The following is a 115,343-nucleotide window of genomic DNA, read 5'->3' on the forward strand; positions in this document are numbered from 1 at the left end:
ATGCGTCAAGGAGGGCTTGTTTTTCTGTTTTATTCACCAATGAAAGCTCAGAAAGCTTCGCAGCCGGATTTTCCGCTGCGGCTTCTAACAGTTGAAGCCAGTAATGCTTCCATGTCTCTGCCGTTTCCGGTTTAAACAGCGCGGTGTTATATTCAAGCACAAACGTTAAACCTTCGTCTGTGTCCTCAGCCGTCATTGTCAGGTCAAACTTGGCTGTTTTTCTGTCAAACGGATGGTGCTTCAGCTCAATTCCTTCCATGACCAGATCTTCCGCATTTGCATTTTGCATTGAGAATACCGCATCAAACAGCGGATTTCTGCTCGTATCACGCTGCACCTCAACCTTTTGCAGAAGGTCTTCAAGCGGATAATCCTGCGCGTCAAATGCATGTAAAGCGGTTTGTTTTACTTCTTTAAGATAGTCCGTGAACGCTTTGTCCGCTTCCGGATACGTACGAAGCGCGAGTGTATTCACAAAAACACCGATGACGTTTGCGAGATCCGCATGTGACCGTCCCGCAACCGGCGAGCCCACAATGATGTCATGCTGTCCGCTCAGTTTTGAGAGAAAGGCGCTGTATGACGCCAGCAGCACCATGTACATGGTAGAATCCGTTTGTTTCGCAAGACTGCGAAGAGCCGACGTCTGTTCCTCAGTCAGAGAAAAGACCAGCTTGTCTCCTTCAAAGGTTTGCACGGCCGGACGGCTGTAATCAGCCGGCAGCGTCAATACCGGAAGCTCGCCGTCAAGCTCCCGAAGCCAATGCTCCTCCTGCTTGCGGTACTGCTCTGATTGAATAAATTTCTGCTGCCATACCGCATAGTCTTTATAATGAATCCGCAGCGGCTCAAGCGTTTCACCGCCATACAAACGGGACAGTTCATCTATCAGCACGCCGACTGAAGCGCCGTCCGAAATGATATGGTGCATGTCAAACAGCAGCAGGTGGTCATGTTCAGCCAGCTTGACCAGTCCCGTTCTGACGAGAGGAAGCTGATCCAGGCGGAACGGCCGGATAAAGCTCTGAATAATCCGTTCAGCATCTTCTTCAGAGGCTTCATAATATTCCATGTTGATATCAGCTTCCGTCCATATGCGCTGAACCGTTTCTCCATCCTGTATGTCAAATGTCGTTCTGAAGGCTTCATGGCGTTCTGTCAGCTGTTTCATGACGGATTTCAGCTTTTCTGCATCAAGCTTTCCTTTTAAGCGGAGCACAGACGGCATGTTATAGCTTGTTTCAGCGCCTTCCAGCTGCTGAAGCACGAACATCCGCTTCTGCGGTGAAGAAACCGGATACGTTTCCCGCTCGGCCGCCGGTGCGATGCTCTCAGCCGCCTTCCGCTCAGCCCCTTCAATCAGCTGCGCCAGCCCCGCGGCCGTCGGAGAAGTGAACAGATCCTTTAAGGTAAGCTGCGCGCCGAATGTCTTCTGGATAAGGGCCAGCAGTTTCATCCCCGCTAACGAGTGGCCCCCGATCTCAAAGAACTGGTCATGGACGCCGACCCGCTCCATTTGCAGCACCTCAGCCCAAATATCCGCCAGTTTTTGTTCTGTTTCATTGCGCGGCGCCGTATATGACACGGCATTCGCTGCGGTCACATCCGGCATTGGCAGCGCCCGCCTGTCGATTTTTCCGTTCCCTGTAAGAGGCAGTTCATCCAATTGAATAAAGACGGACGGAATCATATAAGCCGGAAGATCCTTCGCCGAATGCTCCCTCAGCTCCCGGGAAGAGATTTCCCTGAGGCCGACAACATACGCGCAAAGAAGTTTGTCACCCGCGCCCTGATCCACAGCGAGCACAATGCATTCCTGAATCTGGTCATGACTTTGAAGCTGATGCTCAATTTCGCCAAGCTCAATCCGCTGACCGCGGATTTTCACCTGATGGTCGATACGTCCGATAAACTCGATATCGCCATTCGGAAGCCATCTGGCCAAGTCGCCCGTTTTATACATCCGTTCACCTTCCTTAAACGGATGCTTTACAAATTTTTCTTCCGTCAGTTCAGGACGGTTGTAGTAGCCTTCTACGAGTCCTTCCCCGCTGACGCACAGCTCTCCCGCGATACCCGCCGGCTGAATGCGTCCGGCTGAGTTCATGATGAAGACTTCCGTATTGCTGACCGGTTTCCCGATCGGAACGGAGAGCGTATCCTCTTCAATGACATCCACCGGATGGTATGTCGCAAACACCGTGCTTTCTGACGGACCGTACATATGAAGCAGTCTTCCTTTTCCGACTGCCGCAAGCGCCTTTTTGACATGTTCTACAGACGCTCTTTCGCCCCCGAACATGATTTTCCGAAGCGTCGTCAGACAGGACGGCTCCATATCAACAAGCAGGTGGAACAGGGCCGTCGTAATCATCAGAATGCTGACGTTCTCCCGTTTGATCACACGGGACAGGCGTGACATATCCAGCACGGTATCTTTCGGGACGATCACAAGCTTTGCACCGTTTAACAGCGAACCGAACATATCAAACATAAAAGCGTCAAAAACGTAGTTTGACAGACCGAGCACTGTGTCCTCTTCAGAAACAGTCAAATAGTTCGTGTTTTTTACCGTCCGCAAAATGTTGGCATGTGTGACGATGTTTCCTTTCGGCGTTCCCGTCGTGCCTGATGTATAAGTGAGATTGGCAATCGTTTTGGAATCAAACGGCAATGCTGGATTGTGAGAGTCCTTTTCATAGCTCGCCTCATCATCAGCAAGCACAATGACGCCTTGAAAACCGGCCTTTTCCGCAAGCGGCTTGAGGCTTTGCTGAGTCAGGAGCACATTCGCCCTGCTGTCGCGGAAGAAATGCTGAATCCGCTGAACCGGATGCTCAGGATCAATCGGCACATAGGCGGACCCCGCTTTTAACACAGCCATAATGGAAACAATCATATCCATTGACCGTTCACACAGAACAGCCGCGGTTTTTCCGCCGCCTCCGACCGAAAGAATATGCCGCGCAAGCATGTTGGCGCGTTCATTCAGCTGCTGATACGACAGGGTTTCCCCTTCGAACTGTAGAGCCGTCCGGTCAGGGTTCTTTCGGACTTGTTCTTCAAAGATCTGCACGATCGTTTGATCTTTCGGGTATACCGTGCGTTCCGGGTTGAACCGCTGTAATTGATTCAAAGCCTCCCGTTCAGAAAGCAGATCATATTCGCTGATTTTCGCATCCGGCTGAGCTGCCGCGCTTTCCAGCAGACGGACATAGTGCGCAAGCATGCGATCCGCAGTTGAGCGCTTAAACAGCTTCGTGCAATAATCCAAATCAAGCGCAATGCCTTCCGCTGTTTCCCGAGCCTGCATTGTCAGATCGAATTTGGCGATATTGAAGTTTGTTTCATGAAGAGACAGCGTCAGATTACCGATCTCCGGAATTCCGTCGGAGGCGTTATGCAGACTGAACATCGTGTCAAATATCGGATGCCTGCTCATGTCCCGGGGCACGTTCAGTTCCTCGGTCAGCCACTCAAACGGATAATCCTGATGAGAAAACGCATCCAGCACCTGCTTGCGCACATGACCTAACAAGCCGGCAAATGTCTGATCCTGCTTCACGGAGCTTCGCAGCGCAAGCGTGTTGACAAACATCCCGATAAGCCCCTCGGTATCGGAGTGATTTCTTCCCGCTGACGGTGTTCCCACGATGATGTCTTCCTGTCCCGAATACTTAGAAAGCAGCGTATAGTATGCTGATAACAGCACCATGTAAAGGGTGGCTCCGTTTTTCTCCGCAAGCTTCCGCAGCCGTTCCCGCAGCATTTTCGGCAGCTTGGCGGACACGCGGTCACCTTCAAAGCTTTGCACCTGCGGCCGCGGATAATCAGGGAGCAGCTGAAGCACCGGCAGTTCGCCGCTGAAGACTTCTTTCCAGTACGCCCGCTCCTTCTTGTAGCCTTCTTTCGCCCGTTCCGCCTGCCATACGGCATAATCTTTATATTGAATGCGCAATTCAGGCAGCTGATTTCCGCCGTAGATGTCAGCCAGTTCCTTCAGCATGATGGAAATAGACACCCCGTCAGAAATCAGGTGATGCATATCAAACAGCAGCATATGGCGATTGTGACCGAGCGTTTGCAGGCCGATTCTGAACAGCGGCGCCTCAGATAAATCAAAACGGCGCACAAAGTCCTTCATGACCTGTTCATTCGTTCTTCCGCGCGCTTCGATCATTTCAATATGAAACGGAACATGCTCGCCAATCACTTGTCTCGGCGTGCCGTCCTCTGATTGAAACGATGTTCTGAGCGCTTCATGCCTGCTGATTAAGGCAGAAAATGCACGCTCAAGCTTTTCACGGTCTAAAGCGCCCTCAATCATGGCCGCAGCCGGCATGTTATATCCGACTCCCGCGTCTTCAAATTGGCTTGCGATATAAGTCCGCTGCTGAGCGAGCGAAAGCGGATAGCTCGCCTGCTTCTCAGCCGGCTCAATTGCACTGAATGCCGGTCCTTCGTTTCGGTTTTCCGCATAATCGGCAAGCGCCGCAATCGTCGGATGCTCAAACAAGTATTGCAGCGGAATTTCAACGCCCATTTGCTTATGAATTTTCGTCAGAAGCGTCATTGCCTTTAATGAATGACCGCCTGACTCGAAGAAATGATCATAAATGCCCGCCTTGTCCATTCCGAGAACTTCCTGCCAGATGACGGCAAGTGTTTCCTCCGTTTCATTTCTTGGCGCGGCATATTCAGATGAGCTGACAGCCTGCACATCAAGCGCAAACAGCTTTTTGCGGTCCGCCTTCCCGCTCGGCGTGAGTGGAATTTCGTCCGTTTTTGTAAAGTAAGCGGGCACCATGTAATCAGGAAGGTGCTTGGACACATACTCCCTGTACTCGGCAGGGTGAAACTCGGTTCCTTTTTCCTGAACGATATATGCGCAGACATCTAAGCTGCCCTGCTGATCCGGCCGTGCCAGCACGACGGCCTGCGCCGCGCCCGGGGCTTTTCTGAGCACCGTTTCAATTTCTCCCAGCTCAATGCGGTAGCCGCGGACTTTCACCTGATCATCTTCACGGCCGATATATTCGATCGTCCCGTCCGGCAGCCAGCGCGCCATATCACCCGTGCGGTACATGCGGCCGCTTCCGTTAAACGGGTCCTGCAAAAACTTCTCTGCGGTCAAATCCGGAAGATTTAAATAGCCGCGTCCTACACCGTCACCCGCGATATACAGCTCACCGGCCGTGCCGTCGGGCTGAAGCCGCTGGTGCTTATCCAATATATACAGACGGGCGTTGCCGAGCGGTTTTCCGATCGGAACGTACGCCGCCTGTTGATTCATTCCGTTATCCGCTGACATCTGATGCACGGACGCATCTACGCACGTTTCTGTCGGCCCGTAGACATTCGTCAGACGCGGCGTCCTGCCCGATTGATGAAAGAGCGTCATCAGCTGTTCAGCAACAGTCGCGGACAGACCCTCTCCCCCAATGAGCATGTGGCGCAATTCAATTCCGCTGACATCTCCCGCCGCAGCCATCATCTGCAGATGCGCAGGAGTTCCGTCAGTGGCTTCAATCCGGTTTTGACGATAATAGTCCAGCAGTGCCGAGCCATTCGTTACAGTCGTTTTCGGCACGATATAAAGCGTCTGTCCCAAAAGAAGCGAGGCAAATATCTGTTTGACGGACGCATCAAAATGAAACGGAGCCAAAAGCGCCATTCTTAACGTCTGCTCACCGCATTGATAAATCTCCTGCTGCAGTGATTGCACCAGATGATGAACTTGCCGGTGCTCAATCATCACGCCTTTCGGCCGCCCCGTTGTACCTGACGTGTAGATGATGTAAGCCAGCCAGTCTGATTGTGTGCTGACACCGTCCACAGCCGTCTCATACTGAACAGCCTCGTCAAAATCAATCCGTTCGGCATCCGCTGCAGGCGCCTGTATTCCGGCCTCCGTCAGAACAGCCTTCGCTCCGCTGTCCTCCAAAATGTACTGAATCCGATCCGCCGGAAAGTCAGGATCTATCGGCACATAGGCGCCGCCCGCTTTCAAAATTCCCAATATTGCCGCAATGACACGCTCAGAACGGCCAAGCAGCACCGCGACAGGAGAATCGGCTGATATCCCGGCTTGAAGAAGGCGTCCGGCAATACGGCCTGACTGTTCATGCAATGTGCGATAGGACAATGTTCGGCCTTCATACACAACCGCGGGTTTGTCAGACAGTGACTTCACTTTCTCTTCAAACAGCCCCGGTATCGTCATCTCTCCGCGGTAATTCACCGGATTGCCGGAGGCCCGTTTCAACAGCCGCTCTTTCTCGGATTCAGAAAGAAGAGTAAGTTCATCAATTATGCGATCAGGAGATGAAATCGCATCTTCAATCAGCGTGATCAAACGTTCAGAAACAGATTCAATCTCTTCCCCCTTGAAAATGTCGCTGCGATAGTCAAAATCAATTGTCAATTTCCCGGTGTCCCATCGTTCCTTCACATGAATTGAAATATCATTTGTACCGCTTCCGCTGAAAATAGGGTCTGTCAGGAAGGACAGATTCTCTTTTTTCTGCCACTGCATCACCTGGTACTCCAGAGCCACCGTAAACAATCTGCTCAGCGAACTTTTCGAAGCGCGCAAATCATTGACAAGCAGGTTATACGGATACTTTTGGTGGCGGAGAATTTTCATCAGATCCTTCATCCGGCCTTTAACGAATTCCAAGAACGACTGTCCTCCGTCAACGCTTGTCCGCACAGGCACCGTAGATACGAACATCCCGAGCATCTGCTTTTCTTTCGCATTCGTCCGGTTCCCCATAAACGTACCCGTGACAACGTCATCCCGGCCGGTCACTTTGTAGAGATAAGTGATCAGAGCTGACTGGAACAGAGATAGTACGCTGACTTTATGCTCCTCGCAGAATGAATGAATGCGGCCATATAAGTCGTGAGGAATTTCTTGAGAAAACCGTTTTGCATCAAGACCCGCATCTGCCTGGCTCCGTTTCAGGGACACAAGCTCCGGCACGGTCTCAAACTGCCCGTTCCAAAAATCCCGATCCTTTTTAAACCGCTTCGACTGCACATATTCCTGCTCTGTCAGCACGTGCTCGATAAAAGAAGGAATCTCCGTTTGTTCCTCACTTGCTCCGCCTGAGAGCTCCAAATAAATATCGGTAATCGCATTGCCCAGAATCGTCATGGAAATCCCGTCTGAAATAATGTGATGCACATTAGCGTAAAACCAGACCTCATTTTCACTGATCGTGTGCACGGAAAAACGGAATAAATCCTGATCATATAACGCCAGAGGCTTGCCAGCTTCTTCACGCCCCCATTTGGACAGCTCGTCCGCAGAGCAGCCGGCTTGCCTGATATCTGTGTGCCCGATAGAGAGCGGACGGTATTCGCTCACATATTGAACGGGCTCCCCCTCATCATCAAGCCGCAGCCGGATTCTCATCGACTCATACCGCCGGACGAATTCCTGTATCGCTTTCTCAACGTAATGAGCCTGTACGCCGTCTTCAGAAATGAGTTTCCCGAACCCGGCAAGATTTGAAATACTTGTGTTCGGATAGAATTTTTCTGTATACCAGATACGTTTTTGAGCATTTGTTAAAGGATAAAAAGTTATTTCCATATGTGTGCGCCTCCCCTTTTTAAGATAAAGATGTCAATTCTCCCTTAGAAACAGCCTCCCTCTATGTCCCTAACTCATTCTCAAGCCAAAAGAACCACTTACCTCCAAAAACGATCCCGATTCAATCACCGCCGAAATCCGTCATCCGTTCACCCGCGCAGTCCGAAATGCGGCATCAAATTTATGAGAAATCAAGACAAAAAGCCATTGATTGTAAGCACGAAAGGTTTACCTATTTCTGCATGTATTTCTATATATCTACTTACGTTCACTTTATATGAAAATATTGTTTTTATCACCGAAAAATGGGTGAAAAGTTTCATGCGGCACACCGAAAAAAATTCCGACAAATCCAGAGGGTATTTTGCGGCATCCCGCAATTTATTTTCAAAAATATTATTTACGTAAAATTAAAAATCTTTAAACTATAATGAAAATCTGTCGAATATCCAGTTATGGCAGAATGAAAAAAATTTACGTACGTAAGCTGACCCGGAAAAAAAAGCGCAAGAACCGAAACAGACAGTCCGAATGTTCGCAATATGATTTCATTAAACCGCAAAAAAAGCACTCTATTTTACATAGAGCACTTCAAAAAGATTCCTTTATTGCAGTTTTATCAATGTTGATTAATTCCATATAATCTTTTCCCCACTTATACATGGCGTCCAGAATCGGCATAAGGCTTTCTCCTTGCGCCGTTAAAGAATACTCCACTTTCGGAGGGACGACAGGGTAAACTTCCCTGTGAACGATCAGATCCTGCTCCAGCTCCCTGAGCTGATTCACAAGAATTTTGTGCGTAATATCCGGAATTAAAGCTTTCAGCTCATTAAACCGCTTCGTCCCTTCTTTTCCCAAGTGCCACATAATCAGCATTTTCCACTTCCCGCCTATCACGGCAAGCGTCAATTCCTTTTCGCAATTAAACGTTTTCTCATCCATTCGGCTCACGGACAATTCTCCTTCCTCTTACTTTTTGTACGGTCATCATCTATTCATACACGCTTACTTTTTCACACAACTTTCATCAGTTTATACTACCACGCAGTTTTGCTGAAACAAAGCGCATTGCCTGCGGGGACAGTATCCTCAAAGTAACTATTAGACTTCAAAGTGCGTACTTCTCAACATGCGGGGCACTCTATAGAATGGAAATACATAAAAAAGAGGAGTGGATATAAAGTGGAATTACAGCTGGCATTAGACTTAGTAAATATCCCGGAAGCAATTGAACTTGTGAAAGAGGTCGAACCATATATAGATGTTGTAGAAATCGGCACTCCCGTTGTCATTAATGAAGGACTGAAAGCCGTGCAGGAAATGAAAACAGCCTTTCCTCACTTGAAAGTGCTTGCCGATCTTAAAATCATGGATGCAGGCGGTTACGAGATTATGAAAGCGGCAGAAGCGGGAGCCGACATCATCACCGTTTTAGGAGCGACAGACGACTCAACGATCAAAGGGGCGGTTGCCGAAGCAAAAAAACAGCAGAAAAAAATCCTCGTCGACATGATTAACGTAAAAAACCTTGAAACACGGGCAAAAGAAATTGACCAGCTCGGTGTTGATTATATTTGTGTTCACACAGGTTATGATCTTCAAGCAGAAGGAAAAAATTCATTTGAGGAACTGACGGCGATTAAAAAAGCGGTCAAGAGCGCTAAAACCGCAATTGCCGGGGGCATTAAACTTGATACGCTTCCTGAAGCCATCAAACAAAACCCAGATTTAATCATTGTCGGCGGAGGCATTACGGGAGCTGACAATAAAGCGGATGCTGCTGCTAAAATGAAACAGCTGATCACACAAGGATCATGAAAACGACTGAATACTTACATGAAATACTAAATGAAATATCCCGCACCGCAGCATTAATATCCGACAGTGAAGCTGACAAGCTTGCGAATCAGATTTTATCGGCAGATCAAATCTTCACGTCCGGAGCGGGACGTTCCGGCTTTATGGCTAAAGCGTTCGCCATGAGGATGATGCACATCGGTCTGAACGCTTACATCGTCGGTGAGACGCTTACTCCTCCCCTCCAAGAAGGCGGTCTCGTCATCATCGGCTCAGGCTCAGGCGAAACAAAAAGTCTGCTTCATACAGCTGAAAAAGCCAAAAGCCTTAACGGCATCATCACTGCATTAACGATTAACCCCGACTCAAGTCTCGGCAAACTTGCGGATCTTACAATAACGATTCCCGGCTCTCCTAAGGAAGAGACCGGCGGAGACAGAAAGACGATTCAGCCGATGGGTTCTTTATTCGAACAAACTCTTCTGCTGTTTTACGATGCGGTTATTCTAAAAATCATGGAGAAAAAAGAATTGAATTCAGCAGACATGTTTACAAAGCATGCGAATCTGGAATGATTTGCTGACGGCCTTCTTATCAGATGGCCGTCTTTTTATCGTCTTGTTGCGCACGGTCATGCAGACCAAGGTTTTCGGGTCGGACACTCGCAGACGAAGATATCCTGCCGGTGAGCTTATCGCTATAATAAGTCAATTGACGATACACCCGCAACCGTTCATTTCTGAATAGGGAAACTGCAAAAAACACTTTCTGATTGAATTTTTAATGAATAAAGTTGATTTGTGCGGATGGTTTTACAGATATTCAGCTGAATTGCGGCTGAGAAATATATTTTAACAGCTTTACAGCCGGCCGATTCTGCTTTATTCTTGGACCAGCTTTACAGCAATTAAAACTGGAGGTGATTGATACTCTTGAAAACATTAAAAGCACTGCTGCTTGTTCTTATCATCATTGCCGGAGCAGTCGCGGCCCTGATCAAGGGTGATCTTTTCTCAGATAACGAGCAGACCGTTCAGAAGAGTCATTACGACAAAGTAATCTTATTTCCGTCCGATCGATATCCGGAAACAGCAAAGCATATTAAGGACGCGATAAAAGAAGGACATTCCAGCATATGCACCATTGACAGAGACGGAGTACATAAGCGGCGTGAGCAATCTCTTAAACATGTGCCCGTCAAAACGGGATACGATAGAGATGAATGGCCGATGGCGGTTTGTAAACAGGGCGGAAATAATGCCTCCGTAGAATATATTTCTCCGGCAGACAACCGCGGAGCCGGCTCTTGGGTCGGACACCAGCTTACCAATGATCCCGACGGAACGAGAGTATTATTTAAAATCAAGTAAAAAACAGGAGGAACAGCGCATTGAATAAATCATGGAAACCGCAAGAACTGGCCATTTCTTATCATCAATTTACAATCTTCCAAAAAGATTCAGAACCGCCTGTTATCGATTGGACCGATGAAGCCATTGAAAAAGGATATGCGGAAGCTGACGGAGCTGTTTCATTTGAGGCAAGGAGAAATACGAGGGCATTTATCGTCCTCAGGCTTAACACAAGTGAACCGGTACCATCCTATGAGAAAAAAGCGACTGTTCCCTTTGAGGCTGTAAAAGATGGAATTGAGATTGAAAGCGTGATGTCAAAGCGGCTTTCTTTTAATATTCCGAAAGGCCGATACAGCCTTACCTGTTATTCAGTGCCTGCCGAATTATCCGATCTTCATGCGGATACGTATATTATTGATGCAGCCGCAATGTAAAAGAAATCCCTGAGAGAATCTTATTTCTCTCAGGGAACTTTTATAAACTTTTACCGTTTGTTTCAATTACATTCTGGTACCAATAAAAACTTTTTTTCCTGATCCGTTTCAAATCCTTTTCATCTTCTTCATCTCGATTGATATAGACAAAACCGTAGCGTTTTTGATAGCCGTTCAGCCAGCTTAACAGATCCGTGAATGACCAGCTGCAGTAGCCGATGAGATGAACTCCGTCACTAATGGCCTCTCTGCACTGTTCAAGATGGGAGCGTAAATAGTCAATTCTGTAGTCATCCTGAATTGAGCCGTCTTCTTCTATTTTATCGAATTCCCCCAGCCCGTTTTCTGTTATAAAAACCGGCAGCTCATAGCGGCTCGTTATACGCCGGAGGCCGATGCGCAGACCTATCGGGTCAATCGTCCAATCCCAATTACTCGTCACGAGGTTCGGATTCTTTTTCGTTTTAAACAGACCCGGTATACCGGTATCCTGGTTTGTCCCTTTCTGACCAGTCGTGTTCATTTTCCCCTCCGATACACCATCAAGAGGATTTCTTTCGTACGTAATCGTCTGATAATAATTAACACCGATAAAATCCGGCTTGCCTTTTGCAAGCAATTCCATATCCCCGGCTTCAATGGCGGGCGCCCAGCCCTTTTCCTTTAAATAATTGAAAGGAATTTGCGGATAAGTCCCCCGGCAATACATATCAAGCCACCAATGGTTCATAAATTCCTCTGCGTTTTCAAATGCAGTTATGTCTTCAGGGTGACTTGTAAGCGGATAAGCCGGTGAATAAGCGAAGCTCGGGCCGATCATGCCGCCAGGAACATATTGTCTGAAGGATTCAATCGCTTTGGCATTAGCTAAAAATGCGATATGATTGGCTTCATAAAATCGTTTTCTGTCCTTTACGCCGGGCGGATGTGCAGCTGTAATAAACCCGTTATGAAAATTATAATTCTGCTCATTTAACGTGACCCAGTATTTCACCTTGCCGGCGAATCTTTTGTATAACGCAATGCAGTAATTATTAAAATCATCAATAATTTTTCTTGATTCAAAGCCGCCGTATTCATCCATCAGCGCCTGAGGCAAGTCCCAATGATAAAGAGTCAGCACCGGCTCAATATCGTTAGAAATCAATTCATCGATCAGGTCTTCGTAAAATGCGATCCCTGATTCGTTGATTTCCCCTCTGCCATTCGGAAAAATTCTCGGCCAGCTGACAGAAAAGCGGTAAGCTTTCAAACCCATTTCTGCCATCAAGGCGATATCTTCTTTATAACGCTCATAATGGCCGACTGCTGTATCGCCATTTGAGCCTTTAAACGTTTTACCCGGTATTTTCGTGAATAAGTCCCATACTGAAGGTCCTTTACCGTCTTTATTCCAGGCTCCTTCAACCTGATAGGCAGCCGAGGCTGACCCCCATAGAAATGTATCAGGGAACAGGCCCTGTTTTTTATGTATCATGTGTCTCATCCTCCTGATGCGTATGATATTGATATCATACGTTATGAAACGCGTTTCAGAGCAATCCCGATAAAAACAAAAAAGCATCCGGCTTGCCGGATGCTTAAGAATGATGATGCCGCTTTTCCAATTTATGAGGCGGAGGCTTCGGGACAAACCCATTTTGTTTCATCATGTTAAAGCGCCTGTCCATATGCTGTTTAATATGTTCTGCTTTTTCTTTCGGCAGGACCCCGTACTCAACATATTTGGATATGACATGTTTTCGTTTTTCGAGCACTTCTTTTTCAAGTGATTCAATTTCTTTTTTCTGCTGTTCCGTGAGTGACATGGTTGAAGGCATTTTTGTTCCGGCGGCGTGTGCCGGCATTGTGAAAACCATTGCTGTAATGAAAAACGCAGCTAAAGACAATGCAGCTTTTTTCATGACTCTTTCCTCCTTTAACGTTTGTTATATGTTGCTCCCTCATCCATTTTTTATGCAAAAAAAGAGCGAAATTATTCGCTCTTTTCAATCGATTCGTCCGGCAGCGCGTATGTGACATACGTTCCCGCTACAAAATCGTGGATTGACCGTCTGTCTTCTCTCATTCCGACCATGAATGCGCTCACGATCACACCGATTCCAAACGTCACGCCATATATCAGGCCGCCCACAAGCACTCTCAAAATCATAGTGAGGAAGCCTACCTGAGTGCCGTCTTTTTTGACGATGCGGATACCGCAGATCTTTTTGCCGATAACATAACCGTTCCAGTATACAGGGAGCAAAATAGCATAAAGAGTCAAAATGATGCTGATCATTGTGCTCTCATTCGGATCTTTTCCTGTTGCCAGCATAAAAATAATCGCCAAAGGCACTGAAGTAATTAAATAGTCGAGTACCACGGCTCCCAATCTGATCCAAAATCCCGCCGGTCTGTAAATATTCATCGTGTTTCTCCTCGCTATGGCTTTAAAATCACTTTAATGTTGCCATCTTCTTTTTTGTCAAATATATCATATGCAGCAGGAGCTTCCGCAAGACTCATTTTGTGTGTAATGATATCCGTCGGATCAATTTCATTTTGTTCGATCATTTGATACAGCATCGGCATCAGATGAATAACGGGTGCCTGGCCCATTTTTAAAGAAACGTTGCGTGTGAAAAAATCACCGAGCGGAAAGCCGTCCGCTTCAGAAATGTATGCGCCCGTGAGCTGCACGGTTCCGAACTTCTTAACGGCTTCTGATGCTGTAAGAATCGGACTGATCGTTCCGAACTGATTCGGTTTTTGCTCTGTTTTTTCTTTTGAAAGCGGCGTGCCGTCCATTCCGACACAATCAATCACTACATCCGCGCCCCCTGACGTTTGTTCATGCAGCAGTTTCCCGATCTCATCATGTTCTGAAAAATTGAAGGTCTCTGCTCCGTTTATGCGTCTCGCATGTTCAAGGCGGTGCGGGACTTGATCAACTGCGATAACCCGGTTAGCTCCTTTTTTCCACGCGAATTTTTGCGCCATTAAGCCGATCGGACCTGATCCCAGAATCACGACTGTATCTCCTTTTTTCACTCCGCTGTGCTGGACGCTCCAAAAGGCGGTCGGCATGACATCTGACAGAAGCAGCACCTGCTCATCTTCAAGCTCACTGTCTGCCGGAACCAGAAAAGAAGAGAAATCAGCATAAGGAACACGTAAATATTCAGCCTGCCCGCCGGGATAATTACCGTTAAACTCCGAAAAACCGAATAAGCCGCCGGCATCTGTATGAGGATTTGGATTAGATTCATCACACTGGCTTTCCATCTGGTGCTTGCAATAATGACATTCTCCGCAGCCGATGTTAAAAGGAATCACGACCCGGTCGCCTTTTTTCAGCTTTTTGACTTGACTGCCCGTTTCTTCAACGATTCCCATCGGCTCATGCCCGACGATATAACCCGGATCGGCGGGTATTCCGTTTTTATATAAATGAAGGTCTGAACCGCATATCCCGGTTGCGGTGATTCGAACGATGACATCTCTCTCATCTTGAATGGCGGGTGCCGGGACTTCTTTCACTTCCATATGTTCTTTTCCTTGGTATGTCAGTGCTTTCACACTTGGTCAGCTCCTTTTTCATCACTCCTTCCCTTTTCACCTGCTTCTAAACTTGGCCGGTATGTTATTCGGCCCGCTGAATATCCCATTGAAAAGGTTCTTCAAGCTGCGACCAGTCGGAATCGAACTCAGACGGCGTGAGCAGGCACTGATCCAATTCCTTTGTAATGGCTGCTTCATCTAAATCTGTTCCGATAAACACCAGGTTCGTATGACGGTCTCCGAATTGGTCGTCCCAATCTTCCAGAATCTCCGGTTCCTGCTGTTTGATCTGCTCCTGCTCAAGTTTCGGCATTGCCGCCACCCAATAAGAAACAGGCTCAATCGAAACCGCCGGACCCGCCTGAGACATCAGCAGCGCAAGGCTGTTGCGGGTTGCGCACCAAACAATTCCTTTTGCGCGCACAATGCTGTCAGGCATTGATTGATGCAGCCAGCTATCAAAACGAGCGGTATGAAACGGCAGACGCCGCGAGTACACAAACGAAGTGATGCCGTACTCTTCCGTTTCCGGAGTGTGCGCTTCATGACCTGCCGTCAGCTCCTTTATCCATCCTGCTGATGAACTCGCTTCCTCAAACTCAAATAAACCGGTATTCAATATGCATTCGGCAGGCACTTCTCCGCGGACGGACCGGATCAGTCTGGCGCGGGGCTGTAATGCGCGAAGGACCGTTTCCAGCTGTTCAAGCTCTTTTTCGCCCACCATGTCGCATTTATTTAAAATGAGTACATCACAAAACTCGATTTGGTCAATTAATAAATCGGCAATCACCCGTTCATCCTCTTCTCCTACCGCTTCCTTCCGGTCAAGAAGGCTGTCACCGGACTGGAAATCATGCCAGAAGCGGTTTGCATCCACCACGGTCACCATTGTGTCCAGCCTGCAGAATGTTGTCAGATCAATGCCCATTTCTTCATCTATATAAGAAAATGTCTGGGCAACGGGAATCGGTTCGCTGATCCCTGTTGATTCAATCACAATATAATCAAATCTGCCGTCTTTCGCGAGTTTCTCAACTTCGACTAATAAATCTTCACGCAGCGTGCAGCAGATACAGCCGTTGGATAATTCTACGAGTTTCTCATCCGTCCTTGACAAGCCGCCTCCCTGCTTCACCAAGCCCGCGTCTATATTTACTTCGCTCATGTCATTGACGATGACGGCAATTTTTAAACCGTTGCGGTTTTGTAAAATATGATTCAAAACGGTCGTCTTTCCGGCACCAAGATAGCCGCTCAATACTGTAACCGGAATTTTTTTCATAAAATAGCCTCCTGACAAAATAGAATGATTACGATTTATACCCCGCACCTGCCTTATTATCATCATGATGTACATTATTATAAATCGTAATCGTTACTATTTATTCTGATGTATTCTCCGTTTAAAATCAAGTGAAAAATAATCAATCATAAAAAAGACACGCTGTCATACGTGTCTTCCGCCCAAACTTAAACATCCGCAGGACTGTTTTCAGTGCCACAGCTTTTTCTCCAAAAATAGCCTGCGGCCAGAACAAGCACAAATGCGAGCAATGTGATACATGAGAAAGAGATAAAACCGATCGCATAAGTTCCCGTCATCTGCTTCAATGATCCTAAAATATTCGGAAGGAAAAAACCCCCTATGCCGCCGGCTGCTCCGACGATTCCCGTCACCATTCCGATTTCTTTTGCAAAGTGCTGAGGGACAAGCTGAAATACCGCTCCGTTGCCCATACCGAGCGCCATCATTCCGATAAACAGCAGAACGATCACCGTTGAAAGCGGAGGCAGGCTGCTGACTCCCGCCATACACAGAGCCGCGATGACAAACAGTACAGCCAGAACTTTCGCACCTCCCGCCCGGTCTGAAATCCAGCCTCCTGCAGGGCGAAAAAAACTGCCCGCTGCGACACATATTGTGACGAAATCACCGGCATGGATTTTTGACAATTGATATTGATCAACGAAAAAAATCGCCAAAAAACTTGATAATCCCACAAAACCTCCGAAAGTGACGCCGTACAGAAGACAGAAACACCATGTTTCCTTCTGCCTGAACACGTGAAGGTAGTTTTTAAGCGGCTGCGGTGCGGGCTGTGCAGGAGAGTCCTTCGCCATGACGATAAACAGTATAAAAACGATCATCAACGGAAGAAGCGCAATTCCCATTACACTGTGCCACCCAAACTGTTCCGCAAGGCGGGGACCGAACAATGTCGCAAACAAAGTGCCGCTGTTGCCGGCACCTGCTATCCCCATTGCAAGCCCCTGCAAGTGAGGCGGATACCACCGGCTCGCCATCGGAAGCGCAACAGCAAAACTTGCGCCCGCTACGCCCAGCAGAATGCCGATCGCATACAGCTCAGTCAAAGAACGGCCGCCGAATGCCCCCCAAAGCAGCGGGATCATCGTGATCAGCATCCCGATCACGGCTGTTTTCTTCGGCCCGATCCTGTCCGTTAACACACCTAAAATGATCCGAAACACAGATCCTGATAAGATCGGCAGAGCCACGACAAACCCTTTTTCAAAAGAAGATAACCCGAAATCCTGAGAAATATAAACGCCGAGCGCCCCCAGCATTACCCAAATCATAAAACTCACATCAAAATATAAGAAGGAACAGAGCAGAGTGAGCGGATGACCGCTTGTTTTTAATTCCGACAGCTTCATAACATTCTCCTTTCCGGTCTTCTATCATTTCAAATTGCTGAATCAAGAATATATGACGGGCATTCACCGGAAAAGACATGTGTAAGATAATGCGACACATTTAATGCGTTAATCAGGCAATGTGCCATAATTTCTCATAGAGAAGCAATCTTACTGGCAGCTGCAAAGGAGGTTTGGCGAATGAAGAAACAACGATTAATTGCAGCAGGGAACGGAATGGCCGGAATCCGCTGTATTGAACACATTTTAAAGATGAACCGTGACATGTTTGAGATTGTCATTTTCGGAAGCGAACCTCATCCCAATTACAATCGCATTCTCTTATCCTCCGTTTTACAAGGTGAGGTTTCGCTTGATGACATTACGCTGAATAGCCGCGAATGGTACGAAAAAAACGGAATTACGCTTTACACGGGAGAAACGGTTGTACACATTGATACAGAACGGCAGGTTGTCACAACGGATCGAAAGCGCAGCATGACTTACGATCAAATCATCCTTGCAACGGGCTCCTCTCCTTATATTCTCCCCATACCCGGAGCAGATAAAGAAGGTGTGTACGGCTTTCGGACAATAGAAGACTGCCAATCCCTTATCAATGCGGCCGGCCGGTATCAAAAGGCGGCGGTCATCGGCGCCGGTTTATTAGGTCTTGAAGCGGCCGTCGGCTTACGGCAGCTCGGCATGGACGTCAGCGTCATTCACCACTCTTCCGCCATTATGCAAAAACAGCTTGATCCAACGGCATCCCGCCTGCTGCAGAAAGAGCTGGAACGAAAAGGCTTAGTCTTTCTTTTAGAGAAAGACACGGCATCCATTACAGGGAACTCACGGGCGGAAGGCATCCGTTTCAAAGACGGTTCTTCCATAGAAGCAGACCTGATTGTCATGGCCGCCGGTGTGAGGCCCAATATCCGATCGGCTGCATCTGCCGGACTTTCAGTGAACCGAGGAATCATCGTCAATCAATTCATGCAGACGAACAAACCGAATGTGTATGCCGTCGGTGAATGCGCGGAGCATGACGGGATTGTATACGGATTGGCGGCGCCGCTTTATGAACAGGGAAAAGTGCTCGCGCAGCATCTATGCGGCGTCCCGTGCGAAGGGTTTCAAGGCTTTGCACAATCTGCAGCCTTAAAAATAGCCGGTATTGATGTATGGTCGGCAGGAAAGGTGCACGAGGATGAGCACACAGCCGGCATATTGTTCCATGATGAGCATGCAGGCATCTACAAAAAAGCGCTCTTTGAGGACGATAAACCGGCCGGCTTTATTTTATTCGGGGACACGCGCGGTAAACAGCGGCTTCTCGACAGTCTTGTGAAGCAAAGAGATATTTCCATCGTGAAAAAACAGCTCATGGAACCGGATCAAGGCGGTATATCCTTTGAATCCATGCCTCCTCATGAAACCATTTGCCAATGCAGCTCAGTGACCAAGGGCTCCATTGAAGAAGCGGTGAACAAATATGGCTTAAAAACCGCGGAGGAAGTGAAGCACATGACAAAAGCGTCCGGGTCTTGCGGAGGATGCAGGCCGCTCGTTGAAGACTTGCTGAAGTATATGGCGAGCGATGATTACACAAAACCCTCCCGCCAGCCTTCGTTTTGCGGCTGCACCGATTTGACGGAGGAAGAAGTCATCGCCGAACTTCGGCGCCGTCCGTTCACTGATGCCGCCGAGGTGATGAAAGTGATCGGCTGGAAAACAGAAAACGGCTGCCGCATTTGTATTCCGGCGCTTCACTACTACCTAAAAAGGATGCGGCCTGATTTTATGCAGTTCAATGAAATATCGGCAGAAGAGACATGCACCCTGATTCCGCAAATGTACGGCGGACTGACAAGTGCCGCAGAGCTCAAAAACATCGCAAACGTCATTGAAACATACGGCATCCCCGGCGTTTCGATGACTGACAGTCACCGGCTGAGGCTTTCCGGAATCAGGCCAACTGACCTTGCAAGCATCAGAAAAGCACTGAACATGCCGGTTTTCTCCCCCCGGCACCGCAGGACGATTCAAATCAGAGCATGTACGTGCGGACAGCATCGCTCCTTTCAAGAGCTGGCAAGCAAGATTGAACGAGATACCGACACGCTTGCCGTCCCCGCTTATATATCCGTCAGCTTGTCATGTGAAAACAATTGCACCGATGCTTACATTCAGGATATCGGCGCGCTTCAGACACAAACTTGCTGGGAAATTTATATCGGGGGCGTCCGCGGAAAACAAGCCCGCGCCGGCAGCCTTTTTTGTGTGACGGATAACGAAGACAGTACCGCCGCTATGATGAAAGGCCTTATTCAATATTATCGCGAAACGGCTCACTACAACGAAGCGATTTATCAATGGGTTGACAGACTCGGCCTCGTCCATATCAGAGAAATGCTGTTTGAAGAAGATATGCGGACACAGCTTCTGAAAAATCTCCGTTCAGACATCTCCCTGCTGCAAAACCTGTCTGCCGGGAAAACGCCATACGAAAGGATGAAGCTTTTTGACTGAACCGATGCTCCGTTATTTCCGTGACAAACTGCAAGATGTCCAATCGGAAAAAACATATGAGACGCAATGCCCGTTCTGCAGCATGCAATGCAAAATGCAGCTTACGGAACAAACCTTCGCGGCACGGAAGAAATACACTGCAATCGGCATTGATAATCCGACGACACATGGCCGTTTATGTACAAAAGGCATGAATGCCCATCAGCATGCCGTGCACTCTTCCCGCATTACACGCCCCCTGCTTAAAAAAAACGGTGAATTTGTGCCTGTCTCTTGGGCTGAAGCACTGAATCGCATTAAGGAACAAATCAATCTGATCCAAACCGAACACGGCAATGATGCGATGGCCGTCTATGGGAGCGCCTCAATTACAAATGAAGAAGCCTATCTGCTTGGAAAGTTCGCACGGGTCGGCTTACAGACGAAATACATCGATTACAACGGGCGGCTCTGTATGTCTGCCGCAGCAACGGCGGCCGGCCAGACATTCGGCGCGGACAGGGGCCTGACGAATCCATTATCGGACATTCCGCATACACGTGTCATCATCCTGACAGGCACCAATATCGCCGAATGCCAGCCGACGATCATGCCGTATTTTGATAAAGCGAAAGAAAACGGGGCTTACATTATCGCCATTGATCCCCGGGAAACGGCGACGACCAAAATAGCCGATCTTCACCTGAAAATCAAGCCCGGTACAGACGCCGCCTTGGCAAACGGACTCGTCAAAATCTGCATTGACGAACAGCTTACAGACAAAGACTTTATCCGCACACGAACAAACGGATTCGATAAGCTCAAACGGCATACCGACGCTTTGGATCTGAAAGAGATCTCCGAGCAGACAAGTGTTCCTTTGGAGCATATACGAAAGGCCGCCGTGAAGTTTGCCAAGGAAACATCCGGCATGCTGTTTACAGCGCGGGGGATCGAACAGCAGACTGACGGTACCGCGGCAGTGAAAGCTTTCTTAAATATAGTGCTGATCACGGGAAAAATCGGCAAGCCCTTCTCAGGTTACGGGGCGATTACCGGTCAAGGCAACGGACAAGGCGCGAGAGAACACGGCCAAAAAGCGGATCAGCTTCCGGGCTACCGTTCTATCGAAATTGAAGAACACCGGGCGCATATTGCGAAGGTGTGGGGGATTCATCAGGATGAGCTGCCGCGAAAAGGCGTCTCAGCCTATGAAATGATAGAAAAAATAGATAGCGGCGACATCAAAGGATTGTTTCTCATGTGTTCCAATCCGGCTGTTTCCGGCCCAAATGCGAATTTCGTCAAGCAGGCAATCAAGAAACTGAGATTTTTTGTCGCAGTTGACTTATTTATTTCTGAGACCGCGGCATTCGCGGATGTGATTTTACCCGCCTCCTCTTATTTGGAAGACGAAGGCACGATGACAAATGTAGAAGGCCGCGTGACATTAAGAGAAGCGAGCCGCACCTGTCCCGGAGAAGCGAAACATGATTGGCAGATCATCTGTGACATTGCCTCGGCTCTTGGTAAAGGGCATTATTTTCCCTATACCTCGTCGGAGGAAATCTTTAACGAACTGAGAGAAGCGAGCCGCGGCGGAATCGCTGATTACGCAGGCATCACCTATGACAGGCTCAGGCGGGAAGGCGGCATTCAGTGGCCATGTCCTGAAGCGGATCACCCCGGAACCGGGCGATTGTTTGAGTACTCATTTGCCCATCCTGATCACAGAGCTGAATTAAGCGTGATTCCAAATGAACCGGCCGTCCCGAAAGAGAAACCGAGCGCCGGCTATCCGCTTTATTTAACCACAGGAAGGGTGATGTCTCATTACTTAACGGGTGTCCAAACGAGAAAAAGCTCCGCCCTGGCTGCAAGACATTTCGAATCCTTTGTGGAAATCCATCCAAAAACGGCGGCCGACTATCATATCGAAGACCGTGTTCTCGTGAAAATAGAATCCCCCCGGGGCAGCATCACGGTCCGGAGCAGATGGTCGGAGAAAGTACGAAAAGACACGTTGTTTGTTCCCATCCATTGGTCTGACACGCAAAACGTCAACGATTTAATTGGTGAAGCCTTGGACCCGGACTGTAAAATGCCCGGTTTTAAGATGTGCGCGGTACGAATCAGCCCTATATAATTTTTCATAAAATTTTTAGATTTTTTAGTATTTTTTGTTACATTTCATAACATGCATCTTAAATATTTGTTTTTGCTGTGCTACGCTAAAAAAAACAAAGATAAGGAGCGGATCATCTGATGGGAAAAAAACAGCTAGTTCTTGTTGGAAATGGAATGGCCGGGGTAAGAGCGATTGAAGAAATACTGCGTGTTTCAAAAGACGAATTCGAGATTACAATATTCGGGGCCGAACCTCATCCCAACTATAACCGAATCCTTCTGTCAAAAGTGCTGCAAGGCGATACCGACATTCAAGACATTACGTTAAACGATTGGAACTGGTACAAAGAAAACAACATTCAGCTGTATACCGGTGAAACAGTCATCAAAGTCGACACGGAAAACAAAACCGTCATCACCGATGCAGACAGAATCCAGCCTTACGATGAACTCATCCTGGCGACAGGCTCTGTCCCTTTTATCCTTCCGATTCCGGGCGCAGACAAACAAGGCGTCACGGCATTCCGGGATATAAAAGATACAGACACGATGCTCGCCGCGTCAAAACAATATAAAAAAGCAGCCGTCATCGGCGGAGGACTGCTTGGTTTGGAAGCCGCACGCGGACTGCTGAATCTCGGAATGGACGTGTCTGTCATCCACCTCGCCCCATTCCTGATGGAGCGCCAGCTTGACGCAGCGGCGGGACGCCTGCTGCAAAACGAATTAGAAAAACAAGGCATGACCTTTTTCCTTGAAAAGCAAACCGAAGAAATTCTCGGTACTGACCGTGTCGAAGGCGTACGCTTCAAAGACGGCACAAGCATCGAAGCTGACCTGGTCGTCATGGCGGTCGGCATCCGCCCGAATACACAGCTTGGCACAGAAAGCGGCATTCCGGTAAACCGCGGCATCATCGTCAACGATTATATGCAGACTGACATTCCGCACATTTACGCGGTCGGTGAATGTGCCGAGCACCGCGGAATCGCATACGGTCTTGTGGCGCCGCTCTATGAACAGGCAAAAGTGCTGGCCAAACATATTTGCGGCATTGAAACAAAACCGTATGAAGGCTCCGTTCTCTCCACTCAATTAAAGGTATCAGGCGTCGAAGTCTTCTCTGCCGGTGACTTTAACGAATCAGAGGACAAAAAAGCGATTAAAGTGTTCGATGAGCAGGACGGCATTTATAAAAAAATCGTCCTGAGGGGCAATCAAATTGTCGGCGCTGTTTTGTTCGGCGACAGCAGCGAGGGCGGCCGCCTGTTTTCTATGATTCAAAAAGAAGCCGATATCTCCGAAACTTCCAAAATATCAATCTTACAGCCTCTTGATCAGGAAGCAGGCGCAAGCATGACCGCGGCGATGAGCGACGATGAAATCATCTGCGGATGCAACGGCGTTTCAAAAGGCGCGATTATTCAAGCCATTCAGGAAAAAGGCTGCACATCTACGGACGAAATCAAAGCATGCACCGGGGCATCCCGTTCCTGCGGAGGCTGTAAACCGCTCGTGGAAGACATTCTTCAATATACACTGGGCTCAGAATTTGACGCGTCCGCGCAAAAAGAAGCGATTTGCGGCTGCACATCACTGTCGAGAGATGAAGTCGTAGAAGAAATCAAAGCCAAAGGGCTGTCCCATACAAGAGAAATCATGAACGTGCTCGGCTGGAAAACGCCGGAGGGCTGCTCCAAATGCCGTCCTGCCCTCAACTACTACTTAGGCATGATTAATCCGGCTACATACGAGGATGACAGAACATCCCGTTTTGTGAACGAACGGATGCACGCCAATATTCAAAAAGACGGAACATACTCAGTCGTTCCCCGGATGTACGGCGGCGTGACCAACTCTCAGGATCTCCGCAAGATCGCCGATGTCGTCGACAAATATGAGATCCCGCTCGTTAAAATGACAGGCGGCCAGCGAATTGATCTCATCGGCGTCAAAAAAGAAGACCTGCCGAAAGTATGGGCCGAGCTTGATATGCCTTCAGGCTACGCGTACGGAAAAACACTCCGCACGGTAAAAACGTGCGTAGGCGAACAATTCTGCCGCTTCGGCACGCAAGACTCCATGGCACTGGGCATTGCGCTTGAGAAAAAATTCGAAGGGCTCAATACGCCTCATAAGGTCAAAATGGCCGTGTCCGCCTGCCCGCGGAACTGTGCGGAATCAGGTATTAAAGACCTTGGCGTTGTCGGCATCGACGGAGGCTGGGAGCTTTATGTCGGCGGAAACGGCGGAACCCATTTGCGCGCCGGTGATTTGCTGATGAAAGTAAAAACGAATGAAGAAGTCTTAGAATATGCGGGTGCTTACCTTCAGTACTACAGAGAAACGGCAAACTATCTGGAGCGGACATCCGCATGGCTTGAGCGCGTCGGTTTATCTCATGTCCAATCCGTATTAAACGATCCGGAAAAACGGCAGGAGCTCAACGACAGAATGAATGAGACACTCTCTGTCCACAAAGATCCGTGGCAATACTTCCTTAAAGATAAAAAAGCATCTAAAGATCTATTCGAAAATGTCGTCACGACTTCATAAAACAGTAAGGGGGAACGGACATGGTTAATAAAGATATGACAAAGGTTTGCATAGGCAAAGTAAACGAATTACCCGAGGAGTTAGGAAAAACCGTATATATAGAAGATAAAGAGCTTGCCGTATTTAAACTTTCTGACGGGAGCGTCCGCGCCGTCGAAAACCGCTGTCCCCATAAAGGGGGCGTCTTGGCTGAAGGCATCGTCAGCGGAGAATACGTCTTCTGCCCGATGCATGACTGGAAAATCTCCTTAGAAGACGGAAAAGTCCAAGAGCCGGATCATGGCTGTGTCAAAACATACGAAACACTGATCGAAGGAGAGAATGTATACCTCCTGTATTGATCAGACCGGATCACTTTTTCAAGTGGTCCTTCATTTTTTAAACTGCTGAAGGGATGACGCCATCATGAAAAACGGAATCGTATATTTTGTCGGTGCCGGACCAGGAGACCCGGGGCTGATCACCGTAAAAGGAAAACAGGCTCTGGAGAAAGCGGATATTATTTTGTATGACCGGCTCGCAAACCCAAAGTTTCTTGAGTATGCCTCACCGGACTGCCGGTTCATTTATTGCGGAAAGCTGCCCGACCGCCATTTTATGAAACAGTCTGAGATAAATGCCCTGCTGATTGAAAAAGCGGCGGAGGGCTGCACCGTAGTCCGCTTGAAAGGCGGAGACCCAAGTGTGTTCGGCAGAGTCGGCGAAGAAGCAGAGGCGCTTCATCAGCACGGCATCCGCTACGAAATGGTGCCCGGCATCACCTCGGGAATCGCAGCGCCGCTGTATGCGGGAGTCCCCGTCACCCATCGTGATTTCGCTTCGTCCTTCGCGATGATCACCGCTCATGATACATCATTGCACGGCAGGCCGAATCTCGACTGGGAAGGGCTTGCCCGAAGCGTTCAAACGCTTGTGTTTTACATGGGCGTTAAAAATCTGTCATTTATATGCCGTAAGCTTACGGAGTACGGAAAATCCCCTTCCGTTCCCGTACTCGTCATTCAATGGGGGACGTGGGGGCGGCAGCGGAGTGTTAAAGGAACGCTTCAGGATATCCATGAAAAAGTTCAAAGCCAAAACATCACCAACCCTGCCATTATCGTCATCGGTGATATTGTCAATTTTCAAACACACAGCTGGTTTGAAAGCAAACCGTTCATCGGGCGGCATATCATGGTTGTCACTCATGGCGATGAAGAACACACATTGACAGACAAGCTGCGCGAATATGGCGCCGATGTTATTGAATGGCCGAAGCGGATCGTTAAAAAAATGCCCGCAAACGAAAACATCCTGAAACAGATCAGCACCTTTGAACAACTATTTTTCACATCACGCCTTGCGGTATGCGAATTCTTTGACACACTGGCTTTCAAGCAGATCGACATCCGCCGGGTGACCGCAAGCCTGAATGCAGCGACTGAGGCCGCAAAGACGGAACTGACAAAACGGGGCTTTCTCCTATCCGAATGTCAAATTGATTCTCCGCATTCACTCATTGTAGGAAGCCGTCAAGCAGCAGAAAACTTGTCAGACTCAAAATCATGCCCGTTTTATATCACCCATGAACATATCGCAGATGAGCGGTTCACTTCCATGATCGAACGCACGATCAGCGAGTCTCCTCTGCAAATGATTATCTGTACGGGCAAAGAATCCGCTCAGCATTTGATCAGCGCCGGAAAACAAATCGGCATATCACCGAATCCGTCAGGAAACCGCCCTCCCGTCATCTGCATGGGCGAAGACGTCCCCGCCGGCTGCGGGTTTACCGCCGTGAAAAATCAGGAACAGTTATTTGCGTTTATACGAAATGAAATGAAAGACATGCTCGTTCACAGCTGATACGCCGGAATTTCTGACCCCCGGGCTCAATATCGGGGGTCAGCCCTTTTTTATTGTGTCACCAATTTTTTATGGTGAGTCGAATACATCGCCATCTGTTCCGCCTGCGGGTCCAAATAGGCTTTGGCGCTGTTCACGGCGGTCGGCCCCTCCGTGAAACCGCCGGCAATCAATCTGAGCTTGCTTTCATAATGGGCGGCGTCACCGGCGACAAACACGCCCGGAAGATTCGTCCGCATATGTCTGTCAGCTTTAATCCTGCCTTCTTCTATCTCAAGCCCCCAGTCCTTCATCGGACCGAGATCAATTTTAAACCCATGGTTGATAATGAGCTCATCAAGCTTGATGACTTCAGAAAGTCCGGACTCAGTTTGGCAAACGGTGACGCTCTCGATCCGTTCTCCGGTGCCGTTGAGGTGCTTTAGACGATATGGCGCAAGCACCCGCACGGAAGACCGCTTCATTTTCGCCACGCTGCTTTCCAAACCGCCGAACTCCTCCCTGCGGTGCAAGACGGTAACAGACGCCGCAATCGGTTCCAGCTCATTCGCCCAGTCAACCGCGGTATCTCCCCCTCCTGAAATCACGACATGCTTATCTCGAAACGCATCAAGCTTCTCCACCTTATAATGAAGGTTCTTTCCCGAATACCGGCTCGCATCCGCGCTGTCAAGTTCATTGACCTCAAGCGTCCCCATGCCGACAGCCAAAATCACCGTGCGCGTATAGTGCTTTTCCCCTTTGGAACTTTCCAGCACAATGGTTCCGTCTTCCAGCCATTCAAATCCGGTCACCCGCTGATTCAACACGATATCCGGCTTAAATGTCGCAGCCTGTTCCTTCAGCTGCTTAATCAGCTGTTCTCCGGCAATCCCGGGTATTCCGCCGATATCACGGATGATTTTTTCAGGGAAAAACATAGACACTTTCCCTCCGAGCCGCGGCAAAAACTCGATCACTTTCGTTTTCAGCTCGCGCATCCCGCAATAAAAAGCCGCAAACAGGCCGATCGGGCCTCCGCCTATAATCGTGACGTCATACACCTCATGATTTTCCGCCATCGTTCTGCCTCCCGTTTATATCTATACTTCAAACATTTTTAATTGAGAATCAATATCAATGAAAGTATAACACATATTGAGGAGAAGTGTTTATTCATTTCTCTCTTGCGGAAAAGGAGTGATTCAGAAGTGAGGTTCTGAGATTGATAAGCGGGAAGGTATTAAAACTGAAACCAGTACGGCGACTGGTTTCTTTTTTATCTCTTTTTCATCAGCATGATATCGAGATACAGCTGGCACCTTGTCCTGAAGTCGTTTAAATTAATTGATGTCATGTCAAGAATCTGTTTGATACGGTAGTTCAATGTGTTTTGATGAATAAAAAGCTGTTCTGCGGCTGGTTTTGTTTTGCAGTTATTGAGGAGATAGATTTCTAACGTTTTCAGCAGTTCGGTACTGCTTTCTCTGTCTTTGGCTTTTAATAACGCTAAATCTTCGTTTACATATTCCAGTGAGGCGTTTTTTTCTTCGATGCTTTCAAGATAGCGGTAAATCCCGAGCTTACTGTATTCGTACGGGATATTTTCCTGGTTTCCGGTAATTTCGGCGGCCTTTATGACTTCAAGGGCCTCTATATAACTTTTGCCGAGCTTCAGGATGCTGCTGTATTCATTGCCGATTCCGATATAGATGGGAGTGGGGATCTTCTGAAAGTGAAAATGAGTCAGCAGTTTGTGGGTGAATTCAGATGCTGCCGAAGTGCCGGAGCTTTTTTGCGAGAAGCTTGCGACGACGATGACAATATTGGAATCAATGGTTAAGACGTGACTGACTTTATCCCGCAAATTCAAGTACGATTTGATATTTTCCTTCACATCTTCGACTGCCTCCCCATCCCCATTTGCGGCGTGCAGGACGACTACCGAAAAAACCGACGGCAGCACGGCGTTCATCTTTTCCGCTTCCCGCCTGAACTCCTTTTCAGAGGAGAATTGCTGAAAGATCGCCCGTTTCACCAGGTCTTCCGCTCTCTCTTCTTTTTCCTGTTTCAGCCGGTTCGTTTTATAGATGATTTTTCCGACATGGAATGAAGTTTCATATAAAAAATCGAGCTCCTCGTCCGTCAGGTTTCGGTCGAGCTCCTGAATCCAGATGTAGCCCATCACTTCGCCTTTATGTTTTGCGCTTACAACCACTCTCTGATTCAGTCCGATACTGTCTATTTTTTCGACACGGAACGGTTCAGGAACGGTTTTCAGCTTTTCGATCACCCCGTCCTTCAGAAACCTTTCAAAAATCTGCACGGGGCATTTTTTTGAAAATATCGTCTGCTGGTTGGCGGAGTCGAAGTGATTAATGTAATAAGAATTATAGGCAAGCAAAAAGAAATCCGCGCTTTCCAGAATAACGGGCTTCTGCAATTCATAACTGATGAAATCAATTAATTTATCAATGTCCGTAAATGAAAAAACTCTCTCTAAAAGCTCTTCCATACCTATTTCTCCTATGCTCTTTTTATCTTTATCATACTCTGCGGGGTGACTTTTTGTATAGAAAAAAATTCACATATTCCCAAAACGGAATTATCCGGAATTCTGTATCGTGAAAAGAGGAAAAAGGGCGGTCCCTTCTTCCTCTCGTTCCTTGCTTTTATTGAGAAAGTGTATCACGGTACTCATGAAACTGATCTGTGACATCTTTTGACGGAGCCTGTGTCAATAAGCTGACGACAAATACAGCGGCAAGGCTTACAGCAAAGCCCGGAATGATTTCGTACAAAAAGTCTGAAAGACCGGCATTCGCCCAAATGATTACGGTAATCGCTCCCGCAATCATGCCGGCGAGTGCCCCCCATTTCGTCATCCGTTTCCAAAATAAACTGAGCAGTACGACCGGCCCGAATGAAGCGCCGAATCCCGCCCATGCATAGCTGACAAGACCAAGTATCGTGTTGTTTTTCTCCCAGGCGAGCACCAAAGCGATGATTGACACCGCAAGCACTGCCATTCTCCCCAGAAATACGAGTTCCTTATCAGAAGCCGAACGCCTGAACATGGACTTATACAAGTCCTCCACTAAAGAACTGGACGTAACGAGCAGCTGAGACGAAATCGTACTCATAATGGCCGCTAAAATCGCAGAAATGAGAAATCCCGTAATAATCGGGTGGAACAGAATGTTGCCGAGCTGAATAAAAATGGTTTCCGGATCAGCCAGCTTCAGTCCGTTCTGGTGGTAATACGCGATTCCCGCAAGACCCGTAAACAGCGCGCCTAGTGCAGACAAAATCATCCATCCCATTCCGATCCGTCTGGCTCGTTTGATTTCTTTCACAGACGTGATCGCCATAAAGCGCACAATAATATGCGGCTGCCCGAAATAGCCGAGCCCCCACGCAAATAAAGAAATAATGCCAAGGACGGTCGTCCCTTTGAACATGTTAAACAGTTCCGGGTTGACGGAACGGATATCGGCAACGGTTTCCCCCGGGCCGCCCGTATGGAAAATCGTCACAATCGGCACAAGAATAAGCGCCACAAACATAATGATCCCTTGAACAAAGTCCGTCCAGCTTACCGCCAAAAAGCCCCCGAACAAGGTGTAGGCGACAACGACGCCTGTCACGACCCACAGTCCCGTGTGGTAATTCAACCCTAAAATGCTGTTGAATAAGACACCTCCGGATACCATGCCGGATGATACGTAAAATGTGAAAAAGACGAGAATGACAAGACCCGAAAACAGTCTGAGAAGCTTCGTATGATCACCGAAACGGTTTTCAAGGAAACCCGGAATGGTGATGGAATTCCCCGCTTTTTCGGTATACGTTCTCAGTCTCGGCGCCACGAAAAGCCAGTTCGCCCACGCCCCGAGCACAAGCCCGAGCACAATCCAAGCGCCGCTTAATCCTGTCGAGAACATAGCACCCGGAAGCCCCATCAAGAGCCATCCGCTCATATCCGCCGCTCCCGCGCTGAGCGCTGTGACGGCAGGGCCTAAAGAACGCCCCCCGAGCATGTAATCCGTCAGATTTGACGTCCGTCTGTAGGCGAAATAACCGATAAACAGCATACCCGCCATATAAATACAAATGGAAATAATCAACTGAATGTTTGCTATGGCATTTCCTCCTCCGCTTTATATGTTTATGGTGAAATGGACACCCCCCGCGAGGAGGATGCCCATTCAGTCCCTCTTAAAACGTTTCACTGATTGTTTTCGCCTGCATGTGGAGGGCCAAATAATCCGGGCCGCCCGCTTTTGAATCAGTGCCGGACATTTTGAAGCCTCCGAACGGATGGTAGCCGACAATCGCTCCCGTACAATTGCGGTTGAAGTACAGGTTGCCGACATGGAACTCCTGTTTCGCCCGTTCAATATGTTTGCGGTTGTTTGTAATGACCGCGCCTGTCAAACCGTATTCAGTATTGTTGGCCACTTCCAGCGCTTCATCAAAGTTTGATACTTTAGAAAACGCCACGACAGGCCCGAAAATTTCTTCCTGCATGAGTCTTGCTTTCGGATCAAGGTCAGCGAAGATCGTCGGCTTGATAAAGTAGCCTTTTGAATCATCTCCGGTGCCGCCGCTTACTAAACGGCCTTCTTCTTTTCCGATTTCAATGTAGCTCATGATCTTGTCGTAAGAACCTTGGTCGATGACAGGCCCCATATAAACATCTGCACTGTCAGGTTTAGCAGTTACTTTTGATTCCGTAATTTCAATGACACGCTCTAATACTTGATCATACACTTTTTCATGGACAACTGCACGTGAACCTGCAGAACATTTTTGTCCCGCGAAGCCGAATGCTGATGTAAAGATGGATTGAGCCGCCAATTCAATGTCCGCATCTTCGTCAACGACAACCGTATCTTTACCGCCCATTTCTGCAATGACGCGTTTCAGATGCTGCTGGCCCGGCTGCACTTTCGCCGCGCGTTCGAAAATTCTCGTACCGACTTCACGTGATCCTGTAAATGTGATAAGGCTTGTTTTCGGATGGTCAACAAGATAATCGCCTACTTCTGCTCCGCTTCCCGGCACAAAGTTGACTACGCCTTTTGGCAATCCGGACTCTTCAAGCACCTCAACAAATTTTGCTGCAATAACAGGTGTAGCACTCGCAGGTTTTAGAACCACTGTGTTTCCAGTAACGATCGGCGCCACTGTTGTTCCTGCCATGATCGCAAACAAGAAGTTCCACGGCGGAATAACAACTGTCACTCCAGTCGGCGTGTACACATATTGGTTTTTCTCGCCCTCACGGCTGTTGACCGGTTTGCCTTTTGCCAGTTCGATCATTTGGCGTGCATAATACTCCATGAAGTCAATCGCTTCAGCCGTATCTGCATCAGCTTCGTTCCAAGGTTTTCCCGCTTCCTTGACGAGCAGGGCGGAGAATTCGTGCTTTCTGCGGCGGACTTTGGCAGCTGCGCGGAACAAAACGGCCGCTCTTTCTTCAGGGGATGTGTATCTCCACTCTTCGAACGCTTTCGCAGCAGCTTCAATCGCTTGCTCAGCGTGCTCCTGGGACGCCTTTGACACTTTTCCGACGACTTCTTCTTTGTCTGCAGGGTTAATGGATACGATTTTCGCTTCCGTCTCTACCTTTTCACCGTTGATGACGAGCGGATAATCTTTCCCCAGATACTCATTTACCGTCGCAAGCGCTTTCTTAAATTCTTCAACGTTCGATTGATCTTGGAAATTCGTGAATGGTTCGTGTTTATAAGGTGTAGTCATTGTCATCTCTCCCTTTTTTACTTCTTAGTCATTCCTTTAAAGGCGAATGCGATGTTTGAGGGGCGTTCAGCGAGCCGTCTCATGAAATAGCCGTACCAGTCATCCCCGTAAGGCAGGTAGACTCTCATGCGGTATCCTTCTTCCACCAGGCTGAGCTGGGTTTGCGAGCGCATGCCGTACAGCATCTGAAACTCAAAACGGTCGTTTGGAATGCCATGCTCTTTGGCAAGCTGTTTTGTAAACTCGATCATTTTGTCATCATGCGTGGCAACTGCCGTATAATGCCCTTTTAAAAGCTGTTTGCGGATGAGTCTTTTATAATTTTCATCGACGTCGCTTTTTTCAGGATAGGCCACCTTTTCCGATTCTTTATAGGCCCCTTTGACAAGCCGCAGAAACGGATTCAGCGGGCTGAGGTCGTCAAGATCCTTCTCCGTTCTGTACAGATAGGCCTGCACCACGGTGCTTACATATTCATACCGGCTCCGGAAGTCTTTAAAGATATCCAGCGTTTTCTGGCATCTCGTTTCATCTTCCATGTCAATCGTCACCATGACTTTATGTTTTTCAGCCGTCTGGAGGATTTTCGTCATATTTTCATAGACGAGATCGAGATCTATATCAAGACCTAAAGACGTCATTTTTAATGACACTTGGGAATTCAGCTGTTCATCAGCGATTAAGGCGATGGTCTGCATGCACTCCTCGGTGCGTTCTTTCGCGACATCACCGCTGTTGACAAATTCCCCCAAATGATCGACAGTAACTGACAGCCCCTGGCTGTTCAAATGTCGGATTGTCGGGATAGAACTGCGGAAATCCATTCCTCCGATGATTTTGCCGGCTGCCACACGGCTTCCCCAGCTTCGCGCCATCTTATTGAGAAAGCTGCTCTTGGATAAAAATAAGAAAAAATCTCTTGTAATCACTTCCAACCTTAACACCCCGCAATCTAAGAAGTATTTGTATGAGTCTATTGTAAATGGACAAAACATCCTCTCACAATATTCTAAAAATACAAAGATTCTGATAAATTTTTGTGGTTTTACCACAATCAGCTTCTTAGATAGCAGGCGGATTATGCCGAAAAAAGGCGGACGGAAATGACGGCAATCGTCAATTTCCGCCTTTTTCCCCCCACGCCTCTTCGACGGTCTGAATCAATAGCCGATTCAGTTCCTCCGTTATGTCAGGTTTCGGCGTTTTGATCGTTTTGACATAGTGCCCGATGCGTTCTATTTCTTCTTCTATAAATGCATGAATGATCGTATTTCTGGGTTCCGGAGCCAGCTCCTGACCGCTTTTTTTCCTTGTAAGCAGTGTATTGATTTCAGAAATGAGCGCTTCATCCGTCAATAAGGCATCGGCCAGTACGGGAAATGACATCGGCGGTACGGAGCCGAACGTTTCAATCCATCTGCAGGCAAGGAGAGGACGCAGAACATAAAAATACTTTTTAATCTTTACTTCACTGCCCCGCAATTCCGTTTTTTCATTCCGTTTTGCCATATTGAGATAATGATAGATGCCGGCTTCAGGCGAAAAGGCGCGGATTTTCAGTTTTCGAAGCTTTTCAGCCGCTGAGAAAGCTTCATAATAGATCATCTCAGAAGAGAGCCATTCCAAAAGAGGCGGATTTGATTTTTTAAAAAGCCTAAGCGCTTTTCTCAGTTCCCAGCCGCTGATGTCAAGCATGTCATGAATCGGCTCTTCTATGACATCCCTATGCGGTTCGATCGAAAAGTACCATTCTTTTTTCGGCACATAGAGAAACCGCACATCGTAGTCGCTGTCGCTTGACGGAAACCCCCATGCGCGGCTCCCTGATTCTACGGCGTAAAGCACCTTGACGCCGTGCTGTGCTTCAATTCGTTTTAATTCTTCGATGATCCTTTGTTTCATCTGTATCCGTCCTTTTCCGTGATCATTCCTGAAAAAAGCCCAAGTACTTGGGCTTTTCGCTGTCGTCAGCCTTTCAGATGCGCTTTCAGAAAGGCCAGCTTTTCCGTATGGAAAGAAGGTATGTATTCATGTCCGAAATACCGGTAAACCTTCAATTCTTTTTCCGTTTCCAGATGATTGTACGCGGCAAATACCGTCGACGGCGGGGTCACACGGTCAATCAGCCCGATGGACATGAGCACCGGAACTTTTACGCGGTCCGCCAGATTCATGATATCAAAATAGGCCAGTGTATTCATCGCGGCCTTCTCCGTTTCAGGGCTGCCGTTCTTTCTGAAAAAGGAGTTAATCTCAAGATACGGCTCATCAAGAGCGACATCAATGGCCCGCTCAAAATTGCTTAAATAAGGATAATCGGCCGCAACCGCTCTCGGAATGTCAGATAGTGCCGCCGCGGCGATTGAAAGTCCGCCTCCCTGGCTCCCGCCGATGACGGCGATCCTCGTTTCATCAACTTCATCAAAGCCGCTGATGACTTCCAAAGCCCGGACGGCGTCTAAGTACACGCCGCGGTAATAATATGTATCTTTATCTAAAATCCCTTTCGTCATCCAGCCGGGAACGTGTCCGTGCGGTGAGACGCTTGTATCTGTGCTGCTGTGCTGGCCGCGGACAAGCATGCCGAACGCGGCATATCCGTGAAGCGCCCAATTTACGATGTCATGTATATCCCCGTCATAGCTCGCATTATAGCCGTGATATTTCACGATGGCCGGATGCGGTCCTTGCCGGTCGGGAATGGCGTACCATCCCTCAATTTCCGCCTTGCCGAAGCTTCGGTATGTCAGCCGGAATACTTTCACGCCGTCAGCCGGGTAGCTTTCAGCCGTCAATTCAGGCTTTGCCTCTTCCTTTGCAAGCTCATGTAATGATGATGCCCAAAAATCCGAAAAGTCATGAGGAGCGGTTTTATTTGGTTTATAGGTTTGCAGTTGGTCGAGCGGCAAGTCGTATAATTGCATATCCGATTATTCTCCTTTGTTTTATAAGATTTAATTTTCTGACTCTATCTTAACACGATTTTACACTCATTTTCTAAACATTTTAATAAACGTTTGTTTAAAAACAAAAAAGCCGTGCGCTCACAGCGTCACGGCTCTTTTTACATCGGCTGATACAGGTCCCAGCCGATTTTTAACGTTTCTACGATATAATCGGCGATTTCTTCTGGTTCCAGATTATCCGTCGCCACTTTTGAATTATGTTTATCATAGATGCTTTGGCGCTCGTTAAAGAGCTGCTGCATTTCATCCATGGAACGGTTATGCAGAACGGGACGGCTTTCAATCAGCAGATCAGCCCGCTGCTTCCAATTCTCCCATGATAAATCAAGATGGAGCACGAGACAGTTTTCAAGACAGCACTGTCTGATTTCCTCTTGTTTAAACGAACCGCCCCCAAGCGACACGATCTTGAATTTCGTATTACGGCAAATATCTAATATATAATCCTTTTCGGTCTGACGGAAAAAGGCTTCACCCTTCTGCTCAAACATTTCAGGGATGGACATATTGAAATCTTTCTCAATCTGCAAATCAATATCAATAAAGTCTCTGTATAGTTTCTTAGCGACCAGCTGGCCGATTGTTGTCTTTCCGACACCCATGAATCCGATCAGTACGATATTTCTTTCTCTTACGGGAATGGCACGTTTTGCGTTCATCTTCGGCGAAATCCTCCTAAGAAATGAAAAAGTTATGTTTATTATATGATAACTCAATATTGAAATATAGAGATAATGCAATGAAAGAAAACCCATCCTTTATAAGAAGAGATGAGTTTTTCTTTCTATCGGAGCTTAATGCGTTCCACCTTTCCGACAATGAAAATATAAGAAAATGCCCCGATAAATGCGACAGCGCCGACAAACAGAATCGCTCCGTTATAAGAACCGGTCGCAGAAACGATAAACCCGATGATAAGCGGGGTGATAATACCGGCCATATTGGCGAAAAAGCTAAAGACGCCCCCTGCCAATCCGATTGTTTCGCTTGGCGCGACCTCACTCAGCATCGTCCAGGATATGTTGGACATGCCCTGCGCAAAAGAAGCAATGGATAAGATCGTCAAAACCGCGGGAGCAGAATCCGTAACATTCGCAAGCACGATGGAGCCTGTCAGCAGAAGACCGAGGATGACGGGCGTTTTCCGGGCAACGTTCACCGACACCCCCCGTTTCATCATGCCGTCAGACCAATACCCGCCGAACAATACGCCGAAAAAGGCGGCGATATACGGAATTGATGCGGCGAAGCCGACTTTTAAGAAAGCCATGTGCTTTGCCTCCGCCAGATAAGTCGGAAACCATGTCAAAAAGAAGAACAGCGTGGAGGCTACGGCGAATTGGCCGATATACAATCCGACAAGCTTGCGGTATTTTAGAAGCTGGACGAAATCCGCCCACGATATCCTGCCGGCTGAATCAGACACCTCAGTCAGTCCGCCGCCTTCTTTAATATAATCAAGCTCCTCACGATTCACTTTCCGATACCCGTTCGGCTCGTGATACATTTTAAACCAGAAAATGGAGAAAACAATTCCGAGCACCCCTGAGGAAATAAATACGGCGCGCCAGTCAAATGCCGTTAACACCCAGAATAAAACCGGTGTGGCGAACGCCAGCCCGACATATTCCCCCGCCGTATAAACACCCGTCGCAAAGGCGCGTTCCCGCCTTGGAAACCATGTCGTGACAATCCGGTTGTTTGCCGGAAACGCCGGCGATTCAGCTATGCCGATGAGCAGGCGGCAGCCGAATAGAAACCCGAAACTTGTCGCAAAAGCTTGTACTCCGGTAAAAACCGACCACACAAATAAAGAAATTCCGTATGTCCGTTTTGACCCGAATTTATCCAAAATGAGCCCGCCTGGAATCTGCATCCCCGTATAGGTCCAGCTAAACGCAGAAAAAACGATGCCCAAAAGCGCGGGGCTTATGTTCAGCGAATGTTGAATGGATGGGCCGACAATAGATACACTGGCTCGGTCTATATAATTAATCGCAGTGATAAAAAACAAAAGAACCAATATCACATAACGAGCGCGAGTCGGTTTATTGCGGACGGGACTGAAGGCCCTCAGCTCCGTTTCTTTTTTCAATGGCTTCTCCCCCCCTTACTCGAATGAAATTAATTGTACAACACTTCGGTTAATTATTTAATACTTTGACGCAAAAAAGCGTTAAACAATTTGTGTGCCGCACTGACCTGATGTAGACACACCCCGCTTATAAAAAGTGTCTGCCCTTTTCACCTGTTTATCCGTATCGCACCCGGGGAAAAAGTACACATATGATAGGCAGTTACGGGAGGATTACCGATGAAACTGAGTTTTTGCACGACAGGATTTAAGAAAAAGCATATTTTTGACATCATTTCTTTCGCGAAGGAGCACTCCTTTGAGGGAATCGAACTGTGGTACGGACACGCTAAACAATATATAGAGGAAATCGGCCCGCTCGACAGGCTTTATCAGCAGCTTCAGGAGGAAGGCATCGGGGTGCCTACCGTCAGTTTGTACACTGACTTCGCCACTCAGGATGAAAGGCAGGCGTTAAAGGATGTTCAAAGGGCATTAAGCGCGGCACGACAGCTGCACAGTCCCTTGATCAGGGTCTTTGCCGGCAATCTTCCTTCGCACCGGACGTCACCGGAAAAGTGGCAACGTGCGGTTGATCAATTTCAGCAGGCGGCACGGCTCGCAGATGACTATGAAGTCGATATCGGGCTTGAGATTCATTACGATACGTACGCGGATACACCGGAGGCGGCGCTGGCATTTTTGGAGGATGTCGGACATCCGCGGGTCCGCACCATTTTTGACGGCTCCAACCTACACGTCAATCACGTTGACCAAATGTCCGCTTTGGAAAAACTGTATCATACCGTCAGCCACATTCATCTGAAAAACTATCACTGGGATTTTGACAACTGGTATCTCAGCAAGCCGGTATCCGTTCTGCAAGGGGATTTAAGGCAGGAACCCTTTCTGAAAGAACTGATGAACAGGCAATACGGCGGATTCGTATCACTCGAATACTTCGGTCATCATGCTGAAGAGCATATCAAAGAATCACTGAATGAGATCAGGCACTGCTTTAAGAAATAAAAAACATCCCCTCTGAAGGGATGTTTTTTCAAATTAAGAAAAAAATTTTAGAAATACAGAAGGGATTTTATGGATAATCATCTAATTATTAACACTGTAACACATTTCATTTGAAAAGGGAGTGCTCGAAATGAAATTCAAAAAAGTGTTAACCGGTTCTGCGCTGTCTCTTGCCTTACTGATGTCTGCCGCTCCTGCCTTTGCCGCATCACCAACAGCATCCGCATCCGCGGAAAATAGCCCAATCTCAACGAAAGCAGATGCCGGCATTAATGCCATCAAACTCGTTCAAAGCCCTAACGGCAATTTCGCTGCTTCTTTCGTTTTAGATGGAACAAAATGGATTTTCAAAAGCAAATACTATGACAGCAGCAAAGGGTATTGGGTAGGGATTTATGAAAGTGTAGATAAATAAAAATGAAATAAACAAAAAACCTCCCTTTCAAAAGGGAGGTTTTTTTCATTCTATTTCCACCAATCATCAAACATCGATGCCGGCACCTGGCGCTTATGCTCCGTACTGAGATAGCGTTTTTCCAGCGCCTCAATCACTTCGGAAGAAACGTCCTTGCCTTCTAAATAATCATCAATGTCATTGTATGTGATGCCGAGTTCGGTCTCATCAGTCTGCTGCGGTTTTTCATCGAGCAGATCGGCCGTCGGTAATTTCAAATACAGGCGTTCCGGCGCGCCGAGCTCTTCTAATAAACGTCTGCCCTGGCGTTTCGTTAATCCGGTCAGCGGCAGCAGATCAGCTCCGCCGTCACCGTATTTCGTGAAGAAACCGGTCACCGCCTCGGCCGCATGGTCGGTTCCGATGACAAGCAGCCCCTCTTGTCCGCCGATGGCATATTGAGCGATCATTCTCATTCTGGCCTTTACATTTCCTTTGTTAAAGTCAGACAGCTGATCGCCCGTGTCTTTCTTATACTGATCAGCGAACGCGCTGACAGCGGACTTAATATCAAATGTCCATGATTTATCAGGTTTAATGAATTTGAGCGCCAATTGGGCGTCATCCTCATCTTGCTGTGTGCCGTGCGGAAGGCGGACGGCGATAAATTCAGCGTTTCCGCCTTCTTCTCTGATGCTTTCAGCCGCCAATTGGGCGAGGCGTCCCGCAAGCGTGGAATCCTGCCCCCCGCTGATGCCGAGCACAAAGCCTTTGGCACCTGTTTTTTTCAAATATTGTTTCAGAAAGTTCACTCTGTCCTCAATTTCTTGTTTCGGATCAATTGAGGGCTTTACATGGAGATCATTCATAATTTGTTTCTGGATGCTCATCCCAATCACTCCTCCTGCATTGTTTCTTTATGATCCATTTCCCGTTCATGCTGAAAATGAATCATGCCACTATGTACGACTCTCTGTTAAATATAGCACAGGTGCAGATTTTAAGTGAATCAAATACACCGGGATCAGCTGATTTCCACCCGCAGCGCCGTGATGCTGTCTCCGTTGCATTTTCCTTTTTCAATCGGACAGGATGAAAACGCGACGACGAGATCCATTTCCGCACGGAGCCGTACATAATCACCCGCGTCAGAAAGAGGCGTTTCGACTGATAAGTTCCCCTTCTCATCGAGCACCGTGTTCATAAAGATGGCAAATGGGTAATGCATATGCGGCCGCGGCACCCCGAACGGTTCAAGCGCCCCGCTCATATTGTCATAGCACGTATCCTGGAGCTCGTCTTTATGCTTTCCGTATAAAAGCCTGTTCATATCCGGACGGCAGGCGGGAAGCAGCAGGTCATGCTTGCCGACTGTATCCTCAATCAGCGTCAGCATCGGCTTGTATAAATTCGAATAAATATGATCACCCGTTTTTACATGAATGGACTGGTTGGCATCAATCGTCGCGCCCTGATCAAGATGTTCATAGAAGTCCTTGGCATGATACGCCGTGAAGTCAGCCACCTGCTGTCCTTCCACATCGACTACTTTTATAATCTGCCCTTTGTGAACCTTCAGGCCGAGCCCTTTTTTCGGCGGTACAATAAATTGCTGTGTCATCAGACTGCTCCTTTTTTTCTTCTATTATGAACTTCGGCCGTTTGTTTCATGTAAAGCAATTTATTGGATGTATATTCCCCTTCTGACGGCCGCAATCTAAGCTTTGATAAAGGGGTTGAACTTCATGGGTAAATCACAGGACCAGCCTAAAGGAAATCTCGCTTGGTGGCAGCTCTCCTTAATCGGCGTCGGCTGCACAATCGGGACGGGCTTTTTTCTCGGGTCCAGCATCGCTATTGTCAAAAGCGGATATTCCGCGCTGATCTCATTTCTTATTGCCGGGCTTGGCACCTATTTTGTCTTTGAGCAGCTCGCGAAGCTTTCGGCCAAACAGCCCGAAAAGGGGTCTTTTTGCGCTTATGCGAGAAAGGCTTTCGGCACTTGGGCCGGTTTCAGCAACGGATGGGTGTACTGGTCGTCCGAGATGCTGATCACTGGAAGCCAGCTGACAGCGATCTCGCTGTTTACGAAGCATTGGTTTCCGAATGTGCCGCTGTGGATTTTCGCCTCCATCTATGCGGTGCTCGGTCTCTTGATTATATTTACGGGGCTGTCCGTTTTTCAAAAAACGGAAAATGTGCTCGCTGTTGTCAAGACGGCGGCGATTGTTATGTTTATCGTCATCGCCATATTGGCGCTGTGCGGTATATTTTCTCATAAACCGGATGTGCAGGTGCCGAACGAATCAAAGGATTTGTTCCCGCACGGAGCGATGGGGTTATGGACCGGATTGATTTATGCGTTTTACGCCTTCGGAGGAATTGAAGTCTTGGGGCTGATGACCGTGCATTTGAAAAAGCCGGAGGAAGCCTCAAAATCAGGCCGGCTGATGCTTGCCGTTCTTGCGGTGATTTACGTCATTTCTCTCGGCCTGGCGCTGCTGTTAGTGCCGCTGGGCAAATTCACCGAACAGGACAGCCCGTTTATTACATCGCTGAAGGGTTTTCATTTAGATATCATTCTTGATATTTTTAACGGGATTTTTATTATTGCGGGATTTTCCACGCTCGTCGCCTCGCTGTTTGCCGTGACGACATTGCTTTGTACAATGGCCGATGACGGGGATGCGCCGAAATGCTTCAGATTAAAGGAAAACAAAAAAATCTGCTGGCCTGCGCTCGGATTGACGTTTGCCGGACTCATCGTCTCCATCATCCTGTCATTGGTGCTGCCGAAAAATATATATGAACACATGACAACCGCGGCGGGCCTGATGCTTCTTTATACGTGGCTGTTCATTTTGTTCTCGGGCAAGAAACTGCTTGAAACGACAAAGATGGGAACCGTTCAGATTGTTATCGCCCTTGTGCTGATTGTCGCGGCCGTCTCCGGGACGCTGTTTGAGAAATCGAGCCGGCCCGGTTTTCTGGTCAGCCTTTGTTTTCTCGCCGTCATTGCGATCGTGACATGGATCGTACAAAAAAAGCAGGGACACAGCCCTGCCGGATCATAGCTTATTTCGTCGGTTTAAACAGTCTCTTCAAATAAGAAAAGGGACACTTTGACACTTGCGTCTCATCATCACGGAGGAAATATTGCTTCCATTCTAAATTGTCTTTTCCTCCGTACCACCCCAATCGGGGATGAAGAGGGGCTTCATCATACGCCTCTAAGCGTTTTCTGATCAGCCGGCTCATGTTTCGTCCGAACGCGGTTGAATCATTTAATCCTTCGAAAACCCATCTCGGCTGAAACGCCAGCATAAAAAACGGGAAGCTTCTGCTTTGTCTCGCTTCATGCGCAGGCGTCGCGCATAGAATAAAATACGGCTCGCCGTCAAAGCAGAACTCCCATTTATAATGTTCAGGGTCCTCCGGTATGTCTTCCGGCCAGTCTTTCGGGTCGCAGCCGCTCAGCCGGTTTAAAAAAGACCAGAACAGTTCTTCATACGCCTCAACGGAATAATGCTCAGCTAAATCCTCAGGCGTATCAAAAATCACAAGCAGCGACGCGTATTTTCCGGTATTCCTTGAGATCTTTCCGTACTCGGACAGCAGCATCCCCACTTCCTCCGGGGTTCCCTCTTCGCGGGGATCACCCGCAAAGGATATCCGGAGCTGATCTGTCAAAAATCCCTGACGTCCCGGAATGCACGGAAACGCGTCCGCTTTATCACCTACTTTTTCTGATAGAAGCTCAAAAGCGACTCTCTGCCAATTTGGCAGATCCAACAACTTTTCCTCAAGGCAACTTTTTGTGTACAGCTCGCTTGCCATCAGCCCACCTCCAGTATCGTCAGGATACGTTATGATGGAGACAGGCGATGGGTGACAGTCCTTCTATTTATGAGATGAGCATTTGAATCCCCTGCCAGCCGAAATAAAATCCGAAAACGATCAAAGACACACCCGCCGCTCCCGTCAGCCAGCGGAGCGCTTTTTCATGAAGGAGATTTCTGAAAGTGCTCGCGGCGACCGCCATGCAGAAATCCCAGATCAAAATGCCGAGAAGAATGCCGGAGCTGTAAATCAAAAGCTGATTTGTATCGAAGGATTCAGCGGTTTTAGCGAGGATGCTGCCGTATATGCCGAGCCAGAATAAAATGCTCAGCGGATTGGAAAGAGAAATAAAAAATCCCGCGCCGAATGTTTTGTAAAAAGCCGGTTTTCCTTTTCCGCTTCTGACATTCATGGCTTCCCTTATATTTTTTAGCGTTTCGACTCCCGTATAGGTCAGCACGAAAAAACCGAAGAGCCACAAAAACGTTTTTACAAAAGGAGCGGTCAAAAATTGAGACAGCCCGAAATAGATCAGAATCATATACAGCCCGTCCGCGGCCATGGCGCCAAGACCGAAAATCCATGCATGCCAAAAGCCGTTTTTGATGCCTTTGTCAATTTGCGCCGCATTGACCGGTCCGACAGGTGCTGACAATGACAGCCCGAGAACGATGTAGCTTAAAAAGATGTTCATTGGCTTCCCCCTCATTCATGCAACTTGTACAAGTTATTCATGAATGGGCCGTGCTATGATATATTATTTTAATTTCTCAAGCTCGTCTTCCATCATGTCCGTCGCTTTTCCTAAAAAATCGAATATCAGCCGCAGTTCTTCTTCTTTATATTGCCGGCAAAGGCTGATCGTAGACTGGGATAAGGAGCTGAACAATTGCTTCACATTCGCTTTTCCGGCTGTCAGCGGCACGATAATCACCCGACGTTTGTCTTCGGGGTCTTTTTTCCTCATGACATATCCCGCTTTTTCGAGCCGGTCAATGAGCGCCGTTACCGAACCTGTGCTGAGACCGGTTTTTTTCCCAAGCTCGCCTGCGGTCATCGGGCCTGCTTCATTTAAGATATCAGCTGATTTTAAATCGGTCGGAAACAGACCGAGAGATTGAGCGGCCGCCTGATGAAAAAGGATCGTCCTTGTGGCCATCTTTCGGAATAACTGTATCGCGGTTTCCTCCGTCTCGCTTCTGGTATTTCTTGTTGACAACTGACAGGCCTCCCTATAAAATCAATTTATCTTGACGATCAAGATAATTTTCGGCAAATCTAATATGATCATAGCAAATTTAATGATCAAAAGTAAGTATGGGAGGAAAAAGCATGGAACAAACAGCCGCGAAGGACGCCTCGACGAAGTTTGTCGTCATCGGTCTTTTGCTGGGCATTTTAATGTCGGCTATGGATAATACAATCGTTGCCACTGCGATGGGAAATATCGTGGCGGACCTCGGAAGTTTCGATAAGTTCGCGTGGGTGACAGCATCATACATGGTAGCCGTTATGGCCGGTATGCCGATTTACGGAAAACTGTCCGATATGTACGGACGCAAACGTTTCTTTTTATTCGGTCTTATTCTTTTCTTAATCGGATCCGCGTTATGCGGAATCGCCCAAACAATGGATCAGCTCATTATTTACCGCGTCATTCAGGGAATCGGCGGAGGCGCGCTGATGCCGATCGCCTTCACGATCATTTTTGATTTATTTCCGCCGGAAAAACGCGGAAAAATGTCGGGCATGTTCGGTGCGGTTTTCGGCCTGTCCAGCGTTCTCGGGCCGCTTTTAGGCGCGCTCATTACCGACTCCATCAGCTGGCACTGGGTGTTCTACATCAACGTGCCGATCGGTATTTTATCATTGTTTTTCATTCTTCGTTATTATAAAGAATCCCTTGAACACAAGAAGCAGAAAATCGACTGGGCCGGCGCGATTACGCTGGTGGTTTCCATTGTCGGTCTGATGTTCGCTCTTGAGCTCGGCGGAAAAACGTATGATTGGAACTCCGTGCAGATCATCGGTCTGTTCGCTGTGTTCGCCGTGTTCTTTATCGCCTTTTTTATTGTGGAAAGAAAAGCGGAAGAACCGATTATCTCATTTTGGATGTTTAAAAACCGTTTATTTGCTACGGCACAGATTCTGGCGTTCCTTTACGGAGCCACGTTCGTCATTTTAGCGGTGTTTATCCCGATCTTCGTTCAGGCTGTGTACGGAAGCACCGCGACAAGCGCGGGCTTTATTTTGACGCCGATGATGATCGGTTCTGTTATCGGAAGTATGATCGGCGGAATTTTCCAGACAAAAGTGCGGTTCCGCACTTTAATGCTGATTTCCGTGGTCGCTTTCTTTATCGGAATGCTGCTGCTTTCCAATATGACACCGGATACGGCGCGTACGATGCTGACGGTATTCATGCTGATCTCCGGATTCGGCGTCGGCTTCAACTTCTCACTGCTGCCGGCTGCGTCCATGAACGATCTGGAGCCGCGTTACCGCGGAAGCGCCAACTCAACAAACTCGTTTTTGAGATCATTCGGTATGACACTCGGTGTGACGATTTTCGGAACCATCCAGACGAATGTGTTTACTAACAAGCTCACAGATTCATTCAGCGGCATGAAAGGAGCGGGCGGCGCGATGCAGAACATCGGAAATCCGCAGGAGATTTTCCAGGCCGGCACGCGCGCTCATATTCCGCCGCACATTCTGGATCGCATTATTGACGCCATGTCGCAAAGCATCACATATGTATTTACGCTTGCGCTGACGCCGATCGTCATTGCGGCCGTTACCATTTTGTTTATGGGAAAAGCGAGAGTAAAAACCTCTCAGGAAATGGCGAAAAAAGCGAATTAAAAAAAGCAGTACATGGCGTTTGTCATGTACTGCTTTTTTGTTTACTCTGCGAAATGCGGAGCGAGAATATCTTTCAGCACGTTTGCGCTGCGGCTGAATTGAGCCTGTTCTGTTTCATTCAGCTCAAGTTCCGTCACACCTGCGATGCCGTTCCGATTGACGACGGCCGGAACGCCGATAAAGACGTCGTTTACACCGTATTGGCCGTCCAGATATGTGCTGACGGTTAAAATGCTGTTTTCATTACGCAAAATCGCTTTTGTGATGCGGGCGAGGCTCATCGCCACTCCGTAATATGTCGCGCCTTTTTTCTCGATAATATGGTAGGCCGCGTTTTTCACATCGTCAACGATCTGATCCAGCTCGTCCTGTTTGTAAGCTGCATTTTTCTCCAGCAATTGCTGCACCGGCACTCCGCCAATATTGGCGTGACTCCATACAGGAAGCTCGGTATCGCCGTGCTCGCCGATAATGTGGGCGTGTACGTTTTGCGGAGCGGCTCCGAAGTATTCGCTCAGCATATAACGGAATCGCGCAGAATCCAGTGTCGTGCCGCTTCCGATGACGCGTTCTTTCGGCAGCCCGCTGAATGTCCATGTCGCATAAGTGAGAATGTCGACCGGGTTTGTGGCAACGAGGAAGATGCCGTCAAATCCGCTTGCCATTACTTCACCGACAATGCTTTTAAAAATGGCGAGATTTTTTTCGACCAGCTCAAGTCTCGTTTCGCCCGGTTTTTGATTGGCTCCGGCACAGATGCACACGATATCGGCATCCTTGCAATCCTCATATGTGCCGTAAGATGTTTTGACCGGATGAGGCGCAAATGCCTTTCCGTGATTTAAATCCATGACATCTCCCATGGCTTTTTCTCTATTTACATCAATGATCACAAGCTCATCTGTGATCCCTTGGTTAATTAACGCAAATGCATAACTGCTTCCAACAAAACCTGCTCCGATTAATGCTACTTTGTTCACTCGTTCGTTCATCATATATGCTCATCCTCCAGTGTTTCGTGGTGTCTGTTTTTATCTTGTGAAGTATTTCACATTTATATTGTGCAATACTTCACAAACTTTTGCAAGAGAAAAGTTTGATTTTTGGACAAAAAAATATCGGTGATGGTTTCCGGATTGTTGACAACATCCTAAAACGGAACCGTTTTAGGATGCTGTCATCTTTTCAGCGTGATTGAAAACGCGCTGTCCTTTTCCTAACCGAAGTAAGGGTTTGATGTGATGATGGCCCTATCCATTAATGCGGAAGATAACCGTTTAAACCGGAGTTGTTATACAAACCATTCTGCACATAATCAAAGCCGGGCTGGTTCTGTCCGGGCACTTGGGCGCTGCCATTGTTAAAAATCACTTTGGCATTGGCCGTATCCGCATTCGCAGGCAGCGTCAGCGTGTAAATTCCATTTGCATTCTTAGTCATTGCTTTCCCGGGCCACGATCCGGTTAATTCTATGGCCCTGCCTCCATCATGTTTGTAAATATATACATTTACCTGGCCCCAATGATCCGGATTTTGATAGCCAATGATGTTGGTTTGGGCCGGGTCTTTTTTGACAAACGTGTATTCTTGGGTTCTCGCTGCACCCTCGACGTTCGTTCCGGTTAACTTGATGTTGTATGTCGTGCCGATTGGATCTCCTTTCCCGATCGTTAATCGGTCCCCATCCTTAAATGCTGTCTGCTGCCCATTATTGATTTGGTAAACGGCTTTTGTTGTTTTCGCATTTGCACGCAGGGTGACCGTCAGCTGATCATTGAAAGAATGGACTGCCCCCGTTTGGTAATTCTCAAGAAAGACATGAGGCGCATTCCCAATATCATCAGGATAAAGAACAGCCGCCGATCTGGCATTGATCGTACCTGTCAGTTTGCCGTTCGCTACTTGAAATGAACCGGCGCCGGCCCTATTATCATACCTGCCGTCAGGTAATTTCGTTGAAGTATTGATGGTGACAGAAGACGATCCTGCATTTGCCAGCACAACGCCTTTTGAGCCGCGCTGATTCATAAAGATTTGGTTGTTCCCATTCGGATTCGAGAGTTCCTCAGGCTGCCCGGCCATTACATTGTGAAATGTATTGACCGCAGTGATCGCCTGATCTTTAAATAAGGCGCTCCCGCGATCTCCTATTTGACTTTTTCCGGGAAATCTTACACCATTTCCTCCGCCCTCAGGTCTGGAAAAGAAAAGAGGCGTGCTTCCTGAGCGGGAACCAATCACTGCCCAGCCTAAACGAATATCGTCCTCACTCATCCATGTGGACTCTTCATCATCATTGGCATACGTATCATGTGATTCCACCCATGTGACTAACTTGTCCGCAGACACGTCAGATGCATAATGGGAGATATTCGACACACTCAGATTACGGTTCTTTAAAGCGGATCTGATGGAATGCCCGTAGTTAGAAGCCGTCACATTCATATAATTCGCATAAGCTGTATCTCTGGACGCGCTGTCTTGCAGGATTTCTCCGTATTGGAACTCCGCTGATGTATTTGCGATATTCGGCCAAAATTGGCTGCCGTAATTCCCATCATCCGGAAGCTCTATATGCTTGGCGGCATCATAGCGGAACCCGTCTGCTCCGTCATTCAATGCTCTTTCCAAGAAACGTTTCAGATAGGCCTGCACCTCAGTATTCTGTGTATTCCAATCATACAGCCCAAGCAATGAATTTTGAGTGACGTCCCATCGATCCGACCAATTTTTAATTTGTGTGTTTCCATGGGTCCAGTTTGGAATACGCTTAATCTCGTCAGAAATCGCGCCATAATCGCTGGTAGTATGATTGATAACCGCATCGACAATGACTTTTACGCCATATTTTTCCGCGGCTGCACACATGTCCTTAAATTCTTGTTCAGTGCCTAAGTAACGGTTGCCGATTTGGTACGATGTCGGCTGATACAGCCAGTACCAGTTCCTCATGCTTTTATCTCCTTGGTTCCCTTCCTTTACTTGGTTAATCGGAGACGTCTGAATGGCTGCATAGCCCGCATCACGAATATCTTTCATATTTTGTGTTAACGTATTGAACGACCAATTCCATGCATGAAGGATGGTCCCGTTTTTGACCGATGACGCGGTCACCTTATTCGATTTGTTTGCAGTTTCAGCGTTTGCAGCCGCCGGGCCTGACAAAACCAAATAAAACAGCAATAAAAATCCGGCGAATAACGGCAGTAAAGAGGTTTTGAATCGTTTTTCAAACATTTTTGACACTCCTTATTTGATTTTTGAAGACTGACTGCGGAGTCAAAAATTCCTCTTACTCTTTCTTCAGCTCCTTTCAACTGTTGTGAAGACTGGAGAATTCTGTTAACGCTTACATTTCAACTTATCACACACTCTCTATCAAAGCAACGTGACAGAGTGAATTCAAATCTATATTCCTATCAATTAAAAAGACTTCCCGCTTTCAAACAAAAAAAGAAACCACCTGTCAAGATGATTTCTTTTTTATTTCTTTTATCGCTCTTCTGTAAGACAGCTTCACAATGACATACCGAAGCAGAAACAGAATGCCTCCGCAGACGATAAAAAGAAAGATCATTTTCAGCCAAGCAAAGAATGTATGGGGAAACCCCCTGTCGTACATCGTAATCGCCGCTGCCGCAAAAGTGACCGCAATTGAATCTATCCGCTGCTGCTTCACCCGCTTTTGCAGTTCTTCTTTGGTGTCTATTCTCGGCATGAGCATTCCCGACGCTCCCGCCCTGATGCAATAATAAACAATTATAATGAAGAAAACCGCCAAGCTACCGGCCCATTCCCTAAACGGACAGTTCAGAACAAGTCCGCGTACGATGATGTCAAGCAAAGACAGTGTGCCCACAAGCATTCCGACTTCTGACCAAATCATTCGTTCTTTCTCTTTCACACTCTCACTCTTTCCATTCACGTTTGAAAGTCCGTTCCGACGCTGATTCATGACTTCCTCCCGTACTATTAAGAATGGCTTACAACTCCCATTATATCTTGCCGATTCATAATGATAAACCGAAATATCATTGACAAAAATGTTAATAAGGACCCCAATTGATCAGGACGCCTATGCAGATAAACACGAGACCGATGACAAACCAAATCAGCGCCAGTGGAATCATGAAGCGAAGCCACTTTACGTACGGAATGCCGCTGGCAGCCAGTACGGCCATCAGCACGCCGGAAGTCGGATTGACACAGTTTACGACGCCTTCTCCGAGCATGACCGCTTCAACCGCGACCTGTCTCGTGATGCCCATCAGATCGGCAAGCGGCGCCAAGATCGGAATAAATACGACCGCCTCCCCTGAGCCCGATGAAATCAGAAAATGAAGCAGAGCGCTGGAAATATACATTCCGATGGCGCCTGCCATCGGGCTGAAACCGTGCAGCAGTGACGCAAGTCCATTGACTACCGTATCAAGCAGCTTTCCATGTTCCAGGATAACGGAAATGCTTCTCGCCATTCCGACGATCAGCGCACCGTAAACGAGCCCCTGACAGCCTGTAATAAACGTTTTTGCGATATCATTTGCCGCCATTCCCGCAATCAGGCCTGACACGATTGAGATAAAAATGAACACGGCGGCCATCTCTGAATCAGACCAGCCAAGAGTAAGCGCGCCGTATAAAAAGCCGGCAAGCGACAAAGCCGCAACAGCCAGAATCAATTTATGGCGGACGGTAAACGGGACATGCTTGTCCTCCGGCTCAGAAACCTGCGGGAATGAACCTGCCGCCGGAAACCAATCGTTCCCCAGCAGACTGGCGTCCTTTGCTTTTCTGAGTTTTCTCGTATACCGATAAATATATAAAATAGATGATAACAGAAAACAAATGTAGACGGCAATCCGCAGGCCGATACCGGAAAACAGCGGCAGCTCCGCGATGCTTTGTGATAACCCGAGCGGTGAAGGTGATAAAATCGTCGCGTTAAACCCGGCATAGCAGCCGATATAAATGACGGCCGCTCCGGCCACGGCGTCCCATTTCAGCGAGCGGGCGACGATCAGGCCGATCGGAATAAAACCGATCACGGAATTAACGACGATGCCGGTTGTGCCGAGGATCGAAAATAGAGATCCGACAATCGCAATAAACAGCAGCTGTTTTGTGCGGAACGTACTGATGACATTACTGATCAATCCATTGATGGCGCCCGTTTTCTCCAAAATCGCAATGGTGCCGCCCGTAAACAGGATTAAAAAAATAATCGGCGCGGAACTTGTCATCCCTTCCTGAATCGCGGTAAAAAAAGCGATCGGGCTGACAGGAGACTGGTCTAAAGAATGATAGCTTCCCGGGACGGCGGACGTCACACTGCCCTTTGTCACCCTGTCAAATTCCCCCGCGGGAACGATGTACGACGCTATCGCGCATAGTAAAGCGACAATGAACAGCAGCACATAAGCATCAGGCATCACAAACAATTTCTTCTTTTTCAATACAGGTTCGGCCTTCGGCACAGCCATAACATCACCATCCCGCTTTAAATTTATAAACTATTCAGAAAATACAGATATGTGCTATATTATATACAGACCGATTGCCTGTTTTCAATATCAAAAATAAAAAACAGACAGCTTTTGAAGGAGGACTTACGGCATGAACAGACTCACAGCGCATGAAAAGCAAGTCATTATGGATATTTTTGACCACCTGCACGCCAATCCCGAAGTAAGCTGGAAAGAATATCAAACAACTGAATATCTGACTGAAAAACTGAAAGAGGCCGGCTGCCGAACCCGCACGTTTGATGATTGTACCGGTGTTGTCGGCGAAATCGGAGAAGGCTCGCCTGTTGTGGCTGTCCGGGCGGATATTGACGCGCTGTGGCAGGAAGTGGACGGTGTCTTTCAGGCGAACCATTCATGCGGACATGATTCACATATGACGATGGCGCTCGGCACGATGATGCTTTTAAAGAGTCAGCCGAAACTTCCGAAGGGCACCATCCGCTTTATTTTTCAGCCGGCTGAAGAAAAAGGCGGCGGAGCGCTGAAAATGATTGAAAAAGGCGTACTGGATGATGTTGATTTCTTATACGGCGTGCACGTGCGCCCCGTACAGGAAACGGCAAACGGCCGATGCGCACCGTCCATTCTGCATGGCTCAAGCCAGCATATAGAAGGCCTGATTATCGGAGAAGAAGCCCACGGCGCGAGACCGCATCTCGGCCTTAACAGTATCGAAATCGCCGCTCTTCTCGTCCAAAAACTCAGCTTCATTCATCTTGATCCCGGCATCCCGCATTCCGTGAAGATGACAAAGCTTCAGGCAGGCGGTGAGAGTTCCAATATCATTCCGGGAAAAGCATCGTTCAGCCTTGATCTCCGCGCACAAACCAATGCCGCCATGGAGAAATTAACCGCCGAAACCGAAAGAGCCTGTGAGGCGGCGGCTGCCGCATTCGGCGCAAAAATCGAACTGCAAAAAGAACACAGCCTCCCGGCAGCCGAGCGAAACAAAGAGGCGGAAGCCATCATGGCATCTGCGATAAGCGGCATTCTCGGAGAAGAACATGTGGATGAACCTCTTGTGACAACCGGAGGAGAGGATTTTCATTTTTACGGGTTAAAGGTGCCGAACTTAAAAACGACGATGCTCGGCCTAGGATGCGGTCTGGAGCCGGGGCTTCACCATCCCCAAATGACATTTGACCGAAGCGCCATCTTTACAGGCATTGAGATATTAACGGCTGCCGTCCTCAAATCGTTTGAAGCATAAAAAAAGCAGCCCGTTACAGGGCTGCTTTTCTTCGTTATTTCTTCAAATCTTCAATTGAATTGACGTTTTTCATATACTGAGGAACGACCAGACCCATCTTGACGCCTGTCAGACTCGTTCCTACATCTTCATATTTGCCTTTATATTTAGACGCATATGCCTTATGGGTATTCGGAAGCCAAGCAGACAATGACGCATCCGCGCTGCCTGTCGCAATCGCAGTCCACATCGGTCCCGCCTCCACTTGCGTCAGCTTCACGTCATAGCCGAGGTCTTGAAATACTTTTCCGATTACATTCGTACTTGCGATTTCACTGTCCCACGCCACATAAGCCAGGTTGATTTTATCCCCTTTAACTTTATGGGCGCCTTTTGTCCATTGAGCCACTTGGTCTTTGTGTTTTTTCACATATTCAGCTGCGGCTTTGGCCGGCTTTTCGCCTTCCTCAACGGCAATCATGACTTCTCCCATATCGTCCTGCGTCCATTTGAACTGGCTGAGAACTTTGGCCGCGTTAGGCTGTTCCTTACTGAAGCCGGTTCTTGTAATCGTATGAATCTGCTCGGCAGTTCCGTACGTTTTTTTCGGATCATCAAGGAACTTCAGCTTGTATCTGGAGAACATCCAGTGCGGCGTCCAGCCCGTTACGATGATCGGCTTTTTCCGGTCATATGATTTCTTCAATGTCGCCGTCATGGCAGCACTTGACGCCGTGACGACATTCCAGTCTTTCAATCCGTAATCCTTCACGGCCTCATCCGTCAGGGCCATGATTCCCGATCCCGGATCAATACCGATAATGGTTTTGTTCACCTGGTCCGCAGCCGTTGCCTTACCATCAGTCTGCGAACCGCAGGCAGCCAAAGAAAGAGCCAGCGCAGCGGTAACGCCGACACCGATGATTTTCTTAAGCATCAGGCATTCCCCCTGCTCTTCTTCTTCACTTTAATGTTTTGCGTGATACGGTCGAGTGTAATCGCTACGATAACGATCGCGATACCCGCTTCCACTCCGACACCGGTTTTCAACTGTGTCACGGCGCTGTATACTTCAGAACCGAGACCCGGCGCACCAACCATGGCCGCGATAACGACCATTGATAAAGCAAGCATGATGCTTTGGTTAATACCGGCAAGAATTGTTTTTGTGGCAAGCGGAAGCTGAACCTTGAACAGACGCTGAGACGTCGTTGAACCGAATGCTTCCGTCGCTTCAATCAAATCAGCCGGAACTTGTTTAATACCGAGAACCGTCATGCGGATCGTCGGAGGCATTGCGAAAATAACAGATGCCACGACGCCTGGCACAACCCCGATATTAAAGAAGAAAATTGCAGGCAGCAGATATACGAAAGCCGGCATGGTCTGCATTAAATCCAGAATCGGTGTAACAATGCGGCGGACCGTTTCTTTCTGAGACGCCCATATGCCGATCGGAACCCCGATAATAATGGAAATCAAAACAGATGTGACGACAAGCGCCAACGTTTGCAGCATCGGCGACCAATAGCCCAAATAATCAATAACAAGGAATCCGATTAACGTAAAGAGTGCAATTCCTCTCGTACTGATCCACCAAGCGAGAGCTGCAAAAATAACAGTCAATAAAATAGACGGGATGAAACCCAAACCGCTCACAATCGCGTTTACGAAAGCGGCCAAACCGTTTGAGATTCCGTCAAAGAAACCTCCGAACGTCATGGTAAGCCAGTCAACAAACCGGTCAACGATATCTGCTAACGGAATTCTAGGCAATCTGTCCATTTACTTCACCCCCTGAACAGAAGAATCCTGAGCTTGTTCAGCAGAATCTTCAACATTTATATAATCGTTATTTCCTGAAAGCGCGCCGATTAATGCGCCTTTTACGACAATGCCTTTCATGCGGTCCTTATCATCCGTGACGGCGATCGGAATATTCGCATCAGACACGACATCGAAAATTTCCGTCAAGTATGTGCTTTCATGCACAGTCGTAAATTCAGTATTTAAAATATCCTGAAGCGATAAGTCGGATTCCACCGCTTTTTTCGCATCCGCCGCGTGAATGACGCCGAGAAGCTGTTTCTGTTTATCAACGGCGTAAATAGAAGAAATACCGAGATTCTTCATGAGCTGCAGCGCTACACGAGGCCCTTTGTCAATTCGCACGGTTTCAGCGCGCTTCATGATGTGGCCCGCTGTCAGAACTTTGGATAAATCAACGTCCTCAACGAATTTCTCAACGTATTCATTGGACGGGCTCATCAGAATTTCTTCAGGCGTCCCGATCTGAACGATGTTACCGTCTTTCATCAGCACGATTCTGTCGCCGATGCGCAATGCTTCATCAAGATCATGCGTGATGAAGATGATCGTCTTGCCGACAGAGTCATGAAGGTCTAAAAGCTCATCCTGCATGTCTTTGCGGATCAGCGGATCAAGCGCACTGAAAGCTTCATCCATCAGAAGAATGTCAGGATCATTCGTCAATGCGCGCGCAAGTCCGACACGCTGCTGCATTCCTCCGCTGAGCTGATCAGGGAATTGGTGTTCAAAGCCTTCAAGACCGACAAGTTTAAGCGAATCAAGCGCTTTTTGCTCACGCTCTTTTTTGTCGACGCCTTGAAGCTCCAGGCCGTATTCCGTATTTTCAAGAATCGTTCTGTGCGGAAACAGTGCAAATTTTTGAAAGACCATGCTGATTTTTTTCCGGCGCACTTCCCGGAGCTGGTCTTTTGACATATTTGTTATCATGTCACCATCAATATAAATATTCCCGGCAGTCGGTTCAATAAGCCGGTTTAACAGCCGAACTAAAGTTGATTTACCGCTCCCCGATAGACCCATGATGACAAATATCTCCCCATCATATACATCAAAGTTTGCTTGATTGACACCAACGGTTGATCCGGTTGCTTTCAGGATCTCTTTTTTGTTTTTTCCGCTGGACAGCATCTGAATGGCTTTTTTTGTCTGTTTTCCGAAAACCTTAGATACATTTTCGACTTTTATCTTAATTGGTTTCTCATCCAAATTCATATTTTCCCTCCATAATAAGCAATCTTTAATACCGTAACACGTTTGTAATAAGTCAAACAAACATCATAATCCCGTTTATTTTGTATCATTACTTTAAAAACATCCCTGTGTCTTATTTTCCTCTGGTATGCTTCTAAATACTCTCTAATCCTCCTTATTGAGGATAAATTATAAAGGAAACCGGGCTTTTATCAGGCTTGAGAACGTTTCCATCGAATGTGCTGCAAACTGATTTCCTATCCTTTTTTTACAAAAACAAGAATTTTTTTGCGACATTGTCCCGGAAAAAGAAGTTTTCGCCTCCTGAAAATAAGGAATATTAAGGAAAAATATAGGTCTGCCAACAGACAGCTCACTAAAAAAAGCACCCCAAAAGGGTGCTCATTGCGCAAGCTCTGTCTGTTTCGTTTCTTTTCCGAGAATAATAATGGTGATGACAGCAATCAGGATGGCCGCACAAAAGACGGCGAAAATCACTGTAAACGAAACGTTCCGGGCTGCAAGCGATCCGACGAGAAGCGGACCGAAAATGCCGCCGATTCTGCCGACGGCCGCGGTTGTTCCGGAACCGGTCGCGCGGATCGCTGCAGGGTACTGCTCCGGTGTATAGGCGTAAAGCACGCCCCATGCGCCGAGATTGAAGAAGGACAGCAGCATGCCGGCCGTGAGCAGCATGCCCAATGAATCCGCGGCACCGAAGAAATAAGCGCTGCCCGCCGTTCCGAGCAAATAGATGACTAAGATGGTCTTCCGCCCCGCTTTTTCGATCAGCCACGCCGCTGAGAAATATCCGGGAAGCTGGGCAAGCGTCATCAGAAGGACGTATTCGAAGCTCTCAATCATGCTGTAGCCTTTCATCAGCATCACGCTCGGCAGCCATAAAAACATGCCGTAATAAGAAAAGACGACGCAGAACCAAACGACAGACAGCAGCACCGTCGGCCGGATATACGGTTTCGTCCAGACACTTCCCGCCTGCCCGCGTATGCTTTTTTTCTGCGGCAATGCCTGATGCGCCGGTGATTCCGGAAGGCTTCTCCGCAAGTACAGCGCATAAAATGCGGCCAGCGCCGTTAAGAGCAGCGCGGCCTGCCAGCCGAATGACGGTATGACAAAGTAGGAAATCACCGCCGCAAGAAGCCAGCCCGCGGCCCAAAAGCTCTCAAGCAGCACGATGATCCGTCCCCGCTTTTCGGGAGGGGACGCTTCTGACACGAGCGTCGAGGCGACAGGCAGTTCCCCGCCAAGCCCCATTCCGATCAGAAAACGCAATATGAGAAAAACCGTCAATCCCGTTGCGAAAGCGGATATGCCGCTTCCGACAGAAAAGAATAACAGCGTGATCATAAACACTTTTTTCCGGCCGATCCTGTCGGCCAGCATTCCGAATACAAAGGCGCCCGCTGCCATACCGATGGAATTGACGCTTCCGATCCATTTCATTTGATCGGGTGTTAAATTCCAATCAGTGTGAAGCGCGGCGATAATAAACGATAAAATTCCGACATCCATCGCATCAAACAGCCAGCCCATTCCGGCAATCGCCAGAAGTTTTCGCGGAGTGACGGCAGGTTGTTTATTCATAAGCAGCACCTCAAATCGAAAATGATTACCGTATAAGTTTACACCTGTCTTTACACATTGTCATTATCTTTTTTCACAAAAAAATCCCGCTTGCCGTAAGCAAGCGGGGTGTATGTTAATTCTTTAAGACTGCGGTTTTAATATTATCCTGAAGCTGTTGAATCCGTTTCGCGCCGTCTTCTCTGATACGTCTGTTCTCTTCCTCGATCTGTTTCGTTTCCTGCATACCGCTGACAATCGTATTCCAAGACGTTTCAATCGTCTCAATGTCAATGCTCGGACGGCCTGCCATACGGGCAATTTCCACGCTTTGATTTGAGATATTTTCAGCGTTTCGCTTCAGCATTTCATTCGTGCGGCGGTCCAGCTCGCTCATTGAATCAGCCACAAGCTTTTGCCGTTTGACTGTGACAGCCTGAATGATGCCGTTTTTGAAAATCGGAATCGTAATGACGAAAGCGGAATTGATTTTCCCGATGAGCTTCGTATTTCCGCGCTGAAGGAGGCGGATCTGCGGCGCCGTTTGCAGCGCCACCATCCGCGCCATATCTAAATCATAGACACGTTCCTCAAGCGCCTGAAGCCCGTCACGCAGCGTATCAAGCTGCATTTGCGCAAGCTGGTTTCCGCCTGCCGCTTTTTCTTCATAAGAAGGAATGAGCGCCTGCATTTCCTCAAGCTTCATCTGCCCGGCAACGACATACTTTTCAAGCTCCATGTAGTAGTTAATGTTGTTTTCATACATCTCTTCAAGCGTATGGTTCGTCTTTGCCATTTCATCTTTGTATTTTGAAATTTCGACGTGGATTTTTTCAATTTCTCCGCCCAGGGTGCGGTACTTTTGAAAAATCTTTTCAATCATGCTGTTGCCGCGTTTGAACATTTTAGCGAGAAATCCTTTTGGTTCATCGAAATCATTTTTGTCAAAACGGTCCATGATTTTTCCGAGCTGCGTCAGCATTGTGCCTGAATCCGTGACACTTGTTGTTTTCATCATATTTAAGATGCGGTCGGAGAACTTCGAGATTTCAACTGCCGGTTCTTTTCCGTACTCAAGCAGCTCCATTTGGTTTTTCACGTCAATCTGCTGTGAAATGCGCTGCACCTCAGGGTCTTGGCGCAGCTGCACCCTGATGTCATCTGCTTTTTGTTCAGAAATCTCTTCATTTTTATCAAGAACAAGCGGATTTTGATTTTCTGTCATGTTTATTTACTCTCCCTGCTTTTGCGTAATGGTTCTAAACAGCTTTCTTACGAGTGACGGCTCCTTATATTCCTGCCGAAATACCATGTCCTCCAGCCAATGGACATCAAATTGGCTTTCTTCAATATAATGCTCAATGTCTTGATGGCCCGGCGGATTATACAAGATGATATCGACGCCGAATTTATTTAAAAACAATAGAGCGGCGGCGTCAGAACGTGTAAGTTCGCCATTTTGTTCCGTATGATATAAAACGAGTTTCGGAACGGTTTGGGCGTAATCAAACGTCTGAATCAATTGCAGCAGCGAAGCGGGCAGGTTCGTCGCCTGGCGGAACAAATAGATTGCGGCATCCCTTGCCTGCTCCCCGGGCAAAGCCTTCAGCCCTGGGTTTCTGCACATGTCAGAAATCACATTGGCGATGGCGTTCTGCACGCCTGACGGGAGATGCTTGTACTGCCAGATGTTGCTTCTTTTCAGCCTGTCCGCGTCAATCGCTCCTTCTTCGTTCAAAACCTGACTGTAGTGATACTGGTAGTTGGCTTTCAGCTCTTCCGTAAACGGAAAACTGCGGATCATGTGTGTCTCCTGATAGTCTGCGGCGGTATGGAGTCTGTTCCAATATTCTTTCGTATCTTTGGAAACCCCCATCACTTTCGCAAAAAGGTTCGGAACGGCCACCCGCTCCCTGTCCGCTTTAAATTGCGGCCGGATAAACGCCCGCTCCTTCGCAATGAGAAATAACTCATCATACGTCGTTTTTAATGTCACGGACTGCGGGGTATGATCCCTGAACTGCCAAGGCTTATACATCATAGATTCCTCATGGTTCAGCACATGCTCAATTTCTTTCGTTGACCGGTAGGCCGTCGTGGACGTTCTGTCCGGCTTTTCTTTCGGGAATGGCTCAAGGCCGCCTGTTGCGGGGAGCTTTATCACAAAGCTGAGTTCCTCATCCGGATCAATCAAGCTGAACGGGTCTTCCGCAGTCGGATGAAACAATAGGACGTCACAGCCGATCAGCATGAGATAATAGAGAAAATAGAGCTGGCTTTTGGCAGCGTCTCCATACCACACCACCTTCGGCATCTCACGCTCTATATCGGCTTGTTCGAGCCATGGATTCAGGTGGTTCAGCGAAAACTTTGACACATCCAAGAGCACACGCCGGAAATCGGGATGATTCAGCCCGTTTTCATGCCGGTCCGCAAAGGTTTCCAAAAGCGTCATAAACGCGGTTCTCAGCCGGCGGTGCATAAGCGGATCAGCGTGTTTGGCAAGCAGCCTGCCCCCATCGAGAAACGCGACAAATCTGGAAACCGAAAGCCCTTTCTCTTTTTGATTGACCGAATGGATGTGCTGGAGCGCCTGAAACGTTTCCGGCGCGATGGTCTTATCCAGCGTCTCGCTTAACACATGGATGTTTTCATGAGAAGACAGCTCGAAAAGCTTATTGTAATACTCCGTCTCATCATAAGGAGTACCCAAAATCCGGACGGCAAGACGGGTAAACGCCAGCCCGTTTTCCCGCTCGTAACCGGGACGTTCCGGCAGCGGCCGCATCAGAAACGTTTCCCAGTCATCGTTTTCCGGCTCGGCCTTTCGGATCACCAATTCTTCCTGCCTCATCATTTTCCTCCTTTCTCTTCATGATGATCGGTACAAAAAAGGAAGGAAATGAACTCTCCCTCCTTTTTTGTTTTATTCTTCTTTAGATGCAGCCGTTTGCTCCTGAACCTGCTTTTGTTTGTTGAAATAGTGGATAATAAACGTTACCACAAACGCAGCGATGATGATTCCGAAGAACACCACGTGCGGCATTTCATAATCAAAGGCGCTCGCCGCCATTTTCACGGCGATAATCCCGATCAGCACAAAAGCCGTATTTTCAAGCTCAGGGATTTTATCAATTAAAACAAGGAATACTTTTGCGACTGTACGCATCATGAGAATGCCAAGCATACCGCCGATCAAGAGCACCCACACTTTTTCCGATACCGCAAACGCGGCCAGAATGCTGTCAACAGAGAAGGCCAAATCCATTAACTCAACTGAAACGACAGTGGCCCAGAAAATTCCGAACGTACGGACCATCCATGAATTTTTCTTCATGCCTTCCGTATCGTCATCACCTTCTCCGATCCAGAAATGCTTAATGACGAGCCAAGCCAGGTACAGCGCGCCAAGCACTTTAATCCACCAGAACTTAATGAGCAGCATTCCGATCCCGATAAAGATAAAACGGAAAATATATGCCCCGAACAATCCGTATGTTAATGCTTTCTTCCGCTGTTTTTCAGGCAGATGCCTTACCATCACCGCAAGCACTAACGCATTGTCGGCCGACAGCAGCCCTTCCAGCAGAACCAAGGAACCGATCAGCCCCCATGATACAGGGTCAGTCAGCACTTCACCCCACATTTTCCAATCAAAAAAGGAAGCGTAGGTCGACATAATATGATGTAGAAAATCCAAGTTTTTTCCTCCTATTTAGTAAAACGGTAATTTCCTGCTTACACCTGCAAGCCGTAATTCCGGCAAAGTGATGCCAGACCGCCGGAAAACCCGCTGCCGATGGCGTTAAACTTCCACTCAGCCCCATGGCGGTAAAGCTCACAAACGACAACCGCCGTTTCAATCGAGAAGTCTTCCCCTAAATCGAAACGAAGCAGTTCATTCTGGGTGTTTTCATCGACGACACGCACGAACGCGTTCGACACTTGTCCGAAATTTTGGCCGCGCGCTTCCGCATCATGAATCGTGACGGTGATGCCGATCTTTTCAATATTTGCGGGTATTTTTGAGAAGTCGACGATAATTTGTTCATCGTCTCCCTCGCCCTCGCCCGTCCGGTTGTCTCCCGTATGGATGACACCCCCGCTTGGGTGTTCCAGGTTATTGTAGAAAACAAAATCAAGATCATTTACACAGTTGTCATGGGCATCGACAAGAAAAGCCGACGCGTCAAGGTCAAAGTCATGCCCTCCGGAGTACTTGTTCGTATCCCAGCCTAAGCCGATCACCGCTTTTGTAAGGCCGGGGTTCGTTTTTGTCAGATCAACACGCTGTCCTTTCGCCAATTGAATAGCCATGTGCCGTCTCTCCCTTCTGTGTGTGATATGGTTCAGCCGATTTGCAGGCCGTAATCTGTCGCAATACGGGCCAGTCCGCCTTGGTAGCCTGAGCCGATCGCGGAAAATTTCCATTCGCCGTTATGTCTGTAAAGCTCCCCTGCGATAATGGCTGTTTCAATTGAGAAATCTTCAGCCAGATCATAGCGGATCAGCTCCTCATTTGTCTCTTCATTGACAATGCGCACGAACGCGTTGGAAACTTGTCCGAAGTTTTGGCCGCGCGCTTCCGCTTCATGAATCGTGATGACGAATGAAATTTTGTCAATAGCCGCGGGCACCGCGCTCAGGTTGACTCTTACGCTTTCGTCATCGCCCTCGCCCTGGCCTGTCAGGTTGTCGCCTGAATGTGCGACAGAGCCGTTTCCGCCTTCAAGCTGATTATAGAAAATGAAATCATCAGGCGACGCGCATCTTCCTGCTTCATTTAATAGAAAGACGCTGGAATCTAAATCAAAATCATGTCCGCCGTCGTATTTGTTTGTATCCCAGCCAAGGCCGACAACGACTTTAGAAAGACCCGGATTTGTTTTAGTCAAATCTACTTTTTGTCCTTTTGCCAATGAAATTGCCATGTGTGCACTCTCCTTTTTATCGTTTAGGCGTATCGGTTAACGATATCGCCGATTTTTGTATCGTTTGTGCCTTCTCCTACTGCGGCGAATTTCCACTCGCCGTCCTGGCGGTAGATTTCAGCCGCGATCAGGCTCGTTCTGCCTGAATAGTTATCTCTTAAATTGTAAGTCACCAGTTCTTCGCGATTAGCCTGATCAACGACGCGAATGAACGCGTTTTGAATCATGCCGAAGTCCTGTTTTCGTCTGACGCAGTCGTAAATATTGACGACAAACACAAGTTTATTAATCTGAGCGGGCACTTTCGCCAAATCGATGAGGATTTGTTCATCATCGCCGTCGCCTTCACCCGTCAGGTTGTCACCCGTATGTACGACACCGCCGCACCGGCTTTTCAGATTGCCGAAATAGATGACGTTTTTGCTGTCTGTCATTTTATCATTTTCAAGCATCAGTACGGAAGCGTCACAGTCGATATTGGCACCGCCTCCGCCGAACAGCTTTCCGAAAAAGCCCCCGGATGATACAGGGTCCCAGCCGAGTCCGACCAGCAGTTTTGACAGGCCGGCTTTTCCTTTTGTTAAATCAATCCGCTGTCCTTTTTGTAAAGAGATCGCCATATGATTCACTCCTATTCTGTAAGGGTGCCGCTAAGCACGCCGCAAGTGCGCATTTTTACTAAATTCCGGGACAAGAATCCCGGTGTTTATTAAGATATACGTCTTTTATTATATCAAAGTTTCATAAAACATAAGAATTTTTGGCGAAAAACGGCGAAAAATTACTTCCTATATTCTCCTTCGTTCCGGAGAAAATAGAGAAAACAAAGAAATTGACGAAGACTGAACATTTTTCCTATCCTTGTATCAATACATGTCAGGAAAGGGGCAGACGAGTGATTGATTTAAGCATACTTGATCAGGCGCCCGTATCCAAAGGAAACGGGCCGCACGAGACGCTCCGCCGTTCAGCGGAGCTCGCCCGCCTCAGTGAAGGATGGGGCTATAAGCGGTACTGGTTTGCCGAGCATCACGGCACAAGAGGGCTCGCAAGCGTTTCGCCGGAAATTATGATCGCTCATACCGCCGCAGCCACAACGTCCATCCGTGTCGGATCAGGCGGCGTGCTGCTGCCGCAGTACAGCCCCTATAAAGTCGCGGAAACTTTCCGTCAGCTTGAGGCGCTGCACCCGAACCGGATTGACCTTGGGGTCGGACGCTCACCGGGCGGCACGACGAAAATCCGGCTCGCCCTCACAGACGGGGTAAAGAAAAGCATGACCGAGTTTAACAGGCAGCTTCAGGATTTATCATCCTTTCTGACAGATTCGGTTCCCTCGGACCATGCTTATGCAGGAATAAAAACAGCGCCTTTGATTGAAACAGCCCCGCAGCTTTGGGTGCTCGGCCTCGGGGAAAACAGCGCCAGACGCGCCGCTCTTCAAGGTGCGGGCTATGTCTTCGGCCATTTCATTAATCCGGAACGCGGGGAAAAAGCTTTTCAGATCTATCGGGACCATTTCCGGGCCTCCGCCCATTTTTCCGCTCCCGCCTCGCTCTGTGCCATTTTCGTCATATGCGCGGCTACGGATGAGAAAGCGGAAGAACTCGCCTTAAGCCAGGATTTATGGCTTCTTCGTGTCGGAAAAGGCGCCGACAGCCGCGTGCCGAGTGTGGAAGAAGCGAAGGCTTATCCGTATTCGCCGGAGGATCGTAAACAGATAGAAGAAAACAGGAAGCGGATGGTGATCGGCTCTCCTGCCGCAGTGAAACGCCGTCTGCTTGAACTTTCTGCGCGGTATCAGACAAAAGAGATGATGGTGCTGTGCAACGTCTTTGATTTCGAAGCAAAAAAAGAGTCATATGAGCGTCTTGCTGATATATTTCTGTAAAAAAAAGCCGTCAAACGGAGCAGCAGATGAGACTGCTGCACCGCTTAACGGCGGTTTTTTCGTTCTTTTCCTTTTTTAAACGCATTCCAAATCCCCTGCAGCGTAAACCCGAGCAGAAGCAGAATGATTAACAGTAAAGTGATTGACGGCCCCGGAGGCGTTCCGAGCTGGTACGAAGACGTCAGCCCCATGAACACACTGAAAAGAGAAATAATAATGGCTGCCGCAAACACCCATTTAAACCCTTTGGCAATACGGATTGCAAAAGCCGCGGGCAGTACGAGGAGCGCGGAAACGAGCAGCACGCCGATAATCGGAATAATGACCGAAATCGCCAGCCCCGTCACGATGCTGAATGACATTGACAGCAGGTTTGTGTTAATGCCTGATGTCTTCGCCGTCGCCTCGTCAAAAGTAAGCAGATAGAGCGGTCTGTTTAATATAATGAAATAAAGCAGAATCAGCAGGGTAATGCCTCCGATAATATAGACCTGCTGCTGGCTGACCGTGACAAGCGATCCAAATAAATATTGATCGATGCTCATCGACGCGCCGCCTTTTGACAGGCTGATCAGAAACATCGCAAACGACAGCCCGGCCGCCATTAAGATTGCGATAGATACCTCGGAATATGTACGGTACGCCCGCCGCATGTATTCAATGCCGATCGCTCCGATCGTGACGACAACGATGCTCGCCGCCGTAATATTGGTACTGAGAAAAAAACCGATGGCCACGCCCGACAATGAAATATGAGACAGCGTATCCGCCATCAGCGCCTGTCTTCTCAGCACGAGATATACGCCTAATATCGGCGCCATAATTCCGATCATGCTTCCCGCTAGAAAAGCTCGTCGCATGAATTCCAAGTCAAACATTTCCATCCGCCTTTTTCCCCCCTTTCAAGCCGTATGACTTTATCCAGATACTGCTGTACTTCGTTTTGTTCGTGTGTCACCATGACGACAGTGCGGTTGTGATTTTTCACCTGATGGTGCATAAATTCGTAGAAACCCTGTCTGCTTTCATAATCAACCGCGGTTGTCGGCTCATCAAGCATCAGCAGATCCGGATTGCTCGCAAGCATTCTCGCAATGCAGATTTTCTGCTTCTGTCCGCCGGATAAATCGCCGATTTTCCGGTGGCGGAAATCCCACATTTCCACCATCTTCAGCGCGTTTTCCACCTCGTGGTGATCCGTTTCGTTCAATCGTTTAAACCATTTTCCTTTCGTATAACGGCCTGATTGCACAAGCTCCAGAACCGTGCTTGGGAATCCTGCGTTAAATGAAGAAATCTGCTGCGGAACATAGCCGATTGTCAGGCGTTTTCCGGCTGCGTTCTTTTTACTGATCTCGGCCGTTCCTTCCCAAGGTCTGAGCATGCCGAGCATGACTTTCATCAGCGTCGATTTTGACGCGCCGTTCGGTCCTGTAATGCCGACGAATTCGCCGCTTTTGATTTCCAGCGACACGCCGTCAAGCACGGGTGTATGCGAATAACCAAAAACGATATCCTGTAATGTAACGAGATTCATGCTGACCTTCCTTTCCCGCATAGAAATAGTGTGCACCCCGCGGCGCACACTATGTTATTTAACCAATAGCGAATCTTTCAGTGCATCAAGGTTTTTCTCCATAATGTCGATATACCCGATGCCTTTATCCCGTTCTTTTTGGCTTAAACCTTCCAGTGTATTGAGCACTTCCGTTTTCGCGCCGATTTCACCGGCAAGCGTATCTGCAACTTTAGGCGATGCAACTTCTTCAAAGTAGATGATCTTCACATCATGCTTTTTGGCAAACGTTTTGAGATCCGCCAGTTTGGCCGCACTCGGCTCTTCTTCAGGAGAAAGGCCTGCAATCGCGACTTGTTTTAAGCCGTATTCTTTGGCGAGATAGCTGAATGCCGCGTGCTGTGTGATCAATTCTTTTTTCGCCGCTTTATTTAATGTTGTACGGTATAGTTTATCAAGATCCTGCAGTTTTGCAATATATTCTTTACTATTTTTCTCATAGTATTCTTTATTCTTCGGGTCCTGTTTTACGATCTGCGCCGTAATGGTTTTGACCTCTTTTTGCGCAAGAACCGGGCTGAGCCACACGTGAGGATCCATGCTGTGGCTGTGGTCATGACCGCCGTGTCCATGTTCCTCTTCCTCTTCATCCGAACCTTCGAGTAAGTCAATTCCTTTCGACGCCTTTACAAACTTCGCATGATCAGAGCCCATGCTTTTTTCCGCTGAAGGAACCCATGTCTCCATATATTCGCTGTTGTATACGAAAAGATCGGCGTTTTGAATGCCGGCGATATCCTTCGGCGTCGGCTCCCAATCATGGGGTTCGACCGAAGACGGGATGAGAATGTCTACATCGCCTTTGTCTTTGACAATTTGTTTCGTGAATTCGTACATAGGATAAAAGGTCGTCACGACGTGCAGTTTGCCGCTTTTTGAAGAACCTGACGAACCTTTTGAAGGTGAATTGCCGCAGCCCGCCGCGATTAAAAAGCATGCCGCAATGACAATGATTCCGCTCCATTTTTTTAACAAGCCGTTTCCCCCTGTTCTGTAAATCAGAATGATGACGATTTCCAAAGCGTACTTTCTCGTTCATTTGTTACCTATACCATAATAAAACGAAGTAATTACGTTTTGCAAGATATTTTTTTCTAAATTGATATCCAATTTATCTAAAAAGCCCCCGCCATGTATGGACGGGGGCGTCCTATCACATATCAGGCAAGCAGATAAACTCTTGTTTCGTATGGGCGGAATGTGATGCGGGATTCCGTGCCGCTGTCATTATCATAGTTGCTGAGAAGCAGCTCGGCCCTTTCAGGTTCGGAACCGTCCGGCCAATAAAAAGCGGCTTCTTCTTTCGATACGTTGCTGATGGACATGAGTTTTTGTCCGTTTGCCTGTCTTTCATACACGAACAGCTGCGGGTCATCAGGAAGCAGCAGCGTGTAGCTGCCTTTTATGATATCAGCATACTGTTTTCGCAGGCGGATCAGTTTTTTGTAAAAGTTCAATATAGAATCGGGATCATCCTGAGCCTCGGCCGCATTGACGGTTTTGTAATTGGAATTGACCGCGAGCCACGGTTCGCCCTCCGTAAATCCGGCATTCTTGCTGCCGTCCCACTGCATCGGTGTACGGGCATGGTCCCGGCTTTTCGCCATAATGGACGCCATGACTTCTTCCCTGTTCCGGCCCATTTCAAATACCCTTTTATGATACATATTGATGGTCTGAATATCTTGATAATCCTCTATTCTGTCAAACGGAGCGTTTGTCATGCCGATTTCTTCCCCCTGGTAAATGTACGGCGTGCCTTTCATGAAATAAAGCAGGGCGGCAAGCATTTTGGCGGATGCTTTGCGGTATGTGCCTTCGTCTCCGAAACGGGATACGATCCGGGGCTGGTCATGATTGCACCAATACAGCGTATTCCAGCCTCGATGTTCCAGTTTTTCCTGCCAATCTGTGAGCACTTTCTTTAAATCGGACAGCTCAAGCGGTTTTACATCCCAATGCTCTTGGCCCGGCTTTTGATCAAGCTCCATATGCTGAAAATGAAAAATCATATTCAGTTCATGCTCATCGGTTCCCGTGTAGACCAGCCCTTCTTCAGGCGTCACTGATCCGGACTCGCCGACCGACATCACGTTATATTTGGAAAATACCTCTTTCGTCATTTCTTTTAAGTAATCATGTATCCGTGCCCCGTTTGGCCGAAAAGGCTTCGGATCGGCCCGGCGGGCGATGTAATCTTCATATGGCGGCAAATATTCTTTTTTTGACAGAAGATGGAGCTGGTCTATACGCAATCCGTCCACGCCTTTATCGAGCCAAAATCTCATCATCTCGTATACTGATTGCCGAACCTCGGGATTTTCCCAATTCAGATCGGCTTGTTTGACGGCGTTCATATGCAGGTAATATTCGCCCGTATGTTCTTCGTACTGCCAGACGGATTGTCCGTAATCCGACACCCAATCGGTCGGCGGGCCGTCCGCGGTGCCCGGCCGCCAAATATAATAATCGCGGTATTTGCTGTCCGGATTCATTTCCGCCTCTTTGAACCAAGGATGCTCCGTGGAGGTATGATTTAAGACGAAATCCATCACAAGCTTTAATCCGCGGCTGCGGCATTCTGTAAGCAGATCGTGAAAGTCCTCCATCGTTCCGTAAGATTCCATAATCGCTTGATGATCCGTCACATCGTAGCCGTTATCGACGTTTGGCGACGGGTAAATCGGGCAGATCCATATCACATCAGCGCCAAGTTCTTTTATATAATCGAGACGCGCGATAATCCCCCGCAGGTCGCCTATACCATCGCCGTTCGTATCTTGAAAGCTTCGCGGATAGATTTGATAGACAACGGCGTCTTTCCACCAGTCATTCTCCATCTTGCGGCCCTCCTGTTTTTTAGAGAACCATTTCCTTTATGATCCTTCCCTAAACAAAAAAGAGAAGGTTTCCCCCTCTCTTTTATCTGTCCAGCTGAGACGGATAAAGCGTCATGCCTCCGTCGACGAAAAGTGTCGTTCCGGTTACGTAACTCGCTTCTTCCGACACCATCCATGCGGCGGCCGCGGCGACTTCTTCCGGTTTTCCGAAGGCGTTCATCGGAATTTTTTTCAGCTGGGCCTGTTTATGTGTTTCATCTTCCAGATCCTTATTGGACTCCGTGGCGATCGTGCCGGGAGCGATGGCATTCACCCGGATGCCTTTGTCTGCGTAATTGAGCGCCATCGTTTCCGTCATCATTTTGATTCCGCCTTTGGATGCCGAGTACTGCACGTTTTCAGGACGGGGTATTTGCTGATGAACGCTCGATATGTTTAAGACCGTTCCTTTTTTGCCGCGCTCGAGCATATGTTTCAGTGCCGCTTTCGCCCCCAAAAAGGTGCCGGTCACGTTGACGTCGATGACCCTTTGCCAATCCTCCAGGCTCATTTCATGGGGCATCGCTTCGGCCCCGTTAAAGCCGGAATTGTTGACCATCACGTCCACACCCCCGAAATGCTCCTGGGCGGCATCAAACAGCGCCTGAATCCCTTCTTCTGAGGATACATCGGCTTTTACGGTGACGGCTCTGCCTCCCGCTTTCTCAATGATGTCCGCCGCTTCTTCCGCTCCGGCGGAATCACCGAGGTAGTTCACAACCACATTCATCCGCTCCTTGCCGAAGCGTTCGGCAATGGCTTTTCCGATTCCTTTCGAAGAACCTGTTACGATTGCTGTTTTTCCCTGTAAATCCTGATACATTGTCTCATTTCCTCCCTGATGTTAATACAGAGCATGTACCCGGTTTTGATCGGCCGAAAACAAAAGAGATCATAAAAAGAACGATGAAGCCGAAGCTCCCTCGTTCTTTTTTTCATTATGCGTAGTTGTTCATTTGCAGCCTTTTTTGCACGCCGACAAGCCTGCTGAAAAAATAAGATGCCGCTTTGTAGTTCTCCCGTTTATGAAAGAAATGAGCCGCGTCCTGAAGCAGTTCCTCTGTGTCAGCCAACAGCTCTTTTGATTCCAGGATGTCAAAATACTCTTTGAGCGAATCCTGTCCGCCTTCCCCCTGATAAAGCTCTTTAATCAGACGGAATTTCGTCATATAGATCTCATCTTCCCACTCCGCCGCGCTTCTCATGCCCCGCGCGCAGCTGGCGGCGGCTTCACTGTATTTTTCCGTTTTAAAGTAGATATGCGTGAGTGAAAAAACAGCCTGGATGACCTGCCGGAAGCTGTGTGCTTCAAATCCGGCAGCCGCCCGTTCAAAATCCTCCGCCGCCTTGCAAAAGTCACCCAGACTGTACATACAGTGCCCGATATTATAATAGGCCGCAGCAATCATATATTGATCATCAAGCCGCTCCGCGTGTTCCAAGGCGCATTCGAGGTATTCCAGCGCTTTTTTATGCTGCTGGGCGTCCATCAGATTTCCGGCAATGATAAATTTGCACTGCACCCTTCTCATTCCGTATAATTCATATTTCTTGTAAATATCAAGCGCCTGTCCCGCGTAATTCATCGAAAAGAAAGTCTGCTTGATATGATAGTACACCTCAGAAATTTTATACAGAAACTCGGCTTTCTCTATGTCATCTTCCACATATTCAAGCTTTTCCTCAGCCCGCTTATAATGAGAAATCGCTGAGATGAAGTTTTTCTGCTTAAATTCATACATTCCCCTGAAATAGTAAAAATAATATTCCAGTAAGCCGGTCAGCTTTTGCTGGTTCATCTCAATCTCAGTGAGCATTTCAGAGAACGGAGGCTGGCAGTCGCCGTCTTTCATGGGTTTTAATTTATCCAGCATGATGCGGTGCCGAAATTCCATCAATGAAAAATACAACAATAAATCCTGGTTCTCTTCCATATCTTCGAGTTCATATTGAATCTCCCGCTTCAGCGCTTCAGCTTGATCGGCTTCAAACGCGCGGATCAGCTTATACCATTCATTCATCTTTACGGCCACTTCTTCAGATGGAATCTTGGATTTCATAGATTTGCCTCCTTCCTCCGGCTACTAATTATGTTATATTTTATCATAGCAAATTTATGGCAGTGAGCAAACAAAGATTTTACTCAATTAAAGAAAGAGAGAATTCACCATGAAACGACCAGTCAGAATTGCGCTGCTTTTGATCCTCTTCTTTTCCGCAGACCTATGTTTTTCCTATGTGCAGAAAGAATTGAGGCCGCAGACGGCATTACAAGACAGAGCCATTCCAAGCGCTCTTCATCCGCTCGTGAAACAGAATGCGGAGCTATTGCAGACGGCCGCTCTGAACAAAGGCATCACCGTCGTTATCACAGAGGGTTTCAGATCAATTGAGGAACAAAACGAATTGTACCGTCAAGGACGTTCAAAAAAAGGAAATATCGTCACCTACGCAAAAGGCGGGGAATCTTACCACAATTACGGCCTTGCGATCGACTTCGCCCTGCAAAAAAAGGATGGAAGCCTGATTTGGGATATGACGTACGACGGAAACCGAAACGGCACGCCCGATTGGCTTGAGGTCGTATCGATTGCCAAAACGCTCGGTTTTGATTGGGGAGGCGATTGGAGAGGCTTTAAAGATTATCCTCATTTACAAATGATCCCTGGCTAATAAAACCTTTTCTTTTTTCGCTTTTGCGCATCAATGTACGGAGGATAGACAGGCCTGTACACAAGCTTATATCCTTCATTGCCGGACGGCGTAAAATCGCGCTGCCACTCCAGCCGCAGATGGAAATCGGATAAAAAAGCGGCCTTTGCTTCTTCGGGAGTAACGGCCGGCACCGGATTGATCTTCTCCAGCTGCTCCGGGTCAATGTCAGGCGCCATGTAAGCTTCCACAAGCCCCGTTACGGGACTGACAAGTATTCTCGCAGCGCCGAACCGCAGCGGAATATCCTGATGCCATATGGAAAAATGGAAGCGGAACCTGCCCCTTCCGTCCGTTTTCAGCGGGTTCATTTTAAAAAACTCGTCCGCTCTCGGATAAAGCTTGTATAAAAATTGAAGCGCGACGGCCTCACACTCTTCCGCAGAATAAAAGGCCGGGCCCTGATGCTCAATAAAAGATTTAAAGGCTGTCATTTTCCCTGACTTTTTGTCCGTTTTCATCTTCATTGTATTTTTGTTGCTGCTTTCAAAATAGCTTTCGATACTCAAATCTTTCCGTTCCGGAACCGACCCTTTCCGCCATGTCGTTCCGATCTCATCCCCGAGATCGCGCCGGCGCGTCTGAACCATATCCGAGGTAAACCCCATTAATTCATCCAGGCTGATTTCCCGTTTATGTTCAAACGCGGGAAGCGGTTTTGCCGGCTCATTCCTGTCTTCGCAAAGCTGCTGATCCGGCACGATATCATCTTCACCGGCCGGATAGCTGTAAGCCGGCAGAATCGGTTCATAGACGAGACGCGGTATTTTCTCAAAATTGACCACATCATAGACGAGACTGAATGTCAGCACACTCATGTAATGCGAGACGACTTTTTCCCGATCGACGAATGTTTCCGGGACGGGCGCTTCACCCTTATCCCCGTAATAGATAAACTGCACGACGAAGCCGCTCCTGGTTACATCAACGAAAAAACCTGAATCGGGAAGCGGCCGGCCGAGCACTTTTTTTGTATAGATAAATCGGATGCACCCATTGCGTTCTTCCCTCGCCTGAAAGATGAAATTCATAAAAGTAAGCGGGCGGTGTCTCGCCGCAAACCGAAGAGCCGTCAGCTTTAATTCGGCGTCTGACAGCTGCATGTCTGAACCCGGACAGTCGTTGCGTGAATAGGTAAGCAAAGATCCGTCGTCGCCCAGCTCAATCGTGACCGTTTTATCCGGATGGTTACGATCTTTCCATATATAATAGGCTTTCGTTTTTTGTTTTTCATCATAATCTTCTATTTCAAGCTCATAGTCCGGCGGTATGTTCCCGATTTCCAGCGCTTTTTTTCTCAGATGTTCTTTCAGCAATGGGGTCATCCTTTCAGAAGAGTGTATAAAAAAGAACTGTTTTTTATTATATAAAAACGTCCTTATCCTTTTAAAGGGAAGAAAGTGCCTTTTATGTGTCTATTTTTAGCAAAGAGGGAAAAGAGCCGTATTCAGAGCGGCTCTTTTTCATACAAATGTCACATTCCCCGCGAAAGCCCCGGGACGAACGCCCATGACCTTCAGCCTATTAAACTCGTGATCGCTTCCCCTGTATGAGCCTCAATAAACAGCGGGAAAACCGGCTTGTATACGAGCCTGTACACTTTTCCGCAGCTGTCGTCATCGTAACAACGATCCCAAGCGAGCTCGGCTTTGATGGCCCGGCGGATCGCGTCCTTCGCCTCTTCCATTGTCAATGAAGGAACGGGATCGATTTCCTGGAGCTCTTTCGGATCAATTTCCGGCGGCATATAAAAAGTGACAAGACCCGTCTTTTTGCTGACACAGATTCTCCCCTCTCCGAATCGCAAATCAACGCCGCCCGAACAAGCCTTATATGTAAGTCCCACGTTTTCTCCTTCATCATCCGGCTCATCATATTGAACCCGGAAATACTGATCCGCTTCCGGAAACATGGCGAATAAAAAGCGGATGGCCATGTGATGGCATTCTTCCTCGGAAAACACCGGTTCGCCTTCAACTTTTATAAATGACATCACCCCGGTGAGCCGGCCCGATTCTTTATCATACCTTGTTTTCAATACGTGTTCATTCCGTTCTTTAAACAGACTTTCAAAGCTTTTATCTTCCCGTACGGATTTTGTTTTTTCAGGACGCCAGGCAACGCCGATACAGCCCTCTCCAAGATCGCTTTCCCTCTCTTTATAAAAACCGTCGTGCAGCCCGATCATGTCATTGATGCTCAACTTTTCCGCTTCAGGTGCAGGGCGTGAAATCGGGACATACGGCCGCGTGTCGTCTTCCAGCTCTTCATATTCGTCTAATTCTACATTCTCTTCCTTCAGGTCGGCCGATATCGGCCGGGTCGGAGACACGATTTCATAGACGAGATGGGGCTTGTCATCCCCCTGCACATAGACGGACTGATGCAGGACGCTGAACAACAGCTCTGCTTCAATATGTTTGACAAAGTGAGCCAATGCTTCCCGCTTGTCCGCAATTGTCTCCGGTCTTAACAGATCATCGGCCTTCCCATGGTAAGAAAAGCCGGTTACTTCCCCTGTCACAGCCAGGTCGATGTAAAACCCGGTCAGCGGAAGCGGCAGACCGTCAGCCATCTGAACATAGGAATATCTCACATCGCCATCATTTGCGGGTCCGTTTTTTTCCGGTTCAAACTCAGCCAATGCCCCCGGACGATGGGTTTCTAAAAACGCCCGCATCCGTTCTTCTATGTCCGATTCCGAAAGAGCCGGCAGATCAGTCTGGAAAGCCGGACGGGATAAGTATTTCAGTTTTCCGTCCCGGTCTAATTCGACAATGATGCCGGCTTCCGGATCATTCTTATCTTCCCACCAAAACAGAACCTCATCTTCCTGGTATTCTTCCACATTACTCTCGTAGCGGGCAGGTACGTTTCCGATTCGGAGAGCCAGCTGTTTCAACTCTTCTTTTTTCATCATAACACTTCCTTTTCTTCCAAAAAGATTGATGATTACCAAGACTCTTTTATACAAAACTAGTATAATTAACCTGTCTGTCTTCATGACTATCGAATTAATCATTAACAACAGGGGGTAAACCAGATGTCCATCAAAAAAATGAGCGCCGTGTTTTTCATTCTGCTTCTCACGGCATTTACCGCCGCGTGCAACAGCGAAACGAGCGGCGGCCAGGAAAGCAGCACGGCGAAAGTGAAAATAAAAGAGACGGCATGGGCCGCTTCAGACGATACTGAACATCCGGCCGCGCTGAAAGTAACGGTCACCGTCAAAAATACGGGCAAAGACCCGCTTACCGTCAAAAGCAGCGACTTCTCGCTTTATCAGGATGACGCGAAAACAGCCAAGACCGATAAGGAAGACTTGATGCAGAGCGGCACGCTTCATGCGGGTAAGACAGTGACGGGCAATCTGTACTTCACGGCTGACGAAGGCAAATCCTATGAATTGGTATATCAGCCGCAGGCAAAAGACGCGAAGCCTTTATCTTATAAACTGAAAGTCAAAGGCACAGCCTCCAACACAAAACCTGACCCGGCGGACGCATTATCCGCATACATTGATGTGATGCTGTACGGCAAGCACAATAAAGATTTCACCCGCCTGACCGGTGTAAATGAAAAAATGACGGCCGCCGCATATCAGGAATCGGCGAAAGCCAGCTTTATCGCTTCTGCAGGTATATCACAAGAACAGGCGGATTCAAAAGCCATTTCCGCTATTATTGACGCCATGTCATCAGCGCTTCGGGATAACACAGAGCTCAAGGTGCATACCAAGTCCATGTCAGGCAAAAAAGCCGTCCTTGAAGCAAAAGTGACGCCGCTTGATATGTCTCCGCTTGCGGGCCAGCTGCAAGACCGCGTGCAAGACTATGCCGGAAAGCACCCTGATGCTGATGAAAACGAAATTGTCAGCCACCTGCTTTCTGTCTATCCGGAAGAGTTTATGCGCCTCAAACCGGCTTCTTCTTCTGTTACAAGAGAAATCGAGATGAAGAAAAACGCCCGCGGCCAGTGGTATCTGGATACAGACGCCGATCTGGAAGGATTGACAGAAGCGTTTTTGAAAACGTCCTGACAACAAGAAAGGAAATAGCGCAGGCTATTTCCTTTTTTTATTTTCACTTAAAGATGTCACTGATATATTGAACCTCATCCTCGGTTAACTGCACATGAAGCGCGTCCAGATTGTGTTTCAGCTGGTCGGGGCGTTTGGCTCCGGGAATGATCGCATCCACCGCCGGCTGCGACAGAAGCCATGCGAGTGCGATATGCGCTGTCTGCGCCCCTTTTTCCTCCGCAACGGCCCGAAGCTTATCCACTCGCTCCAGATTTTGGTGAAAAGCTTCTCCCTGAAACGGCGGCCTGTTCTTTCGGTTGTCCTCAAAGACTGTGTCTTTTGTAAACTTTCCCGTCAGCAAGCCGGAAGCAAGCGGAAAATAAGGAATAAAGGAAATGCCGTTCTTTTCACAATAAGGCAGCAGATCATGCTCCGCCTCACGCTGAATCAGTGAATATTCCGATTGAAAAACCTCTAAATAGCCGTCGGCGTTAAACTCCTGCAATTGCCGGAAGCTGAGATTGGACGCGCCGATTGCTCTGATTTTCCCTTCGTCCTTCAGTTCTTTTAGCGTGCCCGCCACTTCGGAGAGCGGTGTTTTGCCGTCAGGGAAGTGGACGTAATACAAATCAATCACGTCTGTTTTCAGCCGCTTCAGGCTGTTTTCCGCCTCACTCCGGAGAAATTCACGGCTGTTGTCCAGCTCGATTTGTCCGTTGACTTCTTTATGCGCGCCTTTTGACGCAATCACGAGGCTGTCCCGCACGCCGCGCTCTGCGACAACTTCACCGATTAACTCTTCGGAACGCCCCAAACCGTATATAAACGCCGTATCAATAAAATTGACGCCGCCGTCCAATGCTGTGCGGATGAGTTCTTTTCCCGTTTCATCATTAAGATTCGGAAACAGATTATGTCCTCCGACCGCATTTGCGCCAAAACCGATACGCTTTACCCGTAAATCCGTCCTGCCCAGCGTACGTGTCTCATCCATGGCTCAGGCTCCCTTCCTTTTATCGCTCTGTTTAGTATTAGATAGACGGTAAGAATTATCCTGCCTGAGAGCCTATCTACAGAAAAAACCTTGAAAAGCGTTTGCCCTTCAAGGTTTTTTTGGCTGTGTATTAAGATGTCAGAGCTGCGGCGAAGCGTTCGGCTTCATCCGTGAGAGCACCCTCGATTTCCTTATAGCGGCTGGAAATCGTTGAGGCGCTGACGCCGTACTTCTTCGCCAGCTTGGCTTGAGAAACGGACGCGCCGTTCAGAGAAATGCTGTTTACGTAATATTCGACCGCCGCCGCGAAAGCTTCAGGCTTTCTGATCGTCGGTGTTTTTTTGATACAGAACGTTTTCCACAGATCAATTACGGCCGGAACCAGCTCAGCCGGGTATTCATCCCCGCTCAGGCCTTTTTCAATAGCGTCTGCCGTTTCCTTTTCCATGTCGTTGGCCCACTCTGTCTGTTTTTCTTCAGCAGCCTGCTCAGGCTCTTCCGCCGTTCCTAAAAGAGCGGCCAGCACAATGTCGAAGTTGTCCTGCATAAAGCGCTCAGGCGATTTTCCTTCCGCAAGAGCCGGGGCAGCCGCCTTTTTCACTTTGCTGATTAGAGCTTCGGTCCGCTTCACAGGGAAGATCGTAAATTGCATGAAGAACTCCGCTTTTTCCGCTTCGTGGATCGGATAGCCGAGAATCAGGCTTCCCGCCGGCGGAAGATCCTGCTGGCTGACGTCCATTTCCACTTTGAATTGTTTTTTCGTCATCACATCTTCAAAGTGAATCATTCCTTCTTTCACATCTTCAAGCACCATAACGGCAGGTGTCATGCTTTTCCATGATTCAACGATTTCCCGTGTTTTCGGGCGGTTGATGCCGCCGGCTTTTTTCTGAAGATATTCTTCAAAAATCGTCTTGCCGCCTGCCAGCGGACGGAAGAAAATTCCCCAGATGCCGAGGTTGAAGACTCCGATGTCTTTTGTCTGTCTGTCCAGCTCCGTAATGAACGCGTGCTGGTTAATAAATGATGATATGCCGTCTCTATGTGCTGTAAAGGCGTACTCCATTAGGCTTTCCTGAATCTGTTTCGCTTCTTTTGCCGCGATGTCTGCCGGAATGGCAGCTTCTTTGCTTCCGCAGCATTTTTTATATTTCTTCCCGCTGCCGCATGGGCAAGGGGCATTTCTTTTCACTTTTCCCACAATAAACCCTCCGAATTCTGATATAACTTTATTATTTTAACAAAAATAACTTCAGAGGGCTTGGTTTACGGCGAAAAAAGAATATGGAAGAAAAAAAGACCCCGGGATATTCTCATTCTCCGGGGCTTCGAAACTGTTAATTTGTATTTTGTCCGCCGCCGTTCAGACCTTCTTTAATCAGCCCGTTTACTTGGCTGTTCATCAAAAGTCCGATGTGTCCGACACCGTGAATCTGCACGTTTTTCCCGCCGATCAGCCGTGACAGCGGGTTCAGGACGATTAAGTCCGCTGAGCTGTAAATCGATGTATATAAAATCTTTTGGTTCGGATCAGTCCCCGGAAGCGCCCGGTTGGTCACAAGGCCGTTCGCTCCGCCCAGTGTGACGACGTTTGCGATTTTGTCTCCGCCGTCAAGATTTTTAATGTAATAGAGCGTGTTGGCGCCGCCCATGCTGTGCGCGACGATATCGACTTTTTTCGCACCTGTTTCGCTGAGCACTTTTTTCACGTAATTGGACAGTCTCGGTGCATTGTGTCTGTTGTTTCCGGTTTTGTCCAGAAAATCAATGGCGTACATCTCATTTCTTGACCAGCCTTGGGATGCCAAGTACGTTTTGATTCCCGCGAAGTTAAAGGACGCCCCGCCGATTCCGTGGACCATGACAACCGGGTTATGCTCTGAGGAGGCTTTCGATACGGTCGGCTGGAAGGCAAATACGGAAATGACGGAGAGCATGCAGACTGTAAGGATCGCTAGGATTTTGCTTTTGATTTGTTTCATGAACTTTCCTCCTGTTATGTAATTTTTTGCAATTTTCATTTTATTAGAGAAGAAAAGGAAAAAATAGAGTATTTTTTACTGTTTTCAACAATTGAAAAAGAGGCGGAAAAATGAGAAAGACGCCCCTTTCCCGAAAGCACACTTATACTTTAATACGGCAAACAAAAAAAGGAGAGAACACCCGGTTCTCTTCTCCTAGTACTCATTAAAATAGGTTTGAATCCGCTTAGGGTCATGCGTTTTTGTCAGCGCGAGCATCAGCAGAATCCGCGCTTTTTGAGGGTTGAGAGAGTTTGAAGCTGTCAAATGGTCTTTTTCATACGCTCGATTAGGTGTTACCGTTCCGTTTCCCGTCCTTGTGGAGCGGACGACCGCCAGCCCGCTTTTGACCGACTTTACGGCGCCTTTATGCGCCGCATCAGACATTGAGCCGTTTCCCGGGCCTGCAAAAATAATGCCTTGCGCCCCTGATTTTACGGCAGCTTCAAAGAGATAGCTTCCGTCATTTTGATAGCCGTATATAATATCGACTTGCGGCAGTTTATCAAGTTTGTCTATCTTGAAATCTGTATCCTTCGTATGCTTTCGGGTCATGATGTTATTAAAATAGATGTCATCAGCAATTGTTCCGATATAACCCATTTCTTCCGATTTGAATGTGTCGGCCGCGGTTGTATTGGTTTTTGTCACATAGCGCGCCGAAGCGATTCTGTCATTTAATACGACAAGCGTCCCCTTACCTTTCGCATCAGGCGCAGCCGCTGTTTTTACAGCGTTATATAAGTTGGACGGCCCGTCTGCTCCGATCGCCGTGGACGGCCTCATTGACCCGGCGACAACAACGGGCTTGTCACTTTTGACCGTCAGATTGAGAAAGTAGGCGGTTTCCTCAAGTGTGTCTGTTCCATGTGTAATGACAATGCCGTCTGTATCATCAGACTTGAGCAGCTTGTTTACCCGTTTTGCAAGTTTCAGCAGTGTCTCGTTATTCATATTCTGGCTGCCGATATTCACAACCTGTTCTCCGCTCACATGCGCGACCTCTTTTATCTCCGGAACGGCCTGAATCAGGGCATCAACTCCGATTGCCCCCGCCGTGTACTCCGTAGCTGACGTCTTTGAAGGAGCAGCGCCTGCAATTGTGCCGCCGGTGGCAAGAATTTTAACATTCGGAAGTCCGTCTTTTTTCGCTGAGGCTGCGGCTGCCATCCGGGGCGGTGTTTCTTTCGCTTGAGGAGATTGGGAGCAGCCGGCCGCGATGAAGAGCAGAGCCGTGATAAATGTAATGAAGGGCATGAATTGTTTTTTCATTCTTTTCTCTCCTTTTCTTTATTTATGAAGATTTTCCTCTCACCGGTCAACGCGCTTGTCAGGCAACCTCCCGAAGAAAATAACCGTTAAAAAACCTTGACACCGTCATGTGAAATCAAGATAATAGACCAGTCACTATATTTTAAATTTGTCAAAAATCAGTAAGGTGGGAACATTATGAGCTATGGAGATTCTCGTGAAAAAATCCTCGCCGCGGCAACCAGGCTGTTTCAGCTTCAGGGGTATTACGGCACGGGGCTGAATCAGATTATTAAAGAAAGCGGTGCGCCGAAAGGTTCTCTTTACTATCATTTTCCGGACGGCAAAGAGCAGCTCGCCATTGAGGCTGTCAATGAAATGAGCCATTATATCCGTATGAAAATAAAAGAAAGCCTTGATGCCCATCCTGATCCTGCGGAAAGCATTCAAGCGTTTTTACAGGACTTATCAAGCCAATTCACATGTCCGGAAAACTTTGAAGGGTTTCCTGTCGGTTTACTGGCTGCCGAGACTGCTTTAAAGAGCGAAAAGCTCCAGCAGGCCTGTCAAAGCGCTTATCAGGAATGGGAGAATCTGTTCGCGGGCAAATTGAGATCAGCCGGTTTTTCTGATGAGAAAGCGGCGGAAATCAGCACTGTTTTAAATGCCATGATAGAAGGCGGCATCATTGTGTCCTTAGCCAAAAAAGACAAAATGCCGATCCTCCATATTTCTAAACAAATCCCGAACCTGCTGAAGACATAAAATACGAGAGACATGTACGTATAGAAAGAGAGGAGAATGATTTTGGAAAACGCTCAGCCTTCCAAACAATATAAAGTCATGCCGATCATGATTTCTTTACTGACGGCAGGGTTTATCGGCATGTTCAGTGAAACGGCGCTGAATATCGCCCTGACTGACCTGATGAAGGAGTTACATATCACTCCTGCGACCGTCCAGTGGCTGACGACGGGCTATCTGCTCGTTCTCGGTATTCTTGTCCCGGTATCGGGTCTGCTTTTGCAATGGTTTACGACGAGACAGCTGTTTATCGTTTCACTCGCTTTTTCCATTATCGGCACGCTGATTGCAGCGCTTGCACCGAGCTTTCCGTTTCTTTTGGCGGCAAGAATCGTGCAGGCTTTAGGAACCGGGCTGCTGCTGCCGCTGATGTTTAATACGATCCTCGTCATCTTCCCGCCGCATAAGCGCGGAGCGGCGATGGGGACGATCGGGCTTGTCATCATGTTCGCTCCTGCGATCGGTCCGACATTTTCAGGGCTTGTGTTAGAGCATTTGAACTGGCATTGGATTTTCTGGATTTCCCTGCCGTTTCTTGTGTTGGCTCTTTTATTCGGCATCGCCTACATGCAGAACGTGTCTGACATTACAAAACCGAAAATTGACGTGCTTTCCATTATTCTGTCTACAATCGGGTTTGGCGGCATCGTATTCGGATTCAGCAATGCGGGCGAAGGATCAGACGGCTGGTCAAGCCCGACGGTTATCGGTTCGCTCACTGTCGGTGCGATCGCGCTCATCTTATTTTCCATCAGGCAGCTGACAATGAAGCAGCCGATGATGAATCTGCGCGCTTTCCGCTATCCGATGTTTGTTCTCGGTGTCGTGATTGTGTTTATCTGTATGATGGTTATCTTATCGACAATGCTCCTCTTGCCTATGTATTTACAAAGCGGACTGATGCTGACGGCGTTTACGTCCGGGCTCATCCTGCTGCCGGGCGGTATTTTAAACGGCTTTATGTCTCCGGTGACGGGGCGCCTGTTTGACAAATACGGACCGAAGTGGCTTGTCATTCCCGGGTTTGTCATCACGGCCGCCGTACTTTGGTTTTTCTCAAACATTACCGGCACTTCAACGGCCATTCTCATCGTCGTGCTCCACACATGCTTGATGATCGGCATTTCCATGATCATGATGCCGGCGCAAACGAATGGCTTAAACCAGCTGCCGCCGGAATTTTACCCGGACGGAACGGCCATTATGAATACGCTCCAGCAGATGGCCGGCGCAATCGGCACTGCGGTGGCGGTCAGCATCATGGCAGCCGGGCAGAAGAATTATATGAGCACCGTGAAAAACCCGAATGATCCTTCCGCATACTCTCACGCGCTGATTGCGGGCGTCCAGCACGCCTTTATCTTCGCGATGATTGTCGCCGTTATCGGCTTGATCAGCGCTTTCTTTATGAAACGGGTCAAAGTGAATCACTCATAAGAAAACAGCAGGCTCCCCGTGAGTCTGCTGTTTTTTTATATATCGCGCGCTTCAGCCAGTTCATCAATCGCATACATCAGATCATCGGCCGTGTTATAGAAATGAGGCGCCAGCCGGATGATATGTCCGCTGGGTGCGCATACGATGTTTTTCCGCCTCAACAGCGCAGCCGTTTCCGCCGCTTTTTCATCCCGTATGGAAATCATGCCGGGTCTGTCATCGGCAGACGGCGGCCCTGTGAGATTCAATCCTTTTTCAGAAGCGTATTCATACGCAAATGCACTGAGTTTTTTTACTTCTTGGTGAATGCGGTCTGTGCCGGCATCGTTTACTAGAGATAAAGCCGCCTGTGCCGCATATATGCTGATAAATGCCGGGGTTCCGGTCTCAAAGCGTTTGGCTCCGTCCGCATAAGAAAAACGGGTTAAATCCAGCATCGACGCCCGCTGCTGCCCGAACCACCCGGTGACTTTCGGCTTCAGCCGTTCGGCAAGTTCCTTTCTGACATAAAGAAACGCCGTTCCCGGTATGCCGAGCATATACTTTCTCGCACCCGCGGCCAGCATATCAACTCCCCATTCTTTTACATCAATCGGGATGTGCCCCGCTGATTGATAAGCATCGACAAAAAGAAGCGATCCCTTCTTTGCGGATATCTCGGCAATGCGCTTCATATCCTGGACAAAACCGGACGTATATGACACATGGGGCACACAGGTGAAAAGCGTCTGTTCCGATATGTACGTCTCATACCGCTCTAACGGGATCATTCCATCTTCAGACGGCACGACTGAAAGCTCCATCTCAGTCTGTGCCTTCAAAATGTGGGCGATCGCCGGAAAATCCAATTCCGTATACACCGCCTGTTTCTTTCGGCAATCCGGTAAAGCGGAAACGACGGCAGAGACAGCAGCCGTTACTGAAGGTAAAACGGCGATTTCTTCAGGATGGGCGCCGATCAATTTCGCAAATTCACACCTTGCCTGCTCCGTTCGTCCAATGGCTTCTTCCCAGTTTCCGCCATGCTGAAGCAGGCTTTCCTGATAGTCATTGATCGCTTTTGAAACCGGCAGGGCAAGAGCGCTTTGAGAGCAGCTGGCGAGCATCGTATGTGTGCGGAGCGCCGGAAATAAAGATCGGTATTGCACCAGAGGCGAATTCAAGACGTGTTTCCCCCTTCGGCAGGAATATATGTCCATTATAGAGTATGGTAAAAAGAAAAGGAGGGTTTTATATGGAGAAAAAAGTATTGCTGACAGGCTTTGACCCCTTCGGCGGGGAAACGGTCAATCCTTCATGGGAAGCGGTCAAACGGCTGAATGATGCCGCTGAGGGCCCTGCCTCTATCGTATCTGAACAAGTGCCGACCGTTTTTTATAAGTCTCTTGCCGTACTGCGCGAGGCGATCAAAAAGCATCAGCCTGACATTATCATCTGTGTCGGACAGGCAGGCGGCAGAATGCAGATCACGCCGGAACGGGTCGCGATCAATCTCAATGAGGCGCGCATACCGGATAACGAAGGAAACCAGCCTGTCGGGGAAAACATTTCTCAAGGCGGTCCCGCGGCCTATTGGACCGGCCTTCCGATCAAACGGATCGTTGAGGAAAGCAAAAAGGAAGGCATTCCCGCGGCTGTATCCTACACGGCGGGGACGTTTGTATGCAATCATCTCTTTTACGGGCTGATGGATGAAATCAGCCGCCATCATCCGCACATCCGCGGCGGGTTTATACACATCCCGTACATTCCGGAGCAAACCTTGCAAAAGTCTGCGCCGAGCCTCAGCCTGGATCTCGTGACAAAAGCGCTCAAAATCGCCGCGGTGACCGCCGCGGCGCATGAGGACGATATTGAGACCGGCGGAGGCGAACTTCACTAAGCTGCAGACGGCGCCTCGGCCCATTTCTTCCGGTAAACGATGCGGGACAGCGTCACACTGATTTCATAGAGGACGAGCAGCGGAATCATGACGAGAAAGTCAGACATAAAATCCGGAGGCGTAATCAGCACCGAGACGACGATCAGCACAAAATACGAAAGCTTCCGCGCCTTTGCCAGCCGGGTTGGATTCACGATTCCGAGCCGTGTCAGAAACATGACGGCCAGAGGCATTTCAAACAAAAATCCGAACGGCAATGTAAGATTCAGCATAAAGGTAAAATACTTGTCCGCCGTAAATACCATGTCAAAATGGCCGGCGGATAATTGTGTTAAAAATCCGAGCACAATCGGAAACAGCACAAAATACCCGAAGGAAATTCCGATAATAAACAAAACCGAAAGCCCCGGAATGTAAAGCAAAGCGGCGCGGCGTTCAAACGGGGTCAAAGCCGGCGCCGTAAAACGCCAGAGCTGAAAAGCGGCAACCGGAATCGTTGCCGTAAGGGCGCATATTCCCGCAATCATCATATATACCCATAAAATCTCGCTCGGCCCTAAAACGGCCAGCCTGCCATCCAAATCCTTGATCAGCCAGTCATAAATATCCTGCACAAACCAGCAGGCGCCGATAAAAAACACGAGAAAGGCGATAACGGTTTTAATGAGACGCTGCCGGATCTCCTCTAAATGCCCGATCAAGTGGGTTTCTTTTTTATCCAATCGTACATCCTCCTTATAGAGAAAGAGGCAGAAGCGGATTCGTCTGCCCCCATGTCAGGATTCAGCCTGCCGTTTTGTCTTTCTCAGCCGTCTGCTTGTCCGGCTCTTCATTTGAGACCAGTGTTTTTGCGGCGCTTTTAAATTCAAGCAGCGTGCGGCCGGCGGCACGGCCGATTTCCGGAAGCTTTGAAGGCCCGAAAATGATGAGAGCGATGACGAAAATCAGGATCAACCCGGGAATGCCGATATTTGAAAACATGAGTGTGCCTCCTTATTGTGAGATTTTGGCCCGTTTCTTTCTCATTTGCTTTTCATGCGCATTGTTATGGGCGAAGAAACGATCCTCTTCCACCTCGTTTGACTGCTTTAAACCGCCTGCAACCGCCGCTTGAGAAACCTTCCGAATCCCCGTCTGGTCTTTCTGATAAATGAATGAAGCCCGCGTGGATACCTCAGCCCCCGGCTCCGTCACGTACGGCACCACTCTGTAATCCGCTCTCCATTGGGCAGGGGTCACCGTACAGCGGACATAGCCGCGGTAATCGTTGAAAAACTTAATATGCGGGTTTTGTTTTAAGATTTGATCCGTATCGGCCCGTTTATCCGCTCCGTTTCCTCCAGATGTAATGGAAGTCCCGACGAATTCGGCTCCGAAAATCTTTGAATTCGTTTGATTAAAATCGGTATGCAGGTTTGACGCCCAGCTTGCGTGAACATCACCCGTCAGCACGATGACATTGTTCAGGTTTTTGCTTTTTATAAAATTGATGACCCGCTCCCGCTGAGCCGGGTAGCCGTCCCATGAATCCATGCTGTATATCGGATTGGCGGTTGTTCCGAAATTCCATTGCGCGAAAAAGATTTGCTGCGCCAGCACATTCCACTTCGCTTTTGAGGCGGCTAAATTTCCGAAGAGCCATTGCTCCTGTTCTGTCCCCATCAATGTACGCTTCGGATCTCTCCACTCATCAGAAGGCGGCTTATTCCCGTCGCCGTTGGCCTGATCATCTCTATACTGTCTTGTATCAAGCACATTGAACGATGCTAAATTGCCATAAGAAAATTGCCTGTACAGCCGCATATCAGGACCGTTCGGCAATGACATGCGCCTGAGCGGCATGTGTTCATAATAAGCCTGATAAGCTGCGGCCCTCCTGAGCACAAACGCTTCAACGGATTGGCCTTTTTCAGGGATAATATTGGCATAATTGTTTTCCACCTCATGATCGTCCCACGTCACGACCCACGGAAATGCGGCGTGGGCGGCTTTCAGATTGGCATCAGAGCGGTATTGGGCATGACGGTTGCGGTAATCTGACAGTGTATACACTTCAGCGCTGCTGTGCGTCCTGACATTTCCCGTTTTTGACACATATTCGTTCGGTCCGTATTCATAAATGTAATCTCCGAGATGGAACACGAGATCAAGCTTTTCCTTCGCCATATGTTTATACGCCGTATAATAGCCGTGTTCATACTGCTGGCATGAGGCAAATGCAAACGTCATGGCGGATACGTCAGCACCGGGAGCTGGCAGCGTTTTCGTCCGGCCGACGGGACTGAGCTCATGCCCGCTTTTAAACCGGTAATAGTACACTTTATTGGGCTTGAGCCCGTCCGCCTCGACATGGACGGAGTGTCCGAGATTCGGCTTGGCCATTTCCGTTCCGCGTTTGACGATGTGACGAAAATGTTCATCAGCGGCGATTTCCCATTTTACCGGCACGGCCTGCTTCGGCATGCCGCCCCCATTCAGCGGGTCAGGGGCAAGACGCGTCCAGAGAATGACGCTGTCAGACAGCGGGTCGCCGGAAGCTACGCCGAGGGTGAACGGATAGTTTGAAAATTTCGGAGCGGCATTCACTTCAAACGCGCCGATGGATTGCGCGATCGCTAACCCGAGGGAAAGACCGGCGATTTTCCCGGCGCCCTGTATAAATGCGCGGCGGTCAAACGTATTGTTCTGAAAGCTTTTGTTCTCCAATTCCTTGATCCATTCATCTAAACGGCCGTCATGTGTCATGTCAGTTCCCCTTTCGTCTCATTGATCGCCCTTATTATAAAAAAGAAATGTTAAACCGCTATGAAGAAGTGTGAAGGGTTTGTAAGGCTGAAAAATGGACGGCGGGAGACATTTTTCACATTGTTTCGACAAACCTTGCCCCGCCGGGAGAAAACCCCCTCTGTTTCTTTTTGGCTTGTCATCCGTCAAGCGAACTTTTTTCCTATTTTTCTTCACAAGAAATTAAAAAAACACCGTTCATTCTCAGAACGGTGCGCCCGGGATTAAAATGTATTGTACACGTTTTCGCACGTCTCACCTGTCGGCTGATAGAAGCAGTGGGATTTGAATCTCGCGACAAACGGCTGATCATACCAAGTCGGCGGGCAGTTTCCCGGCGGCTTAAAATACCACAGACTGAACTTAGCCGGCCAAAACCGTTCTCCGTTAATCGTCCGGCGGGCAAGCCTCCGCTCGGATTCACGCGGTCTCTGGTAAAAGTATCCGTGAGTCACCGCTTCAAACGCGTGCGGCTGAAACACCATCTGCCTGATGGTGCGCAGGCCTTTAAAATCAGAACAATTCGCCCGCACCCGATTGATTCCCACATTGCCGACCAAAAGCATTCCCTGCTTCCCTTCGCCTTCCGCTTCCGCCCTGAGCAGCCTTGCCATTAGATCCAGATCGGCGCTCGACGCTTTTACGACTGCCATCATGACACCTCCCGTATTTTCTCCCTTCATCATATTCAGCCGCGGCCCAGTGATGACAGACAAAAGCCAGAAAACAAATGTTCACGAAAAAAGGGTTTATATTTCACGTTATGAGGAAACATACTAACATGATTTCCATAAGGAGGAATTCGCATGGAACACATTAAAGCGCTTGCCATCAAAGGCATTATGACCATCATTATTCTGTATCTGATACTCGGCTTAGGTTTTCGCTTTACATTCGGCGACGTGCTGCTGATGACCATTGTGCTGGGAGCCGTTTCTTACTTTACGGGCGACCTGTACGTGCTGCCGAGATGGAATAACATCACGGCGGCGTCCGCTGATTTCGGAATCGCGTTTCTTGTTGTCTGGCTGATGGGAATGCCGCTGTCCATGGGCATTTCCGGAGGAAGACTGGCGTTTGCCGCTCTTATTTCCGCCGTCATCATCGCCGTCGGAGAATATTTTTTCCATATCTATCTGATGAGAAAAGACTTGGGCGGGTCCCGTTTTTTAGAACCCCGGTCCGAATAACGTAAAAAAGGCCGGATAAAAGCCCCTTTAAAGGGGGCTTTTTATTTGTAAAGTATAAACGCTTTATACATCTTGATATAACTGATAAACCCTTTTCAGCCTTTCTTCGAGCTGTTCAAAATGAACAAAGCGGGCTTCTCTCAGAAACTCAGTCCCATCAATGAACAAAAGAAGCACGGGAACAGTGAAGCCTGAAAATCTGCCGGCCACCTCTTCTACCTCGTCAGCATTGATATGCCCCAATTTGATATTCGGAAACTGATCCAATACTTTTCTGAGCTGCGGCAGAACAGCGTGACATACTGTACAGGCGGGTCTTGAAATGTAGATAAAACTGAATTGATGCTGTTTAATAAAATTCTCGATAGAATCTAATGAATGTAATTCTGCCATCTCTTTCAACAAAACCCTCCTCCAATCGGCTCGTCTTTCATGACCAAGCTCATCAATACGCGTACATTCACTATACACATTTATATTGAACATATCCGCTTTTTTGCTATTCAGAGCACCTGAACGTTGTGCTTGAAAATAAAAGAACAGTTACCGCTTTTCAGTAACTGTTCTTAGATACTTATATTAAAAATGCAAAGCGTACGCCCCTGAACCGATGAGTGCAACTCCGATGGAGACTGCAATCAGCACCAAGTTATATTCAAAACCGCCGGCACCGTTGGCAAATCCTTTCGCTCCATGGACTTTTACGATGGCACCTAACATAATAATCGTTATAATAGCAGCTCCGAGCGGGAGGAAAACACCTAAAATAAATAGAATTCCGCTTGCGAGTTCCCCGAGACCTGATAAAGCGGCCGCGGCATTACCTGGTTTAACTCCAATTGACTCGAACCATTGTCCGGTTCCTTTAATTCCGTATCCGCCAAACCAGCCGAATAATTTTTGTGATCCATAAAACAGAAACACCACACCAATCATGATTCGAATAAGTAATAGTCCTGCATCTTCCATTTTTATCTCTCCTTATTTTTCATATTATATGATGTCTGCAAGGCAGCTGTTTACCAACAGTCGCTTCCAGCAAACATCTGTTAAATGTATGTCTTGTTATTTTTCTTCATGCTTCACGTTCATCTATCAATCAATCTAATTCTCTCACTTCAAACGGCAGCAGCCCTTGTTCAATTTGTGCCCGGTGCGGTTCATACTGCTCAGGGAGCATCAGTTTTCCGCCCATTTTTTCTTGTGACTCATCATGGGCAAAGCCCGGCGGATCAGTTGCAATCTCAAATAAGATTTCCCCATGTTCTCTGAAGTAAACCGCATTAAAATAGTTTCTATCCTGAACAGGAGTCACACCATATCCGTGCGCAGCAATGAACCTTTGCCAATCTAATTGATCTTCGTCATCCTGAGCCCGCCAAGCGATGTGATGGACCGTGCCGATACCCATTTGCCCGCGGCCGATAGGCGTTAACTTAAGGTCAATCACATTTCCGATATCACCGGCAGAACGATAACGAACGAAGTCTCCTTCTTTACCGACTCGCTCAAGCCCCATGATATTTTCCAGCAATTCACCTGTTTTTTCAGGCTGTGCTGATAACAGGGTTGCACCGCCAAAGCCTTTAATGGCAACATCCGGGGTTACATCTCCGAAAGTCCACGTATTGGCCTCCACTGCTTCTCTTTCCACGATTTCTAAATGCAGGCCATGCGGGTCATCAAATTCTATATATTGTTCTCCAAAACGCTCGATTTTTGTGTATGGAATGTTGAACTTTTCAAGTCTCTTTTCCCAAAACGCCATGGCACCCTTCGGCACGGCGTAAGATGTCACGCCAACCTGTCCGTCTCCAATGATGCCTTGGCGGGCGCCCGCCCACGGAAAGAATGTGATGATTGTTCCCGGCTTCCCGCCTTCATCCCCAAAATAAAGGTGATACGTACCCGGATCATCAAAATTGACCGTTTGCTTAACCAATCGCAGCCCCAGCACTCCAGCGTAGAAATCAGCATTCTCTTGAGGGTGACCGACAATTGCCGTAATATGATGGATGCCCATCGTTTTTTTCGCCATTTTTATTTGCTTCTTTACAAATAGTTAAATATACTCCACAAACTCATTCACAGGCTTTCGGTAGCCGCGCGGCCTTCTGCTTTCTATTTTTTCTTTCCCGATTGTAATCATCATGACGACCTCAAATTGATCATCTATCTTCAAAATCTGTTTCACGGCTTCAGCATCAAACCCTATCATCGGACAGGTGTCCCAGCCTTTTTCCTTAGCACTCAGCATAAACATCATCGCAGAAAGTGAAGCATTTCTTATCGCCTCATCTCTCTTAAATGGTTCTCCCCTGTTTTCATAAAACGAAACGGTGTCTTGAACCATGTGATCATACTCTTGTTTATTTAATACCCCCAGCATCTTCAATCCTTCATAGATGTCAGCCGCTTGCTGATATGCCTGCTTATCCCCTAAAACCAAAAGAACAGCTGATGAGCTAAACACTTTATATTGTCCGTTTGCGGCCTGTTTCAGCTTTTCTTTTACATCCGGGTCAAGAACCGTCACATATTTTGTGTGCTGCAAATTAAAAGCTGATGGAGCCAACGCAACCAATTCAAACATTTCATTGAGCTCATCTCTTGTGATTGGATGTTCTGGAAGAAAGTTGCTTGCAGATCTTCTTTCATTCACTAGCTGTACAAATTCAGCCATTTCCCTCGCACCCCTTTTATCTCGAATTCGAGATATTATAGTATAAAAAATCAAATAACGTATGATTAAAAAACGAAACGTTCTCTTCACTGATCTTTTCGTGATTCAAACGATCGGCAGGTTCTTATACTGCACTCTAATTAAATTATCTTGAATTAAAAAATCTTGAATTCGAGATAATAATAAAAGATAAACACTCAAATGTCAACAGTTCTTTTTTTAATTCAGCGCCATTTTGTCTGTGTACTGTTTAGCCCTGCTCCAACTTTTTTTCTGTCACCTTATTTATTAGGAAACAGGAAACAACCTTGCTATAGACCCACTCGAAACTGAATTGGTACGATAAGCAAAGTGATTACACAAGAAAGGATACGGAGAGCGAATCAAAAGCGCCTCTATTTTTTTGTGCAGTTTTATAGGAGGAAAAAATGACAAGTGAAAGAGAACAAATAAGCAAAAAAGTTGCTTTGATTGCATTGATAGCCAATCTGATCTTAATGGCAGGAAAGATCTTTTTTGGACTGATAGGCGATAGTGAAGCAGTTTTTGCCGACGGTATACATTCTGCAGCGGATGTCGCGGCTTCAATTGCTGTCCTGGCCGTCATCGGCATTTCTAATAAGCCGCCCGATCAAGACCATCCTTTCGGGCATGGCAAAGCTGAGGTCATCAGCGAAGCGATTGTAGGAATCATATTAGTGCTCGTTTCCGTGTATATTCTGATAGAAGCGATTTCGTCCTTTGTTGAAGGTCCAAGCATCCCGCAATACAGCGCATTGTTTGCGGCTCTGATATCCTACGCGGCTAAGCAGATCTTATATCGTTATTCGATCAAACAAGGGGAAAAATGGAACAGTAAAGCGATTATAGCGATTGCATACGATCATAAAGGCGATATCGTTGCCTCTCTTGCCGCTTTTATCGGCGTCCTATTGGCGATTATCGGGAACACACGCGGATGGTCCTATCTGTTGTACGCTGATGCAATTGCCAGTGTCATCGTGGCGTACCTCATTTTTAAGATTTCAATGGAATTAATCAGGCCGTCTGTTGACGTTCTCATGGAAAAAAGTGTTGATCCCGAACTGATAGAGGAATATAAAGCCGTTATTTTGCACTGCCCTCAAGTCAAACGGCTCGATAAAATCCGAGCAAGAGAACACGGCCACTATAAATTGCTTGATGTCCGGTTATCTTTGGATCATGATTTGACGATTAAGCAGGGACACGATATTGCCCGCGAAATCCGAAATGAAATCCAAAGACACTTTTCAGATGTTGAAGAAGTGCTCATCCATGTGAATCCTTATTTTGAAGAATGAAAAAGCAGCTTGTAGAGAAAATGATGTTTTTCTACAAGCTTTTTTGTTTTGTGCTGTTTCTTTACATATTCATTTGATTTCAGGTGCAGAAAAAGCACTCCCACATGCCTAGCTTTGCTTGGCTGGGTATGTGGCAATCTTCAACATCATTTTGAATAAGATCAGCGGATCAAGTGAGGGGGGGCTTTATTTTTGTTGCAGTAAGGTTTGACCTTTTCAACGATGAAAGAGAAGTCTATGTATTTATCAATTTTTCGAAGAAGGTGATCCTCTTCGACGAGTTGGTCAAACAGAACGAATTCGGCTGTGTTTCGAGAAAAATTTCTTGTGTGGAACATGAGAAAGAAAAGACACCGTTTTTTCAGTCTTTCTTTTATTTTATGACAAGAGAAACATAAAGGCTGTCGAGATTTTCTCGACAGCCTGAAGGCCGGATAACGGCCTTTTTCGTTTGATTTCACTGATCAATATGCTTTCTGATAAAATGCAGCAGCGTGTTTCCTTGAGCGGTCAATATGACGCCCTTCGCGCCGCACTTCGGACAGGGCGTCCCTTCCTTCTCCTCGCCGGTTCCTTCACAATGCGGACACGTGAGCTCAAGATCGTCGGTTGCGATCACCATGAATATCCCTCCTTTTTTGATTGTCTGTCCGTCTCCAGTCACTTTCCATGGCCATCACCTCCTTAACAATACAAAAAAACCCCGTCCATCAAAGGACGAGGTTTTCGCGGTGCCACCTTTATTAACGGCTGATAAGCCATTCTCTCAAAAAGTACAGAAACACACGGTTTCAATACTCCTTTCTTGATAACGGGGAAGAATCCCGGCACCGCCTACTGTCATTTCAGCGCAGCAATTCAGAAGCCCATTCGGCACCGGACGGGGATCGGTTCACAGCGGCCACCGACTCTCTGAACCCCGCGCGCTGATGCGTACTTACTCTTCCTCAGCATTGTTCATCCGTTCTTTTATTTTAAAATGTATCATACGCTGTCATCCGGCGGAAGTCAATAACCTTTCGGATCGGTCAGGCCGAGCATGTCCCGCGCCATTTGCATATGCTCCTCTTGCCCCGTCTGAAGCGCGAACTTCGCCGTTTCCACAGGGTAAGCGGCCTGCCATTCTGTCACATGCTGATTTTCGTTTACAAAAATATGCGGAGGATGCAAGTCGCCATGGATCAGCACGGAAAAATCAGGCCAGTACGAACTGTCATTTATCCACGTTTGCCATCTTTTCCAAAGCCAGCTTACCGGCTGCCTCCGCTGACAAATTTTGATCCTTCGCGTAAATCTTTCGCCTCCAAAAAGAAGACGTGAATGAATTTTTTCATATTCACTTTAACCGGAGAAAGCGGCACGGTTTCCTTAGCCTGCATTTCTTTCATTCTCTTGCTGACAGCGGGGAAATCAAAGAATTTCGAGGCGTAATATTCAAATTTGGGGTTTGAAAAATCAGTTGTGCCCAATGAAGCGAAATGGTTTAACGAATGAATGACGGCCCTTCTGATCCGCTGTTCCGAGGCTTTGATTTCCCTGTTAACCTCGGCTTGTGCCGCCGCAGGCCCCAGCTTCCGGATGGCGACGTTTGTAAACATCTGCTTTAAAGACGGGATGTTTCTTTCCGCCTGTTCATCCTCAAATAAATAGTGAAGGACGGCCATGAGGTCATGCGCCCCGCTTTCTCCCACGATGCCTAATTCCGATAAAAGAAATTTTCCTGTTTCTTTGATTGATTTCTCGTGCATCCCCCCCGGCCCGCTTTTTTTCGGCTCATTCCGCTGAATAAGACGGCTTAACGAGTGTTGGATGTCGCCGATCGAGGTTTCCAGTTCAATCCGCTCTTTTACTTTTCCCAAAACGGTGACGATCTCGATTTTGTTGATCGGTTTGTGGATAAAGTATTCGATGCCGAGAGAATAAGCTTCTCCCACCATTTCCTTTGCCTCCACCTGCGATATCATCACCGCTTTTCCGTTGTACGATCCCTGAAGATGCCGGATCGTCTCAATCCCGTCCCGACCCGGCATCAGCAGATCAATTAATAAAATATCGACTTGTTTAAAATGGAGATAATGCCCTTCAATCTGGCTTCCGTCCTCTGCCTCACCGACGACTTCTCCTAAGTCCTCGTCCTCGATCATCTGTTTTAAAATGGAACGGATCGCCCGGTCATCATCAGCTATAAAAAAACGCATATTATGAGTTCATCCTTTCTGCAATCAAATGCTTCACCGGCAGTTTAATCGTAAATATGACGCCTTTTGGCTTGTTATGAAAGGAAATGTCTCCGTCAAGTTCAGTTACGATTTCCTTCACGTAAGTAAGCCCGATGCCCGTTGAAGGTGTGCCGAATTCATCGTATTTGGACGTAAACCCGGGATCATAAACGACCTCTCCGATTTTTTCCGGAATGCCGGGACCGTCATCTTCCGCCTGAAATTCAGCCTTTTCTCCTTCCGTCCTGCGCAGCGCGAGGCGGATCTCACCCCTGTCTCCCATGGCTTCGACGGCATTGGCGGTCAGGTTATTTAAGATCGACAGGACGGTAAAGACGTGATAATCGGGATGCTCTCCTTCAATCACGCTCCGGAATTGAATGTCCTTGCCTAAAGATTCGGCGTATTTTTCATTGATTCGGATGACGATGCCGACCAGAGCGGCGGCATTCATGTAATCCCGGAATCTCTCATTGGAAATCAGCTTCGACAGGCCGGCGAATATTCGCTGATTGTCTTTTTTCACTTCATGAATCTCTCCCGCAAGGCGCAGCATTCGGCTCCCGAGCTCCCGGTCGTTCCCGCTCATTTCCCGATATAGCTGATAGGATTCTTTCGTCACATGCTCCGTCGTTTTCAGCGTTTTTTTCAAATGAATCGTTTCTTCATATAAGTTGGACACAATCATCAGCATGTGCTCATGCTGCTTTCTCGTTTGTTTTTCCCTGACCTGAGATTCGTGCAGCTTCATCACGTTGAAAAAACTCAGCACAATAAATGTGTGAGAAACAGCGATAACCGCAATATCCGCCAGCTTGTCCGGCATCATAATCTGCCGGCCGCCGGAAAACTGAACCGTCATTTCAACGGCATCGGACGCAATTTCAATGAGAAAACCGAGAAACCCGATCATCAGCGGCCGATCCCAAAAAAGCCTGACCTTCAGCACATAAAACAAGCAGGCATATGTAAAGTAAAAAAAGAAACTGGGATATTGGCTGAAAAAAGCCTCCGCAAAGCCGGCATGCTCTCCTCCCCAGCACGCCAGGCCGATCCGGAATGCCACAACGGCTGCACCTGTCAACAGCCCTGACAATACTGCCGGCACATGCCGAAGCAGCAGCAGAAAAAAGAAAAAAGCCGGGGCGCCGAAGCTGATCCGATATACCTCATTCAGAGGGTAAAATTTCAGTTCCCCCGCCAGCGGCACGGTGATCAGCATAAGGGCGAAAAGATAGCCGTCTTTTTTCAGTAAATAGTCGAGCCTGATCATAATCACTTCCTTCTTCTGTCTATTTTGAACAAGACCGATACAGTCCGCAAATTTCTTTAGACCCGAATGGCGGGACACTCCGGCTGATTTATAAATCTATCGGCTTATTTTAAGAATGATTTTGTCGTATTTTGTATGATTCTGTAGATGTCATTATACATTAACATGGAACACGCTATTTTTGAAAACGTTTTCCAAGACCGGTTTCCGCTTCGGACAGGCTTGCAATAGAGGAGGAATGTTATGAAAGATATGGTCAGAGAGCGCCTTGAAAAAGAGGAACTGGCTTCACTTTTACAAGATTGGGTCGAGCATTACCGACCGTTTTCCGTCAATGGAAAAAGCGCAAATTATATACCCGCCCTCGGAGAAATCAACGACTCTCAGCTGGGCATTTGCATATTAGAGCCGGATGGCTCAATGATTCATGCCGGTGAATGGAATGTCCCGTTCACATTGCAGAGCATCTCAAAAGTCATAAGCTTTATTGCCGCCTGCATGAACAGAGGCATTTCTTACGTGCTGGATCGTGTGGACGTGGAACCGACGGGTGATGCGTTTAATTCTATCATCCGGCTTGAAATCCATAAACCCGGGAAGCCCTTCAACCCGATGATCAATGCCGGCGCCATTACCGTCGCCTCGCTGCTTCCGGGTGAAACGGCGCATGATAAATTAGAATATCTCTTTTCCGTTTTTGAAAAATTAATAGGAAAACGGCCTCACATTCACGAGGAGGTCTTCCGTTCTGAATGGCAGACCGCGCATCGGAACAGAGCGCTCGCCTACTATTTAAAAGAAACGAACTTTCTCGAGGCGGATGTGGAAGAAACGCTTGAAGTGTATTTAAAGCAGTGCGCCATGGAGGGTACAACCGAGGACATCGCTTTAATCGGATTGATACTTGCGCATGACGGCTACCATCCGATCCGACGGGAACAGGTCATTCCGAAAGATGTCGCAAAACTCGCCAAAGCCCTGATGCTGACGTGCGGAATGTACAATGCGTCAGGCAAATATGCGGCTTTCGTCGGCGTCCCGGCCAAAAGCGGGGTATCCGGCGGCATTATGGCATTGGTTCCCCCAAGCGCCAGAAGAGAACAGCCTTTTCATAACGGCTGCGGCATCGGCATTTACGGTCCGGCCATTGATGAATACGGCAACAGCCTGACCGGCGGCATGCTGCTGAAACATATCGCACAGGAGTGGGAGCTCAGTATTTTTTAATCAAACGAACCAAGAGGTGATTGGATGCAGGAATTCCTTGAAAATGTAATCGGCTCGGCAAATGATTTTTTATGGTCAAAACTGTTAATCGTACTGCTTCTTTCTCTGGGACTGTTTTTTACGTTCAGATCAAAGGGTCTGCAAGTCCGCATGCTGAAGGAAATGATCCGGGTTTTGAAGGAAGGCGCGGCCGCCCGGACAAAAAACACCATTTCCCCGTTTCAGGCATTTTGCATCAGTATGGCGGCGCGTGTCGGAACCGGGAATATTACCGGAATCGCCATTGCGATCGCACTCGGCGGTCCGGGCGCTATTTTCTGGATGTGGATTATCGCAGTCATCGGTTCGGCTTCAAGCTTTGTTGAAAGCACGCTGGCCCAAATTTATAAAGTAAAAGATCAAAACGGATTCCGCGGAGGCCCGGCCTATTACATGGAAAAGGGCCTGAAGAAACGCTGGATGGGCGCGCTGTTCGCCGTATTAATCACACTGTCATTCGGGGTTGTTTTTAATTCCGTTCAATCCAATACGATCAGCGTCGCCTTTCAAAACGCATTCGGCACCAGCCGGCTTACATTGGGCATTATTTTAATCGTGGTTTTCGGCGGCGTAATCTTCGGCGGCGTCAAACGAATTGCGAAAATGGCGGAATACATCGTAGTCGTCTTGGCCGTTTTATATATCGGTGTCGCTTTCTTTGTCATTCTGACGAACATCACCCAATTGCCCGGCGTTCTGTCGCTAATCGTAAAAAATGCGTTCGGCATTGATCAGGCAGCGGGCGGCGCTTTAGGTGCGGCCTTGATGCAAGGTGTAAGACGCGGGATTTTCTCAAATGAAGCGGGTATGGGAAGCGCTCCGAACGCGGCGGCGACAGCTACGACGAGCCACCCGGTGAAACAGGGGCTCATTCAGGCATTCGGCGTCCTGACGGATACGCTCGTCATTTGTACAAGCACGGCGCTTATCATTTTATTTTCAGACGCGTATCACCAGCCGGGACTGAGCGGCATCGCGCTTTCTCAGGCCGCCTTGAGCGATCATGTCGGCGCATGGGCGTCAGGTTTCCTTGCCGTCTTAATGCTTTTGTTCGGCTTCAGCGCTCTGATGGGCAACTATTATTACGGAGAAACCAATATCGGATTTTTAAGCCAGAACAAAAAATGGCTGTTCATTTACCGCATCTGCGTGCTCGGAATGGTACTGTTCGGCTGTATTTCCAAAGTCCAGCTTGTGTGGGATATGGCTGACTTGTTCATGGGCTTAATGGTGGTCGTGAACTTAATCGCGATTTTCCTTCTGTCGAAAAAAGCGTTTGCCGCTTTGAGCGATTATGTCCGGCAAAAGAAAGCCGGAAAGGACCCCGTCTTTTACAGAGATGTACTCCCTGATGATGACGGGATCGACTGCTGGGAGTATTCAGACATCGCGAAAAGTGCGAAAGGCAAACACATTTCCTAAACAAAAGGTGTTCGGGCAGCGTCCTGAACACCTTTTTTCTGCCGGTTCATTGACAAAGAGAATAGCGTCCATTACCCTTTTTATATATTTTCAGTAAAGTCAGAAAGGAAGGCCTATGAATCCCATTACACAAATATTAAATGAATACCCGGTTATGATCATAGACGGCGCGATGGCAACCGAGCTTGAGCGGATGGGCTGTGATTTACATGATGATCTGTGGTCGGCCAAAATTCTTTTGGAGAGACCAGAACTGATCAAACAGGTGCATGCAGAATATTTTGCCGCCGGCGCTGATTGCGCGATCACCGCCAGTTATCAATCGACAATCGAAGGATTTGCAGCGCGCGGCATCCCGGAAACCGATGCGATACGTCTCATTCAGACATCTGTTGAACTTGCCGCACAAGCACGCGATGAATTTTGGGCGCATGAAGAAAACCGTTTACACCGGCCCAAACCTTTGGTCGCCGCTTCTATCGGGCCTTACGGCGCGAGCCTCGCTGACGGCTCAGAATATCGCGGGCATTACGGACTGACGGAGGATGAGCTGATCAGCTTTCACCGCCCCCGGATGAAAGCCCTCATAGAATCCGGCGCCGATCTTTTGGCCTGTGAGACCATTCCGTGCCTGTCAGAAGCAAAAGCGATCACAAGGCTGCTGGAGGAATTCCCCGGCACTTATGCATGGATCAGCTTCAGCGCCAAAGACGGGCGGCATATCAGCGAAGGCACGCCTATTTCCGAATGCGCGGCCCTGCTTGACTCCTGCAGCCAAATCGCAGCGATCGGCATCAACTGCACACCGATCGAACATATTCCGCCGCTGATAGAAGAAATCAAACGGGCAGCATCCAAACCGATTATCGCCTATCCGAACTCCGGTGAACAATATGACCCGGTGACAAAAACCTGGAAAGGCGCAGCGTGCGAAAACCATTTCGGAAAAAGCGCGCAAAGCTGGTACGAAAACGGCGTGAGCCTGATCGGAGGCTGCTGCCGGACGAAACCCGCGGACATCCAAGCCATTGCCGATTGGGCCAAGACCTTAAAAACAACTTGACTAATCGGAATAGTTTGTATATTCTATTCAAAAAGCCGGTTCGCCGGAATCTCGTGCCGTTCGCCGGCATGAGATTTTTTATTAGAACGGCTCTCGCAGAAAGTTGGAAAACAATGAACAACAAGAACGAGACGAATTTTCAGAGAAGTATGAAAAGCAGACACCTCTTTATGCTATCACTCGGAGGTGTGATCGGAACGGGGCTGTTTTTAAGCTCTGGGTATACCATTCATCAGGCGGGTCCGGCGGGCACCATTTTCGCTTACCTTTTGGGCGCGGGCATCGTCTATCTTGTCATGCTTTGCCTCGGTGAACTGTCAGTGGCCATGCCGGTGACGGGCGCATTCCACACCTATGCGAAGACCTATATCGGGCCCGCGACGGGCTTTACGGTCGCATGGCTGTACTGGCTGACGTGGGCGGTGGCGCTGGGCTCTGAATTCACGGCGGCCGGGCTTTTCATGCAGCGCTGGTTCCCGCATACTTCAGTTTGGATGTGGAGTGCGGTATTCGCTCTTTTCATCTTTTTATTAAACGCCTTCTCCGTGAAATTTTTTGCTGAATCGGAGTTTTGGTTCTCAAGCATTAAAGTCTTAGCCATCTTACTGTTTATTTTATTGGGCGGAGCGGCGATGTTCGGCATCGTCCCGATGAAAAGCGGTGAGGCCGCACCTATGCTGTCGAACTTTACGGATGGCGGCAGCCTTTTTCCAAATGGCTTTTTCCCGATACTGATGACGATGCTTTCAGTAAACTTCGCTTTTTCAGGGACGGAATTGATCGGAATCGCCGCAGGGGAAAGCGCCGATCCGGAAAAAACCGTTCCGCGCGCCATTAAGACTACAGTCTGGCGGCTGGCGCTTTTCTTTATCGGAACGATTTTTGTGCTGTCAGGGATGATCTCCATCAAGGAAGCCGGTGTGATTGAAAGCCCGTTCGTCACGGTATTTGACAGAGTCGGCGTGCCTTATGCGGCCGATCTGATGAATTTCGTCATTTTAACGGCGCTTCTGTCTGCGGCCAATTCAGGGCTGTACGCGTCATCACGCATGCTGTGGTCCCTGTCTAAAGAAGGGGAGCTTCATCCCGCCTTTGCCAGGCTGACCTCTAAAGGCATTCCTTTTAACGCTCTGATCTTCAGTATGATCGGCGGCATTCTGTCGTTGTTGTCAAGCGTATTTGCAGCGGATACAGTCTATCTTGTTCTCGTCTCCGTCTCAGGATTTGCGGTAGTGGCTGTGTGGATGAGCATCGCCGCATCGCAATTTTTGTTCCGAAGACGGTTTCTTACAGAAGGGCACCAGCTTTCAGACTTGAAATACAGGACGCCGGGATATCCGGCCGTACCGATAGCGGCCTTTCTCCTATGCCTCGCCTCCTGTATCGGCATCGCTTTTGATCCGAACCAGGCCATCGCCCTTTATTGCGGAATTGCATTTATGGCCGTTTGCTACACCGCTTATTACTTGAAAAACCGGAAAAGCAGAGCCCGCGTGCAAGCCGTAAAATCCCAATAACCAAAAAAAGAACCCTGCAGCGCAAGGGTTCTTTTTTCATTTATACTTCAACCACCCATCTGAACGAATCCCGCACCTTCCCGACTTGGATGCCGGCAATCGTTTCATAGAGCCTTTCTGACACTTCACCGATCAAACCGTTATTCAGTTCAATCGTTGCTCCGTGAATGTGCAGCGCGCCGACCGGCGAGATGACGGCCGCGGTTCCTGTACCGAATACCTCTGACACCTCGCCTCTCATCGCAGCCTCATAGATGTCATCAATGGCGACCTGTTCTTCCCTGACGCGGATGCCCCAGCTTTTTAACAGCTCTATCACAGATGCGCGTGTGATGCCCCCGAGAATGCTTCCGTTTAACGCCGGCGTTACGGCCTCTCCGTTTATGATGAAAAAGATATTCATACTCCCTACCTCTTCGGCATATTTCTTTTCCACCCCATCGAGCCAAAGCACCTGATCATACCCCAGTTCTTCGGCTTTCCGCTGAGCCTGTAAGCTGGCCGCATAATTTCCGGACGTTTTGACGTCGCCCACTCCGCCGGTGACGGCACGCACATACTCATCCTCCACATAAATCCGGATCGGTTTCAGCTGATCGCCGTAATACGAACCGACAGGCGTCAGAACAACCATGAACTTGTAACGCTTTGACGGCCGGACGCCTAAAGAAGGCTCAGTCGCAATTACAAACGGACGGATATATAAAGAGGTTCCTTTTTCTATCGGTATCCATTCCTGCTCCAGCTCCACCAATTGTATCAATGCCTCCAGCGCCAGCTTCTCGTCAAGAGGCGGCATGCTCATCCGCCGTAACGATTTATTCAGCCGTTTTATATTTTGGTCAGGACGGAACATCAACACCCGTCCGTCTTCTGACCTGTAAGCCTTCAGCCCTTCAAATACGGCCTGCCCGTAATGGAAAACCGATGCGGAAGGGTCAAGGCGGACCGGTTCATAAGGGGTGATTCTCGGATCATGCCACCCTCTCTCCTCTTCGTAATCCATGACAAACATGTAATCAGTGAAGTACTTGCCAAACCCCAATGAAGCGGAGTCCGGTTTTTCTTTTCTTGCTGTGACCTTACGTCTTTCAATCAGTTGATTCAACAAAAGCACACCTTTCTTTTAATTGTTCAAATTTTCAGTCTTTTATAAGCTGCCTGTTTTCTCTGCCTGAATCGTGTATGCACAGATATATGAGGATGCAGTTGACCGTATCATATCAAATATACCACTTATAAGAGGATAATTATCAAAATTTTTGATATTTTCAAGCGAAAATCTAACTTTATTTTATTCTGCTTGATTTTTTTCAATGAGGACTTTCTGTCATATTAAATGATTGCGCTTACATAATGTAAAGCAATCCTTTCTTTCGCACAGTCAATAATGTGACAAATTTATGGCGAATAGGAAGGTGGTTGCCGCCTGCTTCACGAATTACGTATGAAATGCGCAAGTAAAAGGGGGATTCGCTTGAAAAAATTTATCGCATTCCAGATTTTGATCGCTTTAGCCATCGGAGCATTGATCGGCCACTTCTTCCCGGATTTCGGGATGGCGCTGCGGCCCGTCGGAGACGGATTTATCCGCCTGATTAAAATGATTGTCGTGCCGATCGTGTTTTCGACCATTGTTATCGGAGCCGCCGGCAGCGGCAGTATGAAAAAGATGGGCAGTCTCGGCATCAAAACGATTATTTGGTTTGAAGTGATTACGACGCTTGTTCTGGCGCTCGGTCTGTTATTGGCGAACGTGCTGAAGCCGGGAGTCGGACTTAACCTCTCTCATCTTGCTAAAAAAGATATTCACGAGCTTTCCGGCTATACGGAAAAAGTAGTCGACCTGAAACAAATGCTTCTTGATATTATCCCCGTTAACATCATTGACGTCATGGCGAAAAACGATCTTCTCGCCGTCATTTTTTTCGCGATTTTATTCGGTGTTGCCGCAGCCGGCATCGGCAAAGCCTCCGCACCTGTCATGAGTTTCTTCGAATCCACGGCAAATATTATGTTCAAGCTGACGCAAATGGTAATGGTCACCGCTCCGATCGGCGTTCTCGCCCTGATGGCCGCCTCTGTCGGGCAATTCGGAATCGCGCTTTTGCTTCCGATGCTGAAGCTGATCGGCACTGTGTTCCTCGGGCTGTTCCTGATACTCTTCGTTCTGTTTCCGATCGTGGGGCTTATCTTTAAAATCAAATACTTTGAAGTGCTGAAAATGATTTGGGATCTGTTTTTGATCGCTTTCTCCACGACAAGCACAGAAACCATTCTGCCTCAGCTGATGGATCGGATGGAGAAATACGGCTGTCCGAAGCGGGTCGTCTCCTTTGTGGTTCCGTCAGGTTTATCGCTGAACTGTGACGGCTCAAGCCTCTATTTATCGGTGTCCTGTATTTTTCTGGCGCAGGCGTTTCATGTGGAGATGCCGCTTTCTCAGCAGCTTCTGATGATGCTTGTGCTCGTCATGACAAGCAAAGGCATTGCCGCCGTCCCGTCAGGCTCACTCGTCGTGCTTCTGGCGACAGCGAATGCCGTCGGTCTCCCCGCGGAAGGCGTCGCCATCATTGCCGGTGTCGACCGCGTCATGGACATGGCGAGAACCGGCGTTAACGTGCCCGGCCATGCGGTCGCCTGCATCGTCGTGTCCAAGTGGGAAAAAGCATTCAAATATAAAGGACCCGTCACGGCAGACCAGACCGCCCGGACAGAAAGTATGTAAACACAAAAAAGACCACCTTATTGGTGGTCTTTTCTATTAATCAATCGCCGCATGATCCTCTTGTTCAATCAAAGCAAGGCGTTCATTGATTTCTTCCTGAGTCATTTCGTGCTCTTTCACATACATGTTGCGTTCGTTCGTACGGCATTCGTGACTGCAGCTGCGCATGTATTTGTATTCATTCTCAGGTGTGCAGATCATTTTTTTATTACATGCCGGATTTGCGCAGTTCACATAACGCTCGCACGGCTCGCCCGTGAAATAATCTTTTCCGATGATAACGTGCTCTACACGGTTGACCGGTACGCTGATTCTTTCGTCAAACACGTAGCACTGTCCGTCCCACAGTTGCCCTTTCACTTCAGGATCTTTACCGTAAGTGACGATACCGCCGTCAAGCTGGGACACGTCTTCAAAGCCCTTCTTCAGCAGCCAGCCGGAAAATTTTTCACAGCGTACGCCGCCTGTGCAGTACGTGAGGATTTTTTTGCCTTCAAGCATGTCTTTATGCTCTTCAATCCAGTCCGGCAGCTCACGGAACGCCTCAATATCAGGTCTGACCGCTCCGCGGAAATGACCGAGGTCATACTCATAGTCGTTTCTGGCGTCGATCACGATCGTGTCAGGATCCTGCATTTGCTCATAAAAGTCTTTCGGTTTCAAATGCTTGCCCGTCGTGACATTCGGATCAACATCATCTTCGAGACGAAGCGTCACCAATTCTTTTTTATGGCGCACAAACATTTTGCGGAATGCATGTCCGTCAGCCTCGTCAATTTTGATCGGCATGTCGGCAAAGCGCGGATCAGCTTTCAGTGCATTCATGTATTGATCCGTCTGTTCAACCGTTCCGGACACCGTACCGTTAATGCCTTCCTCAGAAATCAAAATACGGCCTAACAGACCGAGCTCCTTACAAAACTTCAAATGCTGAGCCGTGAACTCCTCAGGCTCATCAATCTTTACATATTTATAATAAAGTAAAACTCTATATTGTTTTTCCATGATTTATACACCCTGTTCAATTATATTAATGATCGCACACTCTACTATATCATACAGGAAAACGGGCGAAAGATGAACATTTCCGTCCGTACTCTTTCTTCCAGTCACGCTTCGCCTTTTAAAACCTGCTGAAAATAAAACCGATACGTATTGCGCAAAAAGGTCTCAAGCGAAAGGCCGGCCGCGGTCTGATACTTGCCGATAATAAACGGAAAACGGTCACGGCCTTTTGCCCGCAAAAGATCGGCGCTGTCTTCAGCCAGTTCTGAGATGAGCGCCTCAACGACAGGCCGGCATGCGTCCCGCACGGCTTCAAGAATTTGCTGATCCCCTGTATGCTGGTACTGTTCTATCAGCTTTGCCAAATCCTTTTCTTCCATAATGTTCACTTCCTTACACCATATAAAAAAGAGGAGCAGCTTTTATAAAGCGGACGCCTCCTCCTGTGACTCCGCATAACCGATGATCTGACCGACCTGTAATTCACGGCCTTCAGTCAGGTTATCCGAAGGGGTAAACATATCTTTCTCGAATACTAAAATAACGGTCGATCCAAATGAAAAATAGCCCAGCTCTTCCCCCGTCTCAAGCCTGTTTCCGGTGTTTGTCTGAACGATCGAGTTAATATTCATCGCACCTACCGGAATCATGAGCATCTGCTGGTCAGCACGGGTCAGCTCGTACACATAACGGTAATTTTTTGAGAGCACGTCTTTCCCGTACTTTAACCCCATCGTATTAACGGGATAGGAGCGTTTCCCCAGCTCGGCCAGCTTCTGATACGTGCAGCTGACAGGAGAATGGAAGCGGTGGTAATGTCTCGGGCTCAGGTAAAGCACGGCAAAACACCCGCCGTTATACTTGTGATCGGCGCTTTTAAACCCCGTCAGTTCGGCGAACGAATAATCCTTCCCTTTTACCATGAAAGTTTGATTGGGTTTAATCATGCCAACCGTCTGAACGACACCGTCCACCGGGCTGACGATGGCGTTCTTCTCTTTTGCCACGGGGCGGAGATTTAAATTAATATCACGAATGAAAAATGACGCCAATGAATCAAAGTCAGAAGCCGTGCGTTCCGTTTCATTCCAGTTGATGCGATAGTGTTTGGAAAACAGCGGAATCATCGGCTTGCTCAGTTTCGATTCACAGAAGTTTTTAATGAGATAAGACGTCAATCGATTATTAGTCAGTTCAATCAATGAACGGTAAAGAACTTTAGCGGCAGTATTAAACATTGATTACTCCTATGAATTTTCCTATAGTAATAAAAATAAAACACCATAAAAACGCTCCGATGGCGGCGAAGCATAAGTAGGTTTTGAATTCCATTCTGCCGATTCCGGAAAAGTAGCAGGTCACGTGTCTGATGCCGGGGATGAAATAACCTAAAATAATGGTGTACGGCCCGTACTTCTTCATCCACCTGTCTACTTTCTCCATCCTCTTTTCCTTCAGGCCGACCCATTTCCCGAACTTATTAATAAACGGCCGGCCGGCTTTTCTGCCGATGAAGTAGCTGATAATCATCCCAAGGAGCGCTCCGATAAAGCTGATCAGAATGGAGAGCCCGTAATTCAGCACGTTTAAATGAGCGAAGTAGCCCACAAGCGTCATCATGACTTCATCCGGAATAGGCAATCCGATAATACCGAGTGTCAGCATAAGAAAAATCGCGATATATCCGTAATCGGATATTAATTGCTGAACTAATTCCATCTTCTGCTCTCCAGGTTTTCAGGCGCCTGTTTTTTAAAGTGCGGAAATTTAATGTTGCTGACCATTAAATAACCGAGCGCGATCGTTCCCGCCCCCAGAAGAAAAGCGTTATTGATAAAGCTCAAAATGACAAGACACATACCCGCAAACGGAATCGGCATCCCGATAAACGTCGGCAGCTTGCTTTGTTCAATATTAAATCTGGAAAGACGGATCATCCCGCAGATACTGTAGGAAAGCGCGATTAAAATTCCGATGAACGGAATCGTATATAGTGAAACACTGTAAGCGAGCATGGACGGCGCCACGCCGAACGTCACGAGATCAGCAAAAGAGTCAAGCTCCCTTCCCATCTCCGATACCGCGTTCAGCTTACGGGCGGCCAAACCGTCAAAGAAATCAAGAAACATCCCGGTGAAAATAAAGATCACCGCAGAGTGTATATTATGATACAAAAGGGAATGAATCGATAAGAGCCCGCAAATAAAATTTCCAATTGTAATCATACTAGGTATATAATTCACAGTTTACACAAACCCCCAATTAAAACCATATCAAATCGGACTGCGTATGCATAAAGGCTCCATTTTACGGAAACATAAAATGAAATTCTTTCAATGCTATCATTCAAATTCTTTTATTATACAGCATTTGGTGTTATTTGAACAATCTAATCTGGTGATTTTTGTTTTTTCGCCGTTCATATTAAGGTAAGCAATCATGGATGCCTTTATTCCGGATTACCCTGCTTCAATATTCCATGCCGCGATCCGGATTGTCCGTTCTTGATGAATGAAAAGCCGTATGATGTATTGTTATTTCCTTCTCCGTGAAATGAGAACATTACATATAACGATTGCGGACATAAAAAGTTTCATGAATTAAAAAGCCGGCACAAAACGGCCTCATACATTATCTCACAACCCCGTTTTCCAGTATATAGTCTGCCAAACAAAAAAGGCGCCTTACCATTACGGTAAAAACGCCTTTTAAGATCATTTTATGTAATTGATAAATGACTGAGTGCTTCGGCCGCTATTTCTCTGGCTTCTTCAACGGTCTCAGCTGCAGAAAGCGCAACCGCCATACGGCGTCCTACTTTCGTGACGGGTTTACCGAATACGCGGACCTGAGTGCTTTTTACTGCCAAAGCCTTCTCCAAACCTTCAACCGCATAATCAGCAAGCTCTTTTGGCGCCTTCAGCGGACGGCTTGCCCCCGGCGACAGCTGAGTGATTTCGGGAATCGGGAATCCCAATACCGCGCGGACATGAAGCGCAAACTCCGACAAATTCTGCGTTACAAGCGTAACGAGCCCCGTATCATGCGGACGGGGAGACACCTCGCTGAAATATACTTTATCTTCAGTAAGGAAAAGCTCCACCCCGAACAAACCGTATCCGCCGAGCTCGTCCGTTATGCTTTTCGCAATGTGTTTCGCCTCTTTGATCTGCTGTTCCGTCATATGATGAGGCTGCCATGATTCAATATAGTCACCGTCTTTTTGTTCATGTCCGATCGGCGCGCAAAAGGACGTACCGTTCGCCGCGCGCACTGTCAGAAGAGTGATTTCTGATTCAAACGGAATGAATTCCTCAACGATGACCCGGCCGTTTTTCACCCGGCCGCCTTCCATCGCCATGTCCCAGCAGCTTTTCAGCCCGGAAGCCGAGCGGCACACGCTTTGCCCTTTTCCGGAAGAGCTCATCAGCGGTTTTACCACGCACGGAAAGCCGATTGTTTCCGCCGCTTCTTTAAATTCTTCATATGTATTCGCGAATTCATAGCCGGCAGTCGGAAGATGAAGCGTCTCTGCCGCAAGCCGTCTGATGCCTTCACGGTCCATCGTCAGCTTTGCCGCACGCGCATTCGGAATGACGTGAAAACCTTCTTCCTCAAGCTTCAGCAGCTCATCCGTCGCAATGGCTTCCACTTCCGGCACGATCAAGTCCGGTTTTTCTTTCTCAATGACTTCTCTGACCTGCGCTTTATCAAGCATATCAATCACATAGCTTTTGTGCGCGGCCTGCATGGCGGGAGCATGCTCATAGCTGTCAACGGCTACAGTGACAACCCCGAGCCGCTGCGCTTCAATGACGACTTCTTTCCCCAGCTCGCCTGATCCTAATAACAACATCTTCTTCGCCTGATACATGTCCTTTGGCCCCTCCCTTTCTATACCCCACTCATTATAACGGAAATATTCAAAAAATAAAGACAAGATAGATGACAAGCTCTATCCTGTCTTTTGCGCTGATTCGAGCGATTCAATCGCCGCTGACACGTCCTTCTCGCAATATTGCCCCATTAAACATAACGATTCTTCCGCCCGGCAGGCGTGAGAAGCAATGCGGCGCTTGGCTTCCTCATGGTTGTCAAGGATGCCGAGATCACAGAGGCTGACGGGGAAACCGAGCCGGCGGTAAAACGGAAGCAGCTCTTCAATCTCAGGTCTCCGATTCTCAAGCGCGAGCTGCACCAATATGCCGTAAGCAACCTTCTGGCCATGCAGCACCTGATGTGTCTCCTGAAGAAAACTGAGTCCGTTGTGGACCGCATGCGCCCCTGCCATCCTGCACAAACGGCCGCCATACCCGCCGACCGTTCCCGCAAGCATAATGATCGTTTCCGCCGTATGGATGAACGGCACGGACAGCTCGCCTTTCTCCATGCTTCCGACGGCCGCTTCACTGTAACGCAATAACAGATTACGGATATATTCCGCCTGTCTCAGCCCCGCCTGCGCCATCAGCGGCGCCGCCTCCTCCGTATTTCTGATGACCGCCTCAGCCTCATACCATTTCGCCAGCGTATCACCGATCCCGCTTTTCATATATTCAATGGGAGAGGAAAGCAAAAACAGCGGATCAACAAGCGTCAAATAGCTTGAACGCTTATGATAATCAACTCTGATAAAATTGCCGCTCTCATCATATATGACACTCAACGGCGTACTTGCCGCACACGTCCCCGCAATGGAAGGAACCATCACAGCTTCTATATCAAGCCGGTCTGCCGCCGCTTTTGCCAAATCCAAAATCGTGCCGCCTCCGATACCGATGATCACATCCGCGTCTTCCGCCTGCTCACAGACCTTACGCACCGCCTCAGGTGAACAGTATCCTTTATGCTGAATCACATCCCAGGAAGAACCGCCGCCGTAATCGGAGAACGCCTGATAGGATTTGATTCCGGTCACAATAACGGGTTTTCTGAATGTCTCCAGCAGCCCCGGAAGTTCTTTTGCGATTCCTTCCTTGCATATGTACTGATTCGGGCCGCTTCGGACGATATCTTCAGGCTTCATTCGAATCTCTCCTTTGGCTGGAATTTATATATATTTTCCCACTTGTCAGAAAATACATCAACCGGAGGTGCTTAGCGCTTCGCTTCTTCCGCCTCCAAAAACAGCTCATCAAGCCGCTCCAAAGCCTCTGCCTTTTCAAAACTGCTGAACCACAGATCATCATAAGAATCAAGGATGCGGTAATGGTGGGAAATCAAATGCTGCTGCAAGCGGAACTCGCCTTTTTTCTCGATGGCTTTCCACCACACCTTGCCGCCCATCGTCTTCCCCTTCGGCCTGTCAATTGTGCGGTGAGCAACCGTTTCAATGACCTCCAGCGGATCATCTCCTAATACGGATTGCAGTGTTTCACTTGATCTGAAAAGCGCGCAAACCGCCACAACATGCGGCCATTCCGCAAGCGCCCGCCCTTTCTCAATCTGCACCAGCGACTTTTTAGAAAGGCCGATCACATCCGCCATTTTCTCCTGTGTGTAGCCTCTCTCCGACCGGATTTTCTTCAGCTGGACTGAGACAAGCTCAGTCATATAATCTTGATCCATCTCAACCTCCATATTTATCAATATAGCCATTTTACACCGCGGCACGCCTTTTTTATATCAGAACATTTTCAAACGAAGCAAAAGAACCCGGGATTGGCTTATCATTGAAGCGATGTACCTTTCCGCATAATCCAGAATGATGCGGTGAAATACAAACGTACGCCCGAAGAGACAGGTGCGGGCTCCCTGGCGGTTGAGCTCCGGACAAAATAAAAAGCTGCCGCAGCTGCAGCAGCTAAAACTTTATAGACCGGAAAATCAGCATTATGAAGCGAATACAATCCATCTTGCACTATAATTGACACGTTTTTTCGAACCCTGATTGACCATTTTAAATCTGTATGAATCTCCTTTTTTTAACGAAGGTGTTTCAAAATAAGTCGTTCCATTTTTCTTTGCATTGGCGGTTTTGATTGTTTTCCAGGCACCTTTGCCGTTGACTTGCTTTTGGACGTATATTTTATACGTGCCCTTCCCTTTACTGTTGGATTTAAAAGTCACGGCTCTCAAGGTGTACTTTTTTGTCGTTTTAGTGAATTTAGGGTGATATGTATTGATCACATAGTTAGTGAAATACCCGCTTTTATAAGTATGAAGCCAGTCTTTAGCCTCTGCTTTTTGCGGAGAAGAAAAACCCATAAAACCAATTCCGCTGATTAAAAGAGTAAAAATAATGATGAGCGACTTAAAAATCTTTTTGCTTTTCATCGAGAAAATCCTTCCTTCCTGTAACTATTTACCCTATTTATGTTAATGACAATATAGCCAATCATAAATCCGTCCAACTAACCATTTTGACCGCAGGAAGAGATGTGAACAGCCCTTAAAATGACTATATGACTACTACTTATGATTCTTGTCATTTTTGATTAAGTGATAAAGTTACTTTAAACCGCTATTCATTTTGTTGTTTTTGTATCAATTGTCATAGCGAGGTCTTTTCCTATCAATGCCTCTCTTTCGGCGTTTGTTCTGCTGCCGTGATGGGGCGCTCCTTGGATAAACCCCTGCACCCATGACAAACTGTCATACGTTTGCCACCTATGAATGAACGCACAATACACATAATGGAGGGATTGCAATGGACGAAATGGTCCTGGAAACACAACAATGGCTGAATGAGACGTACAAAGGCAGACACGGGTACAACAAAGTGCCGGAAAACGGAAAAACGGGCTGGGATACCATTTACGGTCTGACACGGGCGCTTCAAATTGAGCTTGGTATTTCAGAACCTGCCGATAACTTCGGACCGACGACACAAAGATTGTTTAAGCCGTTGAAAAAGCAGGCTCCCGATTCTAAGCCGACAAACATGAATTACATTCTGCAGGGGGCGCTGTGGTGTAAAGGTTTTAACCCCGGCGGATTTTCAGGCGTTTTCTATGAAAATACCGAAAGCGCTGTAAAAGAGTTTCAAAAAGCGGCCGGGCTCACTAAGCAAGACGGCATCGTCACGGCACTCATTATGAAAGCCTTGCTGGATATGAGCGCTTTTCGGTTAGTAGCGGGAGGCGACAAAAAAATCCGCCAAATCCAGCAGAACCTGAACCGGGATTACAATGACTACATCGGCTTGATGCCTTGTGACGGCTTATATGCCCGCGATACAAACAAGGCTCTCATTTATGCCCTGCAAAAAGAAGAAGGCATGAGCACAAGCGTCGCCAATGGATTTTTCGGAAACGGAACGACCAGCTTATGTCCTACCTTGACTCCCGGCGATTCACGGACAGGCTTTGTTTTGATTGTTCAATACGCGCTTTACTGTAATGGGAAATCATTTGACCCCGGTGAATTCGACGGAAAATACGGCGTCGGCGTTGTATCGGCAGTGAAAGCTTTCCAAAAGTTTATGTGCCTGCCGCAGACCGGTTATGCGGACATGCCGACGATTAAAGCTTTATTATCAAGCTCAGGCGACACAACACGGGCTGCTTCAGCTTGTGACACCGCTGCCATTTTGACGGCAGATACAGCTAAAACTTTGCGTGAGAATGGCTATAAGATCGTGGGAAGATATCTGACCGGGAATGTGCGGACAAGCAGCGGACTGACATCGAAAGCGTTGACGTCAAAAGAACTTTCCGCGATTTTCAATGCCGGCTTAAGCGTGTTTCCGATTTATCAGGACGGCGGCTATGAATCTTCTTATTTTGTAAAAGACCAAGGAACGAGAGATGCGTACAGCGCTGCATCAGCCGCCCGAAGATTAGGTTTTCCGTCAGGAACGACCATTTACTTTGCGGTCGATTTCGATGCGTATGATTATGAAGTCACGGATAAAATCATCCCTTACTTTCAAGAAATCAAGTCAGCTTTTATGAAAATGCAGGCGTTCTCAACTGCGCCGAAATATGAAATCGGCGTATACGGACCGAGAAACATTTGTATCCGGACGTCAGAAGCAGGTCTGACCAAATATAGCTTTACGGCTAACATGTCGACCGGATTCAGCGGCAACCTCGGATACCCGATGCCGAAAAACTGGGCTTTTGATCAATTTTATGAAGGATCAATCGGAAGCGGAGCGGGAAAAGTCGCCATTGACAAAGACGGATACTCCGGAAAAGACTCGGGTGCAAGCAGCGTCCATCCGCCTTCTGATCCTGTGTATGATGCAAGACTGCGCACGCTGACGGATATTTTAACAACCATTCCTGCTTTAGAAAATATATCGAATCTTGCGAATGCCATGTTTGAATTCGACAAGACAGAAACCATTTATGCATCACCTGAAATGGATATTCTTTTATCTACTTCACTTTTGGCAACAGTGCCAAGCGAAGGTTCTCCCAACACAGTTACCATTACAAATGGCAAACCGGGAGCCTATATTACCGGTCTGATGGGAGATTCACAAGTCTCTTTTACAGCATCACAAATTGATTCCTATCAAAACCTGCTTAACAGTCTGAGCTTGTCAGTCCGCAACGGTTATTTAGAAGTGTATGTCAATCCGGCTGCAGGATCGCTGAATATTCAATTTAAAATTTATACACCTGATATTCCGGTCGGTGACAGTGCTACAACTGGACTAACAACTACCATTACATTTAAAATAAAACAAAAGAGCTTCAGGTTGCCGGATTCCGAAGAGGTGTACTCCCCGGATTGGGATTCTGTCGTGAATACCATGGCTATTGCAGGCGCAGGAATTATTGTTATTGTAGGGATCGGTGCTTTAGTCGTTTTAGCACCTGAATTAGGAGGAGCGGCAGCCTTGTTCAGCACGGTTTTATCACTATTTCTATAATTGAACAGGCAGCTCCTTGCTCCAGGAATGCTCAATGAGTATTCTTGGAGTTATTTCTAAAGGAGGATTCGCATGAAGATTGATATGCAGACATACAAGGAAACCGTTCAAAAAATAGAAACCGATTTGATTCCGCGAAGTCAAAATGACGAAGAACTGCTTACATACTTAATGAAACAAGATTCGCTCACACTGAATCAAATGAAAATGTGTCTCACTGAACCGCCCCTCACCTTCCAACATACTGTCAAAATCGTATGTACAGTCACATTCATCACGTTATATATCTTTTTTTTCAGCACTCATTTTAATGATTTGATTGAAATGGCTCTGCAGATGGTTTTCGGCCTGGCCGGCCTTGTTTGGATTATTGCTGCATTTCCGTTTTCAAGAAAAATCCAAGTGTCTGACCGTTTCAGACAAAAATCTGAAAACGCCCGTATCACCGGAATGATAGACTTCGTCCTCGAACAACGATACAAAGACATGATCAGTTAAAAACCCCTCTGCTTAAGGGGTTTTTTTATTATGCAATCCCTTCACCCCCCTTATCAAAAAAGGCCCTTCCCCTTTGGAAATAACCGGAACACCCAATTTCGTTTTCAATATAATGAGGTAGTGGATCTGCAAAGAAAGAAGGGCGACATGATGGGTATCATTAATGGCAAAATGTTCATTGACCGATTAAATCAGCTTGGAAATGAGATTTGGCTCGATGGTGAAAAGATCGAGGGACAGATTTCTGAACATCCCGCATTTAAGGGCCTTCTGGAAACGAAGCGCTCTCTTTATGATTTGCAAACGAAACCGGACATGAAAGATCAAATGACTTACAGTCTTCCCGGTAAAAAAGAACGGGCCGGGCTTTCATACCTGCAGCCGAAAACGAAAGAAGACGTAAAAAGAAGAAGAAACATGTTCGAACATTGGGCCAGACACACGCACGGAATGATGGGACGAAGCCCGGATTATATGAATACCGTGTTGATGAGCTTCGCCTCCTCTGCCGCGCTTTTGAAAGACCGCGATCATTGTTTTCCGGAACATGTTCAAGCGCTGTACGAACGCGCTGCTGCACAGGATCTTTCTTTTACGCACACGTTTATCACCCCTCAGGTGAATCGTTCACAAATGGGTGTAAACGTATCGCCGACACCTATCTCGGCAAAAGTCGTCGATAAAAATGAAAAAGGCCTCATCATACACGGCGCCCGGATTTTAGCCACACAAGGCGGCCTGACGGATGAAGTGCTCGTGGTTTCTCTGCCTAAAATGTATTTTGAATCGGATGAAGCGTTCGCTTTTTCAATCCCTTCCAATACAAAGGGAGTAAAATTCATCTGCAGGGAATCTTTCGTACTCGGAAAATCATCGTTTGATTATCCGCTCAGCTCAAGATATGAAGAAATGGATTCTATCGTTGTATTTGATCACGTTTTGGTCCCTTGGGAACGCGTATTTTTTTATAATAATTACGAGGCGGCTTTTGATTTTAATATGAAAAGCTCTTTTAACGCCTTCTCATTTCATCAAGTCATCACGAGACAAATTGTAAAGACGGAGTTTCTCCTGGGCCTCGCCCAAACGCTTGCCGAAGCGATAGATGTGGGCGAATATCAGCATATTCAGGCTAAGATGGCTGAAATCATCACCGGTCTGGAAACGATGAAAGCCCTTTTGGAAAAGTCGGAGAATGATGCGGAAACAGATGAATGGGGTTATATGCGTCCGAGTGTCACTCCGCTTCGTGTGGTCAGCGCGATTTTTCCCGACATCTACCCGCGCTTCACGGAAATCATTCAGCTGATCGGGGCAAGCGGAATGGTGACTTTGCCGACTGAAAAAGCGTTCCGTTCTGACATCAGAGGAGACCTTGACCAATATTTGCAGGCGGCCGAATTGAACGCTGAAGACCGGGTAAAAGTGTTCCGCCTCGCATGGGATTTGACCATGAGCCCCTTCGGAACAAGACAGACACAATATGAGCGGTACTTCTTCGGTGACCCCGTCCGCTTAACCAGCCATCTGTACAGAAGCTATCCGAAAGAAGAACAGACCGCGGTCATCAAGGAATTCCTGCACATTCATAAATAAAACAAAGCAGAGAGCGCATCTCTGCTTATGATAGCTGGATCGGCTGCCGCCGATCCTATTTTTTATTTTGGCTGATCACCACCATCGTAATATGCGATAACGCGAAAGAGACAAGCGTATACACAACGGCCCACCCGATAAACGAGAAATTCAATACGGTAAAGGTGCATATAAGGCAAACGGCCAAAGCGGCAGCCGGCATAATGAACGCGTTTTTAAACAGGTACGTTCCGGCGACTGACAAGATGATGATACAAAGCGGCAGAACACCGAACGCAAAATCCAATTCATCAATCAACAGATGCACTCCCTTCGCTTTTCTTAGTCCGGCCTAACACATCTTATGCCTGAGTACAAAATCGAGTACTTCAAATCTTTCGCGCTCCGGCTGATTTTCCCTCCGGTTATTTATTCAAAAAAATGAAAACTTTCCTTAAAGCGTTTACATTCACGTCAGACTGTGATAATTTAAGAAAGCGCTATCATACACAAGTTAATGATTTTTGGATGGAGATGAGGAGAACCAGGAAACCCCGCCCTTTCACAAGGGTGATTTCTGGTTCTTTTTGTCATTTTCAAGGAAAGGAGTCATACATACATCATGATAGACGTTCAGCAAAGGGGAGGATATGATGTTTCAATTGTTTAAGCCGGCTCCGCATATTGAGAGATTGGATGATTCAAAGACGGATGCGGCCTATAAACGGCTCAGGCTGCAAGTATTTTTGGGGATTTTCATCGGGTATGCCGGGTATTATTTGCTTCGCAAAAACTTTGCCTTCGCTATTCCTTATTTTCAGGAACAAGGGTTTTCAAAAGGGGAACTTGGCTTGGTGCTTGCGGCCGTATCAATCGCTTACGGCTTCAGTAAATTTATTATGGGGATGGTGTCTGAC

102 protein-coding genes, 2 pseudogenes and 1 other annotated feature (1 of these 105 running past the window's edge) are annotated in these 115,343 nt (G+C 47.8%); of the genes and pseudogenes, 31 read left to right on the forward strand and 73 right to left on the reverse strand.

Annotated features, from left to right (window positions below; translation table 11 throughout):
- Both srfAA and hxlR read right to left on the reverse strand, forming a co-directional pair.
- Positions 1-7,600: surfactin non-ribosomal peptide synthetase SrfAA (gene srfAA / locus D5S11_RS13475; RefSeq protein ID WP_128424631.1), on the reverse strand; the 7,600-nt coding region annotated here is incomplete at its 3' end.
- Between the two features lie 591 nt (positions 7,601-8,191).
- Positions 8,192-8,554, reverse strand: a complete 363-nt coding sequence (hxlR, locus tag D5S11_RS13480) for a transcriptional activator HxlR (protein WP_007409352.1) — start codon at positions 8,552-8,554, stop codon at positions 8,192-8,194.
- A gap of 231 nt (positions 8,555-8,785) precedes the next feature.
- Here hxlR and hxlA point away from each other — a divergent pair, with 231 nt between their 5' ends.
- From hxlA to D5S11_RS13500, 4 genes are all read left to right on the forward strand, one after another.
- Entirely contained in the window at positions 8,786-9,421 is a 636-nt protein-coding gene (hxlA, locus tag D5S11_RS13485; RefSeq protein WP_015239130.1) for a 3-hexulose-6-phosphate synthase, read from the forward strand.
- Complete coding sequence (gene hxlB / locus D5S11_RS13490) at positions 9,418-9,975, forward strand: 6-phospho-3-hexuloisomerase (protein ID WP_015239129.1); 558 nt, start codon at positions 9,418-9,420, stop codon at positions 9,973-9,975. The genes hxlA and hxlB overlap by 4 nt, the downstream gene beginning before the upstream one ends.
- A 357-nt stretch (positions 9,976-10,332) precedes the next feature.
- Positions 10,333-10,770 carry a NucA/NucB deoxyribonuclease domain-containing protein gene (locus D5S11_RS13495; protein WP_032867344.1) on the forward strand — a complete coding sequence of 146 codons (438 nt, stop codon included), beginning with the start codon at positions 10,333-10,335 and terminating at the stop codon, positions 10,768-10,770.
- Between the two features lie 20 nt (positions 10,771-10,790).
- The gene (locus tag D5S11_RS13500; protein WP_015239128.1) at positions 10,791-11,189 is read left to right on the forward strand and encodes a competence protein ComJ; all 399 of its coding nucleotides are present in this window, start codon (positions 10,791-10,793) and stop codon (positions 11,187-11,189) included.
- Between the two features lie 40 nt (positions 11,190-11,229).
- Here D5S11_RS13500 and D5S11_RS13505 read toward each other — a convergent pair whose 3' ends face one another.
- The 6 genes from D5S11_RS13505 to D5S11_RS13530 form a co-directional block, all read right to left on the reverse strand.
- On the reverse strand, positions 11,230-12,666 hold the full coding sequence (locus tag D5S11_RS13505; RefSeq protein WP_007409356.1) for a glycoside hydrolase family 1 protein: 1,437 nt from the start codon (positions 12,664-12,666) through the stop codon (positions 11,230-11,232).
- 103 nt (positions 12,667-12,769) lie between these two features.
- Positions 12,770-13,048, reverse strand: a complete 279-nt coding sequence (locus D5S11_RS13510; RefSeq protein WP_263612330.1) for a YckD family protein — start codon at positions 13,046-13,048, stop codon at positions 12,770-12,772.
- Positions 13,049-13,164: 116 nt separating this feature from the next.
- Positions 13,165-13,599 (reverse strand): RDD family protein, encoded by a 435-nt coding sequence (locus tag D5S11_RS13515; RefSeq protein WP_007409358.1) that lies wholly within the window; start codon positions 13,597-13,599, stop codon positions 13,165-13,167.
- A 14-nt stretch (positions 13,600-13,613) separates the two neighbouring features.
- Positions 13,614-14,750: a zinc-dependent alcohol dehydrogenase gene (locus tag D5S11_RS13520; protein WP_007409359.1), complete on the reverse strand. Its 1,137-nt coding sequence runs from the start codon at positions 14,748-14,750 to the stop codon at positions 13,614-13,616.
- Between the two features lie 64 nt (positions 14,751-14,814).
- Complete coding sequence (locus tag D5S11_RS13525) at positions 14,815-16,017, reverse strand: GTP-binding protein (RefSeq protein WP_042634803.1); 1,203 nt, start codon at positions 16,015-16,017, stop codon at positions 14,815-14,817.
- Between the two features lie 188 nt (positions 16,018-16,205).
- Positions 16,206-17,411 (reverse strand): MFS transporter, encoded by a 1,206-nt coding sequence (locus D5S11_RS13530; protein ID WP_094032057.1) that lies wholly within the window; start codon positions 17,409-17,411, stop codon positions 16,206-16,208.
- A 180-nt stretch (positions 17,412-17,591) separates the two neighbouring features.
- Between D5S11_RS13530 and nirB the strand changes: the two genes are divergently transcribed.
- The 5 genes from nirB to cobA all read left to right on the forward strand — a co-directional run bounded on the left by nirB (position 17,592) and on the right by cobA (position 26,426).
- Positions 17,592-19,919, forward strand: coding sequence for a nitrite reductase large subunit NirB (gene nirB / locus D5S11_RS13535; protein ID WP_108725173.1), 2,328 nt, complete (start codon positions 17,592-17,594; stop codon positions 19,917-19,919).
- Positions 19,912-22,044: an assimilatory nitrate reductase catalytic subunit NasC gene (nasC, locus tag D5S11_RS13540; protein ID WP_108725174.1), complete on the forward strand. Its 2,133-nt coding sequence runs from the start codon at positions 19,912-19,914 to the stop codon at positions 22,042-22,044. The genes nirB and nasC overlap by 8 nt, the downstream gene beginning before the upstream one ends.
- A gap of 119 nt (positions 22,045-22,163) precedes the next feature.
- On the forward strand, positions 22,164-24,581 hold the full coding sequence (nasD, locus tag D5S11_RS13545) for an NADPH-nitrite reductase (protein WP_108725175.1): 2,418 nt from the start codon (positions 22,164-22,166) through the stop codon (positions 24,579-24,581).
- Between the two features lie 20 nt (positions 24,582-24,601).
- Complete coding sequence (gene nirD / locus D5S11_RS13550; protein ID WP_007409365.1) at positions 24,602-24,922, forward strand: nitrite reductase small subunit NirD; 321 nt, start codon at positions 24,602-24,604, stop codon at positions 24,920-24,922.
- Between the two features lie 64 nt (positions 24,923-24,986).
- Positions 24,987-26,426 carry a uroporphyrinogen-III C-methyltransferase gene (cobA, locus tag D5S11_RS13555; RefSeq protein ID WP_020953878.1) on the forward strand — a complete coding sequence of 480 codons (1,440 nt, stop codon included), beginning with the start codon at positions 24,987-24,989 and terminating at the stop codon, positions 26,424-26,426.
- Positions 26,427-26,476: 50 nt separating this feature from the next.
- Here the strand turns inward: cobA and D5S11_RS13560 are convergent, their stop codons facing one another.
- The 9 genes from D5S11_RS13560 to D5S11_RS13600 form a co-directional block, all read right to left on the reverse strand.
- Positions 26,477-27,487 carry an NAD(P)/FAD-dependent oxidoreductase gene (locus D5S11_RS13560; protein ID WP_108725176.1) on the reverse strand — a complete coding sequence of 337 codons (1,011 nt, stop codon included), beginning with the start codon at positions 27,485-27,487 and terminating at the stop codon, positions 26,477-26,479.
- Positions 27,488-27,684: 197 nt separating this feature from the next.
- The gene (locus D5S11_RS13565; protein WP_108725177.1) at positions 27,685-28,920 is read right to left on the reverse strand and encodes a PucR family transcriptional regulator; all 1,236 of its coding nucleotides are present in this window, start codon (positions 28,918-28,920) and stop codon (positions 27,685-27,687) included.
- Positions 28,921-29,077: 157 nt separating this feature from the next.
- On the reverse strand, positions 29,078-30,532 hold the full coding sequence (putP, locus tag D5S11_RS13570) for a sodium/proline symporter PutP (RefSeq protein WP_015239118.1): 1,455 nt from the start codon (positions 30,530-30,532) through the stop codon (positions 29,078-29,080).
- 91 nt (positions 30,533-30,623) lie between these two features.
- Positions 30,624-32,171, reverse strand: coding sequence for an L-glutamate gamma-semialdehyde dehydrogenase (pruA, locus tag D5S11_RS13575; protein ID WP_015416770.1), 1,548 nt, complete (start codon positions 32,169-32,171; stop codon positions 30,624-30,626).
- 17 nt (positions 32,172-32,188) lie between these two features.
- The gene (locus tag D5S11_RS13580) at positions 32,189-33,100 is read right to left on the reverse strand and encodes a proline dehydrogenase family protein (RefSeq protein WP_087920787.1); all 912 of its coding nucleotides are present in this window, start codon (positions 33,098-33,100) and stop codon (positions 32,189-32,191) included.
- A 187-nt stretch (positions 33,101-33,287) separates the two neighbouring features.
- Entirely contained in the window at positions 33,288-34,073 is a 786-nt protein-coding gene (locus D5S11_RS13585) for a nucleotidyltransferase domain-containing protein (RefSeq protein ID WP_011996301.1), read from the reverse strand.
- 65 nt (positions 34,074-34,138) lie between these two features.
- Positions 34,139-35,095, reverse strand: coding sequence for a cephalosporin C deacetylase (gene cah, locus D5S11_RS13590; protein ID WP_038456910.1), 957 nt, complete (start codon positions 35,093-35,095; stop codon positions 34,139-34,141).
- A gap of 140 nt (positions 35,096-35,235) precedes the next feature.
- On the reverse strand, positions 35,236-35,796 hold the full coding sequence (locus D5S11_RS13595; protein ID WP_038456909.1) for a shikimate kinase: 561 nt from the start codon (positions 35,794-35,796) through the stop codon (positions 35,236-35,238).
- Positions 35,797-35,921: 125 nt separating this feature from the next.
- Positions 35,922-37,232, reverse strand: coding sequence for an MFS transporter (locus D5S11_RS13600; protein WP_108725178.1), 1,311 nt, complete (start codon positions 37,230-37,232; stop codon positions 35,922-35,924).
- Positions 37,233-37,451: 219 nt separating this feature from the next.
- On the opposite strand from D5S11_RS13600, the gene D5S11_RS13605 reads away from it, so the two are divergent.
- Together D5S11_RS13605 and D5S11_RS13610 are read left to right on the forward strand one after the other, a co-directional pair.
- On the forward strand, positions 37,452-38,240 hold the full coding sequence (locus tag D5S11_RS13605) for a sugar phosphate isomerase/epimerase family protein (protein WP_032867326.1): 789 nt from the start codon (positions 37,452-37,454) through the stop codon (positions 38,238-38,240).
- Positions 38,241-38,370: 130 nt separating this feature from the next.
- On the forward strand, positions 38,371-38,655 hold the full coding sequence (locus D5S11_RS13610; RefSeq protein WP_007409062.1) for an antimicrobial peptide LCI: 285 nt from the start codon (positions 38,371-38,373) through the stop codon (positions 38,653-38,655).
- Between the two features lie 50 nt (positions 38,656-38,705).
- On the opposite strand, the gene nadE is transcribed toward D5S11_RS13610, so the two are convergent.
- Complete coding sequence (nadE, locus tag D5S11_RS13615; RefSeq protein WP_007409061.1) at positions 38,706-39,524, reverse strand: NAD(+) synthase; 819 nt, start codon at positions 39,522-39,524, stop codon at positions 38,706-38,708.
- Between the two features lie 134 nt (positions 39,525-39,658).
- Positions 39,659-40,255 (reverse strand): DUF1989 domain-containing protein, encoded by a 597-nt coding sequence (locus D5S11_RS13620; RefSeq protein WP_011996295.1) that lies wholly within the window; start codon positions 40,253-40,255, stop codon positions 39,659-39,661.
- Positions 40,256-40,379: 124 nt separating this feature from the next.
- Between D5S11_RS13620 and D5S11_RS13625 the strand changes: the two genes are divergently transcribed.
- Complete coding sequence (locus D5S11_RS13625; protein ID WP_053104602.1) at positions 40,380-41,708, forward strand: amino acid permease; 1,329 nt, start codon at positions 40,380-40,382, stop codon at positions 41,706-41,708.
- A gap of 1 nt (position 41,709) precedes the next feature.
- Here the strand turns inward: D5S11_RS13625 and D5S11_RS13630 are convergent, their stop codons facing one another.
- The 3 genes from D5S11_RS13630 to D5S11_RS13640 form a co-directional block, all read right to left on the reverse strand.
- Entirely contained in the window at positions 41,710-42,471 is a 762-nt protein-coding gene (locus tag D5S11_RS13630; RefSeq protein ID WP_038456905.1) for a YqcI/YcgG family protein, read from the reverse strand.
- A gap of 67 nt (positions 42,472-42,538) precedes the next feature.
- The gene (locus D5S11_RS13635; protein WP_015239111.1) at positions 42,539-43,168 is read right to left on the reverse strand and encodes a LysE family translocator; all 630 of its coding nucleotides are present in this window, start codon (positions 43,166-43,168) and stop codon (positions 42,539-42,541) included.
- A 63-nt stretch (positions 43,169-43,231) separates the two neighbouring features.
- A complete protein-coding gene (locus D5S11_RS13640) occupies positions 43,232-43,693 on the reverse strand; it encodes a MarR family transcriptional regulator (protein ID WP_003156626.1) in 462 nt (153 codons plus the stop codon).
- 113 nt (positions 43,694-43,806) lie between these two features.
- Here D5S11_RS13640 and D5S11_RS13645 point away from each other — a divergent pair, with 113 nt between their 5' ends.
- Positions 43,807-45,339 (forward strand): MDR family MFS transporter, encoded by a 1,533-nt coding sequence (locus tag D5S11_RS13645; protein ID WP_038456904.1) that lies wholly within the window; start codon positions 43,807-43,809, stop codon positions 45,337-45,339.
- 41 nt (positions 45,340-45,380) lie between these two features.
- On the opposite strand, the gene D5S11_RS13650 is transcribed toward D5S11_RS13645, so the two are convergent.
- The 4 genes from D5S11_RS13650 to D5S11_RS13665 all read right to left on the reverse strand — a co-directional run bounded on the left by D5S11_RS13650 (position 45,381) and on the right by D5S11_RS13665 (position 50,819).
- Positions 45,381-46,334: an L-lactate dehydrogenase gene (locus tag D5S11_RS13650; protein WP_014416851.1), complete on the reverse strand. Its 954-nt coding sequence runs from the start codon at positions 46,332-46,334 to the stop codon at positions 45,381-45,383.
- Positions 46,335-46,596: 262 nt separating this feature from the next.
- On the reverse strand, positions 46,597-48,576 hold the full coding sequence (gene amyE, locus D5S11_RS13655) for an alpha-amylase (RefSeq protein WP_038456903.1): 1,980 nt from the start codon (positions 48,574-48,576) through the stop codon (positions 46,597-46,599).
- A 229-nt stretch (positions 48,577-48,805) separates the two neighbouring features.
- A complete protein-coding gene (locus D5S11_RS13660; RefSeq protein ID WP_020955284.1) occupies positions 48,806-49,294 on the reverse strand; it encodes a DUF6773 family protein in 489 nt (162 codons plus the stop codon).
- Between the two features lie 91 nt (positions 49,295-49,385).
- Positions 49,386-50,819 (reverse strand): YfcC family protein, encoded by a 1,434-nt coding sequence (locus D5S11_RS13665; RefSeq protein ID WP_038456901.1) that lies wholly within the window; start codon positions 50,817-50,819, stop codon positions 49,386-49,388.
- A 133-nt stretch (positions 50,820-50,952) separates the two neighbouring features.
- Between D5S11_RS13665 and D5S11_RS13670 the strand changes: the two genes are divergently transcribed.
- Positions 50,953-52,074: a M20 peptidase aminoacylase family protein gene (locus D5S11_RS13670; protein ID WP_025284193.1), complete on the forward strand. Its 1,122-nt coding sequence runs from the start codon at positions 50,953-50,955 to the stop codon at positions 52,072-52,074.
- 34 nt (positions 52,075-52,108) lie between these two features.
- Here D5S11_RS13670 and D5S11_RS13675 read toward each other — a convergent pair whose 3' ends face one another.
- From D5S11_RS13675 to D5S11_RS13720, 10 genes are all read right to left on the reverse strand, one after another.
- Complete coding sequence (locus D5S11_RS13675) at positions 52,109-52,990, reverse strand: glycine betaine ABC transporter substrate-binding protein (RefSeq protein WP_007409051.1); 882 nt, start codon at positions 52,988-52,990, stop codon at positions 52,109-52,111.
- Positions 52,990-53,838 (reverse strand): glycine/proline betaine ABC transporter permease subunit OpuAB, encoded by an 849-nt coding sequence (opuAB, locus tag D5S11_RS13680; RefSeq protein ID WP_003156639.1) that lies wholly within the window; start codon positions 53,836-53,838, stop codon positions 52,990-52,992. The genes D5S11_RS13675 and opuAB overlap by 1 nt, the downstream gene beginning before the upstream one ends.
- Positions 53,839-55,095 carry a glycine/proline betaine ABC transporter ATP-binding protein OpuAA gene (opuAA, locus tag D5S11_RS13685; protein WP_003156640.1) on the reverse strand — a complete coding sequence of 419 codons (1,257 nt, stop codon included), beginning with the start codon at positions 55,093-55,095 and terminating at the stop codon, positions 53,839-53,841.
- A 381-nt stretch (positions 55,096-55,476) separates the two neighbouring features.
- The gene (locus D5S11_RS13690; protein ID WP_020955280.1) at positions 55,477-56,679 is read right to left on the reverse strand and encodes an MFS transporter; all 1,203 of its coding nucleotides are present in this window, start codon (positions 56,677-56,679) and stop codon (positions 55,477-55,479) included.
- A 115-nt stretch (positions 56,680-56,794) separates the two neighbouring features.
- Positions 56,795-57,883, reverse strand: a complete 1,089-nt coding sequence (locus tag D5S11_RS13695) for a toxic anion resistance protein (RefSeq protein WP_007409049.1) — start codon at positions 57,881-57,883, stop codon at positions 56,795-56,797.
- 6 nt (positions 57,884-57,889) lie between these two features.
- Positions 57,890-59,512 carry a YceG family protein gene (locus tag D5S11_RS13700; protein WP_032867309.1) on the reverse strand — a complete coding sequence of 541 codons (1,623 nt, stop codon included), beginning with the start codon at positions 59,510-59,512 and terminating at the stop codon, positions 57,890-57,892.
- 72 nt (positions 59,513-59,584) lie between these two features.
- The gene (locus tag D5S11_RS13705) at positions 59,585-60,358 is read right to left on the reverse strand and encodes a TerC family protein (protein WP_003156644.1); all 774 of its coding nucleotides are present in this window, start codon (positions 60,356-60,358) and stop codon (positions 59,585-59,587) included.
- 38 nt (positions 60,359-60,396) lie between these two features.
- The gene (locus tag D5S11_RS13710) at positions 60,397-60,975 is read right to left on the reverse strand and encodes a TerD family protein (protein WP_038456899.1); all 579 of its coding nucleotides are present in this window, start codon (positions 60,973-60,975) and stop codon (positions 60,397-60,399) included.
- A gap of 32 nt (positions 60,976-61,007) precedes the next feature.
- Positions 61,008-61,589, reverse strand: coding sequence for a TerD family protein (locus tag D5S11_RS13715; protein ID WP_003156648.1), 582 nt, complete (start codon positions 61,587-61,589; stop codon positions 61,008-61,010).
- A gap of 23 nt (positions 61,590-61,612) precedes the next feature.
- On the reverse strand, positions 61,613-62,209 hold the full coding sequence (locus D5S11_RS13720) for a TerD family protein (protein WP_015239102.1): 597 nt from the start codon (positions 62,207-62,209) through the stop codon (positions 61,613-61,615).
- Positions 62,210-62,484: 275 nt separating this feature from the next.
- On the opposite strand from D5S11_RS13720, the gene D5S11_RS13725 reads away from it, so the two are divergent.
- The gene (locus D5S11_RS13725; RefSeq protein WP_029973930.1) at positions 62,485-63,480 is read left to right on the forward strand and encodes an LLM class flavin-dependent oxidoreductase; all 996 of its coding nucleotides are present in this window, start codon (positions 62,485-62,487) and stop codon (positions 63,478-63,480) included.
- Between the two features lie 44 nt (positions 63,481-63,524).
- Here D5S11_RS13725 and D5S11_RS13730 read toward each other — a convergent pair whose 3' ends face one another.
- The 6 genes from D5S11_RS13730 to D5S11_RS13755 all read right to left on the reverse strand — a co-directional run bounded on the left by D5S11_RS13730 (position 63,525) and on the right by D5S11_RS13755 (position 69,995).
- Positions 63,525-64,364, reverse strand: coding sequence for a metal ABC transporter permease (locus D5S11_RS13730; protein ID WP_007409044.1), 840 nt, complete (start codon positions 64,362-64,364; stop codon positions 63,525-63,527).
- Positions 64,322-65,017 carry a metal ABC transporter ATP-binding protein gene (locus D5S11_RS13735; protein ID WP_003156655.1) on the reverse strand — a complete coding sequence of 232 codons (696 nt, stop codon included), beginning with the start codon at positions 65,015-65,017 and terminating at the stop codon, positions 64,322-64,324. Before D5S11_RS13735 ends, D5S11_RS13730 begins: the two co-directional genes overlap by 43 nt.
- A 54-nt stretch (positions 65,018-65,071) precedes the next feature.
- Entirely contained in the window at positions 65,072-66,031 is a 960-nt protein-coding gene (locus D5S11_RS13740; protein ID WP_108725309.1) for a metal ABC transporter substrate-binding protein, read from the reverse strand.
- Positions 66,032-66,216: 185 nt separating this feature from the next.
- Positions 66,217-67,896 (reverse strand): glycoside hydrolase family 13 protein, encoded by a 1,680-nt coding sequence (locus tag D5S11_RS13745; RefSeq protein ID WP_108725179.1) that lies wholly within the window; start codon positions 67,894-67,896, stop codon positions 66,217-66,219.
- Positions 67,897-67,978: 82 nt separating this feature from the next.
- Positions 67,979-68,758: a glucose 1-dehydrogenase gene (locus tag D5S11_RS13750; RefSeq protein WP_007409041.1), complete on the reverse strand. Its 780-nt coding sequence runs from the start codon at positions 68,756-68,758 to the stop codon at positions 67,979-67,981.
- A gap of 115 nt (positions 68,759-68,873) precedes the next feature.
- The gene (locus tag D5S11_RS13755; RefSeq protein WP_007409040.1) at positions 68,874-69,995 is read right to left on the reverse strand and encodes a response regulator aspartate phosphatase; all 1,122 of its coding nucleotides are present in this window, start codon (positions 69,993-69,995) and stop codon (positions 68,874-68,876) included.
- Positions 69,996-70,104: 109 nt separating this feature from the next.
- Here D5S11_RS13755 and D5S11_RS13760 point away from each other — a divergent pair, with 109 nt between their 5' ends.
- Positions 70,105-70,608 carry a peptidoglycan L-alanyl-D-glutamate endopeptidase CwlK gene (locus D5S11_RS13760; RefSeq protein WP_007409039.1) on the forward strand — a complete coding sequence of 168 codons (504 nt, stop codon included), beginning with the start codon at positions 70,105-70,107 and terminating at the stop codon, positions 70,606-70,608.
- On the opposite strand, the gene D5S11_RS13765 is transcribed toward D5S11_RS13760, so the two are convergent.
- Positions 70,605-71,963, reverse strand: coding sequence for a YcdB/YcdC domain-containing protein (locus D5S11_RS13765; RefSeq protein WP_020955274.1), 1,359 nt, complete (start codon positions 71,961-71,963; stop codon positions 70,605-70,607). The two genes, D5S11_RS13760 and D5S11_RS13765, sit on opposite strands and share 4 nt — an antisense overlap.
- 200 nt (positions 71,964-72,163) lie before the next feature.
- Positions 72,164-73,564 (reverse strand): YcdB/YcdC domain-containing protein, encoded by a 1,401-nt coding sequence (locus D5S11_RS13770; RefSeq protein ID WP_108725180.1) that lies wholly within the window; start codon positions 73,562-73,564, stop codon positions 72,164-72,166.
- 126 nt (positions 73,565-73,690) lie between these two features.
- On the opposite strand from D5S11_RS13770, the gene D5S11_RS13775 reads away from it, so the two are divergent.
- Positions 73,691-74,686: a DUF5105 domain-containing protein gene (locus tag D5S11_RS13775; protein WP_108725181.1), complete on the forward strand. Its 996-nt coding sequence runs from the start codon at positions 73,691-73,693 to the stop codon at positions 74,684-74,686.
- Positions 74,687-74,729: 43 nt separating this feature from the next.
- Here the strand turns inward: D5S11_RS13775 and D5S11_RS13780 are convergent, their stop codons facing one another.
- The 4 genes from D5S11_RS13780 to D5S11_RS13795 all read right to left on the reverse strand — a co-directional run bounded on the left by D5S11_RS13780 (position 74,730) and on the right by D5S11_RS13795 (position 78,955).
- Positions 74,730-75,662: an aldo/keto reductase gene (locus tag D5S11_RS13780; RefSeq protein ID WP_007409035.1), complete on the reverse strand. Its 933-nt coding sequence runs from the start codon at positions 75,660-75,662 to the stop codon at positions 74,730-74,732.
- Between the two features lie 130 nt (positions 75,663-75,792).
- A complete protein-coding gene (locus tag D5S11_RS13785) occupies positions 75,793-76,863 on the reverse strand; it encodes a helix-turn-helix domain-containing protein (protein ID WP_007409034.1) in 1,071 nt (356 codons plus the stop codon).
- Positions 76,864-76,999: 136 nt separating this feature from the next.
- Positions 77,000-77,644, reverse strand: a complete 645-nt coding sequence (gene estA / locus D5S11_RS13790) for a lipase EstA (RefSeq protein WP_007409033.1) — start codon at positions 77,642-77,644, stop codon at positions 77,000-77,002.
- A 195-nt stretch (positions 77,645-77,839) separates the two neighbouring features.
- Positions 77,840-78,955, reverse strand: coding sequence for a type II asparaginase (locus tag D5S11_RS13795; protein WP_106080124.1), 1,116 nt, complete (start codon positions 78,953-78,955; stop codon positions 77,840-77,842).
- A 177-nt stretch (positions 78,956-79,132) separates the two neighbouring features.
- Here D5S11_RS13795 and lmrA point away from each other — a divergent pair, with 177 nt between their 5' ends.
- Together lmrA and lmr(B) are read left to right on the forward strand one after the other, a co-directional pair.
- Positions 79,133-79,699 (forward strand): transcriptional regulator LmrA, encoded by a 567-nt coding sequence (gene lmrA / locus D5S11_RS13800; RefSeq protein WP_007409030.1) that lies wholly within the window; start codon positions 79,133-79,135, stop codon positions 79,697-79,699.
- A 36-nt stretch (positions 79,700-79,735) separates the two neighbouring features.
- Positions 79,736-81,175 carry a lincomycin efflux MFS transporter Lmr(B) gene (gene lmr(B) / locus D5S11_RS13805; RefSeq protein ID WP_032865253.1) on the forward strand — a complete coding sequence of 480 codons (1,440 nt, stop codon included), beginning with the start codon at positions 79,736-79,738 and terminating at the stop codon, positions 81,173-81,175.
- A gap of 35 nt (positions 81,176-81,210) precedes the next feature.
- On the opposite strand, the gene D5S11_RS13810 is transcribed toward lmr(B), so the two are convergent.
- Entirely contained in the window at positions 81,211-82,338 is a 1,128-nt protein-coding gene (locus D5S11_RS13810; protein ID WP_053104611.1) for an aminotransferase class V-fold PLP-dependent enzyme, read from the reverse strand.
- Positions 82,339-82,409: 71 nt separating this feature from the next.
- Here D5S11_RS13810 and pcp point away from each other — a divergent pair, with 71 nt between their 5' ends.
- Positions 82,410-83,057, forward strand: a complete 648-nt coding sequence (gene pcp / locus D5S11_RS13815) for a pyroglutamyl-peptidase I (protein WP_108725182.1) — start codon at positions 82,410-82,412, stop codon at positions 83,055-83,057.
- On the opposite strand, the gene tatC is transcribed toward pcp, so the two are convergent.
- From tatC to D5S11_RS13840, 4 genes are all read right to left on the reverse strand, one after another.
- Entirely contained in the window at positions 83,054-83,779 is a 726-nt protein-coding gene (tatC, locus tag D5S11_RS13820) for a twin-arginine translocase subunit TatC (RefSeq protein ID WP_038456868.1), read from the reverse strand. The two genes, pcp and tatC, sit on opposite strands and share 4 nt — an antisense overlap.
- A 61-nt stretch (positions 83,780-83,840) precedes the next feature.
- Positions 83,841-84,038 carry a twin-arginine translocase TatA/TatE family subunit gene (locus tag D5S11_RS13825; protein ID WP_003156681.1) on the reverse strand — a complete coding sequence of 66 codons (198 nt, stop codon included), beginning with the start codon at positions 84,036-84,038 and terminating at the stop codon, positions 83,841-83,843.
- A gap of 12 nt (positions 84,039-84,050) precedes the next feature.
- Positions 84,051-85,802 carry an alkaline phosphatase D family protein gene (locus D5S11_RS13830; protein WP_021495297.1) on the reverse strand — a complete coding sequence of 584 codons (1,752 nt, stop codon included), beginning with the start codon at positions 85,800-85,802 and terminating at the stop codon, positions 84,051-84,053.
- Between the two features lie 263 nt (positions 85,803-86,065).
- Positions 86,066-86,494 (reverse strand): cell wall hydrolase, encoded by a 429-nt coding sequence (locus tag D5S11_RS13840; RefSeq protein ID WP_011996267.1) that lies wholly within the window; start codon positions 86,492-86,494, stop codon positions 86,066-86,068.
- A 153-nt stretch (positions 86,495-86,647) separates the two neighbouring features.
- Here D5S11_RS13840 and D5S11_RS13850 point away from each other — a divergent pair, with 153 nt between their 5' ends.
- On the forward strand, positions 86,648-87,031 hold the full coding sequence (locus D5S11_RS13850) for a DUF2512 family protein (protein ID WP_003156684.1): 384 nt from the start codon (positions 86,648-86,650) through the stop codon (positions 87,029-87,031).
- A gap of 63 nt (positions 87,032-87,094) precedes the next feature.
- Here the strand turns inward: D5S11_RS13850 and D5S11_RS13855 are convergent, their stop codons facing one another.
- From D5S11_RS13855 to D5S11_RS13870, 4 genes are all read right to left on the reverse strand, one after another.
- Positions 87,095-87,433, reverse strand: a complete 339-nt coding sequence (locus D5S11_RS13855; protein WP_108725183.1) for a thioredoxin family protein — start codon at positions 87,431-87,433, stop codon at positions 87,095-87,097.
- A gap of 177 nt (positions 87,434-87,610) precedes the next feature.
- A complete protein-coding gene (locus D5S11_RS13860; protein ID WP_007609195.1) occupies positions 87,611-88,000 on the reverse strand; it encodes a DoxX family protein in 390 nt (129 codons plus the stop codon).
- Between the two features lie 130 nt (positions 88,001-88,130).
- On the reverse strand, positions 88,131-89,069 hold the full coding sequence (locus D5S11_RS13865; RefSeq protein WP_038456865.1) for a ring-cleaving dioxygenase: 939 nt from the start codon (positions 89,067-89,069) through the stop codon (positions 88,131-88,133).
- Positions 89,070-89,093: 24 nt separating this feature from the next.
- On the reverse strand, positions 89,094-89,714 hold the full coding sequence (locus tag D5S11_RS13870; protein ID WP_007409019.1) for a nitroreductase family protein: 621 nt from the start codon (positions 89,712-89,714) through the stop codon (positions 89,094-89,096).
- Between the two features lie 428 nt (positions 89,715-90,142).
- Here D5S11_RS13870 and D5S11_RS13875 point away from each other — a divergent pair, with 428 nt between their 5' ends.
- Positions 90,143-91,036: a cation diffusion facilitator family transporter gene (locus D5S11_RS13875; RefSeq protein WP_007409018.1), complete on the forward strand. Its 894-nt coding sequence runs from the start codon at positions 90,143-90,145 to the stop codon at positions 91,034-91,036.
- A 144-nt stretch (positions 91,037-91,180) separates the two neighbouring features.
- Here the strand turns inward: D5S11_RS13875 and D5S11_RS13880 are convergent.
- From D5S11_RS13880 to glnK, 5 genes and pseudogenes are all read right to left on the reverse strand, one after another.
- Positions 91,181-91,374: pseudogene (locus D5S11_RS13880) on the reverse strand (transposase); the annotation flags it as partial.
- 119 nt (positions 91,375-91,493) lie between these two features.
- Complete coding sequence (locus D5S11_RS13885; RefSeq protein WP_007409016.1) at positions 91,494-91,658, reverse strand: tryptophan RNA-binding attenuator protein inhibitory protein; 165 nt, start codon at positions 91,656-91,658, stop codon at positions 91,494-91,496.
- Positions 91,659-91,746: 88 nt separating this feature from the next.
- Positions 91,747-91,996, reverse strand: a binding site (T-box leader).
- A 48-nt stretch (positions 91,997-92,044) separates the two neighbouring features.
- Positions 92,045-92,281 (reverse strand): annotated as a pseudogene (locus tag D5S11_RS20065) (hypothetical protein); the annotation flags it as partial.
- A 5-nt stretch (positions 92,282-92,286) separates the two neighbouring features.
- Positions 92,287-93,234, reverse strand: a complete 948-nt coding sequence (gene glnL, locus D5S11_RS13895) for a glutamine utilization two-component system response regulator GlnL (RefSeq protein ID WP_039252880.1) — start codon at positions 93,232-93,234, stop codon at positions 92,287-92,289.
- 1 nt (position 93,235) lies between these two features.
- On the reverse strand, positions 93,236-94,528 hold the full coding sequence (gene glnK, locus D5S11_RS13900) for a two-component system sensor histidine kinase GlnK (RefSeq protein WP_108725185.1): 1,293 nt from the start codon (positions 94,526-94,528) through the stop codon (positions 93,236-93,238).
- A gap of 243 nt (positions 94,529-94,771) precedes the next feature.
- On the opposite strand from glnK, the gene D5S11_RS13905 reads away from it, so the two are divergent.
- The 4 genes from D5S11_RS13905 (at position 94,772) to D5S11_RS13920 (ending at position 99,796) form a co-directional block, all read left to right on the forward strand.
- Entirely contained in the window at positions 94,772-95,755 is a 984-nt protein-coding gene (locus tag D5S11_RS13905; RefSeq protein WP_007409011.1) for a glutaminase, read from the forward strand.
- Between the two features lie 24 nt (positions 95,756-95,779).
- Complete coding sequence (locus D5S11_RS13910) at positions 95,780-97,216, forward strand: alanine/glycine:cation symporter family protein (RefSeq protein ID WP_007409010.1); 1,437 nt, start codon at positions 95,780-95,782, stop codon at positions 97,214-97,216.
- A 115-nt stretch (positions 97,217-97,331) separates the two neighbouring features.
- Positions 97,332-98,279: a homocysteine S-methyltransferase gene (gene mmuM, locus D5S11_RS13915; RefSeq protein WP_053104613.1), complete on the forward strand. Its 948-nt coding sequence runs from the start codon at positions 97,332-97,334 to the stop codon at positions 98,277-98,279.
- Between the two features lie 113 nt (positions 98,280-98,392).
- Positions 98,393-99,796: an amino acid permease gene (locus tag D5S11_RS13920; protein WP_161620106.1), complete on the forward strand. Its 1,404-nt coding sequence runs from the start codon at positions 98,393-98,395 to the stop codon at positions 99,794-99,796.
- 40 nt (positions 99,797-99,836) lie between these two features.
- Here D5S11_RS13920 and D5S11_RS13925 read toward each other — a convergent pair whose 3' ends face one another.
- Positions 99,837-100,904, reverse strand: a complete 1,068-nt coding sequence (locus D5S11_RS13925) for a branched-chain amino acid aminotransferase (RefSeq protein WP_032870220.1) — start codon at positions 100,902-100,904, stop codon at positions 99,837-99,839.
- Between the two features lie 369 nt (positions 100,905-101,273).
- Between D5S11_RS13925 and gltP the strand changes: the two genes are divergently transcribed.
- Entirely contained in the window at positions 101,274-102,524 is a 1,251-nt protein-coding gene (gene gltP / locus D5S11_RS13930; RefSeq protein ID WP_007409006.1) for a glutamate-aspartate/proton symporter GltP, read from the forward strand.
- A 36-nt stretch (positions 102,525-102,560) separates the two neighbouring features.
- Here gltP and trhO read toward each other — a convergent pair whose 3' ends face one another.
- From trhO to D5S11_RS13975, 9 genes are all read right to left on the reverse strand, one after another.
- Positions 102,561-103,529 (reverse strand): oxygen-dependent tRNA uridine(34) hydroxylase TrhO, encoded by a 969-nt coding sequence (trhO, locus tag D5S11_RS13935; RefSeq protein WP_047935154.1) that lies wholly within the window; start codon positions 103,527-103,529, stop codon positions 102,561-102,563.
- Positions 103,530-103,633: 104 nt separating this feature from the next.
- Complete coding sequence (locus D5S11_RS13940) at positions 103,634-103,909, reverse strand: hypothetical protein (RefSeq protein WP_007409004.1); 276 nt, start codon at positions 103,907-103,909, stop codon at positions 103,634-103,636.
- 42 nt (positions 103,910-103,951) lie between these two features.
- The gene (locus D5S11_RS13945; RefSeq protein WP_007409003.1) at positions 103,952-104,767 is read right to left on the reverse strand and encodes a phosphatidylserine decarboxylase; all 816 of its coding nucleotides are present in this window, start codon (positions 104,765-104,767) and stop codon (positions 103,952-103,954) included.
- Complete coding sequence (locus D5S11_RS13950) at positions 104,760-105,248, reverse strand: DedA family protein (protein WP_003156711.1); 489 nt, start codon at positions 105,246-105,248, stop codon at positions 104,760-104,762. Before D5S11_RS13950 ends, D5S11_RS13945 begins: the two co-directional genes overlap by 8 nt.
- Positions 105,239-105,772, reverse strand: a complete 534-nt coding sequence (pssA, locus tag D5S11_RS13955; RefSeq protein WP_007409002.1) for a CDP-diacylglycerol--serine O-phosphatidyltransferase — start codon at positions 105,770-105,772, stop codon at positions 105,239-105,241. Before pssA ends, D5S11_RS13950 begins: the two co-directional genes overlap by 10 nt.
- Before the next feature lie 476 nt (positions 105,773-106,248).
- On the reverse strand, positions 106,249-107,403 hold the full coding sequence (gene purT / locus D5S11_RS13960; protein WP_007409001.1) for a phosphoribosylglycinamide formyltransferase 2: 1,155 nt from the start codon (positions 107,401-107,403) through the stop codon (positions 106,249-106,251).
- Between the two features lie 81 nt (positions 107,404-107,484).
- Positions 107,485-108,555: an iron-containing alcohol dehydrogenase family protein gene (locus tag D5S11_RS13965; protein ID WP_108725186.1), complete on the reverse strand. Its 1,071-nt coding sequence runs from the start codon at positions 108,553-108,555 to the stop codon at positions 107,485-107,487.
- 71 nt (positions 108,556-108,626) lie between these two features.
- A complete protein-coding gene (locus D5S11_RS13970) occupies positions 108,627-109,097 on the reverse strand; it encodes a helix-turn-helix transcriptional regulator (protein ID WP_003156718.1) in 471 nt (156 codons plus the stop codon).
- A gap of 264 nt (positions 109,098-109,361) precedes the next feature.
- Positions 109,362-109,805, reverse strand: a complete 444-nt coding sequence (locus tag D5S11_RS13975) for a Ser-Thr-rich GPI-anchored membrane family protein (RefSeq protein ID WP_007408999.1) — start codon at positions 109,803-109,805, stop codon at positions 109,362-109,364.
- A gap of 373 nt (positions 109,806-110,178) precedes the next feature.
- On the opposite strand from D5S11_RS13975, the gene D5S11_RS13980 reads away from it, so the two are divergent.
- The 3 genes from D5S11_RS13980 (at position 110,179) to hpaB (ending at position 114,447) form a co-directional block, all read left to right on the forward strand.
- Positions 110,179-112,353: a glycoside hydrolase domain-containing protein gene (locus tag D5S11_RS13980; protein WP_020955257.1), complete on the forward strand. Its 2,175-nt coding sequence runs from the start codon at positions 110,179-110,181 to the stop codon at positions 112,351-112,353.
- A gap of 72 nt (positions 112,354-112,425) precedes the next feature.
- Positions 112,426-112,851 carry a hypothetical protein gene (locus D5S11_RS13985; RefSeq protein ID WP_108725187.1) on the forward strand — a complete coding sequence of 142 codons (426 nt, stop codon included), beginning with the start codon at positions 112,426-112,428 and terminating at the stop codon, positions 112,849-112,851.
- Positions 112,852-113,001: 150 nt separating this feature from the next.
- Positions 113,002-114,447, forward strand: a complete 1,446-nt coding sequence (gene hpaB / locus D5S11_RS13990; protein ID WP_032867275.1) for a 4-hydroxyphenylacetate 3-monooxygenase, oxygenase component — start codon at positions 113,002-113,004, stop codon at positions 114,445-114,447.
- A 55-nt stretch (positions 114,448-114,502) separates the two neighbouring features.
- Here the strand turns inward: hpaB and D5S11_RS13995 are convergent, their stop codons facing one another.
- Positions 114,503-114,745, reverse strand: a complete 243-nt coding sequence (locus tag D5S11_RS13995) for a DUF2651 family protein (RefSeq protein WP_007408994.1) — start codon at positions 114,743-114,745, stop codon at positions 114,503-114,505.
- 334 nt (positions 114,746-115,079) lie between these two features.
- Here D5S11_RS13995 and glpT point away from each other — a divergent pair, with 334 nt between their 5' ends.
- Positions 115,080-115,343, forward strand: the 5' portion of a protein-coding gene (gene glpT, locus D5S11_RS14005) for a glycerol-3-phosphate transporter (RefSeq protein WP_003156725.1). Its footprint extends 1,071 nt past the window's final position; only the first 264 of its 1,335 coding nucleotides appear in the window; the start codon lies at positions 115,080-115,082; its stop codon lies beyond the right edge, outside the window.

The sequence above is a fragment of the Bacillus sp. L75 genome (assembly GCF_003676355.1).
GTDB lineage: Bacteria > Bacillota > Bacilli > Bacillales > Bacillaceae > Bacillus > Bacillus velezensis.

Coding starts and splice junctions, on each gene's coding strand:
- nasD (WP_108725175.1), top strand. CDS start 22,164: ATGGGAAAAAAACAGCTAGTTCTTGTTGGAAATGGAATGGCCGGGGTA.
- D5S11_RS13695 (WP_007409049.1), bottom strand. CDS start 57,883: ATGACAGAAAATCAAAATCCGCTTGTTCTTGATAAAAATGAAGAGATT.
- D5S11_RS13525 (WP_042634803.1), bottom strand. CDS start 16,017: ATGAAAAAAATTCCGGTTACAGTATTGAGCGGCTATCTTGGTGCCGGA.
- D5S11_RS13710 (WP_038456899.1), bottom strand. CDS start 60,975: ATGGCTATTCAATTGGCGAAAGGACAGCGTGTTGATCTGACAAAAACG.
- D5S11_RS13970 (WP_003156718.1), bottom strand. CDS start 109,097: ATGGATCAAGATTATATGACTGAGCTTGTCTCAGTCCAGCTGAAGAAA.
- cah (WP_038456910.1), bottom strand. CDS start 35,095: ATGCAATTATACGACTTGCCGCTCGACCAACTGCAAACCTATAAACCA.
- amyE (WP_038456903.1), bottom strand. CDS start 48,576: ATGTTTGAAAAACGATTCAAAACCTCTTTACTGCCGTTATTCGCCGGA.
- D5S11_RS13700 (WP_032867309.1), bottom strand. CDS start 59,512: ATGAGGCAGGAAGAATTGGTGATCCGAAAGGCCGAGCCGGAAAACGAT.
- D5S11_RS13690 (WP_020955280.1), bottom strand. CDS start 56,679: ATGAATAAACAACCTGCCGTCACTCCGCGAAAACTTCTGGCGATTGCC.
- D5S11_RS13645 (WP_038456904.1), top strand. CDS start 43,807: ATGGAACAAACAGCCGCGAAGGACGCCTCGACGAAGTTTGTCGTCATC.
- D5S11_RS13850 (WP_003156684.1), top strand. CDS start 86,648: ATGGAACACATTAAAGCGCTTGCCATCAAAGGCATTATGACCATCATT.
- D5S11_RS13980 (WP_020955257.1), top strand. CDS start 110,179: ATGGACGAAATGGTCCTGGAAACACAACAATGGCTGAATGAGACGTAC.
- pcp (WP_108725182.1), top strand. CDS start 82,410: ATGGAGAAAAAAGTATTGCTGACAGGCTTTGACCCCTTCGGCGGGGAA.
- D5S11_RS13905 (WP_007409011.1), top strand. CDS start 94,772: ATGAAAGATATGGTCAGAGAGCGCCTTGAAAAAGAGGAACTGGCTTCA.
- D5S11_RS13750 (WP_007409041.1), bottom strand. CDS start 68,758: ATGTATCAGGATTTACAGGGAAAAACAGCAATCGTAACAGGTTCTTCG.
- nadE (WP_007409061.1), bottom strand. CDS start 39,524: ATGAGCATCCAGAAACAAATTATGAATGATCTCCATGTAAAGCCCTCA.
- hpaB (WP_032867275.1), top strand. CDS start 113,002: ATGGGTATCATTAATGGCAAAATGTTCATTGACCGATTAAATCAGCTT.
- D5S11_RS13595 (WP_038456909.1), bottom strand. CDS start 35,796: ATGAACGCAAAACGTGCCATTCCCGTAAGAGAAAGAAATATCGTACTG.
- glnL (WP_039252880.1), bottom strand. CDS start 93,234: ATGCGTTTTTTTATAGCTGATGATGACCGGGCGATCCGTTCCATTTTA.
- D5S11_RS13630 (WP_038456905.1), bottom strand. CDS start 42,471: ATGGCAAGCGAGCTGTACACAAAAAGTTGCCTTGAGGAAAAGTTGTTG.
- D5S11_RS13670 (WP_025284193.1), top strand. CDS start 50,953: ATGAACAGACTCACAGCGCATGAAAAGCAAGTCATTATGGATATTTTT.
- D5S11_RS13860 (WP_007609195.1), bottom strand. CDS start 88,000: ATGGAAGATGCAGGACTATTACTTATTCGAATCATGATTGGTGTGGTG.
- lmrA (WP_007409030.1), top strand. CDS start 79,133: ATGAGCTATGGAGATTCTCGTGAAAAAATCCTCGCCGCGGCAACCAGG.
- D5S11_RS13760 (WP_007409039.1), top strand. CDS start 70,105: ATGAAACGACCAGTCAGAATTGCGCTGCTTTTGATCCTCTTCTTTTCC.
- D5S11_RS13865 (WP_038456865.1), bottom strand. CDS start 89,069: ATGGCGAAAAAAACGATGGGCATCCATCATATTACGGCAATTGTCGGT.
- hxlB (WP_015239129.1), top strand. CDS start 9,418: ATGAAAACGACTGAATACTTACATGAAATACTAAATGAAATATCCCGC.
- cobA (WP_020953878.1), top strand. CDS start 24,987: ATGAAAAACGGAATCGTATATTTTGTCGGTGCCGGACCAGGAGACCCG.
- D5S11_RS13965 (WP_108725186.1), bottom strand. CDS start 108,555: ATGAAGCCTGAAGATATCGTCCGAAGCGGCCCGAATCAGTACATATGC.
- D5S11_RS13715 (WP_003156648.1), bottom strand. CDS start 61,589: ATGGCAATTTCATTGGCAAAAGGACAAAAAGTAGATTTGACTAAAACA.
- D5S11_RS13720 (WP_015239102.1), bottom strand. CDS start 62,209: ATGGCGATCTCTTTACAAAAAGGACAGCGGATTGATTTAACAAAAGGA.
- D5S11_RS13910 (WP_007409010.1), top strand. CDS start 95,780: ATGCAGGAATTCCTTGAAAATGTAATCGGCTCGGCAAATGATTTTTTA.
- D5S11_RS13975 (WP_007408999.1), bottom strand. CDS start 109,805: ATGAAAAGCAAAAAGATTTTTAAGTCGCTCATCATTATTTTTACTCTT.
- purT (WP_007409001.1), bottom strand. CDS start 107,403: ATGTATCAGGCGAAGAAGATGTTGTTATTAGGATCAGGCGAGCTGGGG.
- opuAB (WP_003156639.1), bottom strand. CDS start 53,838: ATGGACAGATTGCCTAGAATTCCGTTAGCAGATATCGTTGACCGGTTT.
- D5S11_RS13920 (WP_161620106.1), top strand. CDS start 98,393: ATGAACAACAAGAACGAGACGAATTTTCAGAGAAGTATGAAAAGCAGA.
- D5S11_RS13985 (WP_108725187.1), top strand. CDS start 112,426: ATGAAGATTGATATGCAGACATACAAGGAAACCGTTCAAAAAATAGAA.
- estA (WP_007409033.1), bottom strand. CDS start 77,644: ATGAAACAAATCAAAAGCAAAATCCTAGCGATCCTTACAGTCTGCATG.
- D5S11_RS13515 (WP_007409358.1), bottom strand. CDS start 13,599: ATGAATATTTACAGACCGGCGGGATTTTGGATCAGATTGGGAGCCGTG.
- D5S11_RS13560 (WP_108725176.1), bottom strand. CDS start 27,487: ATGGCGGAAAATCATGAGGTGTATGACGTCACGATTATAGGCGGAGGC.
- D5S11_RS13840 (WP_011996267.1), bottom strand. CDS start 86,494: ATGGCAGTCGTAAAAGCGTCGAGCGCCGATCTGGATCTAATGGCAAGG.
- mmuM (WP_053104613.1), top strand. CDS start 97,332: ATGAATCCCATTACACAAATATTAAATGAATACCCGGTTATGATCATA.
- D5S11_RS13875 (WP_007409018.1), top strand. CDS start 90,143: ATGACAAGTGAAAGAGAACAAATAAGCAAAAAAGTTGCTTTGATTGCA.
- D5S11_RS13825 (WP_003156681.1), bottom strand. CDS start 84,038: ATGTTTTCAAATATCGGCATTCCCGGGTTGATCCTGATTTTCGTCATC.
- D5S11_RS13660 (WP_020955284.1), bottom strand. CDS start 49,294: ATGAATCAGCGTCGGAACGGACTTTCAAACGTGAATGGAAAGAGTGAG.
- trhO (WP_047935154.1), bottom strand. CDS start 103,529: ATGGAAAAACAATATAGAGTTTTACTTTATTATAAATATGTAAAGATT.
- D5S11_RS13830 (WP_021495297.1), bottom strand. CDS start 85,802: ATGACACATGACGGCCGTTTAGATGAATGGATCAAGGAATTGGAGAAC.
- D5S11_RS13605 (WP_032867326.1), top strand. CDS start 37,452: ATGAAACTGAGTTTTTGCACGACAGGATTTAAGAAAAAGCATATTTTT.
- opuAA (WP_003156640.1), bottom strand. CDS start 55,095: ATGAATTTGGATGAGAAACCAATTAAGATAAAAGTCGAAAATGTATCT.
- D5S11_RS13505 (WP_007409356.1), bottom strand. CDS start 12,666: ATGATACATAAAAAACAGGGCCTGTTCCCTGATACATTTCTATGGGGG.
- D5S11_RS13510 (WP_263612330.1), bottom strand. CDS start 13,048: ATGGTTTTCACAATGCCGGCACACGCCGCCGGAACAAAAATGCCTTCA.
- D5S11_RS13625 (WP_053104602.1), top strand. CDS start 40,380: ATGGGTAAATCACAGGACCAGCCTAAAGGAAATCTCGCTTGGTGGCAG.
- D5S11_RS13610 (WP_007409062.1), top strand. CDS start 38,371: ATGAAATTCAAAAAAGTGTTAACCGGTTCTGCGCTGTCTCTTGCCTTA.
- D5S11_RS13675 (WP_007409051.1), bottom strand. CDS start 52,990: ATGCTTAAGAAAATCATCGGTGTCGGCGTTACCGCTGCGCTGGCTCTT.
- D5S11_RS13620 (WP_011996295.1), bottom strand. CDS start 40,255: ATGACACAGCAATTTATTGTACCGCCGAAAAAAGGGCTCGGCCTGAAG.
- D5S11_RS13755 (WP_007409040.1), bottom strand. CDS start 69,995: ATGAAATCCAAGATTCCATCTGAAGAAGTGGCCGTAAAGATGAATGAA.
- D5S11_RS13940 (WP_007409004.1), bottom strand. CDS start 103,909: ATGGAAGAAAAGGATTTGGCAAAGCTGATAGAACAGTACCAGCATACA.
- D5S11_RS13665 (WP_038456901.1), bottom strand. CDS start 50,819: ATGGCTGTGCCGAAGGCCGAACCTGTATTGAAAAAGAAGAAATTGTTT.
- nirD (WP_007409365.1), top strand. CDS start 24,602: ATGGTTAATAAAGATATGACAAAGGTTTGCATAGGCAAAGTAAACGAA.
- D5S11_RS13795 (WP_106080124.1), bottom strand. CDS start 78,955: ATGAAAAAACAATTCATGCCCTTCATTACATTTATCACGGCTCTGCTC.
- D5S11_RS13780 (WP_007409035.1), bottom strand. CDS start 75,662: ATGGATGAGACACGTACGCTGGGCAGGACGGATTTACGGGTAAAGCGT.
- D5S11_RS13770 (WP_108725180.1), bottom strand. CDS start 73,564: ATGAAAAAAGAAGAGTTGAAACAGCTGGCTCTCCGAATCGGAAACGTA.
- D5S11_RS13735 (WP_003156655.1), bottom strand. CDS start 65,017: ATGAATCTCGTTACATTACAGGATATCGTTTTTGGTTATTCGCATACA.
- D5S11_RS13885 (WP_007409016.1), bottom strand. CDS start 91,658: ATGGTGATCGCAACCGACGATCTTGAGCTCACGTGTCCGCATTGTGAA.
- D5S11_RS13585 (WP_011996301.1), bottom strand. CDS start 34,073: ATGAAACAAAGGATCATCGAAGAATTAAAACGAATTGAAGCACAGCAC.
- pruA (WP_015416770.1), bottom strand. CDS start 32,171: ATGACTACACCTTATAAACACGAACCATTCACGAATTTCCAAGATCAA.
- D5S11_RS13650 (WP_014416851.1), bottom strand. CDS start 46,334: ATGATGAACGAACGAGTGAACAAAGTAGCATTAATCGGAGCAGGTTTT.
- D5S11_RS13565 (WP_108725177.1), bottom strand. CDS start 28,920: ATGGAAGAGCTTTTAGAGAGAGTTTTTTCATTTACGGACATTGATAAA.
- D5S11_RS13870 (WP_007409019.1), bottom strand. CDS start 89,714: ATGGCTGAATTTGTACAGCTAGTGAATGAAAGAAGATCTGCAAGCAAC.
- nirB (WP_108725173.1), top strand. CDS start 17,592: ATGAAGAAACAACGATTAATTGCAGCAGGGAACGGAATGGCCGGAATC.
- D5S11_RS13950 (WP_003156711.1), bottom strand. CDS start 105,248: ATGGAATTAGTTCAGCAATTAATATCCGATTACGGATATATCGCGATT.
- glnK (WP_108725185.1), bottom strand. CDS start 94,528: ATGATCAGGCTCGACTATTTACTGAAAAAAGACGGCTATCTTTTCGCC.
- D5S11_RS13530 (WP_094032057.1), bottom strand. CDS start 17,411: ATGAAGCTGTCGGAATTAAAAACAAGCGGTCATCCGCTCACTCTGCTC.
- D5S11_RS13635 (WP_015239111.1), bottom strand. CDS start 43,168: ATGAACATCTTTTTAAGCTACATCGTTCTCGGGCTGTCATTGTCAGCA.
- D5S11_RS13945 (WP_007409003.1), bottom strand. CDS start 104,767: ATGTTTAATACTGCCGCTAAAGTTCTTTACCGTTCATTGATTGAACTG.
- D5S11_RS13775 (WP_108725181.1), top strand. CDS start 73,691: ATGTCCATCAAAAAAATGAGCGCCGTGTTTTTCATTCTGCTTCTCACG.
- D5S11_RS13745 (WP_108725179.1), bottom strand. CDS start 67,896: ATGGAGAATGACTGGTGGAAAGACGCCGTTGTCTATCAAATCTATCCG.
- D5S11_RS13730 (WP_007409044.1), bottom strand. CDS start 64,364: ATGGAAATGTTTGACTTGGAATTCATGCGACGAGCTTTTCTAGCGGGA.